110 protein-coding genes, 2 tRNA genes, 1 other RNA gene, 1 pseudogene and 1 riboswitch (2 of these 115 only partly in view) are annotated in these 112,177 nt (G+C 69.7%); of the genes and pseudogenes, 79 read left to right on the forward strand and 35 right to left on the reverse strand.

Annotated features, from left to right (window positions below; all coding sequences use genetic code 11):
• The 4 genes from ACIA03_RS12255 to ACIA03_RS12270 form a co-directional block, all read left to right on the forward strand.
• Positions 1 to 256: the 3' portion of a response regulator transcription factor gene (locus ACIA03_RS12255; RefSeq protein ID WP_350834014.1), read on the forward strand. 425 nt of this gene lie to the left of the window's left edge; 256 of the gene's 681 nt are visible here — the last part of the coding sequence; its start codon lies beyond the left edge, outside the window; the stop codon is at positions 254 to 256.
• A 213-nt stretch (positions 257 to 469) separates the two neighbouring features.
• Positions 470 to 642, forward strand: a riboswitch (cyclic di-AMP (ydaO/yuaA leader).
• 5 nt (positions 643 to 647) lie between these two features.
• Entirely contained in the window at positions 648 to 1,460 is an 813-nt protein-coding gene (locus ACIA03_RS12260) for a C40 family peptidase (protein WP_396982675.1), read from the forward strand.
• Positions 1,461 to 1,603: 143 nt separating this feature from the next.
• Complete coding sequence (gene prfB, locus ACIA03_RS12265; RefSeq protein ID WP_396982677.1) at positions 1,604 to 2,722, forward strand: peptide chain release factor 2; 1,119 nt, start codon at positions 1,604 to 1,606, stop codon at positions 2,720 to 2,722.
• 4 nt (positions 2,723 to 2,726) lie between these two features.
• Positions 2,727 to 3,512 carry an alpha/beta fold hydrolase gene (locus ACIA03_RS12270; RefSeq protein WP_396982679.1) on the forward strand — a complete coding sequence of 262 codons (786 nt, stop codon included), beginning with the start codon at positions 2,727 to 2,729 and terminating at the stop codon, positions 3,510 to 3,512.
• Positions 3,513 to 3,586: 74 nt separating this feature from the next.
• On the opposite strand, the gene ACIA03_RS12275 is transcribed toward ACIA03_RS12270, so the two are convergent.
• A complete protein-coding gene (locus ACIA03_RS12275) occupies positions 3,587 to 4,204 on the reverse strand; it encodes a hypothetical protein (RefSeq protein ID WP_396982681.1) in 618 nt (205 codons plus the stop codon).
• Positions 4,205 to 4,278: 74 nt separating this feature from the next.
• Between ACIA03_RS12275 and ftsE the strand changes: the two genes are divergently transcribed.
• The 14 genes from ftsE to ACIA03_RS12345 all read left to right on the forward strand — a co-directional run bounded on the left by ftsE (position 4,279) and on the right by ACIA03_RS12345 (position 17,354).
• Positions 4,279 to 4,968 (forward strand): cell division ATP-binding protein FtsE, encoded by a 690-nt coding sequence (gene ftsE, locus ACIA03_RS12280; RefSeq protein WP_045548285.1) that lies wholly within the window; start codon positions 4,279 to 4,281, stop codon positions 4,966 to 4,968.
• 57 nt (positions 4,969 to 5,025) lie between these two features.
• Complete coding sequence (gene ftsX, locus ACIA03_RS12285) at positions 5,026 to 5,934, forward strand: permease-like cell division protein FtsX (protein ID WP_396982684.1); 909 nt, start codon at positions 5,026 to 5,028, stop codon at positions 5,932 to 5,934.
• 24 nt (positions 5,935 to 5,958) lie between these two features.
• The gene (locus tag ACIA03_RS12290; RefSeq protein ID WP_396982686.1) at positions 5,959 to 7,224 is read left to right on the forward strand and encodes a peptidoglycan DD-metalloendopeptidase family protein; all 1,266 of its coding nucleotides are present in this window, start codon (positions 5,959 to 5,961) and stop codon (positions 7,222 to 7,224) included.
• Between the two features lie 75 nt (positions 7,225 to 7,299).
• A complete protein-coding gene (locus tag ACIA03_RS12295) occupies positions 7,300 to 8,571 on the forward strand; it encodes a peptidoglycan DD-metalloendopeptidase family protein (RefSeq protein ID WP_396982688.1) in 1,272 nt (423 codons plus the stop codon).
• A 51-nt stretch (positions 8,572 to 8,622) separates the two neighbouring features.
• A complete protein-coding gene (smpB, locus tag ACIA03_RS12300; protein ID WP_008358688.1) occupies positions 8,623 to 9,102 on the forward strand; it encodes an SsrA-binding protein SmpB in 480 nt (159 codons plus the stop codon).
• Between the two features lie 172 nt (positions 9,103 to 9,274).
• Positions 9,275 to 9,646: a transfer-messenger RNA gene (ssrA, locus tag ACIA03_RS12305) on the forward strand.
• 253 nt (positions 9,647 to 9,899) lie between these two features.
• Positions 9,900 to 10,781 carry a phenylalanine 4-monooxygenase gene (locus tag ACIA03_RS12310; RefSeq protein ID WP_396982691.1) on the forward strand — a complete coding sequence of 294 codons (882 nt, stop codon included), beginning with the start codon at positions 9,900 to 9,902 and terminating at the stop codon, positions 10,779 to 10,781.
• A 37-nt stretch (positions 10,782 to 10,818) separates the two neighbouring features.
• On the forward strand, positions 10,819 to 11,646 hold the full coding sequence (locus ACIA03_RS12315; RefSeq protein WP_396982693.1) for a hypothetical protein: 828 nt from the start codon (positions 10,819 to 10,821) through the stop codon (positions 11,644 to 11,646).
• On the forward strand, positions 11,643 to 12,050 hold the full coding sequence (locus ACIA03_RS12320) for an HIT family protein (RefSeq protein ID WP_396982695.1): 408 nt from the start codon (positions 11,643 to 11,645) through the stop codon (positions 12,048 to 12,050). The genes ACIA03_RS12315 and ACIA03_RS12320 overlap by 4 nt, the downstream gene beginning before the upstream one ends.
• Before the next feature lie 452 nt (positions 12,051 to 12,502).
• Positions 12,503 to 12,997 carry a hypothetical protein gene (locus ACIA03_RS12325; protein ID WP_396982697.1) on the forward strand — a complete coding sequence of 165 codons (495 nt, stop codon included), beginning with the start codon at positions 12,503 to 12,505 and terminating at the stop codon, positions 12,995 to 12,997.
• A gap of 223 nt (positions 12,998 to 13,220) precedes the next feature.
• Complete coding sequence (locus tag ACIA03_RS12330) at positions 13,221 to 14,132, forward strand: glycerophosphodiester phosphodiesterase (RefSeq protein WP_396982699.1); 912 nt, start codon at positions 13,221 to 13,223, stop codon at positions 14,130 to 14,132.
• A gap of 76 nt (positions 14,133 to 14,208) precedes the next feature.
• Positions 14,209 to 15,363, forward strand: coding sequence for a glycerophosphodiester phosphodiesterase (locus ACIA03_RS12335; protein ID WP_396982701.1), 1,155 nt, complete (start codon positions 14,209 to 14,211; stop codon positions 15,361 to 15,363).
• Positions 15,364 to 15,453: 90 nt separating this feature from the next.
• Positions 15,454 to 16,221: an SDR family NAD(P)-dependent oxidoreductase gene (locus ACIA03_RS12340; RefSeq protein WP_396982703.1), complete on the forward strand. Its 768-nt coding sequence runs from the start codon at positions 15,454 to 15,456 to the stop codon at positions 16,219 to 16,221.
• Between the two features lie 92 nt (positions 16,222 to 16,313).
• Positions 16,314 to 17,354 (forward strand): DUF3048 domain-containing protein, encoded by a 1,041-nt coding sequence (locus ACIA03_RS12345; RefSeq protein ID WP_396982705.1) that lies wholly within the window; start codon positions 16,314 to 16,316, stop codon positions 17,352 to 17,354.
• 18 nt (positions 17,355 to 17,372) lie between these two features.
• Here the strand turns inward: ACIA03_RS12345 and ACIA03_RS12350 are convergent, their stop codons facing one another.
• Positions 17,373 to 18,062, reverse strand: coding sequence for a TetR/AcrR family transcriptional regulator (locus ACIA03_RS12350; protein WP_396982707.1), 690 nt, complete (start codon positions 18,060 to 18,062; stop codon positions 17,373 to 17,375).
• A gap of 125 nt (positions 18,063 to 18,187) precedes the next feature.
• On the opposite strand from ACIA03_RS12350, the gene ACIA03_RS12355 reads away from it, so the two are divergent.
• The 6 genes from ACIA03_RS12355 to ACIA03_RS12380 all read left to right on the forward strand — a co-directional run bounded on the left by ACIA03_RS12355 (position 18,188) and on the right by ACIA03_RS12380 (position 23,800).
• Complete coding sequence (locus tag ACIA03_RS12355) at positions 18,188 to 18,721, forward strand: hypothetical protein (protein WP_396982709.1); 534 nt, start codon at positions 18,188 to 18,190, stop codon at positions 18,719 to 18,721.
• 198 nt (positions 18,722 to 18,919) lie between these two features.
• Positions 18,920 to 19,486 (forward strand): YqgE/AlgH family protein, encoded by a 567-nt coding sequence (locus tag ACIA03_RS12360; RefSeq protein WP_396982711.1) that lies wholly within the window; start codon positions 18,920 to 18,922, stop codon positions 19,484 to 19,486.
• Between the two features lie 21 nt (positions 19,487 to 19,507).
• Positions 19,508 to 19,786, forward strand: a complete 279-nt coding sequence (locus ACIA03_RS12365; RefSeq protein WP_091049166.1) for a DUF3039 domain-containing protein — start codon at positions 19,508 to 19,510, stop codon at positions 19,784 to 19,786.
• Positions 19,783 to 21,564 (forward strand): DEAD/DEAH box helicase, encoded by a 1,782-nt coding sequence (locus tag ACIA03_RS12370; protein ID WP_396982714.1) that lies wholly within the window; start codon positions 19,783 to 19,785, stop codon positions 21,562 to 21,564. Before ACIA03_RS12365 ends, ACIA03_RS12370 begins: the two co-directional genes overlap by 4 nt.
• Complete coding sequence (locus tag ACIA03_RS12375; protein ID WP_396982716.1) at positions 21,561 to 23,072, forward strand: M81 family metallopeptidase; 1,512 nt, start codon at positions 21,561 to 21,563, stop codon at positions 23,070 to 23,072. Before ACIA03_RS12370 ends, ACIA03_RS12375 begins: the two co-directional genes overlap by 4 nt.
• Positions 23,069 to 23,800 (forward strand): copper homeostasis protein CutC, encoded by a 732-nt coding sequence (locus ACIA03_RS12380; protein WP_396982718.1) that lies wholly within the window; start codon positions 23,069 to 23,071, stop codon positions 23,798 to 23,800. Before ACIA03_RS12375 ends, ACIA03_RS12380 begins: the two co-directional genes overlap by 4 nt.
• Here ACIA03_RS12380 and ACIA03_RS12385 read toward each other — a convergent pair.
• Complete coding sequence (locus ACIA03_RS12385; RefSeq protein WP_396982721.1) at positions 23,797 to 24,222, reverse strand: MarR family winged helix-turn-helix transcriptional regulator; 426 nt, start codon at positions 24,220 to 24,222, stop codon at positions 23,797 to 23,799. The two genes, ACIA03_RS12380 and ACIA03_RS12385, sit on opposite strands and share 4 nt — an antisense overlap.
• Positions 24,223 to 24,281: 59 nt before the next feature.
• Here ACIA03_RS12385 and ACIA03_RS12390 point away from each other — a divergent pair, with 59 nt between their 5' ends.
• The gene (locus ACIA03_RS12390; RefSeq protein WP_396982723.1) at positions 24,282 to 24,821 is read left to right on the forward strand and encodes a DUF1697 domain-containing protein; all 540 of its coding nucleotides are present in this window, start codon (positions 24,282 to 24,284) and stop codon (positions 24,819 to 24,821) included.
• Positions 24,822 to 24,857: 36 nt separating this feature from the next.
• Here the strand turns inward: ACIA03_RS12390 and ACIA03_RS12395 are convergent, their stop codons facing one another.
• The 3 genes from ACIA03_RS12395 to ACIA03_RS12405 form a co-directional block, all read right to left on the reverse strand.
• Complete coding sequence (locus ACIA03_RS12395; protein WP_396982725.1) at positions 24,858 to 25,652, reverse strand: LuxR C-terminal-related transcriptional regulator; 795 nt, start codon at positions 25,650 to 25,652, stop codon at positions 24,858 to 24,860.
• A gap of 268 nt (positions 25,653 to 25,920) precedes the next feature.
• Positions 25,921 to 27,402: a flavin-containing monooxygenase gene (locus ACIA03_RS12400; protein ID WP_396982727.1), complete on the reverse strand. Its 1,482-nt coding sequence runs from the start codon at positions 27,400 to 27,402 to the stop codon at positions 25,921 to 25,923.
• Positions 27,399 to 28,337, reverse strand: a complete 939-nt coding sequence (locus ACIA03_RS12405) for a patatin-like phospholipase family protein (protein WP_396982729.1) — start codon at positions 28,335 to 28,337, stop codon at positions 27,399 to 27,401. The genes ACIA03_RS12400 and ACIA03_RS12405 overlap by 4 nt, the downstream gene beginning before the upstream one ends.
• A 60-nt stretch (positions 28,338 to 28,397) precedes the next feature.
• On the opposite strand from ACIA03_RS12405, the gene ACIA03_RS12410 reads away from it, so the two are divergent.
• Positions 28,398 to 28,997 (forward strand): TetR/AcrR family transcriptional regulator, encoded by a 600-nt coding sequence (locus ACIA03_RS12410; RefSeq protein WP_396982731.1) that lies wholly within the window; start codon positions 28,398 to 28,400, stop codon positions 28,995 to 28,997.
• 5 nt (positions 28,998 to 29,002) lie between these two features.
• On the opposite strand, the gene ACIA03_RS12415 is transcribed toward ACIA03_RS12410, so the two are convergent.
• The 3 genes from ACIA03_RS12415 to ACIA03_RS12425 all read right to left on the reverse strand — a co-directional run bounded on the left by ACIA03_RS12415 (position 29,003) and on the right by ACIA03_RS12425 (position 32,282).
• The gene (locus tag ACIA03_RS12415; protein WP_396982733.1) at positions 29,003 to 30,247 is read right to left on the reverse strand and encodes an MFS transporter; all 1,245 of its coding nucleotides are present in this window, start codon (positions 30,245 to 30,247) and stop codon (positions 29,003 to 29,005) included.
• 55 nt (positions 30,248 to 30,302) lie between these two features.
• On the reverse strand, positions 30,303 to 30,878 hold the full coding sequence (locus ACIA03_RS12420; RefSeq protein ID WP_396982734.1) for an isochorismatase family protein: 576 nt from the start codon (positions 30,876 to 30,878) through the stop codon (positions 30,303 to 30,305).
• Between the two features lie 111 nt (positions 30,879 to 30,989).
• Entirely contained in the window at positions 30,990 to 32,282 is a 1,293-nt protein-coding gene (locus tag ACIA03_RS12425) for a nicotinate phosphoribosyltransferase (protein ID WP_396982736.1), read from the reverse strand.
• Positions 32,283 to 32,390: 108 nt separating this feature from the next.
• Between ACIA03_RS12425 and clpS the strand changes: the two genes are divergently transcribed.
• The 7 genes from clpS (at position 32,391) to ACIA03_RS12460 (ending at position 35,917) form a co-directional block, all read left to right on the forward strand.
• Positions 32,391 to 32,684: an ATP-dependent Clp protease adapter ClpS gene (clpS, locus tag ACIA03_RS12430; RefSeq protein WP_201451084.1), complete on the forward strand. Its 294-nt coding sequence runs from the start codon at positions 32,391 to 32,393 to the stop codon at positions 32,682 to 32,684.
• On the forward strand, positions 32,684 to 33,274 hold the full coding sequence (locus tag ACIA03_RS12435) for a DUF2017 domain-containing protein (RefSeq protein WP_396982737.1): 591 nt from the start codon (positions 32,684 to 32,686) through the stop codon (positions 33,272 to 33,274). Before clpS ends, ACIA03_RS12435 begins: the two co-directional genes overlap by 1 nt.
• 85 nt (positions 33,275 to 33,359) lie before the next feature.
• The gene (locus tag ACIA03_RS12440; RefSeq protein ID WP_378834372.1) at positions 33,360 to 33,800 is read left to right on the forward strand and encodes a Mov34/MPN/PAD-1 family protein; all 441 of its coding nucleotides are present in this window, start codon (positions 33,360 to 33,362) and stop codon (positions 33,798 to 33,800) included.
• A gap of 32 nt (positions 33,801 to 33,832) precedes the next feature.
• Positions 33,833 to 34,111 (forward strand): MoaD family protein, encoded by a 279-nt coding sequence (locus ACIA03_RS12445; RefSeq protein ID WP_396982739.1) that lies wholly within the window; start codon positions 33,833 to 33,835, stop codon positions 34,109 to 34,111.
• Positions 34,112 to 34,183: 72 nt separating this feature from the next.
• Positions 34,184 to 35,131, forward strand: a complete 948-nt coding sequence (locus tag ACIA03_RS12450) for a PLP-dependent cysteine synthase family protein (RefSeq protein ID WP_396982741.1) — start codon at positions 34,184 to 34,186, stop codon at positions 35,129 to 35,131.
• 176 nt (positions 35,132 to 35,307) lie between these two features.
• On the forward strand, positions 35,308 to 35,631 hold the full coding sequence (locus ACIA03_RS12455; protein ID WP_396982743.1) for a type II toxin-antitoxin system RelE/ParE family toxin: 324 nt from the start codon (positions 35,308 to 35,310) through the stop codon (positions 35,629 to 35,631).
• Positions 35,621 to 35,917, forward strand: coding sequence for an addiction module antidote protein (locus tag ACIA03_RS12460; RefSeq protein ID WP_396982745.1), 297 nt, complete (start codon positions 35,621 to 35,623; stop codon positions 35,915 to 35,917). Before ACIA03_RS12455 ends, ACIA03_RS12460 begins: the two co-directional genes overlap by 11 nt.
• Positions 35,918 to 35,924: 7 nt before the next feature.
• Here the strand turns inward: ACIA03_RS12460 and ACIA03_RS12465 are convergent, their stop codons facing one another.
• The 4 genes from ACIA03_RS12465 to ACIA03_RS12480 form a co-directional block, all read right to left on the reverse strand.
• Positions 35,925 to 36,254: a hypothetical protein gene (locus ACIA03_RS12465; protein WP_396982747.1), complete on the reverse strand. Its 330-nt coding sequence runs from the start codon at positions 36,252 to 36,254 to the stop codon at positions 35,925 to 35,927.
• A 30-nt stretch (positions 36,255 to 36,284) separates the two neighbouring features.
• Complete coding sequence (locus tag ACIA03_RS12470) at positions 36,285 to 37,517, reverse strand: FAD-dependent monooxygenase (RefSeq protein WP_396982749.1); 1,233 nt, start codon at positions 37,515 to 37,517, stop codon at positions 36,285 to 36,287.
• A gap of 77 nt (positions 37,518 to 37,594) precedes the next feature.
• Positions 37,595 to 38,632, reverse strand: coding sequence for an alkaline phosphatase family protein (locus ACIA03_RS12475; RefSeq protein WP_396982751.1), 1,038 nt, complete (start codon positions 38,630 to 38,632; stop codon positions 37,595 to 37,597).
• A 42-nt stretch (positions 38,633 to 38,674) separates the two neighbouring features.
• Positions 38,675 to 39,673: an alkaline phosphatase family protein gene (locus tag ACIA03_RS12480; RefSeq protein WP_396982753.1), complete on the reverse strand. Its 999-nt coding sequence runs from the start codon at positions 39,671 to 39,673 to the stop codon at positions 38,675 to 38,677.
• A gap of 118 nt (positions 39,674 to 39,791) precedes the next feature.
• Here ACIA03_RS12480 and murI point away from each other — a divergent pair, with 118 nt between their 5' ends.
• Both murI and ACIA03_RS12490 read left to right on the forward strand, forming a co-directional pair.
• Positions 39,792 to 40,664, forward strand: a complete 873-nt coding sequence (murI, locus tag ACIA03_RS12485) for a glutamate racemase (protein WP_396982755.1) — start codon at positions 39,792 to 39,794, stop codon at positions 40,662 to 40,664.
• The gene (locus ACIA03_RS12490) at positions 40,661 to 41,431 is read left to right on the forward strand and encodes an MBL fold metallo-hydrolase (RefSeq protein WP_396982757.1); all 771 of its coding nucleotides are present in this window, start codon (positions 40,661 to 40,663) and stop codon (positions 41,429 to 41,431) included. The genes murI and ACIA03_RS12490 overlap by 4 nt, the downstream gene beginning before the upstream one ends.
• A gap of 4 nt (positions 41,432 to 41,435) precedes the next feature.
• Here the strand turns inward: ACIA03_RS12490 and ACIA03_RS12495 are convergent, their stop codons facing one another.
• A complete protein-coding gene (locus ACIA03_RS12495) occupies positions 41,436 to 42,122 on the reverse strand; it encodes a response regulator (protein ID WP_396982759.1) in 687 nt (228 codons plus the stop codon).
• A complete protein-coding gene (locus ACIA03_RS12500) occupies positions 42,119 to 43,285 on the reverse strand; it encodes a sensor histidine kinase (protein ID WP_396982761.1) in 1,167 nt (388 codons plus the stop codon). The genes ACIA03_RS12495 and ACIA03_RS12500 overlap by 4 nt, the downstream gene beginning before the upstream one ends.
• A 133-nt stretch (positions 43,286 to 43,418) precedes the next feature.
• Between ACIA03_RS12500 and ACIA03_RS12505 the strand changes: the two genes are divergently transcribed.
• The 5 genes from ACIA03_RS12505 (at position 43,419) to rdgB (ending at position 47,346) form a co-directional block, all read left to right on the forward strand.
• Complete coding sequence (locus ACIA03_RS12505; protein ID WP_396982763.1) at positions 43,419 to 44,348, forward strand: ABC transporter ATP-binding protein; 930 nt, start codon at positions 43,419 to 43,421, stop codon at positions 44,346 to 44,348.
• Positions 44,345 to 45,172, forward strand: a complete 828-nt coding sequence (locus tag ACIA03_RS12510; RefSeq protein WP_396982765.1) for a hypothetical protein — start codon at positions 44,345 to 44,347, stop codon at positions 45,170 to 45,172. The genes ACIA03_RS12505 and ACIA03_RS12510 overlap by 4 nt, the downstream gene beginning before the upstream one ends.
• A gap of 73 nt (positions 45,173 to 45,245) precedes the next feature.
• Positions 45,246 to 46,025, forward strand: a complete 780-nt coding sequence (locus tag ACIA03_RS12515; protein WP_396982767.1) for an SGNH/GDSL hydrolase family protein — start codon at positions 45,246 to 45,248, stop codon at positions 46,023 to 46,025.
• Positions 46,026 to 46,034: 9 nt separating this feature from the next.
• Entirely contained in the window at positions 46,035 to 46,742 is a 708-nt protein-coding gene (rph, locus tag ACIA03_RS12520; protein ID WP_396982769.1) for a ribonuclease PH, read from the forward strand.
• Positions 46,732 to 47,346, forward strand: coding sequence for an RdgB/HAM1 family non-canonical purine NTP pyrophosphatase (gene rdgB, locus ACIA03_RS12525; protein ID WP_396982771.1), 615 nt, complete (start codon positions 46,732 to 46,734; stop codon positions 47,344 to 47,346). Before rph ends, rdgB begins: the two co-directional genes overlap by 11 nt.
• On the opposite strand, the gene ACIA03_RS12530 is transcribed toward rdgB, so the two are convergent.
• The 3 genes from ACIA03_RS12530 to ACIA03_RS12540 all read right to left on the reverse strand — a co-directional run bounded on the left by ACIA03_RS12530 (position 47,322) and on the right by ACIA03_RS12540 (position 49,085).
• On the reverse strand, positions 47,322 to 48,041 hold the full coding sequence (locus ACIA03_RS12530; RefSeq protein WP_396982774.1) for a cytochrome c biogenesis CcdA family protein: 720 nt from the start codon (positions 48,039 to 48,041) through the stop codon (positions 47,322 to 47,324). The two genes, rdgB and ACIA03_RS12530, sit on opposite strands and share 25 nt — an antisense overlap.
• On the reverse strand, positions 48,038 to 48,532 hold the full coding sequence (locus ACIA03_RS12535; RefSeq protein ID WP_396982776.1) for a thioredoxin family protein: 495 nt from the start codon (positions 48,530 to 48,532) through the stop codon (positions 48,038 to 48,040). The genes ACIA03_RS12530 and ACIA03_RS12535 overlap by 4 nt, the downstream gene beginning before the upstream one ends.
• 73 nt (positions 48,533 to 48,605) lie before the next feature.
• Positions 48,606 to 49,085: a hypothetical protein gene (locus ACIA03_RS12540; protein WP_396982778.1), complete on the reverse strand. Its 480-nt coding sequence runs from the start codon at positions 49,083 to 49,085 to the stop codon at positions 48,606 to 48,608.
• A 162-nt stretch (positions 49,086 to 49,247) separates the two neighbouring features.
• Here ACIA03_RS12540 and ACIA03_RS12545 point away from each other — a divergent pair, with 162 nt between their 5' ends.
• The 5 genes from ACIA03_RS12545 (at position 49,248) to ACIA03_RS12565 (ending at position 53,469) form a co-directional block, all read left to right on the forward strand.
• A complete protein-coding gene (locus ACIA03_RS12545; RefSeq protein WP_396982780.1) occupies positions 49,248 to 51,158 on the forward strand; it encodes a histidine kinase in 1,911 nt (636 codons plus the stop codon).
• Positions 51,155 to 51,826 carry a response regulator gene (locus tag ACIA03_RS12550; protein WP_396982782.1) on the forward strand — a complete coding sequence of 224 codons (672 nt, stop codon included), beginning with the start codon at positions 51,155 to 51,157 and terminating at the stop codon, positions 51,824 to 51,826. The genes ACIA03_RS12545 and ACIA03_RS12550 overlap by 4 nt, the downstream gene beginning before the upstream one ends.
• Before the next feature lie 136 nt (positions 51,827 to 51,962).
• Positions 51,963 to 52,301 carry a hypothetical protein gene (locus ACIA03_RS12555; RefSeq protein ID WP_396982784.1) on the forward strand — a complete coding sequence of 113 codons (339 nt, stop codon included), beginning with the start codon at positions 51,963 to 51,965 and terminating at the stop codon, positions 52,299 to 52,301.
• 128 nt (positions 52,302 to 52,429) lie between these two features.
• Positions 52,430 to 53,203, forward strand: coding sequence for a hypothetical protein (locus tag ACIA03_RS12560; protein WP_396982786.1), 774 nt, complete (start codon positions 52,430 to 52,432; stop codon positions 53,201 to 53,203).
• On the forward strand, positions 53,200 to 53,469 hold the full coding sequence (locus tag ACIA03_RS12565; RefSeq protein ID WP_396982788.1) for a hypothetical protein: 270 nt from the start codon (positions 53,200 to 53,202) through the stop codon (positions 53,467 to 53,469). The genes ACIA03_RS12560 and ACIA03_RS12565 overlap by 4 nt, the downstream gene beginning before the upstream one ends.
• Positions 53,470 to 53,548: 79 nt before the next feature.
• Here ACIA03_RS12565 and cls read toward each other — a convergent pair whose 3' ends face one another.
• Positions 53,549 to 54,997: a cardiolipin synthase gene (gene cls, locus ACIA03_RS12570; RefSeq protein WP_396982790.1), complete on the reverse strand. Its 1,449-nt coding sequence runs from the start codon at positions 54,995 to 54,997 to the stop codon at positions 53,549 to 53,551.
• Positions 54,998 to 55,042: 45 nt separating this feature from the next.
• Here cls and ACIA03_RS12575 point away from each other — a divergent pair, with 45 nt between their 5' ends.
• From ACIA03_RS12575 to ACIA03_RS12585, 3 genes are read left to right on the forward strand one after another with little or no spacing between them, the layout of a single operon-like run.
• On the forward strand, positions 55,043 to 55,936 hold the full coding sequence (locus ACIA03_RS12575) for an alpha/beta hydrolase (protein ID WP_396982792.1): 894 nt from the start codon (positions 55,043 to 55,045) through the stop codon (positions 55,934 to 55,936).
• Positions 55,933 to 56,577: a class I SAM-dependent methyltransferase gene (locus ACIA03_RS12580; protein WP_396982794.1), complete on the forward strand. Its 645-nt coding sequence runs from the start codon at positions 55,933 to 55,935 to the stop codon at positions 56,575 to 56,577. The genes ACIA03_RS12575 and ACIA03_RS12580 overlap by 4 nt, the downstream gene beginning before the upstream one ends.
• Before the next feature lie 18 nt (positions 56,578 to 56,595).
• On the forward strand, positions 56,596 to 57,168 hold the full coding sequence (locus ACIA03_RS12585) for a hypothetical protein (RefSeq protein ID WP_396982796.1): 573 nt from the start codon (positions 56,596 to 56,598) through the stop codon (positions 57,166 to 57,168).
• A gap of 3 nt (positions 57,169 to 57,171) precedes the next feature.
• Here the strand turns inward: ACIA03_RS12585 and ACIA03_RS12590 are convergent, their stop codons facing one another.
• A complete protein-coding gene (locus ACIA03_RS12590; protein ID WP_396982798.1) occupies positions 57,172 to 58,407 on the reverse strand; it encodes an inositol monophosphatase family protein in 1,236 nt (411 codons plus the stop codon).
• 611 nt (positions 58,408 to 59,018) lie between these two features.
• On the opposite strand from ACIA03_RS12590, the gene ACIA03_RS12595 reads away from it, so the two are divergent.
• The 7 genes from ACIA03_RS12595 to tig all read left to right on the forward strand — a co-directional run bounded on the left by ACIA03_RS12595 (position 59,019) and on the right by tig (position 65,144).
• On the forward strand, positions 59,019 to 60,290 hold the full coding sequence (locus ACIA03_RS12595; protein ID WP_396982800.1) for a DUF222 domain-containing protein: 1,272 nt from the start codon (positions 59,019 to 59,021) through the stop codon (positions 60,288 to 60,290).
• A 591-nt stretch (positions 60,291 to 60,881) separates the two neighbouring features.
• Complete coding sequence (locus ACIA03_RS12600; RefSeq protein WP_396982802.1) at positions 60,882 to 61,400, forward strand: ribose-5-phosphate isomerase; 519 nt, start codon at positions 60,882 to 60,884, stop codon at positions 61,398 to 61,400.
• Between the two features lie 7 nt (positions 61,401 to 61,407).
• Positions 61,408 to 62,250: an Fpg/Nei family DNA glycosylase gene (locus tag ACIA03_RS12605; RefSeq protein WP_396982804.1), complete on the forward strand. Its 843-nt coding sequence runs from the start codon at positions 61,408 to 61,410 to the stop codon at positions 62,248 to 62,250.
• A gap of 66 nt (positions 62,251 to 62,316) precedes the next feature.
• Positions 62,317 to 63,393, forward strand: coding sequence for a PP2C family protein-serine/threonine phosphatase (locus ACIA03_RS12610; RefSeq protein ID WP_396982806.1), 1,077 nt, complete (start codon positions 62,317 to 62,319; stop codon positions 63,391 to 63,393).
• A 105-nt stretch (positions 63,394 to 63,498) separates the two neighbouring features.
• Positions 63,499 to 63,572 (forward strand) — tRNA-Gly (locus tag ACIA03_RS12615).
• A gap of 36 nt (positions 63,573 to 63,608) precedes the next feature.
• Positions 63,609 to 63,681: transfer RNA gene (locus ACIA03_RS12620), tRNA-Pro, on the forward strand.
• Positions 63,682 to 63,752: 71 nt separating this feature from the next.
• Positions 63,753 to 65,144, forward strand: coding sequence for a trigger factor (tig, locus tag ACIA03_RS12625; protein ID WP_396982808.1), 1,392 nt, complete (start codon positions 63,753 to 63,755; stop codon positions 65,142 to 65,144).
• 62 nt (positions 65,145 to 65,206) lie between these two features.
• Here the strand turns inward: tig and ACIA03_RS12630 are convergent, their stop codons facing one another.
• Positions 65,207 to 65,959, reverse strand: a complete 753-nt coding sequence (locus ACIA03_RS12630; RefSeq protein WP_396982810.1) for a hypothetical protein — start codon at positions 65,957 to 65,959, stop codon at positions 65,207 to 65,209.
• 208 nt (positions 65,960 to 66,167) lie between these two features.
• Between ACIA03_RS12630 and ACIA03_RS12635 the strand changes: the two genes are divergently transcribed.
• The 5 genes from ACIA03_RS12635 to ACIA03_RS12655 all read left to right on the forward strand — a co-directional run bounded on the left by ACIA03_RS12635 (position 66,168) and on the right by ACIA03_RS12655 (position 70,944).
• A complete protein-coding gene (locus tag ACIA03_RS12635) occupies positions 66,168 to 67,178 on the forward strand; it encodes a hypothetical protein (protein WP_396982812.1) in 1,011 nt (336 codons plus the stop codon).
• 78 nt (positions 67,179 to 67,256) lie between these two features.
• Positions 67,257 to 67,919 carry an ATP-dependent Clp protease proteolytic subunit gene (locus ACIA03_RS12640; RefSeq protein WP_396982905.1) on the forward strand — a complete coding sequence of 221 codons (663 nt, stop codon included), beginning with the start codon at positions 67,257 to 67,259 and terminating at the stop codon, positions 67,917 to 67,919.
• 4 nt (positions 67,920 to 67,923) lie between these two features.
• The gene (locus ACIA03_RS12645; RefSeq protein WP_396982814.1) at positions 67,924 to 68,529 is read left to right on the forward strand and encodes an ATP-dependent Clp protease proteolytic subunit; all 606 of its coding nucleotides are present in this window, start codon (positions 67,924 to 67,926) and stop codon (positions 68,527 to 68,529) included.
• 100 nt (positions 68,530 to 68,629) lie between these two features.
• On the forward strand, positions 68,630 to 69,922 hold the full coding sequence (gene clpX, locus ACIA03_RS12650) for an ATP-dependent Clp protease ATP-binding subunit ClpX (RefSeq protein WP_396982816.1): 1,293 nt from the start codon (positions 68,630 to 68,632) through the stop codon (positions 69,920 to 69,922).
• 116 nt (positions 69,923 to 70,038) lie between these two features.
• Entirely contained in the window at positions 70,039 to 70,944 is a 906-nt protein-coding gene (locus ACIA03_RS12655) for a hypothetical protein (protein WP_396982818.1), read from the forward strand.
• Between the two features lie 141 nt (positions 70,945 to 71,085).
• Here the strand turns inward: ACIA03_RS12655 and valS are convergent, their stop codons facing one another.
• Positions 71,086 to 73,716 carry a valine--tRNA ligase gene (gene valS, locus ACIA03_RS12660; protein WP_396982820.1) on the reverse strand — a complete coding sequence of 877 codons (2,631 nt, stop codon included), beginning with the start codon at positions 73,714 to 73,716 and terminating at the stop codon, positions 71,086 to 71,088.
• Between the two features lie 81 nt (positions 73,717 to 73,797).
• Between valS and ACIA03_RS12665 the strand changes: the two genes are divergently transcribed.
• Positions 73,798 to 74,682: a GNAT family N-acetyltransferase gene (locus ACIA03_RS12665; protein WP_396982822.1), complete on the forward strand. Its 885-nt coding sequence runs from the start codon at positions 73,798 to 73,800 to the stop codon at positions 74,680 to 74,682.
• A gap of 1 nt (position 74,683) precedes the next feature.
• Here the strand turns inward: ACIA03_RS12665 and ACIA03_RS12670 are convergent, their stop codons facing one another.
• The gene (locus tag ACIA03_RS12670; protein ID WP_396982824.1) at positions 74,684 to 76,513 is read right to left on the reverse strand and encodes a M48 family metallopeptidase; all 1,830 of its coding nucleotides are present in this window, start codon (positions 76,511 to 76,513) and stop codon (positions 74,684 to 74,686) included.
• A 104-nt stretch (positions 76,514 to 76,617) separates the two neighbouring features.
• Between ACIA03_RS12670 and ACIA03_RS12675 the strand changes: the two genes are divergently transcribed.
• The 3 genes from ACIA03_RS12675 to ACIA03_RS12685 are packed head-to-tail and all read left to right on the forward strand — an operon-like array spanning position 76,618 to position 78,726.
• Positions 76,618 to 78,060 carry a bifunctional folylpolyglutamate synthase/dihydrofolate synthase gene (locus ACIA03_RS12675; protein WP_396982826.1) on the forward strand — a complete coding sequence of 481 codons (1,443 nt, stop codon included), beginning with the start codon at positions 76,618 to 76,620 and terminating at the stop codon, positions 78,058 to 78,060.
• Positions 78,050 to 78,448 carry a DUF4233 domain-containing protein gene (locus tag ACIA03_RS12680; RefSeq protein WP_396982828.1) on the forward strand — a complete coding sequence of 133 codons (399 nt, stop codon included), beginning with the start codon at positions 78,050 to 78,052 and terminating at the stop codon, positions 78,446 to 78,448. Before ACIA03_RS12675 ends, ACIA03_RS12680 begins: the two co-directional genes overlap by 11 nt.
• Positions 78,449 to 78,483: 35 nt before the next feature.
• On the forward strand, positions 78,484 to 78,726 hold the full coding sequence (locus ACIA03_RS12685; protein WP_396982829.1) for a competence protein CoiA family protein: 243 nt from the start codon (positions 78,484 to 78,486) through the stop codon (positions 78,724 to 78,726).
• A 6-nt stretch (positions 78,727 to 78,732) separates the two neighbouring features.
• Here ACIA03_RS12685 and ACIA03_RS12690 read toward each other — a convergent pair whose 3' ends face one another.
• On the reverse strand, positions 78,733 to 80,082 hold the full coding sequence (locus ACIA03_RS12690) for a PLP-dependent aminotransferase family protein (RefSeq protein WP_396982831.1): 1,350 nt from the start codon (positions 80,080 to 80,082) through the stop codon (positions 78,733 to 78,735).
• A gap of 73 nt (positions 80,083 to 80,155) precedes the next feature.
• Between ACIA03_RS12690 and ACIA03_RS12695 the strand changes: the two genes are divergently transcribed.
• Positions 80,156 to 80,854 (forward strand): pyridoxamine 5'-phosphate oxidase family protein, encoded by a 699-nt coding sequence (locus ACIA03_RS12695; RefSeq protein WP_396982833.1) that lies wholly within the window; start codon positions 80,156 to 80,158, stop codon positions 80,852 to 80,854.
• A 79-nt stretch (positions 80,855 to 80,933) separates the two neighbouring features.
• On the opposite strand, the gene ACIA03_RS12700 is transcribed toward ACIA03_RS12695, so the two are convergent.
• Positions 80,934 to 83,357, reverse strand: coding sequence for a Tex family protein (locus tag ACIA03_RS12700; RefSeq protein ID WP_396982835.1), 2,424 nt, complete (start codon positions 83,355 to 83,357; stop codon positions 80,934 to 80,936).
• Between the two features lie 112 nt (positions 83,358 to 83,469).
• Here ACIA03_RS12700 and ndk point away from each other — a divergent pair, with 112 nt between their 5' ends.
• Complete coding sequence (ndk, locus tag ACIA03_RS12705; RefSeq protein WP_396982837.1) at positions 83,470 to 83,874, forward strand: nucleoside-diphosphate kinase; 405 nt, start codon at positions 83,470 to 83,472, stop codon at positions 83,872 to 83,874.
• 42 nt (positions 83,875 to 83,916) lie between these two features.
• Here ndk and ACIA03_RS12710 read toward each other — a convergent pair whose 3' ends face one another.
• Entirely contained in the window at positions 83,917 to 84,627 is a 711-nt protein-coding gene (locus ACIA03_RS12710) for a TetR/AcrR family transcriptional regulator (protein WP_396982839.1), read from the reverse strand.
• A 79-nt stretch (positions 84,628 to 84,706) separates the two neighbouring features.
• On the opposite strand from ACIA03_RS12710, the gene ACIA03_RS12715 reads away from it, so the two are divergent.
• From ACIA03_RS12715 to ACIA03_RS12750, 8 genes are all read left to right on the forward strand, one after another.
• The gene (locus tag ACIA03_RS12715; protein ID WP_396982841.1) at positions 84,707 to 85,906 is read left to right on the forward strand and encodes an FAD-dependent monooxygenase; all 1,200 of its coding nucleotides are present in this window, start codon (positions 84,707 to 84,709) and stop codon (positions 85,904 to 85,906) included.
• 277 nt (positions 85,907 to 86,183) lie between these two features.
• Positions 86,184 to 87,209, forward strand: coding sequence for a rod shape-determining protein (locus tag ACIA03_RS12720; protein WP_396982843.1), 1,026 nt, complete (start codon positions 86,184 to 86,186; stop codon positions 87,207 to 87,209).
• Positions 87,210 to 87,282: 73 nt separating this feature from the next.
• Positions 87,283 to 88,236 (forward strand): rod shape-determining protein MreC, encoded by a 954-nt coding sequence (mreC, locus tag ACIA03_RS12725; RefSeq protein ID WP_396982846.1) that lies wholly within the window; start codon positions 87,283 to 87,285, stop codon positions 88,234 to 88,236.
• Positions 88,237 to 88,324: 88 nt separating this feature from the next.
• Positions 88,325 to 88,858, forward strand: coding sequence for a rod shape-determining protein MreD (gene mreD, locus ACIA03_RS12730; RefSeq protein ID WP_396982907.1), 534 nt, complete (start codon positions 88,325 to 88,327; stop codon positions 88,856 to 88,858).
• Between the two features lies 1 nt (position 88,859).
• Positions 88,860 to 90,947: a penicillin-binding protein 2 gene (mrdA, locus tag ACIA03_RS12735; RefSeq protein ID WP_396982848.1), complete on the forward strand. Its 2,088-nt coding sequence runs from the start codon at positions 88,860 to 88,862 to the stop codon at positions 90,945 to 90,947.
• An 8-nt stretch (positions 90,948 to 90,955) separates the two neighbouring features.
• Entirely contained in the window at positions 90,956 to 92,179 is a 1,224-nt protein-coding gene (gene rodA, locus ACIA03_RS12740) for a rod shape-determining protein RodA (RefSeq protein ID WP_396982850.1), read from the forward strand.
• 92 nt (positions 92,180 to 92,271) lie between these two features.
• A complete protein-coding gene (locus tag ACIA03_RS12745) occupies positions 92,272 to 93,972 on the forward strand; it encodes a S8 family serine peptidase (RefSeq protein WP_396982852.1) in 1,701 nt (566 codons plus the stop codon).
• A 285-nt stretch (positions 93,973 to 94,257) separates the two neighbouring features.
• Complete coding sequence (locus ACIA03_RS12750) at positions 94,258 to 95,463, forward strand: S8 family peptidase (RefSeq protein ID WP_396982855.1); 1,206 nt, start codon at positions 94,258 to 94,260, stop codon at positions 95,461 to 95,463.
• Positions 95,464 to 95,527: 64 nt separating this feature from the next.
• Here ACIA03_RS12750 and ACIA03_RS12755 read toward each other — a convergent pair whose 3' ends face one another.
• Positions 95,528 to 96,202, reverse strand: a complete 675-nt coding sequence (locus ACIA03_RS12755) for a class I SAM-dependent methyltransferase (protein WP_396982857.1) — start codon at positions 96,200 to 96,202, stop codon at positions 95,528 to 95,530.
• A 96-nt stretch (positions 96,203 to 96,298) separates the two neighbouring features.
• Here ACIA03_RS12755 and ACIA03_RS12760 point away from each other — a divergent pair, with 96 nt between their 5' ends.
• Positions 96,299 to 98,269 (forward strand): TIGR03960 family B12-binding radical SAM protein, encoded by a 1,971-nt coding sequence (locus tag ACIA03_RS12760; protein WP_396982859.1) that lies wholly within the window; start codon positions 96,299 to 96,301, stop codon positions 98,267 to 98,269.
• Positions 98,270 to 98,328: 59 nt separating this feature from the next.
• Here the strand turns inward: ACIA03_RS12760 and ACIA03_RS12765 are convergent, their stop codons facing one another.
• Positions 98,329 to 98,703: a RidA family protein gene (locus tag ACIA03_RS12765; protein WP_396982909.1), complete on the reverse strand. Its 375-nt coding sequence runs from the start codon at positions 98,701 to 98,703 to the stop codon at positions 98,329 to 98,331.
• 142 nt (positions 98,704 to 98,845) lie between these two features.
• On the opposite strand from ACIA03_RS12765, the gene ACIA03_RS12770 reads away from it, so the two are divergent.
• Positions 98,846 to 99,349: a GNAT family N-acetyltransferase gene (locus ACIA03_RS12770; RefSeq protein ID WP_396982861.1), complete on the forward strand. Its 504-nt coding sequence runs from the start codon at positions 98,846 to 98,848 to the stop codon at positions 99,347 to 99,349.
• Here the strand turns inward: ACIA03_RS12770 and ACIA03_RS12775 are convergent.
• Positions 99,301 to 99,747 (reverse strand): annotated as a pseudogene (locus ACIA03_RS12775) (GNAT family N-acetyltransferase); the annotation flags it as partial. The gene ACIA03_RS12770 and the pseudogene ACIA03_RS12775 overlap by 49 nt on opposite strands.
• 236 nt (positions 99,748 to 99,983) lie before the next feature.
• Positions 99,984 to 100,976 carry an endonuclease/exonuclease/phosphatase family protein gene (locus ACIA03_RS12780; RefSeq protein ID WP_396982863.1) on the reverse strand — a complete coding sequence of 331 codons (993 nt, stop codon included), beginning with the start codon at positions 100,974 to 100,976 and terminating at the stop codon, positions 99,984 to 99,986.
• An 88-nt stretch (positions 100,977 to 101,064) separates the two neighbouring features.
• Between ACIA03_RS12780 and ACIA03_RS12785 the strand changes: the two genes are divergently transcribed.
• From ACIA03_RS12785 to ACIA03_RS12795, 3 genes are all read left to right on the forward strand, one after another.
• Positions 101,065 to 101,805, forward strand: a complete 741-nt coding sequence (locus ACIA03_RS12785; RefSeq protein ID WP_396982911.1) for a TIGR03936 family radical SAM-associated protein — start codon at positions 101,065 to 101,067, stop codon at positions 101,803 to 101,805.
• 24 nt (positions 101,806 to 101,829) lie between these two features.
• Entirely contained in the window at positions 101,830 to 103,023 is a 1,194-nt protein-coding gene (locus ACIA03_RS12790; RefSeq protein WP_396982865.1) for a winged helix DNA-binding domain-containing protein, read from the forward strand.
• Positions 103,024 to 103,435: 412 nt separating this feature from the next.
• Positions 103,436 to 106,900 (forward strand): Rne/Rng family ribonuclease, encoded by a 3,465-nt coding sequence (locus tag ACIA03_RS12795; protein WP_396982867.1) that lies wholly within the window; start codon positions 103,436 to 103,438, stop codon positions 106,898 to 106,900.
• Between the two features lie 62 nt (positions 106,901 to 106,962).
• Here the strand turns inward: ACIA03_RS12795 and ACIA03_RS12800 are convergent, their stop codons facing one another.
• The 5 genes from ACIA03_RS12800 to ACIA03_RS12820 all read right to left on the reverse strand — a co-directional run.
• Complete coding sequence (locus ACIA03_RS12800) at positions 106,963 to 108,438, reverse strand: mannitol dehydrogenase family protein (RefSeq protein ID WP_396982869.1); 1,476 nt, start codon at positions 108,436 to 108,438, stop codon at positions 106,963 to 106,965.
• Positions 108,435 to 109,271: a carbohydrate ABC transporter permease gene (locus ACIA03_RS12805; RefSeq protein ID WP_396982871.1), complete on the reverse strand. Its 837-nt coding sequence runs from the start codon at positions 109,269 to 109,271 to the stop codon at positions 108,435 to 108,437. The genes ACIA03_RS12800 and ACIA03_RS12805 overlap by 4 nt, the downstream gene beginning before the upstream one ends.
• Positions 109,268 to 110,227: a carbohydrate ABC transporter permease gene (locus ACIA03_RS12810; protein WP_396982873.1), complete on the reverse strand. Its 960-nt coding sequence runs from the start codon at positions 110,225 to 110,227 to the stop codon at positions 109,268 to 109,270. Before ACIA03_RS12810 ends, ACIA03_RS12805 begins: the two co-directional genes overlap by 4 nt.
• The gene (locus tag ACIA03_RS12815; protein ID WP_396982875.1) at positions 110,227 to 111,603 is read right to left on the reverse strand and encodes an ABC transporter substrate-binding protein; all 1,377 of its coding nucleotides are present in this window, start codon (positions 111,601 to 111,603) and stop codon (positions 110,227 to 110,229) included. Before ACIA03_RS12815 ends, ACIA03_RS12810 begins: the two co-directional genes overlap by 1 nt.
• A gap of 109 nt (positions 111,604 to 111,712) precedes the next feature.
• Positions 111,713 to 112,177 carry the 3' portion of a DeoR/GlpR family DNA-binding transcription regulator gene (locus ACIA03_RS12820; RefSeq protein WP_396982877.1) on the reverse strand. Its footprint extends 333 nt past the window's final position, so the window shows 465 of its 798 coding nt (coding positions 334–798); its start codon lies off the right edge, out of view; the stop codon is at positions 111,713 to 111,715.

Genomic DNA, 112,177 nt, shown 5'->3' on the forward strand with positions numbered 1-112,177 from the left:
GGTCTACGCCGGCGAGCGCGAGGTCACGCTGACCGGCAAGGAGTTCGCCCTCCTCGCCGTCCTGGCCGCCTCCCGCGACAAGGTCGTCTCCCGCGACCGCCTGATGGCCGAGGTCTGGGACGAGAACTGGTACGGCTCGACCAAGACCCTCGACGTCACCGTCGGGCGCCTGCGCCAGAAGCTCGAGGCCGCCGGTGTGCAGGAGAAGGTCGTCGCGGTCCGCGGAGTCGGGTTCCGGCTGGAAGCGGCGGAGTAACTGCAAGTTCAACACGGCGTCAAACGGCTGTTCATTGCGTGAGATGACTCACAAACGACGGCAAAAACACGCGTAACCACGCGGAATGTGCTCGAGATGCGAGCATTCTGGATTGGATCCGTCCCAGATCGCATGTCACCTTGGTTGAGCTGTGCACAACGCACGACCGGCCCCGGTACACGCCGAATCCTGTCCCTCCGGACGCCGGCCCCTACTACTGAACCCCCTTACCCCTCACACTCAGCAGTACGTATGGGACAGGAGCGGGGGACCCAAGTTCCACGCGACTAACTCGGACGGTCGCTTGGGGTGAAGCCATCGCTTGATGGCCGGGCAACCTTCTAGCCCGAACCCGACAGCTCACCTCGCAGGCGTGGGAAGGAACTCACGCATGTCCAAGTCCGTATCCCGTCCTGCCCATCGAGGAAAGCCGCACCCGTTCCGGGTGCCCAACGTCTCGATCGTGCGGACGATCGCAGGATCTCTTCGCGGCCACGGCAAGCTCGCCGGCCGCATCACCCTCGCCAGCGGAATCGCCGCCGGTGCCCTGGTGGCGGTTCCCGCCGCCAACGCCGCCCCCGTCTCCTACGAGACGACCGTCGAGTCGTCCGTCGAGGCGGCCACGGTGGTGGAGGCTCCGACCCTGGACGTCTCGGCCACGCCCGCGGCGATGCTCACCGACATCAAGCAGCTCGAGACGGCTGTCGAGGTGCAGCAGCGCAAGGCCGAGGCAGCCCGCAAGGCGGCCGAGGCGAAGCGCAAGGCCGCGATCGCGGCCAAGAAGGCCGCGGAGGCGAAGAAGAAGGCCGAGGCGGAGGCGAAGGCCTACGCCGCGAGCCGCCAGGGCAGGATCGACCGGGCGATCAGCGTCGCCTCGGAGCAGATCGGTGACCCGTACGTCTGGGGTGCCACCGGCCCGAGCTCGTTCGACTGCTCCGGCCTGACGCAGTACGCCTTCAGCGCCGCCGGCATCGAGCTTCCCCGGGTCTCGCGGGACCAGGCCGCTGCGCTGCCGACGATCCCGAACGACCAGATCCAGCGCGGCGACCTGATGTTCTGGGGCAGCCCGGTCTACCACGTCGGCATCTTCTTGCGCTGGGAGAACGGTCAGGCGATCATGCTGCACGCCCCCAAACCGGGCGCGAGCGTCCGCGAAGAGACTGCCTGGGACGGCTGGTTCGCCGGCTCGACTCACCAGGCCTGAGGTTCTCGGGGCCCGTTCCGACGGGCTGACCCCCACATATCCCCCTGGTGCTCGCCCTCCGGTACCCCGCCGGAGGGCGAGCGCATGTGTGGAGGCGGTCGGCGAATCGGGCGGCGAACCACCGGTCAAGTAACCTGTAAGACGTGGCAGGCCCCGAATTCGACACCGAGATCAAACAGCTCCAGGCAACGATGCAGACCATCGGCCAGGTGCTGGACCTGGACGCGATGCGCAAGGAGATCGCCGACCTCGGCGAGCAGGTCGCCGCGCCCGACCTCTGGGACGATCAGGACAACGCCACCCGGGTCACCGGACGTCTCTCCCTGCTGCAGGGTGAGCTCAACAAGTTCACCGAGCTGAGCGGCCGCATCGAGGACCTCGGCCTGATGGTCGAGATGGCCCAGGAGGAGGGCGACGCCGACACGCTCGCCGAGTCCGAGGCCGAGCTGGGCCGGGTCAAGAAGGCCGTCGAGAGCCTGGAGATCCGCACCCTGCTCTCGGGGGAGTACGACTCCCGCGAGGCCCTTGTCACGATCCGCTCCGGCGCCGGTGGCGTCGACGCCGCCGACTTCGCCGAGATGCTGATGCGGATGTACGTCCGCTGGGCCGAGCGCAACAAATACCCGGTCGAGGTCTTCGACACCTCCTACGCCGAGGAGGCCGGGCTCAAGTCCGCCACCTTCGCGATCCACGCCCCCTACGCCTATGGCACCCTCTCCGTCGAGGCCGGCACCCACCGCCTGGTGCGGATCAGCCCCTTCGACAACCAGGGCCGTCGTCAGACCTCCTTCGCCGCGGTCGAGGTCGTGCCCGTGCTGGAGCAGACCGACGAGATCGAACTCGACGAGAACGAGATCAAGGTCGACGTCTACCGCTCCTCGGGGCCGGGTGGCCAGTCGGTCAACACCACCGACTCCGCGGTCCGGCTGACCCACATCCCCACCGGCACCGTGGTCTCCTGCCAGAACGAGAAGTCGCAGCTGCAGAACAAGGCCGCCGCGATGATCGTCCTCAAGGCCAAGCTGCTCGCGCTGAAGAAGGCCGAGGAGGAGGCCCATCTCAAGGATCTCAAGGGTGACGTCGCCGCCTCGTGGGGCGACCAGATGCGCAACTACGTGCTCAACCCGTACCAGATCGTCAAGGACCTGCGTACGACCTACGAGACCGGCAACCCGCAGGCGGTCTTCGACGGCGACATCGACGGGTTCCTCGAGGCCGGCATCCGGTGGCGCCGCGGTGCCGAGAAGGCCGAGCAGAACTGAGCTGATGGTTGCGCGGACGCGCACCAGGCTTCCACTCCCGGGCCGCGGGGCGGCGTACGTCTATGACGTCCACGGCCCCGAGGACGGGATGCCGATGGTGCTGTTGCACGAGCTCGGAGGTAGCGCGAAGGGGTGGCAGGGCGTGGTGCCGCCGTTCGCGGCCGACCACCGGGTCCACGCCTTCGACCTGCGTGGGCACGGGGACTCGGACTGGGCCTCGGACTACTCCCACCGGCTGATCGCCGACGACGTCATCGTGGCGATGGACGCGCTCGGGATCTCCGGCGCCGTGCTCGTCGGGCACTCGACCGGCGGCAACGTCGCTCTCCTGGTCGCGATGCACCGGCCCGACCTTGTCTCCCGGCTGGTCATCGAGGACGTCGTGCCGCCCGCGCCGCGCCGGCGCAGGCGTCCCGGGCGCCCGGCCAGGCCGATACCTCACGACTGGGAGTGCATCGCGACCCTGCTGGTCGAGGCGACGACGTACGACGCGTGGATGTGGGAGCAGCTCGAGCTGCTGTCCATGCCGACCCTGATCGTGGCCGGCGGCGGCAACAGCCACATCCCGCCGGCCGACCTCGACCGGGTCGCTCGCCGGATCCCGGATGCCGACCTGATCCACTTCGACGTCGGGCACTTCGTGCACCGCAACAGGCCCGCGGAGTTCGCCGACGCCGTCCTGGCCTGGCTCGCGTCGCGGGTGGGATCCCCATCCCTAAGGACCCCACCCGCTCTCGCCAGCCGGCTCTGCTCTGACTCAGTGCCCGCGGCGGCGCGCGCCGCCCGGTGAGGTGCCTACCCAGTCCGAGCGACTAAGTCGATTAAAGCACTAGACTTTGCGTGGTGCAAATGTGCAAATGACGGTCAGGCCGCCGCCGCGGTGGCGGCCACCAGGCACCAGCGGGAGGCGCGCTTCTGGAGCGTCGCGGTCGCCTCGCCGGCCTTGCCGGTGAGCTCGCAGGAGAGCCAGGCGTCGCCGAAGAGCCCGCGGAAGACCACCTTGGGCTGCTTCTTCGCGTCGGTGCAGGTGAGGGCGACCGACGGCTTCCCGTACGCCGGGCTCGACGCGGCCTTGCAGCCCTTGGGCACGCTCTTGGTCATCTGGGTGGCCCAGTCGAGGGTGACCGGCGGGGCGAAGACCCAGGCGCGGGCCGATGTCGCCGAGCCCTCGGGTCCGGTCCAGATGCAGCCGTACTCCTGGGCGACGTCGCTGACCTCGCCCGAGATCGCGGTCTGGTCGCCGTCGCCGTAGGCCTTCTTCTCGCTGGCCGCGCCGCCGAGCGCCTCGGTCGCGTCCTTGCTCGGGACGCGGTCGCAGAACGCGCCGCGGCGTACGTGCATCGTGGTGGTGTCTGCGGTGCTCAGGTCGCCCTTCACCTCGGGCGTCTCCGGCTTGTCGTCTTTCAGGGTGAGCACCCCGACCCCGACCGCGATCGCGGTGAGGACTACGGCACCGATGAGGATCCGGACAGCAGAGCGCACGCCGTCAGAGTACAGGGGCAGGTATCTCCGAGCCGAAGTGCTGAGCCCACCACCGTTGCACTACCCTCGGTCCGGTGATCCGCTTCGAGAAGGTCAGCAAGGCCTATCCAGGGCAGGCGCGACCCGCCCTCAACAGCCTTTCGATCGACATCCAGAAGGGGGAGTTCGTCTTCCTCGTGGGCCAGTCCGGCTCGGGGAAGTCGACCGCGCTCAAGCTGATGCTGCGCGAGCAGCGGCCGACCACCGGCCGCGTCTACGTCGCCGGCAAGGAGATCAACCGGCTCGCCGGCTGGAAGGTGCCGCGGCTGCGCCGCCAGGTCGGCACGATCTTCCAGGACTTCCGCCTCCTGGCCAACAAGACCGTCGCCGAGAACGTCGCCTTCGCGATGCAGGTGACCGGCCACTCCAACCGCGAGATCCGGCAGCGTGTCCCGGAGACGCTCGAGCTGGTCGGCCTCGACGGCAAGGGCGACCGGATGCCCGACGAGCTCTCCGGCGGCGAGCAGCAGCGCGTCGCCGTCGCCCGCGCCTTCATCAACCGGCCGATGATCCTGATTGCCGACGAGCCGACCGGAAACCTCGACCCCGGCAACACCGTCGGCATCATGCGCCTGCTCGACCGCATCAACCGGTCCGGCACCACCATCGTGATGGCGACCCACGACGTCCAGATGGTCGACCAGATGCGCAAGCGCGTCATCGAGCTCGAGCACGGCCACCTCGTACGCGACCAGGTCCAGGGCGGCTACGGCGCTCAGTTCTGAGTCCGCGCCCTCACCCCCGACCAGGCTCCACGCCCAGAAAAGGTTTCTCGACCCGTCATGCAGCTGCGTTATGTATTCACCGAGCTCCGCCAGGGGCTACGCCGCAACCTGTCGATGCACGTCGCGGTGGCCCTGACCCTGCTCGTCTCGCTGACGCTGGCCGGTGTCGGCCTGCTCTTGCGTGAGCAGGCTCAGCTGACCGAGGAGGTCTGGGGCGACGAGCTGCAGATCACCTTCTACATGTGCAACGGCGCCAACGACCGCAACCCGCAGTGCGCCGGTGCGGTCGACGACAGCCAGAAGAAGGTCATCACCGACGCCCTCGAGGACAACCGCTACGTCGACAAGATCGAGGAGGAGAGCCAGGAGCAGGCCTACAAGCGGCTCCAGGCCCTCGACGTCGAAGGCGTCAGCGGTCCGGACCCGGTGGTCAAGGCCGGGGACATGTGGGAGTCCTACTGGGTCACGATGACCGACCCGCACCACTCCGCGGAGATCATCGAGGCCGTCGCCGGCCTGGACGGCATCGACCACGTCGGTGACGTCCACGAGGTCACCGGCCCCATCCTCGCCGCCGTCGACGGGCTGCAGAGCGCGGCGCTGATCGGCGCGATCGTGCTGGTCATCGCGGCGCTGCTGCTGGTCGCCAACACCATCCGGCTGGCCGCTTTCGCCCGCCGCCGCGAGATCGGGATCATGCGGCTGGTCGGTGCCTCGACCCTCTACATCGCGCTGCCGTTCCTCCTGGAGTCGCTCGTGGTGGCACTGGTCGGCATCGGGCTGTCCGGGATGGCGCTCGCCGCGGTGATGTACTTCGGCGTCGAGCAGCGACTCTCGTCCACCGCGGTGACCCAGTGGGTCGGCTGGGAGGAGTTCTTCAGCTCCTTCGCGATCGTGGCGGTCCTCGGCATCCTGCTCACGCTCGTCCCGACACTCCTGCTCACCCGCAAATACATCAAGGTCTGACCCGGATCCCCTAGCGTCTGGGGCGTGCACGCCTTCCCCCGTGCCGGCAGACTCACCGCTGCGCTCAGCTGCGCCGTGGTGGCTGTCGTGCTGCTCTCGCCCACCCTTCCGTCCTCCGCCGACGAGAAGGACCGTCTCGAGCAGGAGCAGCGCGAGGTCCAGCGGGAGCAGAAGGCCGCCGCCGAGGACCTCGAGCACTCCAGCGCCGGCCTGCGCGAGGCATCGGCGACGTACGCCGCGGCGCGGAAGAGGCTCGACCAGGCCCAGAGCCGCCTCGATGAGCTCAACGCGCGCCTCGTGGAGGTGCAGGCGGCCCACGCCAAGCTCGAGTCCGAGCTCGCCGAGCAGAAGCTGCTCCTGGCCGAGGCGAAGCGGGAGCTCGCCGAGGGCAAGGCCGAGGTGAAGGCGCAGCGCGAGGAGATGCGCGACGAGATCCTGACCCGGTTCACCGGGGGAGACCCGCGGCTCGCCCAGGCGGCGGCCCTGCTCTCCGGTGGCTCCCTCGAGGATCTGATGCGCCAGCAGACGTACGTCGACGCGGCCGCCGCGGGCCAGGACGCCACCCTCCAGCGGATGGAGGCGACCGAGACGATGCTCGTCGTCCGCGAGGGCGAGGTGCAGGAGGCGACCGACGCGATCGCGGCCAAGGAGAAGAAGGCCCGGGAGCTGGTCGCCGAGGTCGACTCGCTGCGCGACCAGGCCGCGGCGGCCCACGCCGAGATGGCCACCCTGGCCGACAGGGCGGCCACCGCGAAGCGGTCCGCCGAGGCGGCGAAGGCGGCCGACGCCGCCGAGCTGCGCAAGCTCGAGGCGGAGGAGTCGGCGCTGCGTACGAAGATCCGGTCGCTCGCCTCGGCCGGATCCGGCTCCGACCGCAACGTCGGGTCGGTCGGCGGGCTCTTCGGGATGCCGGTGACCGACACCTACGTCACCTCGCCCTACGGGATCCGCAAGCACCCGATCTACGGCTACGTCGCGCTGCACAACGGCACCGACTTCCACGCGCCCTGCGGTCGCCCGCTGCTCGCCATCGACTCGGGGCAGATCATCTCGACCTCGTACTCGAGCGTGTGGGGCAACCGCCTGTACCTGTATCTCGGCAGGGTCAACGGGCACTCCTACACCGCCGTCTACAACCACATCTCGAGCTACGCGAAGCGCTCCGGGACGGTCGGGCGCGGCGAGACGGTGGCCTATGCGGGGACGACCGGCTGGTCCACGGCCTGCCACCTGCACTTCACGGTCCTGCGCGACGGGACTCCGGTCGACCCGATGCCCCTGCTGGGCTGACTTCGGGGCGGATGAACCCATGGGGGTATCGTCTCCTGCTCGTCCGGTTCCCCCACCGCCACCGGAGGCAATCCGTTGTACCCCGCGCGACTCGGCGCCACCCGCCGTAGCCGTCCCCTGCTCGCACTGCTCGTCGGCTGCGTGCTCGCCGGGACGCTGATCACCCCGATCGCCCGAGCAGACGACTCGCTCGAGGACCAGCAGGAGCAGATCGAGAAGGAGAAGGAGGCGGCCCGGGACGCCGTCGAGCACTCCAGCGACGCCCTGCAGCGAGCGACCACCGCCCTCGCCAGGGCCCAGAAGAAGCTGGCCGGCGCCCGGTCGCGGCTGAAGAGGACAGACGTACGCCTGCGCGCGGCCACCCGCGCGCATCGCCGTGCCGAGGCGTCCCTGGAGCGGCAGCGGGCGGTGCTCGCCGCCGCGCGTACGGACCTGCGCACCGCGCGGAAGCGGGCGACCGAGTCGCGGGAGGATCTGCGCGACACGATCCTGGAGGAGTTCACCGCCACCGGCGACCCGACCCTCCAGGAGCTCTCGGCGCTGCTCGAGGGGGCGACGCTGGAGGAGCTGATGCGGCGGCGCAACTACACCGACGCGGTGACCTCGTCCAAGGCCAGCACGCTGGAGCGGCTGCAGGCCGGCGAGCGGCTGGTCGCCCGCCGGGAGCGCGGCCAGCGCCGTGCCACCGCCGCCGTGGCGGCCACCGAGCGGAGAGCCGCCAGGAACGTCGCCGAGACCGAGCGGCTCCGGGTGCGCGCGGCCGAGGCCCGCGACGAGATCGCCGCGCTGGTGACGCGGACGTCCGCGGCGAGGAAGAAGGCGGCCGAGCTGGCCGAGGAGGACCGCAAGGTCCTCGCCGAGCTCGAGAAGCAGGACGCGGCGATCAAGGAGAAGATCGCCGCGCTCGCCGAGGGAGCGCAGAACCGGACCGTCGACACGCTCGTGGGCATCTTGGCGATGCCGGTCGCGGACTCGTACGTCACCTCGCCCTACGGGATGCGCACCCACCCGACCACGGGGGAGTACAAGCTGCACGACGGCGTCGACCTGCACGCTCCCTGCGGCACACCGCTCCTCGCCGCCGAGTCGGGCACCGTCATCGCGCAGGAGTGGAACGACGCGTACGGGAACCGTCTGCACCTCTTCCTCGGCAACATCAACGGGCACTCCTACACGGCCGTCTACAACCACCTCTCGGCCTACCGCAGCGAGGTCGACGACACCGTCGGTCGCGGCGACGTCATCGGACTCGCCGGCACGACCGGCTGGTCCACCGGGTGCCATCTGCACTTCATGATCCTCCGGGACGGCGAGATCATCGACCCGATGCCGATGCTCGGTCTGTAGCCGGGGCTAAACGTTTCGCGGTCATGACCCCGGGCCTGAGACAATGGAGGAATGGCGAAGGAGCAGGGGCGCAAGATGATCGCGCAGAACAAGAAGGCGCGACACGACTACCACATCGAGGACACCTACGAGGCCGGCATGGTTCTGCAGGGCACCGAGGTGAAGTCGCTGCGTGAGGGTCGCGCGTCCTTGGTCGACGGCTTCGTCGACATCGACCGTGGCGAGGCCTGGATCCACGGGATCCACATCCCCGAATACCTCAACGGCACCTGGACCAACCACGCCGCCCGCCGCAAGCGCAAGCTTCTCCTGCACCGTGCCGAGATCGACAAGATCGAGCGCAAGGTCGCCGAGAAGGGCCTCACCGTCGTCCCCCTCGCCCTCTACTTCCTCAACGGCCGCGCCAAGGTCGAGATCGGCGTCGCCAAGGGCAAGAAGTCGTGGGACAAGCGCAACACCATCGCCGAGCGTACGGCCAAGCGGGAGGCCGAGGTCGAGGTCGGGCGCAAGCTCAAGGGGATGAAGGGCTGACGAGCGAGGCCGAGGGTCGAGCTTGCTCGTGCCCTCGCGCCGAGCGAGGAGGTCCCGCCGCCGAAGGCGGCCGGGCTGACGGGTTTCCGCCGGTGAATAACCGAGTGGGGAATGTCGGCGGGGGACTGTAGTGTTGTCCTGTTGCCTGGTTGCAGGCATTGATAACTCAAAAGGGGCTGATCGGTTTCGACTTGGGACGTTGCTCCCAGGGGAAGCGGGTCGAGGAGCCAGCGTCATCTCGTAAACGATCGCTGGAAACCAATAACTGCCAACGCTAAGCGCAGTTCCTTCGCTCTCGCCGCCTGACGCGGTGATCGAAGCGTCTGACCGAGTATCCGTCTTCGGCTCGGATCCAGGCGTCATCTAGAAGACTCCACCTCATGCACATGCCGACGGGGCATGAGGGACATCTAGTCGGCTGAGCCTGTCGGGGACGTGTCTGCGTCGAGCCCCGGGGATGAGAGAACGCCACCCACAGACTGCACCCGGAGAAGACCTGGCACGGCGCTCGAGGACCGGGGTTCGATTCCCCGCAGCTCCACGAACCTCTGGCCGACGTGTGCCCTCCAGATGGAGGGCCACGTCGGTTCGTCATTTATAGGCGACGCTCCGCGTCGCGGCGGGGATATCCCCGCACCCCTTAGTTGCGCGTGGTCGATGTCGATCGCTGCGCGCCGTACTTCTGTGCTGCTGGCGTTTCGGGGAGCGTAAGACTTCCTGTTGTTCACCTCCCTGGCAGGAGGGCTTTCCTGGTGTGCGCGATAGGGTTGTGAGGCGTACGTCACATGGAGGTAAGGATGTTCGAGGAAGGACAGCTCTACTCGCCCGTCACCGTGGGCGAGGACGGGCAGGTCGAGGTGCATCTGGGGGACAACCACCCCGGGTTCGCAGACCAGGACTACCGCGCACGACGGAGCGAGATCGCTGCCGCTGCGCTTGGTTGGAAGCCGGGGATGGCCGTTCCCCGGATCGACTACACCGAGACGGAGAACGAGATCTGGCGGACGGTCTGCCGGGAGATCGCGCCGCTGCACGCCAAGTACGCCTGCCGCAACTTCATCGCGGCCGTCGAGGCCCTCAACCTCCCGACCGACCGGGTGCCACAGCTCGACGAGGTGAGCGCGGGACTGAAGCCGCTGACCGGGTTCGAGTACGTCCCGGCCGCGGGGATCGTCCCGCTGGAGGAGTTCTACGGGAGCCTGGCAGACGGGCAGTTCCACTCGACGCAGTATCTGCGTCACCACGCGGTGCCGCTCTACACCCCGGAGCCCGACATCATCCACGAGGTGATCGGCCACGGGAACCTTCTTGCCGACCCGCAGGTCGCCGAGGTCAAGCGCCTCGCCGGCGCTGCCGCGCGCCGGGTGGAGACCAGGGAGGCGCTCCAGGTCGTCGCCGACGTCTTCTGGTTCACGATCGAGTTCGGCGTGCTCCACGAGGACGGAGACATCAAGGCCTATGGGGCCGGGTTGCTCTCCTCCTACGGCGAGATCGAGGAGATGCACGAGGTCGAGGTGCGTCCGATCGACTTCGCCCAGATGGCGACGGTCGACTACGACATCACCCACTACCAGCCGGTGCTCTTCGCGGCGGAGTCGTTCGGTCACATGGTCGATGTGGTCGGCAACTTCTTCGCGACCTGCGACGACGACACGCCACAGCGTCTCGGCGCCGTCTAGACCGATCCGATCACGTCCGAGGGGTTAGCCTCGGACGATGATCGACGGCTACCGCAACCGCGCGCTGGAGGTGGCGCTCGCTGCCGCCGACGCCGACGCGGTCGGTGCCGCGCTGCGTACGGGGCAGGTTGTCGTTCCCCAGCTCGACGAGGCCCGGATCAGGGTCTTTCCCGGGGATCGCGGCAACCGGCCACCGTACGAAGCGATGCTCTTCTCCTCCCAGGAGGCGCTGGAGACGTTCCTCGCCGAGGACACCCGCCGGCGCGCGCAGCTGCGCAACGCCGACGGGCTGCGGGAGTTCCTCACGGCCAACATCGAGGAGATCGGGCACGTCACCTTCGACCCGGCCGGGCCGAACCGGTTCCGGTCGGGCATCAGGGACGTGCTCAAGGCGCTCGGCCCGAAACCGCACGTCGACCTGCGGCTGCCGAAGGCGCAGGAGTGGTACGTCGTGGACATGTCCGACGAGGACGTCCGCGACTACCAGCTCGCCGACCTGGCCGACAAGGTCCTCCCGAAGGTGCAGCGGTCCAGGCTCGAGCAGCCCGACTGGGCTCGGTGGATGACCGCGGCCAAGGACGCGGCGGCCCAGCAGGGGGCCGCGTTCCTGGCCTTCTGGCTGCAGCGGGTCGGGCGGCGCCCGGCCGGGCTGGCGGTCGCGCTGAGCCGTCCGGCTCCGTTCGGCATGGTGCGGCATCCGCTGCAGGCCGAGACCACGACGGTGGGGGAGCGCTGGGTCGCCTCGCCCGACCGGCTCTACGAGTCGCGGCTGATCTACTCCTTCCCGCACCCGGACCTCGCCGACCTGGCCCTGCCGACCGTCGACCTCGTGGTCGCGACCTTGTCGTGGGGAGACGAATCGTGAGCTGCGTCTTCTGCGACGTCGTCGCCGGTGACCTCGCGGCCGATGTCGTCTTCGAGGACGACGGCTTCCTGGCCTTCCTCGACCACCGGCCGGTGCAGAAGGGGCACATCCTGATGGTGCCCCGGCAGCACCTTGAGACGCTGCTCGATCTCCCTCCTGACCTGCACGGACGCTTCGTCGCGAACGCTCAGCGCCTGGCCGCGGCGGTCGTCGACGGCCTCGGCGCCCAGGGCAGCTTCGTTGCGGTCAACAACGTGGTCAGCCAGTCGGTGCCCCACCTCCACCTCCACGTCGTCCCGCGCAGCCGCGGCGACGGGCTCAAGGGCTTCTTCTGGCCCCGTCACAAGTACGCCGCCGGCGAGCAGAAGGAGTACGCCGACAAGCTCCGCGCAGTCCTGGGCTGATGCGCGGGTGGTTGTGGAAGAATCCTCGCGCCGAGAATCTTGTCCGAGCGCCTGAGGAGGTCGATTTGACCACGCTGACATCCCCACCGCGTCCGGTCGCTCTCGAGGATGTAGATCCTCGGATCGTTGGACTGGCTCGGCAGGCGACGAGGTTGCATCCGCGTCCAGGCAGTCCGACACCTCTCGAGAGTTCGGTCGGTGGGCCGATGCTATGGCCGGTTGACGAGCCATGGCCCATGTGTCCTGGGAGCCATGTATTCGATGAGGACGGCCCTGATCCGCTCCCACTCATCGCCGGCGTTCAGGTATATCTCCGTGATGCCCCAGCCATGCCACACCCGCCTGGTGCCGACCTCCTTCAGATGATGTGGTGCCCGACGCTGGGAATCGACTCTGACGACCACACGGCCGACGGGCATCTCCAGGTGTTCTGGCGGTCATCTTCCGACGTCTTGACCGTGCTGTCGGATCCTCCTGAGCCGCCGGTCGAACGTGTTTGGGCCGACATCGTCCCCGCACCATGCTTCGTCAACCCCGAGCAAGTCACCGAATACCCGACGGCTGATTGGCTGCCCAGTGATCTCGTCGAGGCTGTCGAGTGCTGCGAAGCTCTTGGGGAGGACCGGATCTATCGCTACAACACACTTGCGGTGGCCCAGGGCATCAAGGTGGGCGGCTGGGCAGGTGCGGCTTCGTTCTGGGGCCCGGCCGGGCCCGATTACTTCCGATGCGCTTGCGGCGCTGCACTCGACGCGTTGATCCAGTTTGATGCCGAGTGGGACGGGACCGAGGTCTGGCGGCCGATCGAGGATGCGGACAAGACGACCTATGACGATCGGCGTCAGACCCAACTTGCGGCGGACCTGGATATCGGCCGCGGGTACACCTTGCAGACCTACTACTGCACCGCTGACTGGGCCCATCCGGTAGCGCGGTACATGCAGTAGCGCCATCCCGGGCCGCTATGACAGAGGATCCGGCTTCGTGAAAAGTTTCACCAGGCCGGGTCCTCTGTCATAGCGAGCGGAATCCGTCGGAGACCGCGCGTCGATAGGGATCCGACCGAGTTCACCGAGGCGTACGGCTTCGGCCATCAATCCGTCGGAGCGCGGTCGGCGGGGACCGATTCACTCGAGATCAGTCGTCATCCACTGATCTCGGGAGTGCGTCATGTCGCTGTCGTCCGTCGCGTCCAAGACCTTCACCTCAGCACTGGCCGGCGTGGCGCTGGCCGCAGGCACGATGCTCGCTCCGGTGGCGGTCAACGCCGTCGAGGCGCACCGGGCCGATGACATCACGGTCACGGCCCATCGGGGAGCGAGCGCGTACGCCCCGGAGAACACCCTCGCCGCCTTCGCCCTCGGCGTCGAGCAGGGAGCCGACTGGATCGAGTCGGACGTGCAGGCCACCAAGGACGGCCGACTGGTGCTGATGCACGACACGACCCTGGCCCGCACCACCGACGTCGAGCAGCGCTTCCCCGGCCGCTCGCCGTGGAACGTCAGGGACTTCACGCTCGCCGAGATCAAGACGCTCGACGCCGGCTCCTGGTTCGGCGAGAAGTACGCCGGCGAGCCGGTGCCGACGCTGACGGAGATGGTCGAGCTCGTGCGGCCGACGCCGTCCGGGATCCTGATGGAGCTCAAGTCGCCCGAGCTCTACCCGGGCATCGAGAAGCAGGTCGCGGCCGAGTTCGACTCGTTCCCCGGCTACGTCCGCTCCGCGGTCGCCGCCGGCCGGCTCGGCGTGCAGAGCTTCGACTTCGACTCGATGAAGACCTACAAGAGCATCCAGCCCGAGATGCCGGTCGGTCTGCTCGGCACCCCGGCCTACGCCGACCTGGACCGCTACACCTGGGCCGACCAGATCAACCCGCACTTCGGCTCCTTCGACGCCGGCTACGTCGCCCGGGTGCACACGCTCGGGATGCACATCCACTCCTGGACGGTCGACGACGCCGAGACCATGAGCGCCGTCCTCGACCGCGGTGTCGACGGCATCATCACCAACCATCCCGATGTGCTCCGCGAAGTGATCGGCGGGCAGCGTACGGCCTCTCTAGACTTGGGCGATGCCGCCTGAAGCGCTTCGGCAGATCGTCACGCGACGTTCACCGCACGCCGATCCCGGGGACTCCCGGGGCCGGTGTGATCGGGGCATGACCACGTTGAACCCCACTCGCATGCGTGCTCTCACGCTTGCCGCCGCCGCGGCGCTCGCTGCCGGGACCGCTCTGGTCTCGAATCCCGCCTCCGCGGCGTCCACCACCACGACCGCCGTCGCGGCGGTCCAGCACGAGCAGGCCGAGCCGATCGTCTTCGGTCACCGCGGTGCTTCCGGCTACCGGCCCGAGCACACCCTGGCCTCCTACGAGCTGGCCATCCAGCTGGGCGCCGACTTCGTCGAGCCCGACGTGGTCTCGACCAAGGACGGTGTGCTCGTCGCCCGCCACGAGAACGAGATCTCCGGCACCACCGACGTCGCCGCCCACCCCGAGTTCGCGGACCGGAAGACCACGAAGACCATCGACGGCAAGGCGCTGACCGGCTGGTTCACCGAGGACTTCACCCTCGCCGAGCTGAAGACCCTGCGCGCCAAGGAGCGCATCCCGGGCGACCGTCCCGCCAACACCGCCTACGACGGTCTCTTCGAGGTGCCGACCCTGGAGGAGGTGCTCGACCTGGTCGAGGCCAAGGAGGCCGAGACCGGCCGCACCATCGGCGTCGCCCCGGAGACCAAGCACCCGACGTACTTCGACTCCATCGGCCTCTCCCTGGAGGAGCCGCTCGCGAAGAGCCTCGAGCGCCACGGCCTCGGCGGCAAGCGTGCCGCGGCGGTGATCCAGTCCTTCGAGGTCAGCAACCTCGAGGACCTCAACCGCATGGTCGACACGCCGCTGGTCCAGCTGATCGACTTCGGCGGCGCGCCCTACGACCAGGTCGTCGCCGGCACCGGCGTGACCAACGACTACCTGGTCACCGACAGGGGCCTGCGAAGCATCAAGAAGTACGCCGACCAGGTGGCGCCGTACAAGTACTACTTCCTCCCGCGCAACGCCGACAACACGCTGGGCGAGCCCACCGACCTCGCCGACCGCGCCCACCGCGTCGGGCTGCCGACCGTCATCTGGACCATGCGCGCCGAGAACAAGTACCTGCCCACCGAGTGCCGCAAGGGCACCGACCCGATCGCGATCGGTGACCTCGGCTGCGAGGTCGGTCCCTACCTCGACGCCGGCGTCGACGCGTTCTTCACCGACCAGCCCGATCTGGGTGTGGCCGCGCGCGACGCCTGGGTCGCTACCAATCGGTAGACACCTCGCGACATGACGTACGGCCCTCGCTATTGTCGGCGGGGGCCGCACGTGTTCGTGGGGCCGGTCACAACCAAAGGAGCTTGAGTCATGGGTCGTTTTGACGGACGCGTCGCAGTCATCACGGGTGCAGCGCGAGGGATCGGTTTCGGAGTCGCCACGCGCTTCGCCGAGGAGGGCGCCTCGGTCGCGATCATCGACCTCGACGAGGCCGCCGCCGTTGAGGCCGCCGCCAAGCTCCCGCTGGCGGAGGGTGCCAAGTCGGTCGGCATCGGCGCCAACGTCGCCGTGCCTGCGGACACCGAGGCCGCGGTCGCGCGCGTCGTCGAGGAGCTCGGCGGCCTGCACATCCTGATGAACAACGCCGGCATCACCCGCGACAACCTGCTCTTCAAGATGACCGAGGACGACTGGGACCTGGTCATGAACGTCCACCTCAAGGGCCACTTCCTGATGTCGAAGGCGGCGCAGGCGGTCTTCGTGAAGCAGAAGTACGGCAAGATCATCAACGTCTCCTCCACCTCGGCCCTCGGCAACCGCGGCCAGGCCAACTACTCGGCGGCGAAGATGGGCGTGCAGGGCTTCACCCGCACCCTCGCCATCGAGCTGGGCCCCTACGGCGTCAACGTGAACGCGATCGCGCCGGGCTTCATCGCCACCGAGATGACCGACCAGACCGCGGCCCGTCTCGGGCTCGACGTCGACGAGTTCCGCAAGCTCTCGGCCGAGGCCAACCCGGTCAAGCGCGTCGGCGAGCCCGCCGACATCGCTGCCGCCGCGGCCTTCCTGGCCAGCGACGAGGCCTCCTACATCACCGGCCAGACCCTCTACGTCGACGGCGGGGCGACGGTCGCCTGATCTAGGGAACCCCGGGCGCGGCCTGGTTGGGGGCAGCGATTACCGTCTGACACTCGTCTTGGTACCTGAGCCGATGCAGATGGAGATTGATGATGCGTACGTCCCGCCCGGGGGTCCTCCTGCGAGCTGCGGCAACGCTGGCCGCCGCGGGGCTGGTCCTGACCGGCTGTGGCTCCACGGAGGAGCCCAAGGAGACGAAGCCGTCGCCGTCCGCGCCGGCTGAGCCCGACCACGAGCCGCTGACCGGCGTCGAGCTCCCCGAGGGGCAGACCGCCGCACGCAAGCACCCCGCCTACATCGTCAAGATCGACAACACCTCGGCCAGCGACCCGCAGTACGGTGTCGCCAAGGCGGACCTGGTCGTCCAGGAGCTCGTCGAGGGTGGCGTGACGCGGTTGGCCGTCGCGTACTACTCCCAGCTTCCGAAGGAGGCCGGTCCGGTCCGTTCGATGCGAGCGACCGACGCCGGGATCGCCGCCCCGATCGGCGCGAAGATCATGACCAGCGGCGCTGCCCCCTACACGTTCGCGCAGCTGAAGAAGCACGACATCTCGTGGATCGACATGTCCACCCCCTACGTCGTACGCGACACCAGCAAGCCCCACGACTACCTGCACAGCGTGGTCGGCAAGGTCGCCAAGGTCGCCAAGGCCGCGGAGAAGAAGGGCAAGGCCAAGCGTCCCGGCGACTTCATGCCCTGGGGTGACGCGACCACCGAGCTGGCCGGCGGCAAGCCCGCCAAGGCCGTCGACGTGAAGTTCTCCGCGGCGCGCACGGACAACTGGCTCTTCAGGGGCGGCAAGTACCACCTGCAGAACAACTACATGGCCAAGAGCGGCCAGTTCCTCGCCGACACCGTCGTCGTCGCCCAGACCAAGACCACCATCGCCCCCTACAAGGACCCGGGCGGCGCGATCGTGCCGGTCTCCCACTTCACCGGCAGGGGCAAGGCATGGATCCTGCGCGCCGGCCAGATCGTCGAGGCGACCTGGGTGAAGAAGGGCGAGAAGGGCGCGGTCACCTTCACCGACGCGAAGGGTGCGGCGATCGAGATCCCGCCGGGCAAGGTCTGGCTCGACCTCATCCCGAAGGGCAACGGCCAGGTCGAGCCCGGTGGTGTGCGCGTCAGGTAGGACGCCGACACGTGCGCGTCAGCGCATGTCCTCGACCTTGACGCCCTGCTTGGCCAGGGTCTGGACCCCGGTCAGCAGGTAGGTCACGGCCAGCTCGATGCGCTCGGCCGCGTCCTCGGGGTTGCTGGCCTCGGTGACGGACTCGCCGGCGGCCGACATCGCCCCGAAGAAGAGCCGGGCGAAGGTGGCGACCATCTCGTCGTCGACGGTCCGGTCGCCGGCCCGCAGGACGGCGGCGACGATGTCCTCGACGACGGTGAACGTGGAGCGCTCCTCCTGCTCGCGGTAGCGCTGGTAGCCGAGGACCGCAGGCCCCTCCTGCACGACGATGCGGCGGTAGGTGGGCTGCTGGACGGCCTCCAGGAACGTACGCAGCCCTGCGCGGGCCTGCTCCCAGGGGTCCTTCGTCTCGCGCATGGCGGCGTCGATGCTCTGGGCGGTCGCGGCCTCGACCTTCTCGAAGACGACCTCGTAGAGCGCCTGCTTGCCGCTGAAGTGGTGGTAGAGCGCGCCCTTGGTGACCTCGGCGCCGGCGACGATGGCGTCCAGCGACGTGCTGGCGTAGCCGTGCTCGGTGAAGAGTCGCTCGGCGACCTCGACGAGGGTCTTCTTCGTCGAGGCGGAGAACTGCTGCCTCCGCGACATCCCCGGCACCGACGAAAGCGGGGGGACCTTGGGGACGAGCTTGCTCACGGACGACTTTGCCACCTGTCCACTCTAACGGCCGTGTCGGGAATCACCGTCCGAGGTATTGGCCATACCGACGGTATGTCCAATACTATGGGTACGTACTCACGGTATGTGAGTCACTACCTTCCGCAAGGAGCCGACACATGAGCTGGACCAGCCATCACAGGCGCGGGGAGATCCTCCGCGGCGTGGTTGCCGCCATCGACGAGCGTCGAGACGGCCTGCTGCCCATGGATCTTCCCGGCGTCACCGAAACCTTCACCGACGAGCTCGACCTGCTCGCCGCCCTGCAGCTGCGCTGGCACACCCGCCTGTCCGGCCGCATCGAGACCGAGCTCGCCAACCAGCCGATGGATCTGGAGGACGCCGTCGTCCGGGCCTGGCACGGCGCTGCCGACGATCTGCCCGGCGTTCGCGAGGTCCTCGACCGCTACCACGCGCTTCCCGTCGACGACGCGATGGCCACCGCGCTGGCCAAGTCGCAGGCCAAGGAGCACCTGACCCTCGCGGTCATGGCCGGTCGCGGCGCGTTCGCCGACGCCGAGTGCGTCCGCCTCGGCTCGATGATCGAGGCGCGTGCCCGGGCCGAGTACGAGCCGGCCACCCAGGTCGTCGAGCGCGGGCCCTTCGCCGGCCTTGTCGACATGTTCCGGGCGGTGCGCTCGGCAGCCGCTTGAGGCTTGTCCTGAGCTTGTCGAAGGGCTGCGTACTGCCCTCTGACCAAGGCCCCGGGCGCCGGCGCGTCCCTCCCGCGGATCTCCCTCCGCAACTCCCTAAGTGCCGGCCCCGGGGCCTTTCCTCTCTCGTTCCGATCGGCGTGCTTTGTTGGTTTCTTGTTGCGGCTGACGTGACCGGGATGGTGCGATCATGGCGTCATGACGGAGCAGAAGGACGTACGCGCCGGGCGGCTGCTGGTAGCCACCCCGGAGCTTCGCGACCCCAACTTCGTCGACACCGTCGTGCTGCTGATCGAGGTCAACGACGACGGTGCGCTGGGCGTGGTGCTCAACCGGCCCTCGCCGGTTCCGGTCGCCGAGGTGCTCCATCCGTGGGCGACGTCGGTCGCCGTTCCCGACGTCCTCTTCCAGGGCGGCCCGGTGAGCAAGGATGCAGCGATCGCGGTCGCGCTCCTGGTCGACTCCGACGACCCGCCCCTGGGCTTCCGGCCGGTGGTCGGGCGCCTCGGGCTGCTCGACCTCGACACCCCTGTGGAGCTGGTCGACGGCACGCTGTCACGGCTGCGCATCTACGCCGGGTACGCCGGCTGGGGCGCCGCTCAGCTCCAGGACGAGGTGGAGGAGGGGTCCTGGTACGTCGTCGACGGCGAGCCCTACGACTCGTTCCTCGACGACGTCAGCTCGATGTGGGCCGCGGTGCTCCGGCGCCAGCCCGGGGAGCTGGCTTTCCACGCCACGCGCCCGCCGGATCCGGAACTCAATTAGCGGGCTAGTAAGGTTGGGGTCATGGGCATCCTGGGATTCGGCACGAAAGAAGCCGTCAAGGAACGGGAGGACATCCGCGAGCAGGACGTCCCCACCGAGGAGGGTGACCACGACCGCTACTCCCACTACGTGGAGAAGGACAAGCTGACCGAGGCGATGGTCATGGGCACTCCCGTGGTCGCGCTGTGCGGCAAGGTGTGGGTGCCGAGCCGCGACGGGTCCAAGTTCCCGGTCTGCCCCGACTGCAAGGAGATCTTCGAGGGGATGCCGCCAGGCGGTGGCGAGGGCGACGACGAGTGAGTCGCGCCGACCTTCCTGGCGCACTCACACCGGCGTGGCCCAACAAGGCCGCGTGGGGCACTGCGACCAAGCTCCGTGCTTGGCAGCAGGAGGCGCTGAACGCCTACCTCACCGACCATCCCCGTGACTTCCTCGCCGTGGCGACGCCCGGCGCCGGCAAGACGACCTTCGCGCTGACCGTCGCAGCCGAGCTCCTCGGCCGCCGCCTGGTCGACCGGGTCACCATCGTCGCGCCTACCGAGCACCTCAAGGTGCAGTGGGCCGAGGCGGCCGCGCGGGCGGGCATCCCGATCGACCCGACCTACTCGGCCGGGCAGGGCAAGACCTCGGCCGACTACGTCGGGATCGCGGTGACGTACGCGGGTGTCGCGGTCAACCCGCTCGCGATGCGGATCCGCACCGAGCGCTTCAAGACGCTGGTGATCCTCGACGAGGTCCACCACGCGGGCGACGCGCTGTCGTGGGGCGACGGGGTCCGGGAGGCCTTCGAGCCGGCCGCTCGCCGGCTGGCGCTGACCGGGACGCCGTTCCGCTCCGACACGAACCCGATCCCGTTCGTCACCTACGCACCCGGCGAGGACGGCATCCCGCGCTCGGCGGCCGACTACACCTACGGCTATGCGGAGGCGCTGCGTGACCACGTCGTCCGGCCGGTGCTGTTCATGGCCTACTCGGGACAGATGCAGTGGCGCACCCGGGCCGGCGACGAGATCGCCGCCCACCTCGGCGAGCCGCTGACCAAGGACCTGACCTCGCAGGCGCTGCGGACCGCGCTCGACCCGGCCGGATCCTGGATCCCGTCGGTGCTCGCGGCCGCCGACAAGCGGCTGACCGAGGTGCGGCGCCATGTGCCGGACGCGGGCGGGCTCGTGATTGCGACCGACCAGGACTCGGCGCGCTCCTACGCCAAGACGATCAAGTCGATCACGGGGGAGTCGGCCACGGTCGTCCTCTCCGACGAGAAGGCCGGCTCGAAGAAGATCGCCAAGTTCGCCGAGTCCGACGACCGCTGGATGGTCGCGGTCCGGATGGTCTCCGAGGGCGTCGACGTGCCCCGGCTCGCGGTCGGGGTCTACGCGACCACGACCTCGACGCCGCTGTTCTTCGCCCAGGCGGTGGGGCGCTTCGTCCGTGCTCGTACGCGTGGCGAGACCGCCTCGGTCTTCCTGCCGTCGGTGCCCAACCTGCTCGGCTTCGCCTCCGAGCTCGAGCTGCAGCGCGACCACGTACTAGGTCGGACGGTCACCGGTGAAGACGATTTGTTCGCCGCGGAGGACGCGCTGATGGCCGCGGCCAACGCCGAGGAGGGTGCCTCGGAGGAGGAGCTCGGAGCCTGGGAGGCCATGGGTTCGGAGGCGCGCTTCGACCGGGTGCTCTTCGACGGCGGCGAGTTCGGTCACTCAGGGGAGGTGCACGTCGGCTCGGAGGAGGAGATGGACTTCCTCGGCATCCCGGGGCTGCTCGACGCCGACCAGATGAAGACCCTGCTCCAGCAGCGGCAGAGCGACCGGGCCCGCAAGCAGAGGTCCGCCGCGGCACCGGTCGCGGCCGACGAGCCCGTCGCCGCGGTCGCCGCCCACGAGCAGCTCGCGGTGCTCCGCCGCGAGCTCAACGGCCTGGTCGCCGCCTGGCACCACCGCACCAAGGCGCCCCACGGCGTCACCCACAACCGGCTCCGCAAGGAGTGTGGCGGTCCGCCCGCTGCGGTCGCCAACGCCGACCAGCTGAGGGCGCGCATCGACACCCTGCGCGAGTGGGCGGCCCGAGGCTCGGCGTGAGACCACGGGTCGGGATCGCGGGGATCAGTCTGGAGGCGTCGACGTTCTCGCCGGCGCTGACCACGACCGGGATGCTGGCCCCCAAGCGCGGACAGGAGATCCTGGACGCACGGCCGTTCTGGGCCGCCGGTGGCTCCCTGGCCGAGGCTGCCGACTGGGTGCCGGTGATGCAGGCCCGCGGGATCCCCGGAGGGGCGATCCCACTCTCCGACTACCTCGCGATGAAGACCGAGATCGTCTCCGGCCTGACCGCGGCCCACACGGAGCGGCCGCTCGACGGGATCGTGCTCGACCTGCACGGGGCCGCCTCCGCGGTGGGCCTCGACGACCTCGAGGGCGATCTCGCGGTCGCGGTCCGGGAGGCGGTCGGGGGTGACGTACTGATCTCGACGGGGATGGACCTGCACGGCAACGTCTCGCCGCGCTTCGCCGAGGCGCTCGACCTGCTCACCTGCTACCGGACGGCGCCGCACGAGGACTGGCTGGAGACGAAGGAACGGGCCGTACGCAACCTGCTGGACCGGCTCGCGCTGCCGGTCGGGGCGCGCAAGCCGGCCAAGGCATGGGCGATGGTGCCGGTGCTGCTGCCGGGGGAGAAGACCTCGACGCGGCTCGAGCCGGCCGCCTCGCTCTACCGGCGGGTGGCGGAGGTCGCCGGCCTCGACGGCGTGGTCGACGCCGCCTACTGGGTCGGCTATCCCTGGGCGGACGAGCCGCGCAACCATGCGGTCGTGATGGTGACCGGCGACTCCGCCGAGGTGTGCCTGCGCGAGTGCGCGGCGCTCGCCGAGGAGATCTGGGAGCGCCACGAGGAGTTCGAGTTCGTCGCGCCCACCGCCCCGCTCGAGGAGGCGCTCCGGCTCGCGGCCGCCAGCCCCGTCACCCCGTACGTCATCTCCGACTCCGGCGACAACCCGACCGCCGGCGGGGCCGGTGACGTCACCTGGTCCCTCGCGCGTCTGCTCGAGGACGAGGGACTGAGGCGGAGCGGGAAGCGACTCGTCTACGCCTCGATCCCGGACGCCGAGGGCGCCGAGGCGATCGCGCGGGCCGGGGTCGGGGCGCGCGTCGACGTCGAGGTCGGCGCCCGGGTCGACTCCCGGCTGGAGGGTCCGGTGCGGCTGGTGGGGGAGGTGCTCGCGGTCGTCGAGACGACCGAGGGCTACGCCGACACCGCGCCGGGCAACCTGGAGACGGTTGTGCGGGTCGGCGGCGTCGACGTGGTCGTCACCCGGGCGCGGCGGCCCTACCACCTGGAGTCGGACTTCACCACGCTCGGGATCTCGCCACGCGAGGTGGACGTGCTGGTGGTGAAGATCGGCTACCTCGAGCCCGAGCTCTTCGAGATCGCCGCCGACTGGGTGCTCGCGCTGACGCCCGGAGGGGTCGATCAGGACCTGCTCCGCCTCGGCCACCGGCGGATCCAGCGGCCGATGTATCCGTTCGACACCGGCTTCGCCTTCACTCCGGCGGCCGTGCTGGTCCCGGCCTCGGGGGCGGCACGATGACCGCGCTCGAGATCGCGGTGACCTCGGTGGAAGGAGCGCTCACCGCGCGCTCGGCCGGGGCCACCCGGGTCGAGCTCTGCTCGGCCCTCGAGATCGGCGGTGTCACCCCCTCGCAGGGGCTGGTCGAGGCCGTCCTCGACGAGGTCGGTGGCGTCGACGCCGATGACGGCTGGCAGGGCGTCCACGTGCTCGTCCGGCCACGGCCAGGAGGCTTCGGCTACTCCGTGGCGGAGCGCCAGCTCCTGGAGCGAGAGGCCGAGATGATCCTCGACGCCGGGGCCGACGGCATCGTGATCGGCGCGCTCACTCCGCACGGGGAGCCCGACGTGGAGCTGGTCCGGGCGCTGGCCGATGCTGCCGCTGCGTACGAGGCGACGGTGACGTTCCACCGGGCCATCGACCTCTGCCCCGACCCGGTCGCGGCGATCCGGGCGCTGGACGGTGTGGTCGATCGGGTGCTCACCTCGGGAGGCGCCCCCGCCGCGGCCGCGGGTGCGGCGACGATCGCCGAGATGGTCGCGGTCGGAGCGCCGGACGTGCTGGCCGGCGGAGGGGTGACGGTCGACGCGATCGGTACGCTCGCGGCGCTCGGCGTCGAGGGCGTACATCTGTCCGCGAAGCGACGGGTCGTCGCCGCCGGCCGGGTGGCCCTGGGCGTCGCCGACGACGGCGGTCACTGGGTGACCGACCCCGCCGTGGTTGCCGCCGCGGTCGCGGCCCTCGCCTAGGCGGTCGGGGAGTCGCCCTCGACCAGGTCACGCAGCACGGCGACGGCGGCCTCGAGGTCAGCCTCGGTGCGGTTGCACGATTCCAGCCGCTCCGCGATGAGGTGGGAGATGCGCTCACGCACCTCGGCCAGGTCGGCGCGACCGGCGTCGGTCAGCGTCACCAGGCTCGCCCGCGCATCGGCGGGGTTGGGCTCCTTGCTGACCAGACCGGTCTCGACCAGCTGGGCGATCTGGGCAGACATGGTCGGCTGCGAGCAGCCGTCGGCGCGGGCCAGATCGGTGATCCCGAGCGGCCCTATCGCGTCCAGGATCGTGAGCACCCGGACGCTCGCCGGAAGGTCAAGGGCGCGGCGGACGAGGCGCATGAGACGCGCCGCGTTGACGACCAGGTCGCTGGAGAGGTCCAGGGTCTTCGAAGGCATCGATCGGAATCCAGTGTTGGGGGGTTGCGGCGCGTTGAACGGGTGGAGACTATCTGAGAATGACTACGGAACGGCACACCTGGATCGCGTTCCTGCGCGCCATCAACCTCGGTGCGACCCGGAAGTTCCCCAAGCAGGCGATCGCCGCCGCTGTGGTGAGGGCCGGCGGAACGAACGTCGAGACCTACATCAACACCGGCAACGTACGCTTCGACCACCCGGTCGGCGACCGGGCCGAGATGGAGGCGATCCTGGAGGAGGCCTTCGCGGCCGACCGCTTCTTCGAGGTGCCGACGATCTGCATCACGCCTGCCGAGCTCAAGGTGATCGCCAACGACGCCGCGGCGGTCGGGGAGGGCCACGAGGGCAGGCAGTTCGTGTTCCTGTGCAAGGACCACAGCGACCCCAGCTCCAGGGAGGCCCTGGTCGCCAGGGCCGGAGAGGGCGAGCGGGTCTACGTCATCGGCCGGGCCGTGCACCTGCTCACCGAGAGCTTCCAGCAGACGAAGATCACCAACGCCGTCGTCGAGCGTCACATCTCCACCAGCACCAACCGCAACCTCAACGTGATCCGCACCCTCGCCGACAAGTGGGCCTGAGCCTCGAGCCACCCTTCGCCGTGGATGGCCGATTCGTCATCCGGCTGCCGGTAGCGGACGAGCCTGATGGTCGGGAGTCCTCGGTGGACGCCATCCCAGACGATGCGCGGCGCCCACCGCGGCGATCTGCGAGGTGACCTCGAGCTTGCTCAGGATGGACTTGACCTGGGTGCGGACCGTGGCGGGCGAGACGTAGTTGAGCGCGGCGATCTCGGACACGGTGAGTCCGTTCATGATGTGCTCCAGGACCTCTGACTCCCGGGCAGAGAGGCGCTCGAAGCGCTCGCGGAGTCCCGCGAGCGCGGCATCGCGGCGCACGGCGTGTGCGATGAGCTCTTCGCGTTCGTGTACGTCGAGCACGCGCAGCCCCTCCGCGAGGCGCCGCACGATGGAGATGAGATCGTTGAGCGGCCGAGACTTCGGCACCACCGCCCGAGCACCCCGACGCAGCGCCTGTCCCCAACAGGCAGGGTCGGTGGTCGACGTCAGGACGATCACGTCGATCCCCGCGCGCGTCAGCGGCGCGACCGTCGCCAGCCACGGATCACCTGCGTCCAGGGTCGAGCCCAGGATCACGATGCCCGCACGAGAGCGCACGATATGCGCGGTGAGCGCCGACGCGCTCCCGTGATCCGAGGACGCGGGCAGGAGGCGAGCGTCGAAGCGATGCATCGACAGAGCCAGCTCGAGGGCTTCGCCGAGCACCGGATGCGGTTCGACGATGGCTACGCGGTTGCCGACCGAGGTCCGTCGGGGCCGGGAGCTCGCTGTGATCGTCATGGCTCGAGGCCGGGTCCTGTCCGGGATGTCGGTCGCGGGGGTGGTTGCCATGGACACCATCCTGATGTCGCCGAGCCCCGGCGTGACCGTACGCAAGGCCCGACTTATGGGACCAAAGGCCCGACCTGATCCCCTACTGCACCTCGATGCGATCGAGATAGGTGCGGCGTACGTTGCCGTCGACTCGGGTGAGCGCGGCGGATCAGGCGCATCATCCGCTCGGGAACGAGCGGAGCGCCGTTGGCGGCGAGGCCGATGCCGCGGGCGGCGCCGGTGATGACGACGAGAGCGCCATCGAGGTCGATGTCGGGATAGCGCGTCATGCGGGGACCTCCGTGGTCTCGTCGATCTCGATCTCGAAGTCGGCGGGTTCGAAGCGGCTGATCCGGCGGACCAGCTCGCCGGTGGACCACGGCCAGGAGAAGCTGTTGCGGCCGTTGGCGTCGATGAAGTAGCTGTGGCACGACGCGCCGCTGTAGGCCGTGCCGGCGAGGGCGGCCTGCACCTCCTCGACGTACGCCGCCTGGGCCTGTGGGCTCACCTCGAGCCGGGTCCAGCCCTGTGAGCGGGCGGTCGTGATGGCGTCGGTGATCATCGCCACCTGCGACTCGGCGACGGCGAAGGCCGAGCCGTGGCCGGTGCCGAGGCTCGGGCCGAGCACCACGAACGCGTTGGGGAAGCCGGCGACCGAGGTGCCCTGGTAGGCCTCGGGGGAGCCGGCCCAGTGCTCGGCGAGCGTCCGGCCGTCTGCTCCGCGGATCAGGTCGGCGACGGGCATGTCGAGGATGTGGAAGCCGGTGCCGAGGATGATCGCGTCGACGTCAGCCGTGCTGCCGTCGGAGCCGACCACGCTCGTGCCGTCGACCCGCTCGACGCCGGTCGCGTGCACCTCGACGTTCGGCTTCGTCAGCGACTGGAGGTAGTTGTTGGAGAAGAGGATCCGCTTGCAGCCGAGCAGGTAGTCGGGCGTCAGCTTGGCGCGCAGCTCCTGGTCGCGGACGGCGGCGCGCAGGTAGGCCTGGCCGATCCGCTGGAGCCCGTGCATCAGCGGCTTGGGGTGGTGGAAGGCGAGGCCGACGGTCTCCATCGCGGCGTACTCGATCGCGCCGAGCGCCTTCTCGAAGAAGGGCGCGTGGCGCTTGACCCACTTCTCCGCGTCCGGCACGGGATGGTCGACCTTGGGGAGCACCCAGTGCGCGGTGCGCTGGAAGAGGTGCAGCGCGTCGACCTGCTTCTGGATCTGGGGTACGAACTGGACGGCGGACGCACCGGTGCCGATCACGGCGACCCGCCTGCCGTCGAGGTCGAAGGCGTGGTTCCACCGGGCCGAGTGCCAGACCTCGCCGGGGAAGTCGGCCAGGCCGGGCAGATCCGGGATCTTCGGCTCGTTCCACGGGCCGGCGGCGGCAACGATGAAGCGCGCGCCGATCCCGCCGTCGCTTGTGTGGAGCAGCCACGTCGCGGTCTCGGCGTCCCAGGACGCGCCGAGGACCTCGACACCGAACCGGGTGATCTCCTCGAGGCCACGGTCGCGGGCGACGCCGTCGATGTAGGCGAGGATCTCCGGCTGGTTGCCGTAGACCCGTGACCAGTCGCTGTTGGGCGCGAAGGAGAACGAGTAGAGGTTCGACGGTACGTCGCAGGCGCATCCCGGATAGGTGTTGGCCCGCCAGGTGCCACCGTAGGTGTCGGCCTTCTCCAGGATGACAACGTCCTCGACGCCTGCCTCGCGCAGCTTGATCGCGGCGGCGATGCCGGAGATGCCGGCGCCGATGACGACGACCTCGTGATGCGTGTTCATGCGGTTGCTCCTTCGAGGGCGGCCGCGACGCGGCCCGGGACGTGACGGCGGGCCGCGGCGAGGGTGGCCTCGCGTCGGCCGAGGTCCATGAAGTTGGGGCCCATGGCGGCGAGCTCCTCGGGACCGGGCTCGACCCGGATCACCCGCATCCCGGCCGCCCGGAGCCGTGCGACCTCACGGTCGAGCACGGCGGTCATCTGGGAGCGCAGCATGCGCTCGATCCGGTCGAGTCCACGGGCGCGGGCGCCGCCCGCGCTGGTCATCGGAGCGACCACGACGACCTCGTCGACCGCCTGGCCGAGGAGGAGGTCGGCCGAGACGGAGGAGACGGCGCCGCCGTCGACGTAGCGACGGCCCGCGATCTCGACCGGTGGGAACCAGCCGGGGATCGCCCAGGAGGCGGCGACCGCCGCACCCAGGGTGGCCGCAGGGGCACCGTCGGAGCCGAACGCCACCCGCTCGCCGGTGGCCGTGTCCGCCGCGACCAGCCAGGTCGCGGGGTGCGCCACCCAGCCGTCGGAGTCGGCCAGCGCGTTGCCGTACGTCCTCAGCCAGCCGGCGTCGCCGCGACCGCGGGGGAGCAGCCCGGCCAGCGCGCTGTAGGGCGAGCGGCGGTGGACACCGGGGCGGACCAGGCCGAGCGCGGGCAGCGCGGGAGCCGGCACCGGTGGCACCTTGCCGGGGTGGGCGGCGACGTGGGCCGCCAGGACGGGGTCGGCACCCGGTGTCCCGTCGAGGGCGTCGAGCAGGTCCTGCGGCGAACGGCCGGAGCCGAGGGCCGCGACGACCTCCGAGCCCGCGGAGGTGCCGATGAGGACGGCGGCCGTGCGGGCGTCCCAGTCGAGGGCCTCCTCGAGCGCACGGAGGGCGACGGCCGTCCAGGCGAACCCGAGGGTGCCGCCGCAGCCGATGGCGAGGGCGCGTCGATGCGTCATGATTCGGATACTAACGGTATTTGAATACCGGCGGTAGGTCGAACTGCTAGGATCTGGCCCGTGGGTCGGATCACGCGCAAGGAGTCGCACGCGCAGACGCGGGAGCGCCTCGTCCGGACCGCCCACCGCCTGTTCCTCTCGGACGGCTACAACGCGACCTCGCTCGACAAGGTCGCCACCGAGGCGGGCTTCTCGAAGGGTGCGGTCTACTCGAACTTCTCCACCAAGCACGAGCTCGGCCTCGCCGTCCTCGACGTGATCCATCAGGAGCGGGCGCTGTCGCTCGCGCGTGCGGTCGAGGGGGTCGAGACCGTCGAGGACCGGATCGACGCCTTCGCGGCCTGGGCCGAGGCCAACATCGGCGACGTCGGCTGGACCGCGCTCGAGGTCGAGTTCGCGACCAGCACCCGCCGGGTCCCGGGCGTGAGTCAGCAGCTGGCCTCCCGGCGTCGCGAGCTCACCGCGGCTGTCGCCGGTCTGCTCGAGCAGCAGGCCGCCGACCTCGGGCTCACGCTGCCCTCACCGGCCGAGGACGCCGCTGTCCGGCTGCTCTCCCTCGGCATCGGGCTCGGCGTCCAGCGCGCCTTCGACCCAGACCTCTCGGTCGCCAGCCTGGTCGACCTGCTGCGGTCGCTGCTGGAGGGTGCAGCCCGGGGCTAGCGGTCCTAGTGGGCCGGGGCGCCGTTGCGCTCGGGAGAGGGGAAGGAGGCCCGGTTCAGGCCGCGTACGGCCGGGCTCAGCAGCGTGGCGAGGGAGATCAGGACGTAGGCGATGCCGGCGATGGCGAGGATGTTCTCGATCCCGTACGCCGCAGCCAACGGCCCCATCGCCAGCTGCCCGACGGGGATGGCGATATAGGTGCCGAGCTGGTCGTAGGAGGACGCCCGGGAGAGCAGGTCGCTGGGAACGTTCTCCTGCATCGACAGCTGCCAGCCGAGGCTGAAGACCTGGATGCCGGCGCCGGAGAGGGCGGCGGCGGGCAGCAGCACGGCGAGCTCGGTGGAGAAGCCGAGCGCCGCGATCGGCAGGCCGAACAGGGCCATGCCGAGCATCCCGTAGAACAGCGGTCGCTCCAGCCGAACCTTCATCAGCACGATTGTCGCGGCGAGCACGCCGATGCCCTGGAAGGTCAGGATCAGGCCCCAGCCGCCCGCGCCCAGCGATGAGCCCTCGGCGCGCTGCGGGCCGAGGGTGAGCAGTCCGCCTTCGTAGAGCGCGTTGAGCATCGTCGCGGCGCCGACGCAGAGCCACAGCCAGCTGGTGGTGCGGAAGTAGTCCCAGCCGAGGCGCAGGTCGCCGACGACCGAGGCCTTGCTGACCGACCCGCTGAGCTTGACCGGCAGCAACAACAGCGCGGCGATGATCCAGGTGGCTGCGTCGAGCGCGAGCGCCCATCCCGCACCGACGGTGAGGACGAGCAGGCCGGCGGTGCCGGGGCCGGCGACCGCGACGACCGCCCGGGTCAGCGACATCAGCACGTTGGCCTCCTGCAGCATGGTGCGCGGCACCACGAGCGGGATGATGCCCTGCTGGGCGGGAAGTCCGGCGGCGGAGACGATGCCGTTGAGCGCGGAGAGCGCGATCAGGTGCCACAGCTCGGCGACACCGGCGATGACCAGGACGGCGACGACGGCCTGGCTCAGACCGGAGACGAGGTTGGAGACGAACAGGATCCGGGCCCGGCCCATCCGGTCGGCGAGAACGCCGCCGATGAGCATGAAGACGATCATCGGGATGGTGCGGGCCGCGAGGACGGCGCCGATGGCGATCGGCGCGTCACTCACCTCGAGGACGGCGAAGGCCAGGGCGACGGGCGCCATGAAGTTGCCCACCAGGTTGATCGAGCGGGAGGCGAAGAACCAGCGGAAGTGGGGTTCGCGAAGGGGGGCTGTCGCCGAGATCCGAGCCATTCGAGAGACAATAGACCTTCGTGGGATTTCTATCTGCCCAAAATTCTGATTTCCGTCACGAGACCGTTATCCCGGCCGCCCGCATCTCCTCGATGGCGTCTGCGCTGGTCGCCGGGGCGACGCCGGCGGCCAGACCGGCGAGCAGCCTGGTGTGGAAACCGGCGGCCCGTGCGTCGAGCGCGGTGGCACGTACGCAGTAGTCGGTCGCCAGCCCGCACACGTCGACCTCCTCCACCCCGTGGGCACGGAGCCAGTCGGTCAGGGTGGCGCCGCCGGTGGCCACACCCTCGAAGCCGGAGTAGGCCGCTGCGTACTCGCCCTTGCGGAAGATCTCGTCGAAGGTGACCGGGTCGAGGTTGGGGTGGAAGGCCTCGCCGTCGGTGCCCACGATGCAGTGCGCCGGCCACGAGCTGACGTAGTCGGGCGGGTTGCCGAAGTGGTCGCCCGGGTCGATGTGGTGGTCTTTGGTTGCCACGACCAGCCCGTACGTCTGCTCCGGCTCCTTGCTCGCCGCCCGCTCACGCAGCAGCTGACCGATGTCGTAGGCCACCCGGGCCCCGCCGTCGACCGGCAGGGACCCGCCCTCGCAGAAGTCGTTCTGTACGTCGACCACGATCAGTGCGCGCGTCATGCTCGCCAGCCTAAACGGTGGCGGTTCGTCTAGGTATGCAGTTGAGCCGTCACATCCCATGCGGAGTTCCACGTGGGATGTGACGGTTGACCTGCATACCTAGACGAACCGTCAGACGAACAGCGTCGGGATCGCCGGATCGCCCTTGAGGAGCGAGTGGGCGATGACCGGGAGCTCGGCGACCGAGGCCCGGTGGCGGTCGCGGGCCGCGTCGAGGGGCTCGCGGCCGACGACCTCGCCCTTGCGCACGAGCTGGCTGAGGAGGGGACGGTCGTTGTTGTCGCCCTCGGGAGCGGCGCCGATGCCGATCACCTCGGCGTCGGCGACATCCTTGCGGTTGCGGCGGCGCAGGGCGTACTTCCGGCCGCCGATCGAGGTCTTGGACGCGCTCTTCTTGGCGACCGGCTCGAGGTCGCCGGAGGCGCCCTCGCGGGCCACCAGCTTGTAGACGAAGCCGGCGGTCGGGTGGCCGGAACCGGTGACCAGCTGGGTGCCGACGCCGTAGCCGTCGACCGGGGCGGCGGCGAGCGCGGCGATGGCGTACTCGTCCAGGTCGCTGGTCACGATGATCTTCGTCCCGGTGGCGCCGAGGGCGTCGAGCTGGCGGCGTACGTCATGGGCGAGCAGCCCCAGGTCGCCGGAGTCGATCCGCACGGCACCGAGCTCGGGACCGGCGATCTCGACCGCCTTCGCCACCGCCTCGGCGATGTCGTAGGTGTCCACCAGCAGCGTGGTGCCCTTGCCGAGGGAGGCGACCTGGGCCTGGAAGGCCTGCTCCTCGGTGTCGTGCAGGAGGGTGAAGGCGTGCGCCGAGGTGCCGGTGGTGGGTACGCCGAAGCGGGCCCGGGCGGCGAGGTTGGAGGTGGCGGTGAAGCCGGCCACGTAGGCCGCGCGGGCGGCGGCGATCGCGGCCGCTTCGTGGGTGCGGCGCGAGCCCATCTCGATGCACGGACGCTCGCCCGCGGCGAGCGTCATCCGGGACGCCGCGGTGGCGATGGCCGAGTCGTGGTTGTAGATCGAGAGCAGCACCGTCTCCAGGACGACCGCCTCGGCGAAGCTGGCCTCGACCACGACCAGCGGCGACTGCGGGAAGAAGGTCTCGCCCTCGGCGTACCCCCAGATGTCGCCGGTGAAGCGGTAGCCCGCCAGCCACTCCAGTGTCCGGCCGTCGACGACGTCCTCGAGGATCGCCAGCTGCTCGGATTCGAAGCGGAAGGCCTCGATCGCGTCGAGTGCCCGGCCGACCCCGGCGACCACGCCGTAGCGCCGCCCGCCGGCCAGCCGCCGGGGGAACAGCTCGAAGACGGCACGGCGCTCCGCGGTGCCCGCCTTCAGGGCGGCCTGGAGCATGGTCAGCTCGTAGTGATCTGTCAGGAGCGCGGTCGAGTCCGCTGTCGAGTCCACGGGCACATCGTGGCACCAACGGCGCAGTCATGAGCGTGCCCGCGCGCAACAGACCAACTTGGAGTGCGGTATCGAGTCCGCCGACGCATACGTGGCACGATGGTTCTCATGAGCGCGCCAAGCCCCGTGGAGCTCGACGAGCCGGAGATCGACGACGTCGTCGCCCCCTCGACGCCATGGGTGACCATCGTCTGGAACGACCCGGTCAACCTGATGTCGTACGTCACGTTCGTCTTCCAGAAGTACTTCGGCTACTCCAAGAAGAAGTCGGAGAAGCTGATGATGGAGGTGCACAACGACGGCAAGTCGGCGGTCTCCTCCGGGTCGCGCGAGGAGATGGAGCGCGACGTGCAGGCGATGCACGAATATGGTCTCTGGGCGACCTTGGAGAAGCAGGAGTGATGGGCGGGTTCAGCTACCACCGCCGCAGCAAGCAGATCATCGCGACCTTCTCCGGGTTCGAGGCCGACCTGCTCCGGTCGCTGGCCTCCCAGCTCGTCGAGCTGCTGCGCAACGAGGTCGCCGCACCTGCCGAGAGCGATGATCCGCTCGAGGCGCTGCTCGACTTCTCCGGACCGACCACCGAGCCCGAGGACCCGGTGCTGAAGCGGCTCTTCCCCTCCGCCTACGGGAACGACGAAGAGGCGGCCGGGGAGTTCCGGCGGTTCACCGAGGGCGGGCTGCGTGACGGCAAGGCGCGGGCCGCCTCGACGATCATCGACTCCCTCGAGGAGGCCGGGCTCCCGCCCGAGCTCGACGAGGACGGGCTGGTCATCGACGTCGAGCTCCCGATCCCCGACGCCGAGGCGTGGATGCGCTCATTCACCGACATCCGGCTGGCGCTCGCGACCCGGCTCGGGGTCGAGGAGGGCGACGAGGACTTCTGGGACTCGCTGCCCGACGACGACCCCGCCGGCCAGGTCTACGGGATCTACCAGTGGGTCGGGATCCTGCAGGAGACCATCGTCGAAGCGCTGTGGGCGGCGTCCTGAATACACCATCGCGGTCCTCGACCGTGACGGTGTCCGGCACCCGGTCATGTGCGTCTTCGCTGCTCGGCCCGCCTAGGCTGATCCCGTGCTGACCATCGACCAGGCGACGTACGACGCGATCGTCGCCCACGCGAAGCGCGACCATCCCGACGAGGCGTGCGGGATCGTCGCGGGCCCTGAGGGGTCCGACCGGCCGGAGCGGTTCATCGAGATGATCAACGCCGCCGGCTCGCCGACCTTCTACGAGTTCGACTCGACCGATCTGCTCCAGCTCTACAAGGAGATGGACGCGAACGACGAGGAGCCGGTGATCGTCTACCACTCCCACACGGCCACCGAGGCCTACCCCTCGCGCACCGACATCGGACTGGCGATGGAGCCGAACGCGCACTACGTGCTGGTCAGCACCCGCGACTGTTTCACCGATGGGGGAAACGACGACGGCCCGGTCGAGTTTCGATCATTCCGCATCGTCGACGGCAACGTCACCGAGGAAGAAATCAGCATCGTCGCGACGTTGTCGTGACGCGCCCAAGAAACATCCAGCTAGGAGAACCCATGGCCATCGAGGTCAAGATCCCGACCATCCTCCGCACCTACACCGCCGGTGAGAAGGCAGTCAGCGCCGACGGTGCGACCCTGAGCGCCCTCATCGACGACCTCGAGGCGAACCACTCCGGCATCAAGGAGCGCCTCATCGACAACGGTGACCTGCGCCGCTTCGTCAACGTCTACATCAACGACGAGGACGTACGTTTCATCGGCGGCCTCGAGGCCGAGCTCAAGGACGGCGACCAGGTCGTCGTCCTCCCCGCCGTCGCCGGCGGCGCCGAGTAGTCACCGATTCTCCTCGAGTGGTCACCCAGCGCGAATGGGTGACCACTCGCTACCTGATGGGACGATAGACCCATGCGCTACGACAACCTGCTGGCGTCGGTCGGTGGCACTCCACTGGTGGGCCTGCCCCGCCTCTCGCCCTCGCCCGACGTACGTCTGTGGGCCAAGCTCGAGGACCGGAACCCCACCGGCTCGATCAAGGACCGCCCGGCTCTTCGCATGGTCGAGGAGGCCGAGAAGGACGGCAGGCTCCGCCCGGGCTGCACGATCCTGGAGCCGACCTCCGGCAACACCGGGATCTCGCTGGCCATGGCGGCCAAGCTCAAGGGCTACCGGATCGTGTGCGTGATGCCCGAGAACACCTCCGAGGAGCGGCGCCAGCTGCTGCGGATGTGGGGCGCCGAGATCGTCTCCTCACCCGCCGCCGGTGGCTCCAACGAGGCCGTCCGGGTCGCCAAGCGGCTGGCCGCCGAGCACCCCGACTGGGAGATGCTCTACCAGTACGGCAACACCGCCAACGCCCTCGCGCATGAGGAGGGCACCGGTCCCGAGCTCCTCGCCGACCTCCCCTCGATCACCCACTTCGTCGCGGGTCTCGGCACCACCGGCACGCTGATGGGCGTCGGCCGCTACTTCCGCTCCGCCAAGCCGGACGTACGCATCGTGGCCGCCGAGCCGCGCTACGGCGAGCTCGTCTACGGCCTGCGCAACCTCGACGAGGGCTTCGTCCCCGAGCTCTACGACGCCTCCCTCATCGACGCCCGCTTCTCCGTCGGCCCCCGCGACGCCGTCCGCCGCGTCCGTGAGCTGTTGGAGCTCGAGGGCATCTTCTCCGGCATCTCCACCGGCGCCATCCTCCACGCCGCCCTCGCCCAGGCCGCCAAGTCCCTCCAGGCCGGTGAGAAGGCCGACATCGCCTTCGTCGTCGCCGACGGGGGTTGGAAGTACCTCTCCACCGGAGCCTACGAGGGCACCATCGACGAAGCCGAGGAAGGCCTCGAGGGCCAACTCTGGGCCTGATCTCAAGTAGATCTGCCGCTTCGAGCGGCCGCCTGCCCCAGCGCTCTCAAATTGTCGGTGGGCGCGGCTAGCGTCCCGGATGCCTTGACGGTCGAGGTGTTCTGGACGGATGGCAGGGGCGGCTTGATCATGGATGGTTGGTTGGGTTCGCTTCGAGTGTCAGATATAGTCGACAGATGATCGAGGTCGTCAGGACCGGCGACTTCGACAGATGGCTGAGGAAGCTGAGGGCCCGCCGGGCCCGCCTGCGCATCGTCGCGCGCGTCGACCGGCTTGCTCACGGCAACCCCGGCGATGTGAAGCCAGTTGGCCATGGCATATCCGAGATGCGGCTGACTTATGGCCCGGGCTACCGGGTCTACTACCTACAAGACGGTGAGAAGCTGATCCTGTTGCTCTGTGGAGGCGACAAGTCCACGCAGAGCGAGGACATCGCGAACGCGCATGCTCTGGCCGAAGAGTGGCACGCAGACAAGGACGCTCAGCACGATGGCGAATGAGAAGTACCAGCGCTTCGACGCTGCCGACTACGTGGACGGCCTCGATGACATCGCCGCATATCTCGAGATCGCCCTCGAGGACTCGGCGGAGGACCCGACGGCGGTGCCTCGCGCCCTCGGCGTGATTGCGAGGTCACAGAACATGAGCGAGCTCGCTCGTCGGGTCGGAATGAGCCGCGACGGTCTCTACAAGGCGCTGTCCGCGGACGGCAACCCTACCTGGTCGACGATCCTCAAGGTGACGAACGCGCTCGGACTCCGGTTCGAGCTGCACGCCGTCGCGTAGAGGCAGGTCAGCGGCAGAAGGCGTAGACGACGAGGCCGTGGTCCTCGCCGCCGAAGACCTGGTCGAGAGCCTTGCCGGTGAGATGGGCGTCGACGTAGCGCGGGTCGGAGCCGGTGGCGACGATGGCGTGGCCGGGCAGCTTGCCGGCCATGTCGCGTGGGGCCTCGGCGCTCCAGCAGTCGTGCTTCTCGATGAGGGCGGCGGGGCTGCCGGGGGCGAGGGGACGGTCGGCCTCGGGCGTGGCGACGAGCTGGACCAGCGCCACGGCGACGGCGGATGCGTACATCGCCCAGATGCCGAGCGCCACGATCCCGTTGCTTCCGAGGATGGCTCCCACTCTGGGCCAACGCGGCAGCGGGCCGCGGGGTTACGGGCCGACGTCGGCCATGTCGTGCTCGTGGATCCAGGAGAGATGGCGGTCGTACGCGTCGGGTGACCCGAGCCGCTTGTTGCGGGCCTGGGCGCGCGGACCGTCGGGGAGGTGGAGGACGTCGGCGGCGGCCAGCGAGGCGACCTGGATCCGGCGGGTGCGGTCGCGGCGGCGTACCTCGTAGGTGGTGCGGGCGCGGTCCCGGTCGTCGTCGGAGGCGAGGCAGTCGGCCAGGACGATCGCATCCTCGATCGCCTGGGCGGCACCCTGGCCGTGGTGGGGGAGCATCAGGTGGGCGGCGTCGCCGAGCAGCGTGACCCGGCCGCGCGACCAGGTGGTCAGCGGCGGCCGGTGGAAGAGTCCCCAGCGCTCCGCGCCGGACGCCGCCGAGACCATCTGGACGAGGGCCGGATGCCAGCCGGCGTACGCGTGGACGTGCTCGTCCGGGTCGGCCGGCCAGGACCACGAGTCCGGCACCCAGGGCCCGAGCTGCCGCCTGACCAGCAGGAACGCATGGTCGCCGTCGCCGACCGGATGGTGCATCAGATGGCCGTCGGCCCCGAGCCACAGCTGCAGGCGATCGGGGTCGGGGAGCAGGGTGAGACGCGAGCGCGGCACGATCCCACGCCAGGCGACGCAGCCGGAGAACTGGGCGTCGTCGTAGCCGACGACGTGGTCGCGCAGCATCGAGCGGGCGCCGTCGGCACCGATGACCAGGTCGGCCTCGACCGTCCCGCCGCCGGCGAACTCCAGCGCGACGGGACCGTCGCCGGAGTCGGTGAGCCCGACCAGCCGGTGGCCGAGGTGGAGCCCGTCGGCGCCGAACGCCTCGGTGAGGAGCGCGTGCAGGTCGACGTGGCGGATGCCGTAGCAGGGAGCGCCTGCTCGGGCGGCGTACTCGGTCGCCGAGAGCACCCGGCCGATCGCGGCGCCGGTGTGGCCGTCGCGCCAGACCAGCCCGTCGACGGTCGCCGAGACCTCGGCGAGCCCAGGCCCGAGCCCGATGCGTTCGAGGAGCCTGGTCGCGTTGGCCGGGAGCAGCACGGCCTCCCCGGTCGGGTGCGGATCGGTCGCGGCTTCGTACACCTCGACATCGATGCCCTGACGGAGCAGCTCGATCGCGAGGGTCAGGCCACCGATTCCGGCGCCGATGATCGTGACCCGCAGGCGGCGGTCCCTGCGCAACGCGGCCCGAGCGATCCGGCCGACCGACATCAACGCTCCCTTCACGCGGTTACGTTGCGAACGTACCTCAGGGTTGCGTTTCCTTGTGGTGGTCTCGACAAGCTCAGCACTCGGTTACCGACTCACTTGACGTCGAGCGTCTGCTCCTTGTCGATGTCGCTGGTCTCGATGGGGCCGAGGCCGAGCAGGTCCAGGGCCAGGTTGCCGAGGTCGGCGTTGCGGATGGGCTGCGGGCCCTCGTAGTCGGGGCGGCCCTTGCCGGGGTCGCGGTAGTCGTCGGTGTTGAGCTCGTAGAGGTCCGTGCCGGCGCCGGCGTCCGGGCCCCACACGACGAACGGGATCCGGTAGTTCTCGTAGACCTTCTCGGAGTGGTTGGTGATGCCCGGCTTGAAGCCGTGGTCGGCGGTGAGCATGACGTCGAGGTCCTTCTTCAGGTCGGCGTCCTCGTCGATGACCTTCAAGAACTCACCGACCTCCTTGTCGGACTCTTCGACGGCGTCGAGGTAGTCCGGCGACATCCCGCCCGACTTGTGCCCAGCGACGTCGGGAAGCGAGAGATGTACGAAGGTGAGGTCCCGCTGCTCGTCGGCGAGGTCCTCGACCGCCTCCGGGACCAGCTTGGCGTGGTCGTCGATCGGCACGAACACGTCGATGTCGTCCTCCCAGGCCCGCTGCCACAGCTCGAACTTCTGCTTGGTCACGAAGACGCCCGTGCTGAGCCCGGCCTCGTGGGCGACGGTGAACATCGAGTCCTCGTCCGGGTCGATCGACTTCGCCGGGTCGCCGACGTTCCAGGTGACCCCGTGGCCGCCGGCGTCGGCGTCGATCGGGTCGCTGGTGACCATGCCGGTGTGGTTGGGCAGGGTGATGTTCTTCTCGTAGGCCGTGCGGGCGTTGAGCGTCGAGGCGCCCTCGTCGAGCAGCCGGTGGATGTTCGGCGTCTTCGCCGGGCCGAGCTCGGCCAGCGCGTCCGGGTTGAGCCCGTCGATCGAGATCGCGAGCACCTTCCGGTCGGTCTGGTCGGCCTTGCGCTCGGCACGGTCGCCACCGCCACCGCCACCGGCACCGGCACCGTCACGGTCGGGGAGCGCGGTGAGCGCCACGACGAGCACGACGACCAGGAAGATGCCGAGGGAGAGAAGTGGGAAGAGGCGACGCACCGGCACACCCTAAGTGAACCCGATGACACCCCGGGCGAACGCTCAGCGAATGTCCAGTGACTGAGTTGAGTTCAGAGTGCTGCCGGGGATGGGGCCCAGGCCGAGCAGATCGAGGGCCAGGTTGCCGAGGTCGCCGTTGCGGATCGGCTGCCTGCCGTCGTACGTCGGCCGGGTGGTCCCGGGCGCGCGGTAGTCGGGGTTGAGCCGGTAGAGCGAGGCGCCACGGGCGACCCCGGGGCCCCACACCACGAACGGGATCCGGTAGTTGGCGTAGAGGTGGGCGCTGTGGTCGGTGGCGCCGGCCTTGAAGCCGTGGTCGGCCGTGAGAATGACGTACGTCGACCCCTTGAGCGCGCTGGAGGAGTCGATGGCCTTCAGCAGCCTGCCGATGCGGGCGTCGGTGCGGATCACCGAGGCGCGGTAGGCCGCGCTCATCCCGCCGTCGCGGTGGCCGTAGTGGTCGGGGGAGCCGAGGTGGACGAAGGTGAAGGCGCGCTTCTTCTCGGTCAGATCGCGGGCGGCTCGGTCGACGAGGTCGGCGTCGCCGTCGAGCACGAACCGGCCGATCGAGGGCCACGAGCGGTCGAAGAGGCCGAACTTCGACTTCGAGGCGAACAGGGCGCTGCTCCGGCGGGCACGCCCGACCTCGCTGAAGACCGAGGAGACCGGATGCCCGGCGGCCTCCTGCACCGTCATCCAGGACCGGTCGGTGTTCCAGGTGACCCCGTGGCCGTGGGCGGAGCGGGTGATCCGGCGGCTGGTGACCATCGAGGTGTGGTTGGGGAGAGTGACGCTCTGCTCGTACTCGCTGCGCGCCTCGCGGGTCGAGGCACCGCCACGCATCAGCCGATAGATGTTGGGCAGGTGTCCCGGGCCGAGCCTCTCGATGGCGGTCACGCTGAGCCCGTCGACGGAGATCGCGAGCACTCGCTTCGTCGTCGCCGCCTGCGCGGGCCGTCCGGGCAGCTCGACCATCGCGAAGGTCACGCCCAACAGGGCCATCAGGACCATCAGCACCAGCGACCGTCGAGAAAACGTCATAACCGGACGTTAACAACAGTTTCGGGCCCTGATCATGAACGTGAGATGGATCTCGGGTATGTCTCGAGTGACCCCCAGCACTGCGAAGTGGCGGCGTTTGGGCCTAGCCTTGACGATCGTGCAGTCCGTCTCGTCCCTGGGTTCGCCCTCGCCCCTGGGTTCAGCCCAGCCCGACCGCGATGCCCCGATCGGGATCTTCGACTCGGGCTTCGGTGGTCTCACCGTCGCGCGGTCGGTGATCGACCAGCTCGCCCACGAGTCGATCCTGTACCTCGGCGACACCGCCCGCGCGCCCTACGGCCCCAAGCCGATCGCCGAGGTGCGCGAGTACGCCCTGGAGTGCCTCGACCATCTTGTCGAGCAGGGCGTGAAGGCCGTGGTCATCGCCTGCAACTCGGCCTCGGCCGCGATGCTCCGTGACGCCCGTGAGCGCTACAAGCCGCTGCCCGTCGTCGAGGTGATCCTGCCGGCGACCCGTCGTGCCGTCGCCGCCTCCCGAACCGGCCGTATCGGGGTCATCTGCACCCACGCGACGGCCGAGTCGATGGCCTACGACGACGCCTTCGCCGCCGCGCCCCACGTCTCGCTGCACACCCGGGCGTGCCCCCGGTTCGTGCCCTTCGTCGAGGCCGGCATCACCGGCGGCGACGAGCTCCTCGCCGCCGCGCACGAATATCTGGACCCGCTGACCAGCGCCGGGGTCGACACGCTGATCCTCGGGTGCACCCACTATCCGCTCCTGACTGGTGTGATCTCCTATGTGATGGGCGACAACGTGACGCTGGTCAGCAGCGCCGAGGAGTCGGCGAAGGACGTCTACCGCGTCCTCGCCGAGAACGACCTCATGCGCGAGAGCGGTGAGCCCACCTACACGTTCCTGACCACCGGCAACCCGGCCGAGTTCAAGGCGATCGGCGCCCGCTTCCTCGGCCCCGAGCTCGCGGCCGCCCAGCAGTTCGCCGGAGGGCTGGGTTCAAGGTGGCGGGGATGACGTTCGGGATGCGGCTGACCGTCATCGGGTGCTCGGGCTCCTATCCCGGGCCCGAGAGCCCCGCGTCCTGCTACCTCGTCGAGGCCGACGACTCGACCGGGCGGACCTGGCGGATCGTGCTCGACATGGGCAACGGCGCGCTCGGCGTCCTGCAGCGCTACGTCGACCCACTGCTGATCGACGCGGTCCTGCTCTCGCACCTGCACGCCGACCACTGCGTCGACATGACCTCCTACTACGTCCTCCGCAAGTGGCACCCGACCGGCCCGCAGCCGCCGATCCCGGTCTACGGCCCCAAGGGCACCGGCCGGCGGCTGGCGAAGGCCTACGACCTGCCCAAGCGTCCCGGGATGCGCGAGGAGTTCGCGTTCTCGACCTACACCGGGCCGATCCACCTCGGCCCGTTCGTGGTCACGCCGACGGCCGTGGTGCATCCGGTCGATGCGTTCGGGCTGCGGATCGAGGCGCACGGCAAGGTCATCGCCTACAGCGGCGACACCGCCGAGACCGAGGCGCTGCTCGACATCGCCACCGATGCCGACCTGTTCGTGTGCGAGGCCGCCTTCCGTGACGGTGTCGAGAACCCTCCCGGGGTCCACATCACCGGCGTCCACGCGGGCGAGTACGCCACCAAGGCTCATGTGAAGAAGCTGGTCGTCACCCACGTCCCGCCGTGGCACGACCCCGCCGATGCGCTCCGTGAGGCGCGCTCGACGTACGACGGGCCGACCGAGCTGGCGGCCACCGGCGCGGTCTACACGGTCTGACCGATCAGACCAGCCCGGCGTCGTGGACGGTGATCGCGATCTGGACGCGGTTGGTGGCGCCGAGCTTGTCGAACAGCCGCGAGACGTGCGCCTTGACGGTCGGGATGGAGAGGTAGAGCTCCTTGGCGATCTCGGCGTTGCTCAGCCCGCGCCCGACGGCGAGCGCGACCTCGTGCTCGCGCTCGGTGAGCGCCTCGAGGCGGCGCCCGGCGGCGGCGGCGCGCTCGCCGGTCGGCTCGGCACGGAGCCGGGTGATCAGGGTGCGGGTGGCCTTGGGGGAGAGGATCGGCTCGCCCGTGGCGACCGCGCGGATCGCCGCGACGATCTCGGGCGGCGGGGTGTCCTTGAGCAGGAACCCGTCGGCACCGGCGCCGAGCGCGTCGACGACGTACTCGTCGGCACCGAAGGTGGTCAGCACGATGACGCGTGGCTTCTGGGGCTCGGTCATCAGGCGCCGGGTCGCCTCGAGCCCGTTGATCCGCGGCATCCGGATGTCCATCAGCACCACGTCAGGGGCGGACGTACGCACCAGGGCGAGCGCCTCCTGACCGTCGGTCGCCTCGCCGACGACCTCGATGTCGGCCTGGCCACCGAGCATCAGCCCGAGCGCCGAGCGGACGAGCGGGTCGTCGTCGACGATCCCCACCTTGATCTTGGCCGGAATCTCTGGAGTGGTCCCTGGGCTGCTCACTGGCCCCACGGTAGCCATGCTTCGAGGATGAAGACATCCTTTTCCGTACGGTGCGCGAGCCGCCCGCCCGCGAGGTCGACGCGCTCGGTGAGCCCGACCAGGCCCAGGCCGGCGCCGGGCGTGTTCGAGTCGAAGCCGAGGCGGTTGCGCAGGTCGACGTCGATGCCGTGCTCCTCGGAGCCACGCAGCGCGACCTGCAGCAGGGCTCCCGGGGCGTGCTTGCGGGAGTTGGTGATGCCTTCCTGCACGACCCGGTAGATCGACCGTCCGACCGCCTCCGGCGGCGAGCCTTCGACGTCGTCCTCGAAGGTGATGTTCATGCCGCCCGCGCGGGCCTCCTCGACGAGGCGGCCGATGTCGGCGTACGTCGGCTGGGGCGCGGTCTCGGGGTCCTCGCCGTTGCCGCGCAGCACACCGAGCACGGTCCGGAGGTCATCGAGGGCCCGGTGCGCGCCGTCGCGGATGGTGCCGACCTCGCCCCGGACCTCGTCGGCGGAGAGGTCCTCGCGGTAGGCGAGGGCTCCGGCCTGCATGGAGATGTGGGAGATGCGGTGGGCGAGCACGTCGTGCATCTCGCGGGCGATCCGCCGGCGCTCGGTCTCGCGGGCCTGCGAGACACGCAGCGCCTGCTCGGCCTCGGCGGTCTCGGCGCGCAGCCGGAGCGTCGCGATCAGCTCACGCCGTGAGCCGATGTACATGCCCCATGCCACCAGAGCGGCGACAACCGCCACGTTGACACCGACGTTGAGGCCCCACATGGCGACGGCCGGCGTCAGGTCGTCGGAGGACGTGGAGGTGTCCATGAATGCGAACCAGAACATGCCCGCACCCAGGCTGAGCAGCGAGATCGGGATGATCTCGCGCCAGCGACGACGGGTCGCCAAGGAGACGAGCGCGAGCGCGGAGGCGCCGGCGGAGACGAGCGAGACCGCCCCGGCGATGGTCGTGAACGTGGCGATCGCGACCGGCCATCGGCGGCGCCAGAACACCAGGACCAGACAGACGACGCCCAGCCCGATGTCGAGCGCGAAACGCCAGTCGGGCCATCCGCCGACGCTGGAGGTCAACCCGAGGGCGCTGATCGCCAGTGCAGCGAGATATCGCCAGACGTGTCCCCACACACTCAGACGGGGCTGATAGGCCTCGGGCGACAGTTGCTGCACGGCGTACACGCTAGTCACCGAAGGTCACGGACACAGGATCCCGCGGTCGCGCCCGGACCCATACTTTTGTCGGGTTGCGGGTCATCCGTATGTCCGATGCAGTCCGCGCCGGCTGCACGGCAGGATGTACGCCATGATCAAAGTCGAAGGACTGACGAGGGTCTACGGGACCTTCACCGCGGTCGACGACGTGTCGTTCACCGCAGAGGCCGGCAAAGTCACCGGGTTCCTCGGCCCGAACGGCGCGGGCAAGTCGACCACCATGCGCATCATGGTCGGCCTGACCAACCCCACCAAGGGTCGGGCAACGATCGACGGCAGCCTCTATGCCGACCTCCCCAACCCCGGCCGCCACGTCGGCGTGCTGCTCGACGCCAGCGCCCAGCACGACGGCCGCACCGGCCGCGAGGTGCTCACGCTCGCCGCGATGACGATGGGCCTGCCCAAGTCGCGCGTCGACGAGATGCTCGAGCTGGTCTCGCTGACGCCGTCGGAGGCGAAGCGCCGGATCAAGAACTACTCGTTGGGTATGAAGCAGCGCCTGGGCATCGCGCACGCGCTGATCGGTGACCCCAAGGTGCTGATCCTGGACGAGCCGGCCAACGGTCTCGACCCGGCGGGCATCCGCTGGATGCGTGGCCTGCTGAAGGAGTACGCCGACCGCGGCGGCACCGTCCTGCTCTCCTCCCACCTGCTGCACGAGGTCGAGCAGATCGCCGACGAGCTGATCCTCATCGGCAACGGGCGCATCGTGGCCGAGGGGACCAAGGACACGATCCTGGCCAGCCAGGGCACCGCCGGCCAGTCGCTGGTCACCTCGCTGGACAACGAGGCGCTCACCGTCGCGCTCAAGTCCAAGGGTTACAGCGTCGAGCCGCTCGGCACCGGTATGCGCGTCTCCGCCGCACCGGCCGAGGTGGGCAAGGCTGCTCTGGAGGCCAACGTCGTGCTCACCGACCTGCGTGACGGCGGCGCCGGCCTCGAGGACATCTTCCTGCAGCTCACCGCCGAAACCCAGCGCGAGAACGTCGCGCTGATCCACGCCGAAGGAGTCTCCGCATGAGCGCCGTATCCGTAGCGCCGTCGACCCCGCTGCCCACGGCCACCAAGGTGCCGTTCGGACGGCTGGTGCTGGTCGAGTGGCGCAAGATGACCGACACGCGGGCGGGACGCACGCTGCTGATCATCTCCGCGGGTCTCCTGCTGCTCGCGATGGGCATCGTCGTCCTGGTCGCCGCCCTCAACGACAACTTCTCCGTGGACCTGGCCCTGTGGTCGCAGATCCTCGTCTTCCCGATCTCCCTGCTCACCCCGGTGCTGGCGATCCTGATCGTCACCCAGGAGTGGGGTCAGCGCACCCACATGGTCACCTTCACCCTCGAGCCGAGCCGGATGCGGGTGATCGTGGCCAAGCTCGTCGCCGTCGTGGCGCTGGTGTTGGCGCTGATGGCGGTCGCCGTCCTGTGCGGCGTCATCGGCAACGTCCTGGCGGCCGCCTTCGGCGGCTATGACGCGTCGTGGTCGCTCGACGGCACGATGTTCGGGTGGACGGTCGTCTCCCAGCTGCTCTACTTCGTGATGGCGTTCGGTCTCGCGATGTGCCTGCTCAGCACGCCGTTCTCGATCGTCGTCGTCTACACGGTGCAGCTGATCCTGCCGATCGTGGTGTGGACTCCGCTGATGGCGTTCTTCGGGTGGGCTCGCGACCTGATCCCCTTCATCGACATCGGCATCGCGACCTCTCCGTTCATGGCGCAGAGCATCACGGGGCAGTCGACGAGCCTGGAGACCTCTGACTACCTCGCCCTGGTCACCAGCATCCTCCTGTGGGTCGTCGCGCCGGTGGTCCTCGGCAGCATGCGCGTGATCAAGTCCGAGCTGAAGTAGTTCACCGGACTGTTCGCGACACGACACGCGGGGGTGGGTGCTTCGGCACCCACCCCCGTCACCGTTGTCGGACGTGGGCACCTACCTGCGTTACGCGGCGCTGGGCGACAGCGCCACCGTTGGTCTCGGCGACCCTGTCTCCACAGGGTGGCGAGGATGGGCCCGGCTGCTCGCCGAGGCTCTGGGACAGAGGTACGACGTCTCCTTCTGCAACACCGCGATCATCGGGGCGACCTCGACCTTGGTGGTCGAGCAGCAGCTCGCCGACGCGGTAGCGCACCGGCCCGACGTGGCCTCGCTGATCGTCGGGGTCAACGACGTGATGCGGTCCGCCTGGGACACCGCCAGGCTTCGGGACGACCTGATGACCTGCGCCGACGCCCTCGCGGGCCAGGGTGCGCTGCTGATGACCGCGCGGTTCCACGACCACTCGGTGATGTGGCCGATGCCGGGTTGGATGAAGCGGTCGATCCAGCGGCGTACGGCCGATCTCAACGCCATCTGGGACGAGGTCCATGCCACCTACGGTGGTCTGCGGCTCGACCTGGGTGCGGTCCCCGACCTGCACGAGCGGAGGTTCTGGGCCGCTGACCGGCTGCATCCCTCCGAGCTCGGCCACCGGCGGATGGCTCGTGCGTTCGGGGAGCAGCTGGTGACGTACGGCTTCTCCTTCGAGCCGCCGTCGCTGCAGCCGGCCGGCGGGCTGCCGACCAGCTGGCGGCAGGATCTGGCCTGGATGGCCGGTGAGGGAGTGCCGTGGATGGGGCGGCGGGCGCGGGATCTGGGGCCGTGGGTCGTGCGCCGGGCCTGGGCCCGACCCAGCGGTGAACCCCAGCAGGAGACCGTTGCATAGGGTGGTCCCGTGACCACACGAGCTGACGGGCGCGCCGACGACGAGCTGCGCCCCATCAAGATCACCCGCAACTGGCTCGACCACGCGGCCGGTTCCGTCCTCATCGAGTTCGGCAAGACCCGCGTCCTGTGCGCCGCCTCCGCCTCCGAGGGCGTGCCGCGCTGGCGCAAGGGCTCCGGGCTGGGCTGGGTGACGGCGGAGTACGCCATGCTCCCCGCCTCCACCCACGAGCGCTCCTCGCGCGAGTCGGTGAAGGGCAGGATCGGTGGGCGTACGCACGAGATCTCCCGGCTGGTCGGGCGCTCGCTGCGCGCCGTCATCGACTACAAGGCGCTCGGCGAGAACACCATCAACATCGACTGCGACGTGCTGCAGGCCGACGGTGGGACGCGCACCGCGGCGATCACCGGCGCCTATGTCGCGCTGGCCGACGCGGTCGCCTCGCTGGGTGTCTCCAAGGCGCTGACCGGCTCCGTCGCCGCGATCTCGGTCGGGATCATCGACGGTGTGCCGCGGCTCGACCTGCCCTACGAGGAGGACGTCCGCGCCGAGACCGACATGAACATCGTGATGACCGGCGAGGGCAAGTTCGTCGAGGTGCAGGGCACTGCCGAGGGCGCCGCCTTCGACCGCGCCGAGCTCGACCTGCTGCTGGCGCTGGGCGAGAAGGGCTGCGCCGACCTGACCAAGCTGCAGGAGGCCGCCCTTGCCGGCTGAGCCGAGGATCCACGTCGCCTCGCGCAACGCCAAGAAGCTGGGAGAGATGTTCCGGATCCTCTCGCCGCTGGTGCCCGGGGTCTCGGTCGTCGGCCTCGACGACGTCCCCCACTACGACGAGCCGGTCGAGGACGCACCGACGTTCGAGGGCAATGCGCTGATCAAGGCGCGGGCCGGTTTCAAGGCCACCGGCCTGCCGACCGTCGCCGACGACTCGGGTCTCTGCGTCGACGCCCTCAACGGGATGCCCGGCGTGCTCTCGGCCCGCTGGGGCGGCCCACCCAAGTCGGATGCCCGCAACAACGAGCTCTTGTTGGCGCAGCTCTCCGACGTCCCCGACGAGCGCCGCGGCGCCCACTTCGCGTGCGCGATCGCCTTCGTCTCGGACGCTGGCGAGATCGTCGTCGAGGGACGCATGGACGGACGGATCATCCGCGAGGTCCGCGGTGACGGCGGGTTCGGCTACGACGTCCTGTTCGTCGCGGTCGACACCGAGGACGGACGTACGTCTGCCGAGCTGTCGATCGAGGAGAAGGACGCCATCTCCCACCGCGGGCGGGCGCTGCGCGAGATCGCTCCTCAGGTGGCGTCGCTGCTGAGCTGACCCTCGAGGCCGATCTGCCAGTCGAAGAGGCCCTGCTCGACCAGCACGGTGAGCAGGGCCTTGTCGAGCCCGGTCGCGATCGCGACGCCGATGAGGACCAGGACGATGCCGAGCACCTTGTGGAAGGCGCCCTCCGGATCGATCGCCCAGCGGAGCCCGGCGAGCAGTGCGCGCCCGCCCGCCATGACCGCGGCCAGCAGGAGGGTCAGGCCGGCGACGTAGGCGATCAGGTAGCCGAGCCCGCGCAGCGGCTCGGCCGGGAGGATGGCCGCCACGATCAGCGCGTACGTCGGACTGCAGGCGCTGAAGACCGGGCCCATGCTCGCCCCGAGGAGGACGTCGCCGCCGATCCCGTCGCGGGTCCTCGCGCGGGCCAGGTGCTCCTGGGCACGAGAGCCGAGCCCGAGGCGGAACGCCACCGCGTCCCATAGCCGGGGCCAGATCATCACGACACCGAAGAGCGCCACGATCACGCCGGAGACGACGCTCCAGAACCGTGGCGGGACATCGATCAGCAGCGTCGTCGACTTGAGCACGACGCTGAACACGATGACGGAGACGCCGAGCGCGGCGACCGCCACCCACGGCCGCCGCTCGCCGGTCCCGCGGGAGAAGATGGCCGGCACGAACGCCACCACGCACGGGGCGAGCACCGAGAGCGCGCCGGCGAGGAACGACGCGATCAGCAGCGTCACCGGGTGTGCTCGAGGATGGCGTCGACCGACTTGTCCTGGCCATAGCCCGACCACAGCTTGATCCGCTTGCCGGTGGCGTCGACGCGTACGAAGGTCGACTGGATGGTCACCTCGTACTTCTTGCGCAGGTCTGTCGCGGAGTCGTAGTCGACCTTCAGGATCTGCGCTCCGTCCGGCACCGTCCCGCTCTCGATCGCCTCCTCGAACCCACGACACTCCGGGCACCACGGGGCGTGGAAGAAGAGGATCGTATCGGTGTAGCACACGTCGGCGGCCGCCTCGGCGGAGTAGTCGGCGTAGCGGCCCGGCGCCTCGCAGGCGGGGTCCTCGGCAGGCATCTCGCCGGGAGGGGACTCGGCGGGAGCGGACTCGACGGGTGATGGCGTCGAGGCGGCGGCCGGGGGCGCCGGGTCACTGGCCCGTTCGGCGTTGCTGCCGCAGCCGGCGGAGAGGAGGACGAGGGCGATCACAACCACGAGGCGCGATGTCATGTGGCTGGGTTCGGAGCGGTTCCCCGCACGGATGGGTGTTCAGGGGGCGCATGGGGCCAGTCAATCGGGCGGATCAACCGATCAACGGCGTGAGCACCAGCCCGCCGATCGTCAAGACGAGGTTGAGCATCGCGAAGAACGCGCCGATGATGCCGGCAACGCGGGCGCTCCCGGCGAGCGGGCGACCACCCCGGGTGAGGCCCGCAGATGCAGCGGCGCAGGCGCCGAAGATGCCCGGCGCTCCGGACCAGAAGAACACGACCGTGACGACGGCGAGGGCGAGCAACAGGAACGAACCGACCCGGGCCCCTGCCGGCGTCCGTGCAAGCAACAGGAGCAGGCCGACGCCGATGACCAGGGCCGCGGTGCCGAAGATCGAGATGGCGATGATCGACTCGACCGGGCCCTCGCTGTGGTACGGGTCCTTGTCGGTGAGCACGATGTCGCCGGTGTGCACCCCGAGCTGGGCGAGCACGCACACGGCGTACACGCCACCGACGAGCACCCTGGCGGACGGGAGCTGCACCGTTCGCGGTGCCGTCGATGTCGACATCTGAGCCTCCGTCGTTCGCGCCCGGCGCGTCCGGGTTCGCGTTCATCATCGTCGAGTCGGAGTCCCGCGCACCAGGCCCGACGATCCCGTGCTGTCCCGCGGATGTCCCGGCCGAGACGAACCTCCTAGCCACAACCCGTACGTTCGTCCATGCTGGGGAATGTGGCCGAATCTGCCGCACCGGCTCCCGTCGTGTCGCCGGGCCTCTCCGTCGAGGTCGTGGTGGCCGGCTTGCTGTTCGCCGCCAGCGCCGGCACGACCGGCCTCGCCGCGCTCGAGCGCCAGGACCCACCGTCCGCGCTCCTCCTCCTGGGCTGGCCTCTCTTCGCGGTGGCAGGTGCTGTGCTGGTGGACCAGCAGCCGGGTTCGAGGGTCGGCAGGACCCTCATACTGCTCTCGCTCGGAGCGGTCGTCGCGACCGCGTGGTCGGCCGCGCGGTTCGGCGTACCGGAGGCGCCTGACCTGGCGAACGGCACGGCGGAGCTGTCGGCACTGCTCGCGTCCGCGGTGGCGATCTCGGTGCCCTGGGCGTTTCGGCCCCCGTACGCAGTGCGACCGGCGCTTGCGGCGTCCGCAATCGGTGTGACCGGAGGCTTGGTCGTCCTCGTAGCAGAGTCCGGAGCGATCGACGAGGCGCTGCGCGTCCCGGGATGGGTGCTCGTCACGCTCGGCACGCTGGGCGTCTGGTCGCTGGTCCTCGGGTCTGCCCAGACTGACAGCCGCAACGAGCGCCGCCGGGTGGCCTGGGCCGTGGTGCTGCTTGCCGTTGCGGCTGGCGTGCTCGCCGTGACGTGGCAGCTTTGGCCCGGGACGGCGGGCTACTACGCCACCGCTTCCGTTCTCGGCCTTTGCCCAGTCGTCCTTGCCGGGCTGTGGACGAGGTCCGGATTCCGCCCCTTGGACGAGCACCTGCTCGACATCGGCGTGGTGCTCGGCGTGCTCGTGACCGCCGCGGTGACCGCGGTGCTCGTGCGACTCGGAGCCGAGCTCGCGAACCAGCCCTCGTCGGACGCCACGACCGTCTTCATCGGGCTCCTCACGGCGCTGATGGCAGCGCCGGCCGGGCTCTGGATCCGCCGGACGGTGCTGGCACGTCGGTACGGCAGCGGCCTGATCTCTCCCGACGACGTCGCGCTGATCACCGCGGACCTGCACGCGAAGACCGAGCCGCGGGACCTGCTCGACAAGGCCGCGCGGATGGTGGCGGCCGCGAGCGGCAGCCGGGGCGCGCAGATCGTGCTCGGGGAAGACGAGCCGGTCGCGCCGGAGCACTGGGTCGTCCATCCTCTCCTGGTCGGCGGCGACCGGGTCGGTGCCCTCGTCGTCGAGTCGGAGAACCCGGAAGGACCCGAGACACGTCAGCAGAGAGTCGTGGCCCAGCTCCTCCCCACCGTGGCACTGGTCGCCCGTGCGGTCGGGCTCGCCGTCGAGGCCGAGCACTCCCGCCGGGACGTGGCCCGGGAGCGCGACGCCGAACGGAGGCGGGTCCTCGGTGACCTCCACGACGGGCTGGGACCCGTCCTGGCCGGTATGAGCATGCGTGTGCAGGCCGCACGGCGGACTCCTGAGTCCACCGAGACCGAGAAGCTGCTCGCCGACCTGGCCGCCGACCTCGCGGCCAGCCGGACCGACCTGCGCCGCATCGTCGCCGGGATCACCCCGTCGATGCTCGACGACGGCGACCTGGAGTCCGCCCTGCGGGCGTTGGTCCAGTCCTTCGGCTCGCCGGTCGACGGATGTCGCGTGGCCCTCGACGTGCAGCTCGACGCCGCGTTGTCCCCGGTGGTCAAGGTCGCGGTCTACCGCTCGGTCGCCGAAGGCGTGACCAATGCACTCCGCCACGCGGCCGCGTCGTCGATCGCCGTACGTGTGGACACCGATGCCGGGATGGTTCGCGTCGACGTCGTCGACGACGGACGCGGTGGCCCGGTCGTGCCAGGCGTGGGACTCTCCTCGCTCACGCAGCGAGCAGGTTCGCTCGGTGGATGCCTGGAGATCGAGAGCGCGGAACCGGCCGGAACGCACCTGCACCTCGAGCTTCCCGCGCTGGCACAGGGCGAGGTCCGGCCATGATCGACGTCCTGGTCGTCGACGACCATCCGATCGTGCTGGCGGGGCTCACCGCGCTGATCGGCTCCGACCCTCAGCTGTCTGTCGCCGGCACGGCACGTACGGCCGCGGAGGCTCGTGAGCTCGTCGGACGGATCGAGCATCCTGCGGTGGCGGTGCTCGACCTCCAGCTTCCCGACGGCGACGGCATCGCGCTCGGCATGGAGCTCAAGCAGTCGTGGCCCGCACTGCGGGTGCTGATCCTCACGATGCATGCCGACGAGGCGACGGTGATCCAGAGCCTCGCCAGCGGCCTGGACGGGTACCTCCTCAAGGACGCCGATCCCGAGGACGTGCTCGCCGCAGTGCACTCTGCGGCGGGCGGATCCATGGTCGTCGGACGCAGCGTGAGTGGGTTCGTGGTCGCCGCTGCGGCCTCTGCCCCTCGGTCCGACGCGCTCTCTGTCCTCGACGCGCGTGACCTGGAGATTCTCGAGCTGATGGTCGACGGACTGCCCACCTCGCAGGTGGCAGCGAGGCTCTACCTGGCTCCGAAGACGATCCGCAACCGGATGTCGGAGATGCTCGGCAAGCTGGGCGTGGCGAGCCGTGACGAGGCGATCGCACTCGGACGCGCAGCAGGTCTCGGTAGCGGCCGGCTGCGCTCCGGACAGCCTCCCCGCACCCCCTGACGGGACGTCGTCCCGCACATCGGGGACCACTGCAGGATGCGCGGCCCTGTCCGCGGGACACCGCCGAAGCCAAGGATCAGGTCATCGACAGGTACGGCGGCACGACGCCGACCGACCACACCCTCAAGGAGTCATCATGAAACTCTTCCGCATCCTCGCGATCCTCCCGCTCGCGCTCATCTCGCTGATGAACGTCGGCTACTCCTTCGGGACCGACCCGAAGCCCGACGTCACGCTCGCCATTGCCGTCGCGGCGATGGGTGTCGCCGGTCTCGTTGCGGTGTACGGGCTCGCCCGCAACACCAGGTGGGGCATCCCCGCCGCCCTCGTCGTAGCTGGCGTGAACGTCGCAGCCGCGGCTCTCGCGATCGTTGCCGATGAGGAAGGCGCGATCGTCGGCCTCGTCGTCAGTGCGATCGCTCTCGCCCTGGCTTTCGCCGCCTGGTCGGCCCAGCGCAAGGTGTCGGTGGCCTGAATGCGTTGCCTCCTTGCCGTCCCTGAGCTCGGGCGGCTGGACGTCGCCGGCACCGGCACCCGTCGAAGCGTTCGTGACGCCGGTGCGCTGAGACCAGCCTCACCCCATCCCAGTCCGAGGAGGACGGCATGAGCTCCAAGACCGACACTGCACCACCAACCAGCCCGGCGCCGGCGAACCCCGTCCGTGATCGACGTGGGTTCTGGCGGATCCTGCTCGCGGTCATCGCGCCGCTGCCGTTCCTCGCCAAGGGCGTCTACTACCTCCTGACCCCGGTGGCGGGTGACGTCACCTTCAAGGAGTCGGTGACCTCGTTCGAGGCCCACCGCGGCATCCTGGAAGCCCTGAAGTGGTTCGACGCGGTGTTCGTGGTCCTGGTCATCCCGGCCACGATCGCGGCGGCCTGGGTCGCCCGTCGCGGCGCCCCACGGCTCACCACCGCCGGGGCCGCCATCGCCCTGACCGGGCTCTTCTTCGGCATTTCCCTGCTCGGCGGGGTGACGACGCCGGCGATGATGGCCGTCCAGCACGACCTCGACCACACGTCGATGGCAGCGCTGGACGACGCCCTGCACCACGAGCCCCTGCTCGGGATCGCCTCGCTGCTGTTCATCGTCGGGATCGTCTTGGGGCTGGGGCTGCTCGGCGGGGCCCTCAAGCGCAGCCGGGCCGTGCCCGCGTGGGTCGGGTTCGCCGTGATGATCGGCGGCGCGACCCACCCATTCATCCCGAGCCATGTCGGTCAGGGCATCGGCCTGTTCGTTGCCGCCGCTGGCTTCGTCGGCGTGAGCGTCGCCCTGCTGCGGATGTCCAACGACGAGTTCGATCTCCCCGCCACATCTCACATCGTTCGCCACCGTGCCCGCGACGTGGGCAGGCTGCCACATGGAGAGAGAACATGAAGCTGTACGTCTGCTGGAGCACCAACGGAAGCGATCATCACGACTGCCACAAGGCCTACCAGGGTCTGACCGACGCCGGCCACAGCCCGGAGATCGTGAAGGCCCGAGGCCAGGAGCACCTGCCGAGGTTCCTGCAGTTCAGAGTCCGCCGCGAAGTGCACGCCTTGACCGGCTCGTTCTTCGTCCCGGTCCTCCTGCTCGATGACGGCACCGCCATCAACAAGCCAGACGAGATCGTTGCTTGGGCGCAGGCTCAGAAGATCTAGGTCTGGCACGTCGTTGTCATCCTCGAGCTCGAACCGGATGGCAGAGTCCTGCGCGACACCCGGAATCTCCTCCCGGGGCTCACTGGAGCGCGGCGGTGAGGCGCAGCACGTTGTCGACGTACGCCGCGACCTTCGGCCGCGCGAGCCACTCCTCGAGCAGCAGCTCGCGGGAGACGGCCCGGTAGCTGTCCTCGACCTTCCGCAGCTGTGCGACCGGGTCGCCGTCGAAGAGCATCAGCGAGACCTCGTAGTTGAGGGCGAAGGAGCGCATGTCCATGTTGCTCGAGCCGAGCACGGCGACCTCGTCGTCGATGCTGAAGTGCTTGGAGTGCAGGACGGCGGGCTTGGGGTAGAGGTAGATGCGGACCCCTGCCTCCAGCAGCGCCTCGTAGTAGGAGCGCTGGGCGTGGTAGACCATGAACTGCTCTTTGCCCTCGCTGACGAAGAGCTCGACCTCGACGCCACGGCGGGCGGCCGTGGTCACGGCGTACAACAGCGACTCATCCGGCACGAAGTAGGGGCTGGTGATCGAGATCCGCTTCCTGGCGGCGTACATGAGATGGGTGAAGGCGCGCAGGTTGTTCTCGGCGTCGACACCCGGGCCGCTGGGCACGATCTGCCCGGTGACGTCACCGGCGCGCGGTGCCGGGGCGGCTAGCTCGGACCGCAGCAGCTCCCCGGTCTCGGTGTCCCAGTCGCTGGCGAACACGACGTTCAGCGCGGTCACCAGCGGACCCTCGATCCGGGCGTTCAGCTCGACCCACTCGCGGCCGGCCCGGTGGTTCTTGGGCTTGTTGTAGCCAGGCTCGATGAGGTTCTGCGAGCCGGTGAAGGCGACGCGGCCGTCGATGACCAGGAGCTTGCGGTGGTTGCGCAGGTCGGGTCGGCGGATCTGGCCGCGCAGGGGGTTGATGGGGAGCAGCGGGTGCCAGTCGATGTCGGAGGCGTTGAGCCGCTTCACGAGCTTGCGCCAGACCGGGATGCCGCGTGAGCCCAGGTGGTCGAGGAGCAGCCGCACCCGCACCCCACGCGCTGCGGCCCGGTCCAGCGCCTCGAAGAACGGCTCGGTGACGTGGTCGCAGGCGGTGATGTAGAACTGCGCGTGCACGTAGTTCTCGGCCTGGTCCACCGCAGCCGTCATCGCCTCGACGGAGGCGGTGTAGTCGTCGATCAGATCGACCCGGTTCCCCGGCCTGGCAGGCAGTGAGCCGAGCCGCTCGTTCAGCTCGATCGTCGCCGCGTCGACCTCGGAGATCGTCTTCGGGTGCGGCACCCTCGGCAGGCCGCGCACATACTCGGTCACCTCGTCGTTGAGGGCCCGCTGACGGGCATGCCGCCGCCGATCCAGCCGGGTCTGACCGAGCAGCAGATAGCCGATCAGGCCGACTCCCGGGATGAAGAAGATGGCCAGCAGCCACGCCATCGCACTGCTCGGGCGTCGGTTCTTCGGCACCACCCCGAGCGCGACCACCTTCACGAGCACGTCGATGACGTAGATCGACGTGCTCGTCACTTCCCCCGCATTCATGCGGCTCAGCATGCACCACCGACACTCGTGTGGGAATCTTCTGACATGGTTCGACTCTTCCCCGCCGCCCGCCGTGCCATCGCCGCCGAGGAGGCCTCGCCGCCGGTCTGGGAGGTCGACGTCGCCGCCCAGCGTGAGGAGGCTCGCAGGATGGCCGCGGCCGAGGCGAAGGAGGAGGTCGCGCAGGTCACCGGCATCGACGCCGACGGCGTTCCGTGCCGGCTCTACACGCCCCAAGACGTACGCGAGGGGCTGATCGTGCACCTCCACGGCGGCGGCTTCGTCTTCAACGACGTCGAGGTCCACGACCGAGCGTGCCGGAAGCTGGCCAACCGGAGCGGGCTGCGGGTGCTGTCGGTCGACTACCGCAGGCCCCCGGAGCACCCCTATCCCGCGGCTCCCGACGACGTCGACACGGTCATCAAGTGGCTGGCCGACGACCAGCTGCTGAGCACGCTGCCGGCGTACGTCCACGGCGACAGCGCCGGCGGCAACCTCGCCCTCGTCGCGGCGCTGCGCAACCCGGGCGTCTTCGGCGCGATGGTGCTCGTCTATCCGTTCCTCGACCCGTCGATGAGCACCCCGGGCTACACGATGGAGGACGGCTGGAGCGAGGAGGCGGCCTGGTACTGGAAGCAGTACGCCTCGACCGAGGCCGACCTCCGCAACCCCGATCTCGGCCCCTATCTCGCCTCCGACGAGGACCTCCGCAACCTGCCGCCGACGCTGGTCGTCAGCGCCGAGGGCGACATCCTCGTCGACGAGAACGAGGACTTCGCGCTCCGGCTGGCCGACCTCGGTGTCGAGGTGGTCGCCTTCCGCGCGGTCGGGCAGATCCACGGCTTCTGGCGCCACGGGACGACGTTCCCCGCGGCGGAGTCGGTGATGGCGATGACCGCCGGCTTCCTGTCGGGGCGCGGCTCGGGCAGGCGCCCGTGACCGAGCCCTACGACGTCACCGAGACCCGGGCCGCCTACGACACGGTCTCCAAGGCGTACGCCGAGATCGTCGACCCGACGATCACCGAGACGTCCTTCGACGCCGGGGTCCTCGACACGTTCGCGGCCTACGTACGCAAGGACGGGGGCGGGCTCGTCGGTGACATCGGCTGCGGGCCCGGGCGGATCACCGCCTATCTGGCCGCGCGGGGACTCGACGTCTTCGGGGTCGACCTGTCGACGGGCATGATCGCGCAGGCGATGGAGCGGCATCCCGCGCTCCGGTTCGAGGTCGGTGACATGGCGCGTCTTCCGCTCCGCGACGGTGAGCTCGCCGGCGTGCTGGCCTGGTACTCGCTGATCCACACCCCGCCGTCGCGCCGACCCGAGGTGATCGCCGAGCTCGCCCGCGTCACCCGCCGCGGTGGGCGGTTCGTGACCGCGTTCCAGGTCGGCGACGAGCACGTCCGCCACATCGGTGCCTACGGCCACGACGTCACCTTCGACGGCTACCGGCTGCCCGTGGAGGCGACCGGCGCGCTGCTCGAGGAGGCGGGTTTCGAGGTGACCGCGACGGTCGTTCGGTCCGCGGAGGACTGGGAGCGGACCCCGCAGGCATATCTCGTCGCGCGCCGGCGCTGACGGGGGTACGTTGCGCCCATGACGCAGCAGCCCTACCACGTACCCCGCTTCTTCCTTCGCCAGAAGGTCACGCCGTTCGCCAACAAGTACGTCGCCCAGGCCGCCAACCCCGACGGCTCGGAGGGGCAGGTGCTCGCCTTCGCGCAGCAGAAGCGGCTGGCGTTCAAGGAGCAGGTGACGTTCTACGCCGACGAGTCGAAGTCGCAGGCGGTCTTCGCGTTCAAGGCACGTGCGGTGATGGACCTCAACGCGGGCTACGACGTCACCGACGCCGCCGGTGCGCCGCTGGGCTTCTTCCGCAAGGACTTCGGCAAGAGCCTGCTGCGCTCGACCTTCCACATCGAGGGCCCCGGCTACGCCGGCACCGGTCAGGAGCGCAACCAGGTCGTCGCGATCCTGCGCCGCTTCACCGAGCTCGACTTCCTGCCGATCCACTTCGACTACGTGTCGTCCGAGGGTCAGCCGCTGATCTCGATCGAGCGTCGCTTCGCGTTCCGTGACAAATACACCGTCACTGTCCACGATCCCCGCGTCGACTTCCGTGTCGCTGCTGCCGTCGCGGTCGCGATGGACGCGTTGATGCAGCGCTGAGCCTCAGACTCCGGCCGCATCCAGGTGCGGACGGACCAGGTCCAGCAGCTGCCGGTGGGTGACCTCGTCGGCCGCGGCGATCATCCCGCGGCCTTCGTGGAGCCTGTTGCCCTCGAGGTCGGTCACGATGCAGCCGGCGGCCTGGCACAGCGCGATGCCGGCGGTGAAGTGGACGCTTCCCTCGAGGTAGCCGTCGGTGACGTACGCCGCTCGCCGGCCGGCCGCCACCCAGGCGACCGCGAGGGTGGAGGACATCACGCGCGGGCCGAAGTGGGCTCGCAGGCGCGGGTCGGCGACGAGCTGTCCGCCGACGAACGGCCGGTCGAGCGGTCCGTCGCACTGGATGTCGACGAGCCGGGTGCGCGGGGTCGGGGTGAGCGCGGTGTCGCCGCCGCCCTTGCGGACCCAGGCGTCGGTGCCGTCGGTCCAGAAGATCTCTTCGCTGATCGGGTCGGCTGCTACCGCTGCCTGGACGCCGTCGGGTGTCACGAGCGCGACGTTCACCGCGGCGAGCGGGGTCTGGGCGGCGTAGTTGAGGGTCCCGCAGAGCGGGTCGACCAGCCATCTCCGCTCGCTGTCGCCGCTGCGGCCGGTCTCCTCGCCCTCGAACGCGTCCTCGGGCCGGTAGGTCGCGATCGTCTCCCGGATCGCCTTCTCCGAGGCGATGTCCGCCTCGGTCGCGCTGTGATTGATTTCTTGGCCGGTCGGGGACTTGTCGAAGTGGCTCAGATCCGTGCCGTACATCTCCCTCACGACAGCCGCCCCCGCCGTCGCCGCGGCGATCGCCACCGCGTGGTCCGGGAACGCCGCCCGGAACGCGTCGATCGCCGGATCCTGGTGCTGCTCCGGCTCGTCGCCGATGAAGACCGCCACGATCTCGGCCTCGGGATCCTCGGTCAGCGCGGGCAGCAGCCTGTCGCGCCAGCTCCACAGGTTGGGATGGTCGTAGTCCACGTACGCCTCCGCGGGGGAGATCAGCTCGATCGCCCGCTCGAGGTCTTCACGGGACAGCCTGTATGCCGCGGTGCCGCTCTTGTGTCCGACGACTGTCGCGATCACCACCGCCGGGAGGCGGTGGCCGTAGGCGTTGACAAGGGGAAAGTGTTCTGGGGCGTGGGTGGTCGCTGCCGATGGACGGAGGCCGACGCCGTGGGCCTGTGGGGGAGCCCAGCCCTCGATGGCTGTCTCGAACCGTGTTCGTGCCGCGAGGATCTCGTCCATTGTCTTCCACTGGGTCACGGTGGGGGAATCTATCGGGGTGTTCGTCTTGTCCGGGAGTGCTTTTCGGTTGGTTCTTCGGGGTTGGTGTGGGCCGCCGACCCGTTCTCGAGTCTTCTCGATCTGGTCCGGCGTCATGGACCGGCCTTCGGCCGGCGGGCTTCGGCGGGCGCTGCGGCGGCTACGTTGTGCTACGGACCGGTGATGCCCCGGTGATGCCCCGGTGGTCGAGCTTGTCGAGACCACGCCGTGCGTGACCGTTTCTTCGGGGTTGGTGTGGGCCGCCGACCCTTTCTTGGAGGGTGTTATCGATCTGGACCGGCGTCAAGGACGCCCTTCGGGCGCCGGCTTCGCCGGCCGCTTCGCGGTCCTGGACTCCGGACCAGATCGATAAAAGATTTCGCTGGCTATCGGGGCGGCGGCCCGGGTGTGGCCGCGGGGGAGTCTTGCCTCGGACAGGTGGCGTTGGTGGGGTGGAAGAGGTGGCCCTTCGGGCCACTTACCATCCACAGGAACGATGGCGTTCGCTCACTGCGAAAAACGGTGCTGAACAGGGAGAATAAGTGGCTACGAAGAGTGGTGAAGAGTAGAATCGGGCCCATCACAGCACACCTCCGAGGAGAGGGATGGCGATGAGTCTCGGCCGCGAGATCGACCACTGGGGCACCAACCCCGGCGACGCGATCGACGCTGCCTTGAACGCCATCGAATCCGCCCTCCACGAGCTCCTCGCGAGCGACCCAGCCTATTGGCGTACCGGGCAGAAGAAAGACCTCCTGCAACGGCTGGAGAAGCTCCAAGCCCAACAAGCCGCGCTGAAACTGCGGGTCCTCGCCACGGCCGGTGACATCGCCGAAGAGACCGGGGCCAAGGACGCCTCCGGGTGGATGCGGACCGAGCTGCTCGTCGACAAGGCCGTGGCCCGCTCCCAGATCAAACTCGCTGCCGGCGTTGCGAAGTACGACCTGGTTGCTGCTGGCCTGGCGGAGGGTGTGGTGTCCCAGGACAAGGCCCGGGTGATCACCAAGGCCCTCGACGCGATCGAGGCCGACCCGGCCGCCTCTATGGAGGACCTGATCCTCGCCGAGAAACTCCTGGTCGACTACGCGACCCGTTTGACCGCGAACGAGCTCAAGATCATCGGGCGACGCATCCTCGCCGAGATCGACCCCGAACGATTCGAAGCCGCCGAAGCCACAGCGCTGCACCGCGAGGAAGAACGGGCCCAGCGGCGCACCTTCTTCCAATCTCGTGACAACGGTGATGGGACCGTCGACATCCAGGCCCGGGTCTCCCGCGCGGTCGGGGTCCGGTTGCGCACGGTCTTGGACTCGCTCGCGCAGCCGAGGAAGTGGTCGGCCGAGGACAAGGGCATCAAAGCGCCCTATGACCGGTTGCTGGGCCAGGCGTTCGCCCGGGTGATCGAGACCTACGACGTCGACCAACTCCCGCGTCACGGTGGCCACGCGACCACGGTGTTCATCACCATGAGCCTCGACCAGCTCCGCACCGACCTCGGCACCGCCGCCCTCGGGTTCGACGGAGACCAGATCACCGCTGCCGAGGCCCGCCGGATGGCCTGCAACGCCGACCTGATCCCGGTGGTGTTGGGCACCGACTCCGAGATCCTCGACCTCGGTCGCACCGCCCGGCTGGCGCACCCGATCCAACACCGAGCACTCCGGCTGAGAGACAAGTGCTGCCAAGCCGAAGACTGCGACGCACCAGCAGCCTGGACCGAAGCCCACCACCTCAAACCCTGGTCCCAAGGCGGCCGAACCGATCTAGCGAACATGGTGCTGCTATGCCCGAGCGACCATCGCCGCATCCACGACCCCAACCACACCTACGAGCGGCTCCCGGACGGACGGATCCGGTTCACCAGGGCTGCCCGCACGGGCTGATCCAGGCCGGGCGCACCGCCGTCCCGCACTCATCGCCGCACTCATCCGAGCCCCAAACGACGCCCGCTGTCCCGCGGCCCCGCCCAGCTTCGCGCCCGGGCGCTACTGCACCCTGGTGGCGGTGCCGTCCGCGGCTACCCGCCGCCAGTCGACGCCTCACCCGACCGCCCACGCACCCCGGCGAGACCCCATCGCCAGCCACACCAAGGTCGTCGTCGCTGCCCGGACTCTCCCTGTGCTTGTGAAGCGTTCACCGAGTGTCATCGTCTAGTAGAAGCACGAGCAGGCCTTCGCCTGCCAGGAGTCGCCGGCCCGGATCGCCAAGCACCTACGCAGCCCAAGGAATCCGCGCCAGACCCTGCCGCCGACCCGATAGCCAGCCAAAATTCTCGGGGTTGGCCGGTGCCAGGGACCGCGAAGCGGCCGGCGAAGCTGGCGGCCGAAGGCCGTCATCTCGACAAGCTCGATACATCGCCTTGACTCCGGACGACGCCGAGAACACCGTCCGTAACGGGTCGGCGGCCACCAGCAAGAGTGCGTTGACCCACCACCGAGTCCGACGATCACGCAGACGTGGGAGAGGATGGGCGCATGCGCGTCCACATCGGCTGTGACCATGCCGGTCTCGAACTGAAGTCCCATCTGATCAACCGTCTGACGGAGCTCGGCTACGAGCCGGTCGACCATGGCCCGTTCGTCTATGACGCACTCGACGACTACCCGGTCTTCTGCATCCGGGCGGCCGAGGGGGTGGCTCGCGACCGTGACAAGGGGCTCGACAGCCTCGGGGTCGTGATCGGGGGCTCGGGCAACGGTGAGCAGATGGCGGCCAACAAGGTGACCGGGATCCGCTGCGCGCTCGCGTGGAGCGAGGAGACCGCCAAGCTCGCCCGTGACCACAACAACGCCCAGGTGGTTGCGGTCGGTGGCCGGATGCACAGCCTCGAGGACATGACGAAGTTCGTCGAGATCTTCCTGGCCGAGCCGTTCAGCGAGGACGAGCGCCACGTGCGCCGCATCGACCAGCTGCACGCCTACGACGCCGACGGCGTACGGCCGCCGCTTCCCGACTCGGCCAAGGGCCTGGGGCCCGCCGAGGACCAGGACTGAGCCGGGGATGCCCGAGGGGCACACCCTCCACCGTCTCGCGCTCGACCTGAGCGACGCCTTCGCCGGCCAGCAGGTCCGGGTCAGCAGCCCGCAGGGGCGGTTCGCCGACTCCGCGGCGCTCCTCGACGGCCAGGTCGTCGCCGGAGCCGAGGCGTGGGGCAAGCAGCTGTTCCTCGAGTTCCCAGGGGAGCAGTACGTCCACATCCATCTCGGCCTCTACGGCAAGCTCGACCTCAAGGCGCACGCGGGCGAGCCGCCGCTGCCCATCGGCCAGGTTCGCCTGAGAGTGACCGGCAGCGAGACGTACGCCGACCTGCGTGGCGCCACCACCTGCAACCTCGTCACCGCCGCCCAGCGTGACGCGGTCGTTGCGAAGCTCGGCCCGGACCCGCTGCGCGACGACGCCGACCCGGGCCGGGCATGGACGCGGATCAGCCGGAGCCGGACGACCATCGGCGCGCTGCTGATGGATCAAACGGTGCTGGCCGGGGTGGGCAACGTCTACCGGGCCGAGGTGCTCTTCCGGCACCGGATCGACCCGATGCGTCCCGGGAACACGCTCCGCCGGCAGCAGTGGGACGCCATTTGGGACGACCTGGTCGAGCTCATGAAGGACGGCGTGGAGAAGAACCGCATCGACACCGTCCGCGACGAGCACACCCCCGAGGCGATGGGCCGGCCTCCGCGCAAGGACGACCACGGCGGTGAGGTCTACGTCTACCGCCGCAACGGCCAGCCGTGCCTGGTGTGCGGCACGAGCGTACGCACCACCGAGCTCCAGCAGCGCAACCTCTTCTGGTGCCCGAAGTGCCAGCGCACCTACCGGCCCCGGACGAACGTGAAGAAGTAGCCCGCACTACTCTCCGGCCTGCGAGAACGCCCACGCAGCCCCCACCTCGAGACCTAGAGTGAGGCCATGTCGAGCCATGCCTTCGCAGACCGCTTGCGGAGCAACGCCATCCGCCGCAGGTTCCGCGACCCGGAGCTGCGAGCGGTGCTGTGGCTCGGCCTGCTCACCATCGTCCTGACGGTCCTCGCGGCCGCCCAGACGGGCTGGCTTCAGGTGGTCCCGGTGGCGGTCCTCACCGTGCCGCTGCTGCTCGGTGCGGTGCTGCTCGGGCCGCGTACGTTGAGCTGGTTCGTCGTCTTCGTGATGGTGATGATCGTGGTCGCCGCCAGCCGGCTCACGCTCTCCGACCGGGATGCCGCCGCCATCGGTGTGCACTTCCTGCTCGGCGCGATCGTGCTGTTCGTCGCGATGCGCCGCACCTACCTCGGCGTGGGCGGACTGAGCGACGAGCTGATGCTGCTCGACCTGACCCACAAGCTGGACCAGGGGGCCATCCCGCCGATGCCGCCGGGCTGGCTCGCCGACTCGGCGGTCCTGCCGGCGGGCGGCACCCGGTTCGCCGGCGACTTCGTGGTCGCCGCGCGGACTGACGACCGGTTGGAGATCGTGGTCGTCGACGTCTCCGGCAAGGGTGAGCGTGCGGGCACCCGGGCACTCCAGCTCTCCGGCGCGTTCGGTGGCCTCCTCGGTGCGGTGACGCCGGCCGAGTTCCTGCCGGCCGCCAACCGCTACCTGCTCCGCCAGGACTGGGCCGAGGGCTTCGCGACCGCGGTCTACCTCTCGATCGACCTCGGTAACGGTGCCTACGAGATCCGTACGGCCGGCCACCCGCCCGCACTGCTGCGCCGTGCCGCGACCGGCCGCTGGGAGGAGGCGGAGAGCAACGGCCCTGTGCTGGGACTCATCGACGACGTCGACTTCGACGCCTGCGAGGGTGTGCTGGGCGTGGGCGACATGGTGATGCTCTACACCGACGGCGTCGTGGAGGCGCGGGGCGTCGATCTCGAGCACGGCATCGGCAACCTGGTCGCCACCGCCGACCATCTCGCGGTCACCGGACGAGGCGGGGGAGCGCGCCGTCTGCTCGAGGGACTGAGCGCCAGCTCCGACGATCGCGCGCTCGTCGCAGTCGGCCGACGCTGACCGAAACGACCGGTCGAACCCACCAGTAGGGGAGCCGGTTACAGGTGTGAGCCAGATCTATGGCAGGATTTCGCGGGTCGCACGAGGGCGTTGGCTCTCGCGTACGCGGATGTAGCTCAATGGTAGAGCCTCAGTCTTCCAAACTGATTACGCGGGTTCGATTCCCGTCATCCGCTCCAAGTGGCAATTCCCGCTGATTGGGGAGGGGCCCTTGACGGGGCGTAGCGTAGTGGCTAGCGCGCCTGCTTTGGGAGCAGGAGACCGCAGGTTCGAGTCCTGTCGCCCCGACACTCCCCTGAAAAATCCGTACAGCCCCCTGCACGCGACATCATCTAAGAACCAACGACAGGAGACACCCTGTGAAGAGCGCCGTCGAGACGTTGAGCCCGACCCGGGCCAAGCTGACCGTCGAGGTGCCCTTCGAGGAGCTCAAGCCGAGCCTCGACGCGGCGTACAAGCAGATCGCCAAGCAGATCAATGTCCCCGGCTTCCGCCGCGGCAAGGTCCCGCCCCAGGTGATCGACAAGCAGGTCGGCCGCGGTGCGGTGCTCTCCGAGGCGGTCAACAACGTCCTCCCGCAGATGTACTTCGACGCCCTTCAGGAGAACTCGCTCGAGCCGCTCGCGCAGCCCGAGATCGAGGTCACCAAGCTCGAGGACAACGAGGCGCTGGAGTTCACCGCCGAGGTCGACGTCAAGCCGGAGATCACGCTGCCCGACTACGAGGGCATCGAGGCGAAGGTCGACGACATCGAGCTCACCGACGCCGACGTCGAGGAGCAGATCCAGGCGATGCGTGAGCGCTTCGGCACCCTCAAGGACGTCGAGCGCCCCGCCGCCGACGGTGACTTCGTGGTCATCGACCTGAAGGCCACCAAGGACGGCGAGGACGTCGACGGCGCCGAGGCTGTCGGGATGAGCTACCAGGTCGGCAAGGGCGGCATGCTCGACGGCCTCGACGAGGCCATCACCGGCCTGTCCGCCGGCGAGTCCGCCGACTTCAAGAGCACCCTCGTGGGCGGTGAGCTGGTCGGCCAGGAGGTCGACGTCAACGTCACCGTCAACCAGGTGCAGGAGCAGGAGCTCCCGGCGTACGACGACGACTTCGCCCAGCTCGCCAGCGAGTTCGACACCGTCAAGGAGCTCGAGGAGGACGTTCGCGGCCGCCTCGGCAACGGCAAGCGCCTCGAGCAGGCCGCCGCCGCCCGTGACGCCGTCCTCGAGGCCCTCCTGGAGAAGGTCGAGATCCCGCTGCCGGAGAGCATCGTCGCCGACGAGCTCAACGCGCGCCGTGAGGGCATCGAGCAGCAGCTCGGCTTCGCTGGCCTCACCTTCGAGAAGTACCTCGAGGACGAGGAGCAGACGATCGAGGAGTTCGAGGCCGACCTCGAGCGCCGCGTCCGTGACGCCGTCGCCGCCCAGCTGATCCTCGACCAGATCGCCAAGGAGAAGGAGATCGGGGTCGAGCAGCAGGAGCTGACCGAGCACATGATGCGCCGTGCGCAGCAGTCCGGTCAGGACCCGCAGGAGTTCGTCAACCACATGCTCGAGCACAACCACGTGCCCGAGCTGGTCCAGGAGATCCTGCGCGGCAAGGCGCTGGCCCAGCTGGTCGAGGCCGCCACGGTCACCGACGAGTCCGGCAACCACGTCGAGCTGAAGAACCTCCGCCCCGACGGCACCATCGGTGAGGACGAGCCGGAGGCCGAGGCCGAGGCTCCCACCGAGGAGACCGAGAAGGCCGACGCCTGATCTCCCTCAGACGTACGCCGCCCCTGCCCGATCCGGGCAGGGGCGGTTTCGTTTTCGCCGGACTACTGCGCGTCGTAGTTGTCGGTCGGATCCCCGGAGATCTCCAGGTGCTTGGCCGCGCAGTTAGTCGACGACAGGCCCTGCTCGACACACCACTCGAGCGCGGGTGCCGCGGTGTCGCTGGGATAGGGCACCACGACGGCGTACATCCCCGGCTTCACGTACGAGCTCGGCCACTCGCCGGTGTCGAGGAGCAGTACGTCGGGGTGGTCGGTCTTGAGCTCCTGGTAGCGGGTCAGGGCCCGGTGCCAGTCGACGTCGCCGCCGTCACCCGCACCGACGGCCGCGAGCTGCGGGATCCAGGTGCCGATGAGCTTGCTGGCGGCCTCGGTGTCGAGGCGGGAGATGCGGAGCAGCTGGTCCTCCGGAGGAGCGTCCGGGTCCACGGAGGGCGGGCTCGACGGCTCGCTCGTGGTGGGATCGGTCGAAGGCTCCGCCTCGGGCCGGCCGGATCCGACCCCGTCCTTGCCGAAGACGAACCCGAGCACCCCTGCGACGAGCACCAGCACCCCGATCATCACCAGGATCGGGAGGGTGCGTCCCGGACGGCGCGCAGGCGGCGGGGGAGCGTCGTCGAAGAAGTAGGCGCGGGTGCTGCGGGGAGTGGCAGCCTCGTCGCCGACCTCGTCCACGAAGAGAGGACGGTGCGGTGCCGGGGGAGCCAGCCGCGAGGAGCCGCAGCCGATGCAGTAGAGAGCGTCGGGCAGCAGGGCATCGCCGCACGACGGGCAGCGTGACGCCTCCTCGTCCTCCACGGCCGACACCCCCTTCCCTATCCGACGGTATCCCGTGAAGACCGCCATCGTCACGCAACACCAGTAACAACAGCATCACAGACACCATACGCGCGAGTGAACGCAAACGTACGGAACACGGTCGCGGCGCTGTGATCTGAGACACAGACATGCCCTGCAGGCGGCACAGATTCACCTACCGACGGAATGTAGGCCCTACGCTTCGAGGGTGACCTCCAGCCCTGAGACCGTCCGCGCCGTGGTCCTCAACGTCGAGGACACTCCGATGGACCCCGAAGCCGGGGAGCAGCTCGACCGCGGTCAGGGCAAGGTGGCCGGCCTGGTCGGACTGGCCAAGCTCGCCTGGCGGATCACCGCCTTCGCCCGCCGGCCGTTCGCCGCCCCGTTCGCGCTGGCGACGCCGATCATCCGTGGCGTCGTCAACACCGACTCAGGTCCCGCTGTCGCGGTCCACCACGACGGCCGCATGGTCAGCCCGCGGGAGTGGGCCGCCGCCCAGCGACAGACCGGGACGGGTCCCCGGATCCTCGTCCTCATCCCGCCGGCGGGCAAGGACGAGACCGTGTGGGTCGAGGGCTCCCGGACGACCGGGGCGACGTACGCCGACCGGCTGGCCGAGCTGCTCGGCTGGATGCCGTTGCACGTGCACGTGTCGGCCGGCAGCAAGTCGGTGCCCGCCGCGGTCGCGCTCAGCAGCCGGATCCAGGAGTGCGTCGACGCCCTCGCGGCGGAGCCGCACATCGCCGCTGCCGGCTCCCTGCGCATCGTCCTGGTCGGGTACGCCGGCGGTGGCCTGATCGCCCGCAACGCGCTCGGGGTGGCCACCGCCGGGCCGCGGCCCTGGACGACGTACGTCTCCGAGCTCATCGCCCTCGGCACGACCCCCTACGCGGTCACCTCCGCCCCGATCTCGGGCGGCGTCGGCAGGCAGCTCGACGAGCATCTCGCTGGGATCGCGGTGGTTGGGGACGACGAGGCGATGCTGCCGCCGCGACCGGATGTGGACTACCTGCTGGTCACCGACAAGGCGACCTCGCGACCCAACAGGGTCGGGCGTCTCTTCGGGGAGATGCTGTGGTGGCGGCACAAGACGCCAATGCGGTCGCGTCGGGTGCGTGACCTGTTCCCGACCGCGGAGCGCTTCACGCTCTCGACCGCGGAGACCCCGCTCTCGAACCACCCGGCGGTGCACGACGCGCTGCTGCGCTGGCTGGCCTGAGCGAATACGCCGTCGGCGAACATTGGCACACCAGCCGTGGAACAACCGGCTGCGGCGGCTAGTGTCGATCCTGTGAACATCGACTCCAGCGCGGCTGACGCTCACGCCGGTGCCCCAGGGCTCTCCCCGAGCCTGGGCGGCAACGGCGGCGGTCTGAGCCTTCTCGACGACAACATCTACAACCGACTGCTGCGGGAGCGCATCGTCTTCCTCGGCTCCGAGGTCCGCGACCAGAACGCCAACGCGATCTGCGCGCAGCTCCTGCTGCTCTCCGCGGAGGACCCCGAGGCCGATATCTTCCTTCACATCAACTCGCCCGGTGGCTCGGTGGATGCCGGTATGGCCATCTACGACACGATGCACTACATCCCCAACGACGTGGCCACCGTCGGCATGGGCCTGGCCGCCTCGATGGGCCAGTTCCTGCTCTGCGCCGGTGCCAAGGGCAAGCGCTACGCGCTGCCCCACGCGCGGATCATGATGCACCAGCCCTCCTCGGGCATGGGTGGCTCGGCCTCCGACATCAAGATCCAGGCCCAGCAGTCGCTGCACATCAAGAAGGTGCTGCTCGAGCTGATCAGCGAGCACACCGGCCAGAGTGTCGAGCAGGTCACCACGGACGCTGACCGCGACCGCTGGTTCACCGCCGCCGAGGCGCTCGACTACGGCCTGGTCGACCAGGTCATCCGCAGCGCCAAGGAAGCCTCCGACGAGGGCCGTCCCGCCCACAAGAAGGACTGAGGACATGAACTACTACATCCCGCAGTGGGAGGAGCGTACGTCCTACGGCGTGCGCCGGATCGACCCCTACGCCAAGCTCTTCGAGGACCGGATCATCTACCTGGGCACCCCGATCAGCGACGATGTCGCCAACGCGGTCATCGCCCAGCTGCTCTGCCTGCAGTCGATGAACCCGGACCAGGACATCTCGATCTACATCAACAGCCCCGGTGGCTCGTTCACGGCCTGCACCGCGATCTACGACACGATGCAGTTCATCAAGCCGGACGTGCAGACCGTCTGCATCGGTCAGGCCGCCTCGGCCGCCGCGATCCTGCTCGGCGCTGGTGCGCACGGCAAGCGGATGGCGCTGCCCAACAGCCGCATCCTGATCCACCAGCCCTACACCGAGGGCACCTTCGGCCAGACCTCCGACATCGAGATCCAGGCCAACGAGATCCTGCGGATGCGTGAGCTGCTCGAGAAGATGATCGCCGACCACAGCGGCAAGTCGCTGGAGGAGGTCAGCCACGACATCGAGCGCGACAAGATCCTCACGGCCGCGCAGGCGGTGGAGTACGGCCTGATCGACTCGGTGCTCGAGTCGCTCAAGACGCCGGCTCTCGTTTGACCATCGGGCCCCGCGCCGCTCCCACACAGAAGGAGCGGCGCGGGGTACCGTCAGTAACTATTCGGACCTAGCAGCACAAGTCGGGGAAGGAAGGCCACTCGTGGCACGCATCGGCGACGGAGGTGACCTGCTGAAGTGCTCCTTCTGCGGGAAGAGCCAGAAGCAGGTCAAGAAGCTCATCGCGGGTCCCGGCGTCTACATCTGCGACGAGTGCATCGACCTCTGCAACGAGATCATCGAGGAGGAGCTCAACGAGGGCTCCGAGGTGGAGATCGCCGACCTCCCCAAGCCGAAGGAGATCTTCGACTTCCTCAACTCCTACGTCATCGGCCAGGAGCAGGCGAAGAAGTCGCTCGCGGTGGCGGTCTACAACCACTACAAGCGCGTCCAGGCCGGCCTGCAGCCCGGCGGCCCGCAGGGCCCCGGCAAGCACGCCAAGGAGGAGCAGGTCGAGGTCGCCAAGTCCAACATCTTGGTGATCGGCCCGACCGGATGCGGCAAGACCTACCTGGCGCAGACGCTGGCGCGGATGCTCAACGTCCCGTTCGCGATCGCCGACGCCACCGCGCTGACCGAGGCGGGCTACGTCGGTGAGGACGTCGAGAACATCCTCCTCAAGCTGATCCAGGCCGCCGACTACGACGTCAAGAAGGCCGAGACCGGCATCATCTACATCGACGAGATCGACAAGGTGGCCCGCAAGGCGGAGAACCCCTCGATCACGCGTGACGTCTCCGGTGAGGGCGTGCAGCAGGCGCTGCTGAAGATCATCGAGGGCACCACCGCCTCGGTCCCGCCCCAGGGTGGCCGCAAGCACCCCCACCAGGAGTTCATCCAGATCGACACCACCAACATCCTCTTCGTGGTGGGTGGCGCGTTCGCCGGTCTGGAGCACATCATCGAGCAGCGCGTCGGCAAGAAGACGCTTGGCTTCACCGCCGAGGTGCGCGGCAAGGCCGAGAAGGAGTCCGAGGACCTTCTCAAGCTGGTCCGCCCCGAGGACCTCACCAAGTTCGGGCTGATCCCGGAGTTCATCGGCCGGCTGCCGCTGATCGCGAGCGTCGAGAAGCTCGACCAGGCCGCCCTGGTGAAGATCCTGACCGAGCCGCGCAACGCGCTGGTGAAGCAATACCAGAAGCTCTTCGACCTCGACGGAGTCGACCTCGAGTTCACCGACGAGGCGGTCACCGCCATCGCCGACAAGGCCCTCGAACGTGGCACCGGTGCCCGCGGCCTGCGGGCGATCATCGAGGAGGTTCTCCTCTACGTGATGTACGACGTGCCCTCCCGTGGCGACGTCGGCAAGGTGATCGTCACCCGCGAGGTGGTCGAGGACGGCGAGATGCCGACCCTCGTTCCTCGCGAGAAGGAAACCAAGAAGAAGTCCGCCTAGTCCCTTTGAGTCATTTTCGCTGCCCGGGTCGGTTTCGGCCCGGGCGGTCGGACACAATACGCACTGATGATCATCCGTACCTTTCCAGCTCCGTCACTCGGTAGGGAAGTGGCCACGTGAGGTTCCAGAGGGGCCCGGTGATGGCCTACGCCGCCGTAGTGCTCATCGGCCTGCTCGTGATCGTCCAGACCCTCAGCCCGGACATCTCCGCGTTGCACCGGGTGCCGCGCACGCTCTCGGGCCAGGCCGATTTCACGGTGATCCCTCCGGCACCGGAGGACGGCGTCTCCGGGGTGTCGAGGATCCCCAGCACCGCACCGGACACGGACGGCGGGAACGACCGGGACGGCTCCGCCGAGCCCGGCGCGGCGGACGACGAGCCGGAGGCGTCATCCGCGCCGACCGAGCAGCCCGACGCGCCCTCCGACGAGCCGACCGGTCCTGCCGACCCCGGCGAGGACGAGAGCGACACCACGCCGCCGACGCTGGTGCCGTCCGTGGGCCCGATCCCGGGCATCATGGCGCCGCTGCTGTGGCCCTTCGTGGCCGAAGAGGACGCCCGGCCCGTCGACGAGGCCGTGCCGATGTTCCTGCGCCAGCTGATCGCCGCCGACGCCGGTGTCCCGGTCGAGGATCTTCCGATCGAAGAGCCCGAGAAGGACGGCGAGAAGGACGAGGCCACCGAGGCGACGAAGGCGCCCGACGCCAAGGCCGAGGAGCACGAGACCGAGGCCGAGCGGATCGCCGAGAACGCGTGCGAGCTCACCGCCGCGATCGCCGAGGACGTGAAGACGCTGCCGGGAGCGAGTGAGGCTCCCGAGCCGGAGGGCGCGCCGGAGTGCGGTGAGGCGTGCGCTGAGCCGAAGACCCCGGTAGGGTCATCGCCCGCAGCCGAGCCTGAGGCCACCACCGAATCCGCTGAGCCGTCCGACGCTGCCACGACGGAGGCAGCGGAGCCGGAGCAGGAGCCGCAGGAAGGCAGCAAGGACGACAAGGCTTGTGCCGAGAAGTCGGTGCAGTGAGGATCACTCCGATGGCGACCCGCACCACGCCGGAGTGACCGGCCGAGCGAGTCCCCCCGGACGCTGGGCCGAAGTGAGGGACGAAGCAGGCCCCGGACCGCATCGCGGTCCGGGGCCTGCTCCGTCGTTCGGGGCTGAGGCTCAGGCGCCCTCCGGGACCTCCGCCAGCTCAGCGGTGACGGTGATCTCGGTGGCGTTCTCGTCGACGGTGAAGAACAGGTCGCCGATGATGTTGCCGACCCGCTTCAGGTCCGGCGCGGCGGCCTCGGCGTCCTTGACCAGCTTGGCCGGCCCGGTCACCTCGGCCTTGGCCAGCGGGTGACGCATCTTCACCTTCGCGGTGGACTTCGCGCCGCGGATCCCGGTCAGGGTGGCCGCGACGGCGTCGAGCGCCGCGGGGTCGGCGGCGGCAGCGGTGCCGAGCTCCAGCTCACGCGGCCACGAGGAGGTGTGGATCGAACCGGTCTGCCACCACGACCAGACCTCCTCGGTGACGTACGGGAGGAAGGGGGCGAGCAGGCGCAGCTGGACGTGGAGCGCCGTGGCCAGGGTCGCGCGAGCGGACTCGGTGGCTAGGCCGCCGTCCTCGTCGTAGGCACGCTCCTTGACGAGCTCGAGGTAGTCGTCGCAGAACTCCCAGAAGAACTTCTCCGAGGTCTCCAGGGCCGTGGAGTAGTCGTAGGCCGTGAAGGCGTCGGTCGCCTTGGTGATCGTCTCCTTGAGACGGGCCATCAGCGCGCAGTCGACCGGCTGGGTGATCGCGACCGGGTTGAGCGTGGCCGCGCCGACGTTGCCGAGGACGAACTTGGAGGCGTTGAGGATCTTCATCGCCAGCCGGCGACCGACCTTCATCTGCGTCTCGTCGAACGGCGAGTCCATGCCCGGGCGGGTCAGCGCGGCGCGCCAGCGCACCGCGTCGGCGCCGAACTTGTCGAGGATCTCGGTCGGGACGACGACGTTGCCCTTCGACTTCGACATCTTCTTGCGGTCGGGGTCGAGGATCCAGCCCGCGATCATCGCGTGGCTCCACGGGACGGTGCCGTCCTCGAGGTGGGCACGGACGATGCGGCCGAAGAGCCAGGTGCGGATGATCTCGTGGCTCTGGGTGCACAGGTCCATCGGGTAGACCCGGTTGAACAGGTCGGGGTCGGCCTCCCAGCCGCCTGCGATCTGCGGGGTCAGCGACGAGGTCGCCCAGGTGTCCATGACGTCCGGGTCGCCCTGGAAGCCGCCGGGCTTACCGCGCTGCGCCTCCTCGTAGCCGGCCGGAACATCGGTCGAGGGGTCGATCGGCAGCTGGTCCTCGCTGGGCAGCAGCGGCTTGTCGTAGTCGGGGTTGCCCTCGTCGTCGAGCGCGTACCAGACCGGGAACGGGATGCCGAAGAAGCGTTGGCGGGAGATCAGCCAGTCGCCGTTGAGGCCGCCGACCCAGTTGTCGTAGCGGTGACGCATGTGCTCGGGCAGCCAGGACACCTCGCCGCCGCGGGCCAGCAGCTGCCCGCGCAGGTCGGGGTTGCGGCCACCGTTGGTGATGTACCACTGCCGGCTGGCGACGATCTCGAGCGGCTTGTCGCCCCGCTCGTAGAAGTTGGCCATCCGCTGGGTCTTCTTGGGCTCGCCCTCGAGGTCACCGGAGTCGCGGATCATCGCGACGACGGCCTCGCGGGCCGAGTGGACGGTCTTGCCCTTCAGGTCCTCGTACGCAGCGACCCCTGCCTCGGTGGTGATCCACTCCGGGGTCTCGCGGGAGAAGCGGCCGTCGCGGCCGATCAGGGCGCGGGCGGGCAGGTTGAGCTCACGCCACCACTGGACGTCGGTGAGGTCACCCCAGGTGCAGCACATCGCGATGCCGGCGCCCTTGTCCATCTCCGCGGCCTCGTGGGCCAGGACGGGGATCTCGACGCCGAAGATCGGGCTGGTGACGGTGCTGCCGAACAGGTCCTTGTAGCGGTCGTCGTCGGGGTGCGCGATCAGCGCGACGACGCTCGGGATCAGCTCAGGGCGGGTGGTCTCGATGTGGACCGGGGTGCCGTCAGCGCGGTGGAAGGCGACGCGGTGGAAGAAGCCGGGGTAGTCCTTGGCCTCGAGCTCGGCCTGGGCGACCGCGGTCTGGAAGGTGACGTCCCACAGGGTCGGGGCCTCCTGCAGGTAGGCCTCGCCGCGGGCGAGGTTGCGCAGGAACGCCTTCTGCGAGGCGGTCTGGGAGACCTTGCCGATGGTCGTGTACTGCTGGTCCCAGTCGAAGGAGAGACCCAGGGTGCGCCACAGGTCTTCGAAGACCTTCTCGTCCTCGACGACCAGCTGGTTGCAGAGCTCGACGAAGTTGGGCCGGCTGATGGAGATCTGACGCTTCGGGTCCGGCTTCTCCGGCGGCGTGAAGTCGGGGTCGTACGGCAGGCTCGGGTCGCACCGGACGCCGAAGTAGTTCTGGACCCGGCGCTCGGTGGGCAGGCCGTTGTCGTCCCAGCCGATCGGGTAGAAGACCGACTTGCCGTTCATCCGCTGGAAGCGGGCGATCAGGTCGGGGTGGGTGTAGGAGAAGACGTGGCCGACGTGCAGGCTGCCGGAGACGGTCGGCGGCGGGGTGTCGATCGAGTAGACGTTCTCCCGCGGCTGGGTGCGGTCGAAGGCGTAGGTCTTCTCGTTCTTCCACCGCTCGGCCCACTTGGCCTCCAGGCCCTCGAGAACCGGCTTGTCCGGTACGGCGACTACGCGCTGGTCAGCGGGCGTCGTCGTCTCCGGTGCGGTCAGCGTGGGCGTGGTCTCAGTCATGGGACCAAATCCTATGGGCGCACGGTTGCTGGCGCGAAACCCGGTTGAGACGGGCGGTGCGTACGCCTGATGCTGTCGCTCATGACTCCCGCGCCGACCCTCGACTTCTACACCGACCCCGCGGAGTTCCTCGCCGCGGCCGATGGCTATCTGGGCGCCCACCCGGTGCTGATGAGCGTCGTCGCCTCGGTCACCGGGCGAGCCGCGGAGCACGGACCCCTGAAGACGCCCTACGCGTGGTGGGTGGTCGCGCGGGCTGAGGGCGAGATCGTCGGGGTGGCCATGCGTACGGCGCCCTTCGAGCCCTATCCGCTCTACGTCTCGCCGCTGCCCGAGGCGGCGGCCGTCGAGCTCGCGAGGGCGTTGTACGAGCGCGGGGAGCACCCGGGCGGCGTCAACGGGTCGCTGCCGGCCGCTCGCCTGGTGGCCGAGGAGTCGGCCCGGTTGTGGGGCGGCACGGTCGAGACGGCGATGGCGACCCGGCTGTGGGAGCTCGGCGATCTGGTGGTGCCCGCGGCTGTGCCGGGGAAGGCCAGGTTGGCGACGTACGCAGATGTCGCCATCTGCCGGGCCTGGTTCCGGGACTTCGGGCGGGCGGCCCGGGAGCAGTCGGGCAACGCCGATTCGGCGCACGGCGAGGAGCACCATGACGAGGCGGACATGCGTGAGCGCATCGACGAGGGCAGGATCCTGCTGTGGGAGGACGCCGGCGAGGTCGTGCATCTGACCGCGTTCTCCGCACCGGCCTTCGGTGTGGCTCGGATCGGTCCGGTCTACACGCCGAAGGCGCGCTGGGGCCGCGGCTATGCGAGCGCCGCGGTCGCCGAGGTCGCGCGTCGCCTCCTGGAGGCGGGCGTCCGGGTCTGCCTGTTCACCGATCAGGACAACCCGGTCTCCAACCACGTCTACGCCAAGCTCGGTTTCCGCCCGGTGGTGGACATGGCCAACCACACGCTCGTGCGGTGATTCAGTCGACGGTGAAGCGGCGGCCGAGGTAGTGGTCGACGGCCGGCCAGATGTGGCCCTCCGCCTCGGCGGCGTCGGTCCAGCGCAGGGACCAGCCGGTGCCGGAGGCGGTGGTGATGTCGGCCGAGCGGCGGCCGCTGCTGCTCTGCTTGAGGTGGAGGGCGCGGATCTGGTCCCAGGGGACGTAGGCGGCGTTGGCGGTGGCGGCCAGCTCGGCGGGTGGCCGCTCCAGGGCACGCTGGATCAGCTTCCGGCCGGGTGAGCCGGCGGTCACCGAGGCGAACCCGGTGGCGAGGCGGTCGGAGCCGGAGGGCTTGAGCAGCATCAGGCCGGTCTCGGTCACCAGGAGCGTACGGAAGCCGTCGCCGGAGATCGGGGCCAAGGCGCCGATGTAGCCGTCGGGCGGAGCCGGGGCCGGGGGCTCGGCAGCGGTGCGCGCCTGCGTCTCGGTGTGGGCCTTCGCTTCGAGCTGGTGCACCCAGGCGCGCAGCGCGGCGGCGTAGCCGGGGGAGCCGAGGGCCTCGTAGGCGAGGTTCTCGGGGTCGACCTCCTGACCGGCGATGTCGACCAGCCGCCACGGTCCTGCCCAGCTGAGCTCGTAGCGGGCCTTGTCCTCGCCGACGAGCTCGTGGGCGATGGCGGCACCCAGGAGCCGGGCGATCACCTTCCGCTTCGCCTCGGCGTCCTCCTCCGGAGTGGACTCGACCTCGACCATGTCGAGGAGCTTGTCGAGGTTGCCGGTGGCGATCAGGTCGAGTGCTCCGCGCACCGTGGCCGGCGCGATCTGGTTCTCGCGCATCGCGTTCAGCAGGGTCTCGGCGTTGACCGCCGCGGCGCGGGCGCCGGCCACGGTCACGATCTCGGCCATCGGCGCCGGGGTCAGCCCGGAGCCGGCGAACGTCTTGTCCTCGAGGGCGAGGAAGTTCTGTGACGGGTAGCGCAGGATGCTGGCAGCGTTACCGGAGTTGTCCGCTCCGTCGGCCTCGTCGGCGGAGGCCATCGCCTCCAGCCGCGCGATCCGCTCCGCGAGCGGCGGGTGCGAGTCGTAGGCCGACGTCGTCACCTCGGGCGGCGCCGCGCTGATCCGGCCCAGCTCCTCCAGGCGCTCGGGGTCGCTCATCAGGTTGGTGAAGTTGTCGAAGAAGCGCGTGGGCCGCAGGCCGTAGTGGGTGCCGGCCTCGACGTACTGCTCCAGGTAGATGCGCCAGGCGGCATCGAGCGCGGGGAGGGTGCGCAGCGTGATCGCCGCGGTCCGCGGCCCGGCGACCTGCGCGCTGAACCGGTCGGCGTCGATCTCGTGGGCGTGCGCGAGCGGGCGGGTGAGGGAGAAGAAGATCCGGGCGTACGTCCGGAACGGACGCTTCACCAGCGGGTTGGAGAGGCCGGCGGCGACCTCGGCGATCGCCAGGCGGCTGCGGTGGACGAGGGCGCCGAGGCGGGTGTGGGTGGTGCTGTGGTGACCGAGCTCGTGGGCGAGCACCGCGTGGAGCTGGTTGCGGGAGAGGCCCTGGAGGAGAGGTACGCCGAGGAACATCCGCCGGGTCCCGGTCCGCAGGCCGAGGAGGCTGGTCTCCTCGCTCACCGCCGCGTTGACCTCCGGCACCAGCCGGATCTCATCAGGCGCGCGCGTGCCGGCGTGGGCGGCCAGCTGGCGCACCTCCGCCCACAGACCCGGCTGGTCCTGCTCGGTGAGGACGAGCCCGCCGGGATCGCTCGTGGTCCTGGTGCGGGGCGGCCGCGGGGCCACCTGCTGACCGACCAGCACCAGGGCAGCCAGGACGTAGGCAACGGCCAGGAACGAGACCGCGAGAGCAGCCCGGAGCGTACGCATGAATGGTGGACCTTGGTGGGGGACGGGGTGTCAGTCCGAGATGAGGGGGAGGGTAGCCGGTCCGGCGATTCGCTGGGAAGGGAGCACACCTTAGACTCGGGCTGATGAGTGAGACTCCCGCGCCGCGTCTGGCGGCCACGATCGAGGAGGTCTGGGAAGCGCTGCAGTCGCGCTGGCCCGAGACCCGGCTCGAACCGTCCCTGGACCGGATCCGTGCCCTGCTCGAGATCCTCGGCGACCCGCAGGACGCGTTCCGGATCGTCCAGCTGACCGGCACCAACGGCAAGACCTCCACGTCCCGGATGATCGACACGCTGCTGCGATCGCTGGACCTGCGGGTGGGCCGGTTCACCTCGCCACACGTGGAGCGGATCAACGAGCGGATCTCCATCGACGGCGAGCCGCTGGACGATGACGAGTTCGTGGCCGCGTTCAACGACGTCGCCCACTACCTCAGCATGGTCGACGACGACCAGCCGCACCCGCTGTCCTTCTTCGAGACGATGGTCGGGATGGCCTACGCCAAGTTCGCCGAGGCCCCGGTCGACGTGGCCGTGGTCGAGGTCGGCCTGGGCGGCGGCTGGGACGCGACGAACGTGGCGAACGCCGACGTGGCCGTGGTGACCCCGATCGCGGTCGACCACGCGAAGTACCTCGGCGACACCCCGGTCGCCATCGCACGCGAGAAGGCCGGGATCATCAAGCCGGGCTCGGTGGCGGTGATCGCGGAGCAGTCCGTCGAGGTCGCCGCCGTGCTGGACCAGCACGCAGCCGAGGTCGGCGCCCGGCTGCTGTGGGAGGGCACCGACTTCGGGGTCGTCTCCCGCACCCCTGCCGTTGGCGGACAGATCCTCACGCTGCGCGGGCTGCGGGGGGAGTACGAGGATCTCTTCCTGCCCCTCTACGGCGCCCACCAGGCGCAGAACGCTGCGGCGGCGCTGGCCGCGGTCGAGGCGTTCCTCGGTGACACCGTGCTGGCCGACGAGCTCGTGCGCGACGCGTTCGCCAAGGTCGACTCGCCGGCGCGCCTGGAGATCGTGCGATCGTCCCCGACGGTCCTGATCGACGCTGCCCACAATCCGTCTGGGGCTGAAGCTACGGTTGTGGCTTTGGAGGACTCGTTCTCGTTCTCCTCGGTCGTCGGGGTCGTCGGCGTGATGGGGGACAAGGACGTCGAGGGTCTGCTGGCCGCCTTCGAGCCCGCGCTCGAGCATCTCGTCGTCACCCAGAACTCCACCGAGCGCGCCCTCCCCGCCGTCGAGCTCGCCAAGATCGCCGTCGACCTCTACGGGGAGGAGCGGGTCTCGGTCGTGCCGCGTCTCGCCGACGCCATCGATGCCGCGATCGGCCTCTCGGAGTCCTCCGGCGGCGGCTCGATCTCCGAGGGCGCGGTGCTCGTGACCGGCTCGGTGGTGACCGCCGGCGAGGCGCGTACGTTGCTGGGGGCTCGTGGCTCAGCCGGCCGGTCGGCCGCGACGGCCCGGGTCGTGCCGACCGCCGACCCCGAGCTGGAGGCCTACCTGGAGGCGGACGCAGATGGCGAGTGAGCGGGAGAAGTCGCCACGGCGCGGGATGTGTGCCGCGATCGTGTCGATGGAGGGGCTCGCCGTCGCGCTGGCCACACCCGTGATGATCTCGATCGGCGGGGTCTCCGCCGGGCTGGCGCTCCCGCTGGGCCTCGGCTTCTTCGTTGCCTGCATCGTCGTGGCCGGACTGCTGCGCCGCCCCTGGGCCTACTTGCTCGGCTGGGCGCTCCAGGTCATCGCGATCGGGATGGGGTTCCTGATCCCGATCATGTTCGTCGTCGGCGTGATCTTCGCGATCCTGTGGGGCACGGCCGACCTCCTCGGTCGCAAGATCGAGAGCGAGCGTTCCGCGGCCTTCGCGGCTTTCGACCGGATCGTCGCCGAGGAAGACGCCGAGGAAGAGGTCTGAGGTTGGGTGCTGCGGAGGAGCCTGACGAGCTGCAGATGGCGACGGACGAGACGGCGACCGACTGGGCGCTGTGCCCGGCGTGCGGCAACGCGTTGGTGCTGCGCCGGCCGCGGACGCGGACGGCGCACTACGCACACAAGGCCGGGGAGTCGTGCCGGCTCGTGGGCGCGCAGCTGCGGCGTACCAGCTCCGGGTGGGCGGTCGGCGGCGGCGAGGACGATCCGGACAGCCTGGAGAACCTCTTCGACCTGATCGAGGACGACACCTCGGAGCGTTAGCGGTCGCTAGCGCGCGAGCGCGCCGGTGAGCGCGGTGAGGGCCTGGTCGAGCTCGGTGTCGGTGACCCCGCCGAACCCGATCACCAGGCCGGTCAGGCCGCTGCTGCGGGCGTACGTCGAGAGCAGGTTGATCTCGAACCCGGCCGCTCTGGCGGCATCGCGGGCGCGGACGGCGTCGGGCTCGGGGAGCAGCCAGGTGGAGTACATGCCCGCCAGCGGTCCGGCGAGCGTCGCATGGGGCGTCATGGCCTCGGCCACCCTCGGGGCACGCTCGGCATAGACACGGCGCGCCGATCGCACGGCCCGGTCCAGCCAGCCGTCGCGGAGCAGGGTGAGCAGTGCGCGCTGGGACGGCCAGGCGGCGCCGGCGTGGGTGATGGTGCGGCGGCGCAGGATCAGCTCGTGCAGGTCGGGCGGAGCGACCAGCCAGCCCAGGCGCAGCGTCGGGACCACCGACTTCGCCGCGGTGCCGAGATAGACCACCCGGCCGCGGTCCAGCGTCGCCATCGCGGGCACCGGCGCGACGTCGTAGCGGAACTCCGAGTCGTAGTCGTCCTCGATCACGACCGCGTCGGCGCGCCTGGCGGCGTCGAGGAGCGCCAGCCGGTCGGCCGCCGGCATGACCCGTCCCAGCGGGTGCTGATGGGCCGGAGTGACGTACGCCGCGACCGCAGGCCCCAGGTCCCGCACCGTCTCCACGGCGGGCAGGTCGATGACCTCGCGTCCGTAGGTGAGCACCGTCTCGGCCGCCGCCCGGTAACCTGGATCCTCCACCGCCACCGGCCCGGGCTGCAGCTCGGGCAGGAGCGCCCGGAGGCCATCGGTGGTGCCCGCGGTCACGATGATCTCGTCCGCGTGGATCTCCAGGCCGCGGGTGCGCCCGAGCCGCGCCGCGAGCGCCTCGCGCAGCTCCACCAGCCCTCGCGGGTCGTCGTACCCGCGCGGGGGAGCCGCCACCGAGACCTCCCGCCACGCCCGCCGCCACCCCGGCTCCAGCCGTGGGTCGAAGAACGGCGTGCCGGTGTCGAGCCGATGCGTCACCCCCGTCGGGCGAGGCGTCACCCGCGTCGGGCGAGGCGTCACGTCGGTCGGCCGAGAGGTCACGGCCGTCGGGCGGGTCGCCGTGACGTACGTCCCGGACCCGCGGCGCGCCTCGAGCCAGCCCTCGGCGGTGAGCTGGTCGTAGGCCTGCTCGGTCACGGCCCGGGAGACGCCGAGGTCCGCCGCCAGCGCGCGGCTCGAGGGCAGCCGGTCGCCGGTCCCGAGGGTGCCGGACAGCACCAGGGAGCGGACCTGCCCGGCGAGCTGGGCGGGAAGGGGCTCGCTGGAGCTGCGGTCGAGAGTTACGGGGAGCATCGGTCGAATGGCCTGTCGAAGTAGACGTGAATTGGCCCGTGCGTACAGGCCACTTCGCTCTCAGGATGGTGCCATGAGCACGACGTTGTCACCCACTTCACGCACTCAGGTCAGCCGCGGGAAGAACCGCGCCGTCCCCGACCGCGAGCGCCTCCACACCTTCCTCGGGGATGCGCTCCTCGCCCACCTGGGCGTCACCGTCGGGTCGGGCGAGGACGCCCACCCGGTCGTCCTGCCCACGGCGTACGGCTTCGATCTCGACGGCCCGGACGCGGGCGGCTCGCTCTACCTGCACGGGTCGGTCGCCGCCGGCTGGCTCGGGCGGGCGCTGGAGCGCGACGTGTGCGTGACGATCACCGAGCTCGACGGTCTGGTCGCCGCGCGCAGCGGGTTCCACCACTCGATGAACTACCGCTCGGCGGTGGTCATCGGCCGCGCGCGGCTGGTGGAGGACCCCGAGGAGCGCGAGCACGCCCTCGCCCTGGTCGTCGACCAGATGATCCCCGGCCGCTGGGCGACGCTGCGGCCGGCGACCCGCAAGGAGCTCGCCGCGACCGCCGTCCTCGCCGTGCCGCTCGTCGAGGCGTCGATGAAGGAGCGCGCCGAGGGGCCGGTCGACGATCCCGCCGACATCGAGTCCGGGACCTGGGCCGGCGTGATCCCGACCCGCCGCGTCGCCGGCGCCCCGGTCACCGCCGAGGACTCGACCGCGGCGGTCCCGGAGGATGTCGTACGTCGCGCCGCCGGGCTGAACCTTCGTCAAGGTATGTAGCCGAAGGCTCACATCCCCTGCGGAGTTCCCCTGGGGATGTGAGCCTTGACCTGCATACCTTTACGAAGGAACCGCCGGCTCAGCTGAGCCCCGCGCGCCTCAGCGCGTCGGCCATGGCGCTGTTGGCCGGGGCGGACGAGCCGCGGCCGCCACCCTGGCCGCCACGGTTGCCGCCACCCTTCGAGCCGCCCTTGGGACCGCCGCCCTTGCCCTGGCCCTGGCTGCGCTGCCCACCGCCGGGGCGACCGGAGCGACCGCCGGACTCGCCCTTGGCGGGCGCACCGGACGGCGCGTCGTCGTTGAGCCGGAGGGTGAGCGAGATCCGCTTGCGGGCCTCGTCGACCTCCAGGACCTTGACGCGCACGACGTCACCGGAGCGGACCACGTCGCGCGGGTCCTCGACGAACTTGTCCGACATCGCGGAGATGTGGACCAGGCCGTCCTGGTGGACGCCGATGTCGACGAAGGCGCCGAAGGCGGCCACGTTGGTGACGGTGCCCTCCAGGACCATGCCGGGACGCAGGTCGGCGATCACGTGCACGGACTCGGAGAAGGTCGCCGTGCGGAACTCCGGACGCGGGTCGCGGCCGGGCTTCTCGAGCTCGGCGAGGATGTCGGTGACCGTCGGCAGACCGAACTTCTCGTCGACGAACTCCGACGGCTTCAGTGACTTCAGTGCAGAGGTGTTGCCGATCAGCGACCCGATGTCCGCCGAGGCCTTGTCCAGAATCCGGTTGACCACCGGGTAGGCCTCCGGGTGCACGCCGGACATGTCGAGCGGGTCGTCGCCGCCGCGGATCCGGAGGAACCCGGCCGCCTGCTCGAACGCCTTCGGGCCGAGCCGGGCGACCTTGGTGAGCTCGCGGCGGGTCCGGAAGGGACCGTTGGCGTCCCGGTGCGCGACGATCGCCGAGGCGAGCGACTCGGTGATCCCCGAGACCCGGCGCAGCAGCGGCGCGGAGGCGGTGTTGAGGTCGACGCCGACGCCGTTCACACAGTCCTCGACGACCGCGTCCAGCGACTTGGAGAGGCCGTATTCGGGCAGGTCGTGCTGGTATTGCCCGACCCCGATCGACTTCGGCTCGATCTTGACCAGCTCGGCCAGGGGGTCCTGGAGGCGGCGGGCGATAGACACCGCGCCACGCAGCGACACGTCGAGATCGGGCAGCTCGGAGGAGGCGTAGGCGGAGGCGGAGTAGACCGAGGCCCCGGCCTCGGAGACCATCACCTTGGTCATCTTCAGGTCCGGCAGCAGCTTGAGCAGGTCGGCGGCGAGCTTGTCGGTCTCGCGGGAGGCGGTGCCGTTGCCGATCGCGATCAGGTCGACCGAGTGCTTCTTCGCCAGTTTCGCCAGGGTCGCCAGCGCGCCGTCCCAGTCGCGGCGCGGCTCGTGCGGGTAGACCGTCGAGGTGTCGACCACCTTCCCGGTGGCGTCCACGACCGCCACCTTCACGCCCGTCCGGATGCCCGGGTCGAGGCCCATGGTCGCCCGCGTCCCGGCCGGCGCGGCCAGCAGCAGGTCGCGCAGGTTGTCGGCGAAGACCGCGATCGCGGCCTCCTCGGCAGCCGTACGGATCCGGGTGCGCATGTCGAGCTCGAGACGGAACAGGATCCGCGTACGCCACGCCCACCGCACCGTCTCGGCCAGCCACTTGTCCGCCGGGCGGCCGGAGTCCGTGATCCCGAAACGGGCAGCGATCGAGCGCTCGTAGTCGGTCACCTCGCCGGGCGCCGGCTCCTCGGCGTAGGGAGACAGGGTGACCTCGAGGACCTCCTCCTTCTCCGCACGCAGGACGGCCAGGGTGCGGTGCGACGGCAGTGACGCGTACGCCTCGGAGAACTCGAAGTAGTCGGAGAACTTCGCAGCGGCCGGGTCGTTCTCGCGACCTTCGCGCACGCGGGTCACCAGGCGGCCCTGCTTCCACATCCGCTCGCGCAGCGTGCCGATCAGGTCGGCGTCCTCACCGAACCGCTCGACCAGGATCGCGCGGGCGCCGTCGAGCGCGGCCTTGGTGTCGGGGACGTTCTCCCCGAGGTAGCCCTCGGCGACCACGGCAGGATCCAACCCGGGGCCGGCCAGCAGCCCGTCGGCCAGCGGCTCGAGCCCGTTCTCGCGGGCGATCATCGCCTTCGTACGCCGCTTCGGCTTGAACGGCAGGTAGATGTCCTCCAGCCGCGCCTTGGTGTCGGCGGCGAGGATCGAGGCCTGCAGCTCGGGGGTGAGCTTGTCCTGCTTCGCGATCTCGGCGAGCACGGCGGCGCGGCGCTCCTCCAGGTCGCGCAGGTAGCCGAGCCGCTCCTCCAACGTACGCAGCTGGGCGTCGTCGAGGCCACCGGTCACCTCCTTGCGGTAGCGCGCGATGAACGGCACCGTCGAGCCCTCGTCGAGCAGGGCGACCGCGGCCGTCACCTGCGCGGGGCGCACCCCGAGATCTTCGGCGATGCGGGCCGGGATGGCGGCCATCGAGTCTGCGAGCGTCGGAGCTGGTGGAGTTGATGTCACGGGGCGCCATCCTGCCGCATGCCACCGACATGGTTTGAGCCCAGGCCGAGAAGGCACAACCTCGACGGGCCCGGACGTGCCCGCAGCGGCCCGCCCCGATACGCTCGCCCCCATGACGCAGCGCACGTTCGTGATCCTGAAGCCCGACGCCGTCCGCCGGGGCCTGGTGGGGGAGATCCTGTCCCGCTACGAGGCCAAGGGCCTCTCGATCGTGAAACTGGAGCACCGCACGATCGACGCGGGCATGGCGGACGAGCACTACGCCGAGCACGTCGAGCAGCCGTGGTACCCGCCGCTGCGCGACTTCGTCACCTCCGGCCCGCTCGTCGCCGCCGTCCTCGAGGGCGACGAGGCGATCGACGTCGTGCGCGCGCTCAACGGCGCCACCGACGGCCGCAAGGCCGCGCCCGGCACCATCCGCGGCGACTACTCCCTCTCCAACCGCGAGAACCTCGTCCACGGCTCCGACTCGCCCGAGTCGGCCGACCGTGAGATCAAGCTCTGGTTCGGCGCCTGACCACACTGAGATCGCGCCGGTAGCTCCTACCGGCGCGATCTCTCATTTCGGATCCGCGGGCGATCGCCGCCACGAGATCAGCGAGGCGACCCCGTCGAGGATCCGTTCGATCCCGTAGCCGAGCGCGTTGTCTTGATCGCCCGACTCTCCCGCCTCGGAGAAGGCCGCCACGGTGTGCGGGAACCGAGAGCCGTACGTCTCCAGGATCGGCGCCATCGCGGCCGCGAGCGACGCCTCCGGATTCGCCGCGACCGTGGCTTGACGCACGTTGGCGGTCACCTGGTTGCTGAGCAGGGCGAGCGTGTCGAGACGCTCGGCGCCGGTGAGCGGCGTCGTCGCCAGGGCTGCGAGGCCGGCCTCGAACCAGCCCATCTCGGCGGGACCGGGCACGGTGCGCGTCACGACGAGCTCGGTCGTCCACGGGTGGCGCGCCATCCGCTCGTGAAGCGTGCGCGCCCAGACGCCGATGTGGGCTCGCCAGTTCTCGCCGTCCGTCTCCGGCGCCTCGCCCAGTGCGCCGTCGAGCATGAGTGCGATCAGCTCGGTCTTTCCCCGTACGTGGCGGTAGAGCGCCATCTTCGCAGCACCGAGCTCGTCGGCGACGCGCTGCATGGTCACCGCAGCGACCCCTTCGGCGTCGGCGACGGCTATCCCCGCCGTCACGACGTCCTCGACCGAGAGCTTGGGTCGTCGGCCGCGCTTCCGTGTCGGAGCAGGGGCCGGCCAGAGGGCATCCATCACGCCGTCGGTCATCACAGTCCTTTGCCGGTTGTCATTGCGTCCAACGTACGCTAATTTAATTGCGTCCGATGGACGCTAATTAGGAGGAGCAATGAAGGTACTCATCTCAGGCGCCAGCATCGCCGGCCCGGCGCTGGCCATGTGGCTCGGCCGCAACGGAGCCGACGTCACCGTCGTCGAGAAGTCGCCGGCGATCCGGCCAGGCGGTCAGGCGGTCGACTTCAAGGGCCCGACCCATCGCACGGTGCTCGAGCGGATGGGCGTGTGGGACGACCTGGTCGCGGCCCAGACGGCGAAGTCCGACGTGCGCCTCATCGACGCGGACGAGCGGGTCAAGGCGGTGATGCCCGGGGAGTTCCTCGGCGGCGACCTGGAGATCCGCCGTGGCGACCTCGCCCGGATCCTGCACCACCACGCCGCGCCGCACGCCGACATCGTCTTCGGCGACGAGATCCTCGACCTCACCGAGAACGCCGACGGTGTGACGGTGGCCTTCGCAAGGCGTCCGACCGAGCGCTTCGACCTGGTCGTCGGCGCCGACGGCATCCACTCCGCGGTCCGGGCGCTCGCCTTCGGCCCCGAGGAGGCTCATCTCGAGCCTCTCGGCCACTACTACGCCGTGGCCGACGCCCAGCTGCCGTCGAACGGTGCGTCGACATCAGTGACCGAGCTGGCGGACGGGCGGGCGGTGCAGTACGGCTACAACGAGCCCGGCCGCTACGCCGTGCTGGGCGGCACCAAGGCGCCGCTGTTCTTCGTCTTCCGCGAGGACCGGGCAGCCTACGACCGTCGCGACACCGACTCCCAGAAGGCGTTCCTCGCGCAGAGCCTCGCGGGCATGGGGTGGCGCGTGCCGGAGATGGTCGAGGCGGCGGTCAACGCCCCGGAGTTCTACCTCGACACCCTGGCCCGGACCCGGATGACGAGCTTCACCCGCGGCCGGGTCGCGCTGCTCGGTGACGCGGGCTACGCGAACACCCTCGGCGGCTTCGGCACCGGCCTGGCGATCGTCGGGGCCTATGTGCTGGCCGGTGAGCTGGAGGCCGCTCGTGGCGACCACGCCGCGGCCTTCGCCGCGTACGACCGAAGGATGGGCCCGTTGTCCAAGGTCGCCCGCCGGTCCAACGCCGGCCCGTTCCTCGCTCCGCGCTCGCCGATGAGGATCAGGATGCGCGACCTCGTCTTCGCCAACGGCCCGCTCTTCCGCGCGATGATGCGCCTCACCGAGGCCTTCGCGACCGATGCCGGGCTGCCCGACTACAGCCTGCGGGGTGCGACCGTGACGGCCTGACGTCTGCGTCGCTCCGATGCCTCGCTGCGGCCTCGCCGGCAGCACGACGCGACGCCTCGGATGGTTGCCGAGGCCACTTTCCGGGGCCTCCGTGAGACGTTCCGCACCGCCCTGCGGACACGGGCATCCCGCGGTCACTTGCCGCGGACATACCCCGTATCGTTGCGGTTTCGGCGAGCCTCTTGGGATTGAGGCTCGTACCTTCGTAGCCTCGTCGGCAGGGCCCGCATCCTGTAACACGGATCCCCGACGCGGCGCCCCGGGAACGCGAGGACGTATGGCGAGCATCATTGGACGTGACATGGCGGTGGACCTCGGCACCGCAAACACACTCGTCTACGTCCGTGGCAAGGGCGTCCTTGTCGATGAGCCAAGTGTGGTCGCGCTCAACAAGTTCACCGGCGAGATGGTCGCTGTCGGCCACGAGGCCAAGAAGATGCTGGGACGTACGCCCGACGACATCGTCGCGCTGCGACCGCTGAAGGACGGCGTGATCGCCGACTTCGAGGCCACCGAGCAGATGCTTCGCTACTTCATCCATCAGGTCCACCGCCGTCGCTACTTCGCCAAGCCGCGGATGGTCATCTGCGTCCCGTCCGGGATCACCGCGGTCGAGATCCGCGCGGTGAAGGAGGCCGGCTACCAGTCCGGCGCCCGGATGGTGAACATCATCGAGGAACCGATGGCGGCCGCCATCGGTGCCGGGCTCCCGGTGCACATGCCGACCGGCAACATGGTCGTCGACATCGGCGGCGGCACGACCGAGGTCGCGGTGATCAGCCTCGGCGGGATCGTGACGAGCCAGTCGATCCGGACCGCCGGGCACCAGCTCGACAACGCGATCATGACCTGGCTGAAGAAGGAGCACGCGCTGCTCCTGGGCGAGCGCACCGCCGAGGAGGTCAAGATGACCCTCGGCTCGGTCTGGCCGCTGCCCAACGAGCCCGAGGCCGAGATCAGGGGACGAGACCTGGTCAGCGGCCTGCCGCGCACGGTGACCGTCTCGAGCGCCGAGGTGCGCAAGGCGATCGAGGAGCCGCTGCACGACATCTTCGACGCGGTCCGCTCCACCCTCGACCAGACCCCGCCCGAGCTGGCCGGCGACATCATGGACCGCGGCATCGTGCTCACCGGCGGCGGTGCCCTCCTCCGCGGGCTCGACGAGCGCCTGCGTCACGAGACCGGTATGCCGGTCCACGTCGCCGAGTCCCCGCTGACCTCGGTCGCGATGGGGGCCGGCCGCTGCGTCGAGGACTACGACGTGCTCCGCCCCGTCCTGGTGAACGAGAACAGGAGATGGTGACGTGTCGTTGCTGAGCCCCCGCCCCAGCGAACGTCTGCGCAGAGGGCTGGAACAACGCAAAGGTCCCAAACCCATGGTCCGTACGCCGCGGGAGAGGCTCAACCGCCGCGGCAGCCTCGAGACCAACGCCGGTGGCGGTGGCCCGAAGGGCTCCTGGCTGATCGCGCTCATCCTGTGCTGCGCCACCCTGGCCACCCTCGACCAGACCCCCGCCCTGGAGCCGGCCCGCACCGCGGTCGGCGAGGTGCTCTCCCCGCTGGAGACAGGTGCGGCGATGGTGGCCCGCCCGTTCACCGGGATCCCGGAGTGGTTCGACAGCCGCGACGAGCTCCGCGCCCGGGTCGCGAAGCTCGAGGCCGAGAACTCCACGCTGCGCCGCCAGGTCGAGGTCACCGACTACGGCCGGTCCAAGCTCGCCGAGTACGAGTCGATCACCCGGGCCGCCGACGACCTCGGCTACGCCCTGGTGCCGGCGCGGGTCACGGCCTACGGCCCCGCCCAGACCTTCAACCGCACCGTCACCATCGACGCCGGCAGCGCCGCCGGGATCAGGTCAGACATGTCGGTGGTCACCGGCGACGGCCTGGTCGGCCGGGTCCTGAGGGTCACCAAGACCAGCGCCACCGTCCTGCTGATCGTCGACGCCGCCTCGGTCGTCGGCGGCCGCGTCGGCGGTGAGGACCGCAGCGGCAAGAAGTCGGGTCAGGTCGGCATGGTCCGGGGCTCCGGCGTGGTCGCCGGCCGCTCCGACGCCGGCCTGCTGGCCCTCGACCTCGTCGACCAGACCGCCGCCCCGCTCAAGGGCGACACGGTCATCACCTGGGGTGACGGCCGGGCCGCTCCGTACGTCTCCGGGCTGCCGATCGGCGAGGTCACCGACACTTTCGCGAGCGTGCGCGACTCCTCGCGCACGGTGCGGATCAAGCCGTACGTCGACTTCGGCTCGCTCGACGTCGTCGGTGTGGTGGTGCCGGGCGACACCATGAGCGACCGCGCCGTGGTCACGCCGGAAGGGGAGCTGCGATGAGCGAGCGTCAGCGAGCGAATCAGACAATCAACACGCCACCGCGTCCGTATCCTGGCGCTTGCGCTACGGAGGTGGTGGCGTGAGTCAGATGGAGACCCAGGCCCCGAGCACCGGCCCGCTGCTGCGCAACGTCCTGGTCGGCCTCCTGGTGATCATCGCCGTCGTCCTCCAGTTGAGCGTCGCGCCGGCCTTCGCGATCCGCGGCATCACCCCCGACCTGGCTCTGCTGGTCGTCCTCGCGGTCGCGCTCACCCGTGGCGGGCAGACCGCCCTGGTGACCGGCTTCGCCGCCGGCGTACTCCTCGATCTGGCGCCTCCTGCCGACCACACCGCCGGCCGGTGGGCGCTCGCGCTGCTGATCGTCGGCTACGTCGCCGGCCGCGTACGCGACGGCAGCATCGCCCAGGGCGGCCAGGGCCGACCCAACGCGCTGACCGTGATGGCCACGGTGGCCGTCTGCTCGTTCATCGGGGTCAGCATCTTCGCGGTCAGCGGCCTGATCCTCGGCGAGGCGCCGGTCACGCTGCTGCCGACCGTGGCGATCAGCGTCGGCTACGACCTGCTGCTGGCCCCGCTGCTGATCCCGGCGCTGCTGTGGTTGCTCGGCAGGGGAGACCTCTGAGATGGGGCGGAGTCGACTCTCCACCGCGCAGGTCAGCCGGCTGCGGCTGATCGTGATCCAGGCGCTGGTCTTCTCCCTGCTGGCCACCCTCGGGGTCAGGCTCTTCTACCTGCAGGTGCGCCACGGCGACGCCTACCAGGCGGCCGCGGCCTCGCAGTCCAAGCGCGAGATCGTGCGCCAGCCGGTGCGCGGCATCATCGTCGACGCCCAGGGCCGGCCGCTGGTCACCAACCGCTCGGCCTGGGTGGTCAGCCTCGACCAGGGCGTCCTCGACGGGCTCGACGACGCGGACAAGGTGACGCTGATGAAGCGCGTCGCCAAGGCCGTCGACGTGTCCCCGAAGAAGCAGAACGAGGCGATCGCCAACTGGTCCGGCACCCGCTACCAGCCGGTGCCGATCGCCACCGACGTCTCCGAGTCGACCGCGCTGCGCATCCTCGAGCAGCCCGAGGACTTTCCCGGCGTGGTCGCGGAGAAGCAGACGCTGCGCTCCTACCCGAGCCCCTACGGGATCAACGCCGCCGGGGTCCTCGGCTATCTCTCCCCGATCACCGAGGACGAGAACGACAACGCCAAGGAGCGCGGCGACGAGTCGCTCAACAACACCTCGATGGTGGGTCGTTCCGGCGTCGAGAAGGAGTACGACCAGTGGCTGCGCGGGATGCCCGGCTACGACACCGTCACCGTCGACTCGGTCGGCCGCGAGATCGGCCGCGGCGACTCGGTCGCCTCCCAGGCCGGCGACACCCTGGTGACCAGCATCGACGCCAAGGTGCAGGGCCGTGCCGAGAAGCTGCTGGCCGAGTCCATCGAGACCGCCCGCGGCACCTTCGACAAGATCACCGGCCGCAACTACGAGGCCGACTCCGGCTCGGTCGTGGTCATGGAAGCCCAGACCGGCCGCCTCGTCGCGATGGCCAGCCAGCCGACGTACGACCCGGAGGAGTGGGTCGGCGGGATCACCCAGAAGCAGCTCGACCGGCTCTACTCCGAGAAGGCCGGCTATCCGCTGCTGCCGCGGGCGACGCAGGGCCAGTTCGCGCCTGGGTCGACGTGGAAGCCGTTCATGACCGTCGGCGCGCTCAACAACGGCTACAGCCGCGACACCCTGCTCGACTGCTCCAGCGGCCTCCAGGTCGGCAACCGCTGGTTCAAGAACTACGAGTCGGCCGCCTACGGCAACATCACCTTCGCCCAGGCGCTCGAGCTCTCCTGCGACACGTTCTTCTACCGGATCGCGGTGAACTACTGGCAGAAGTACGGCTCCGACCCGGCCGACATCAAGGCCAGGGACCCGCTGGTCGAGACCGCCAAGGCGTTCGGCTTCGGCAAGCGCACCGGCATCGACCTGCCGGGGGAGTCGGCGGGCCGGATCGCGGACCGGAAGTGGAAGGCCGAGTACTACGAGGCCATGAAGGACTACTACTGCCGGATGGACGAGAAGAAGAACGCGCCGACCTCGTTCCTGCAGCTGTTCGCCCACGAGTTCTGCGTGGAGGGCAACTACTACCGCACCGGTGACGCGGTGAACTTCTCGATCGGCCAGGGCGACACGATGGTCACCCCGATCCAGCTCGCCCGCGCCTACGCCTCGCTGGCCAACGGCGGCACCCTCTACGAGCCTCGGGTCGGGAAGGCGGTCGTCAGCGGCGACGGCACCGTGGTCGAGAAGATCGACCCGAAGGTCGCCGGCAGGGTCAAGATGTCGGCCAAGAGCATCGACTACGTCAACGAGGCGCTCCTCGGCACCCCGCGCTCGGGCACCCTGGCCTGGAAGTTCGGCGGCTTCCCGCTCGACGAGGTGAAGGTGCGCGGCAAGACCGGCACCGCCGAGGTCACCGGCAAGCAGACGACCGGCTGGGTCGCGACGTACAACAAGAAGTACGTCATCATCATGACCATCTCCCAGGGTGGAACCGGATCGGGTGCCGTGGGTGATGCCGTACGCAAGCTGTGGGAGTCGCTCTACGGGATCGAGGAGGGCGGTGCCGAGGTGCGGCCCGCCAAGGCTGCGATCAAGGGCATCGACCCGCCGAGGAACCTGCCGGCGTTCGGTGCCGACGGCTCGATCGTCGCTCCGAAGGACTGAGGCAGAGCATGAAGAACGACGTGATGGCCTTCGTACGCCGCATCGACCTGGTCCTCCTCGGTGCGGTGCTGGTCCTGGTGTCGCTGTCGGTGCTGTTCGTCTGGTCCGCGACCGTCCACCGGGACGCGCTCACCGGCGGTGACACCACCGCCTACCTGCGCAAACAGACGATCAACGTGGCCGTCGGGCTGGTGCTGATGGTGGGCGTCGTCGCGACCAACCACCGCTGGGTCCGGCTGCTGACACCGGTGGTCTACCTGGGCGCGATCGTCGGGCTGGTGCTGGTGCTCGTGATGGGCACGACGATCAACGGGTCGAAGTCGTGGGTGACCCTCGGGCCCGTGCAGGTCCAGCCCTCGGAGCTGGCGAAGCTCGCCGTGGTCATCGCGATGGCGCTGGTCCTCGCCGAGCGAAGCGAGGGGCGCTGGCAGGCCCGGGTGTCGCTGGGTGATGTGGTCGCGATGATCCTGGTCGCGGCGGTGCCGATCGTGCTCGTCCTGCTCCAGCCCGACCTCGGCACCACGCTGGTGCTCGGGGTGACGGTCTTCTGCGTGCTCGCGGCCGCGGGGACACCGCGGCGATGGCTGGCGCTGCTGGCGCTGACCGGCCTGGCGGGCGCCACGACCGTGGTAGCGACCGGGGTGCTGAAGGAATACCAGATCCACCGGTTCATGGCGTTCACCGATCCGGCGCTGGATCCTCGCGGGGCCGGCTACAACGTCCAGCAGGCCCGGATCGCGATCGGTGACGGCGGCATCTTCGGCCAGGGGCTGTTCCAGGGGTCGCAGGCCCGCGCCGGGTTCGTCCCCGAGCAGCACACCGACTTCATCTTCACGGTCGTGGGGGAGGAGCTCGGGCTGGTCGGCTCGCTGCTGGTGATCGGCCTGATCGGCGTCGTGCTGTGGCGCGGACTGCGGATCGCGGCGCGCACCGACGACCTCTTCGGACGGGTGGCTGCGGCCGGCATCGTGTGCTGGCTCGGCATCCAGAGCTTCCAGAACATCGGGATGTGCCTGGGCATCATGCCGGTCACCGGGGTGCCGCTACCGTTGATCTCCTACGGCGGTTCCTCGATGATCGCGGCGCTGCTGGCGGTGGGTGTGCTGCTCGGCATCTCGGCCCGATCGCGGCGCACCGGTCTGGACCGGTCCGGACCACTCCAGGACCTCCGCTCGCGCGACCGCCTGCAGGTTGCTGCAGTGCGAAAAGATGTCGCGTTTCATCGTCAGTAAACTCGATTACGTTCCCTCCCGGTTGCCCTACAGGGCATCTGTGACCCCTTGCAGCCTCGACCAGAGGCTGCTTGACGACGGGAGCAGTAATCGTGAACCGACCCCACAGAACCCAGCGCCTCGGCGCGCTGGTCGCAGCGACCGCCACAGCCGTCGGCGCTGCCACCACCATCTTGGCGCTGTCCGGTCCCGCCGGCGCGGCCGACAACCCGGCACCGCTGATCGGTGCCGAGAAGGCGAACGCCATCGATGGTCAGTACATCGTCGTGATGAAGGACCAGGCCAAGGCCGGCAACGGCTTCCGAGCCTCGGCCAAGAGCGCCAACGCCGCGGTCCGGAGCAAGGCCGAGGAGGCCGGCGGCAAGGTGAAGTTCACCTACGACGCGGCCCTCAACGGCTTCGCGGCGACGCTGTCGGACGCCGCCCTGGCCGAGGTACGCAGCGACCCGGCCGTCGACTACGTCGAGGCCGACGGGGTCGTCAAGGCGACCGGTGACCAGTCCAACCCGACCTGGGGCATCGACAGGATCGACCAGCGCAACCTGCCGCTGAGCAACTCCTACCACTACGACCAGACCGGGTCGGGTGTCACCGCCTACATCATCGACACCGGCATCCTCTCGACCCACAGCCAGTTCAGCGGGCGGGTCGCCTCGGGCTACTACTCCGTGGGCTCCTCGACCACCGACGAGAACGGCCACGGCACCCACGTCGCCGGCACGGTCGGCGGCTCGACCTACGGTGTGGCCAAGGGGGTCACCCTGGTGCCGGTCCGTGTCCTCGACGCCCAGGGGTCCGGCACCGACTCCGGTGTCATCGCGGGCATCAACTGGGTCACCTCCAACCACACCACCGGTCCGGCGGTCGCCAACATGTCGCTGGGCGGCGGGGCCTCGTCCTCGCTCGACGCGGCGGTGAACAGCTCGATCGCCGACGGGGTGACGTACGCCGTCGCGGCCGGCAACGACAACGCCAACGCGTCCTCCTACTCGCCGGCGCGGGTCGCCAACGCGATCACGGTCGGCTCGACCACCAACACCGACGCGCGCTCGTCGTTCTCCAACTACGGCTCGGTCGTGGACGTCTTCGCCCCGGGCTCGAACATCACCTCCTCGTGGTACACCTCGACCACGGCGACCAACACCATCTCCGGTACGTCGATGGCGACCCCGCACGTCGCGGGCACCGCGGCGCTCTACCTGGCGGCCCACACCTCGGCCACGCCGGCGACGGTCCAGTCGTGGATCACCTCCAACGCCACGACCGGTGTCGTCACCTCGCCGGGCACCGGCTCGCCCAACCGCCTGCTCTACTCGCTCGAGGGCGGCGGCACCGACCCGACGGACCCGCCGAGCACCGGAAACCTGCTGGTCAACCCGGGCTTCGAATCGGGTGCGACCGGTTGGAGCGCCTCCTCGGGCGTGATCGACAACTCGACCAGCGCCCCGGCGCGTACGGGTTCCTACAAGGCGTGGCTGAACGGCTACGGCTCGACCCACACTGACACGCTCTCGCAGTCGGTCACGCTGCCCACGACCGGCAAGACGCTGTCGTTCTATCTCCGGGTGATCACCAATGAGACGACCACCTCGACGGCCTACGACAAGCTGACCGTCAAGGTCGGCTCGACGACCCTGGCGACGTACTCGAACCTGAACGCGAGCTCGTCCTACGCGCTGAAGTCGTTCTCGCTCGGGTCCTACGCAGGGAGCACCGTCACGCTGACGTTCACCGGCACCGAGGACTCCTCGCTCGGGACCAGCTTCCTGATCGACGACACCTCCATCGCCTGATCTCACAACCGTCATCGGCTCCACCGGGCCGCTCGCGTAACGCGGGCGGCCCGGCGTGCTGTTGAAAGGACACTTTTCCCGCCCTGTTTATGGTCTGTTTATAGGTGTTCACCTTGGGTGACTGCACGTTGCTGCAATGCGAAGAGTTGGGTCGTTACGCGTTCTACGTAACGTGATTACGTGGTTTGCCGAACGCTTCGGGCTGCGGCCACAGGGAGGGCGCAGGGCGTTCATAGCGGTCCTACAGGGCCGTACGATGACGGGAGTCAGAACGTGTTCCGAACCATGAAGAACCGTGCCATCAAGGCGCCGGCAGTCATCTCCGCCGTTGCTGTCGGAGCAGCAGCATCGGCGATCGCCTTCGCCGTCCCGGCAGGTGCCGCGGACAGTCCGGCACCGCTGCGCGGCGCGGACGCCTCGACCGCGATCGAGGGTCAGTACATCGTCGTGATGAAGAAGCAGGGCCTCAGCGACATGGCGAAGTCCGAGGCCAAGTCGGTCCGCACCGACGCGCGTGACGCCGGTGGCGACGTACGAGAGGTCTACAACACGGCGTTCAACGGCTTCTCTGCCACGCTCGACAAGGACGCGCTCGCCGAGGTCCGCAACAACCCGGACGTCGCCTACGTGCAGGCCAACCACCGCTACACCACCCAGGGCGACCAGGCTGACCCGACCTGGGGTCTCGACCGCGTCGACCAGGCCGCGCTGCCGCTCGACAAGAACTACCACTACGAGCAGACCGGTGCGGGTGTGACTGCCTACATCATCGACACCGGCGTCGCGACCGACCACTCGGAGTTCAGCGGCCGGATCGGTGAGGGCTTCGACGCCGTCGACGGCGACTCCGACCCGACCGACGGCAACGGCCACGGCACCCACGTCGCGGGCACCGTCGCCGGCACCACCTACGGTCTGGCCAAGGAGGCCACGATCGTTCCGGTCCGCGTCCTCGACGACCAGGGCTCCGGCACCACCGAGGGTGTCGTCGCCGGCATCGAGTGGGTCACCGAGAACCACACCGACGGCCCGGCTGTCGCCAACATGTCGCTCGGTGGCGGCAACGACGCCGCCCTCGACGCGGCCGTCCAGGCCTCGATCGCCGACGGCGTGACCTACGCCGTCGCGGCCGGCAACGAGAGTTCCGACGCCTGCGGTTCCTCGCCGGCGGCCGTTCCGGAGGCGATCACCGTCGGTGCCACCGACGACACCGACGCCGCCGCGGACTTCTCCAACACCGGTGAGTGCCTCGACATCTTCGCCCCGGGCGTCGACATCACCTCGGCCTGGAACGACGGTTCGACCAACACCATCTCCGGTACGTCGATGGCGACCCCTCACGTCACCGGCGCCGCCGCGCTCTTCCTCGAGGCGAACCCCACGGCCACCCCGGCCGAGGTCGCTGATGGTTTGACCGGCGCCGCCACCCCCGACGTGGTCACCAACCCGGGCACCGGTTCCCCGAACCTGCTGCTCTCCACGCTGTTCTGAGCTGAGTTCTGACGTCGTTGGGGCCGTCCGGGAGGGGGCGGCCCCAACGGCTATTTCTGCTCCGTCAGACCGGCTTGGTCCACGCGATGGTGTGCCGGAAGCCGAGGCGGTGCCGCATCGAGGCGCCGGGCAGGACGGCGGCGACGATCTCTCGCAGCTCGTCGAAGGTCAGGGCCGGATCCTTGACGGGGAACGGCGGGGCCTGGGCGCCGGCGTTGCTGGGCCACGGATGCTTGACGTAGCCGATCATCGGGTTGGTCACCACGGAGGCGAGTTCCCAGAGGTGGTCGACCGCGCTCTGTGGGGGAGCGAGGCCGACGGCCAGGAACCGCCCGCCGGGCTCGAGGGTCCGACGCACCTGCTGAAGGGCTTCGGCCGCATCGAGATGATGCAGGACCGCGACCATGGTCACCAGGTCGACCGGGCCGTGATCCTCGATCCAGGTGCCGTCGTGGACGGTGACGTTGGCCAGGCCCGAGCAGCGGGTGGCGGCATGCCCGCGCATCGCCCCGTCCCGATCGGTGCCGTGGACCGCCGCGAACCTGGGCGAGAGCGCGGCCACGAGCTCGCCGCGCCCGCAGCCGACGTCGAGGGCTCCGCGGCGCCGCGCCGGGAGGTTCGCCAGGATCCAGCTGTGGAAGTGGTCGTTGTGGCTCCACGGATGCCGGGCGTTGAGCTTGGCCATGGCCGTCGACACGGTCCCTCCGGCGAACTCCTCCGCCCACGTACGCAGCGCCATGCCCGGCATTGTGCCCCACGGCGCGAGGTTTGGTCGGGGAGTCACGGGGCGGCGTACGCTTGGGGTTGATCGTTCCCGAGCTTTGAGGTGCCCATCGTGACCGTCGCCCAGAGCGACCTCGTTCCTGATTCTGTGTTCCCTCGGCTGGAGCCGCGCCTGGCGCTGGTGTCCAAGCCGATCCAGTACGTCGGTGGGGAGCTCAACTCGACCGTCAAGAAGTGGGACGAGGTCGAGGTGCGGTGGGCGCTGATGTACCCCGACGCCTACGAGGTCGGCCTGCCCAACCAGGGTGTCCAGATCCTCTACGAGGTGCTCAACGAGCGTGACTGGATCGCGGCCGAGCGCACCTACGCGGTCTGGCCCGACCTGGAGAAGATCATGCGGGAGGGCGACGAGCAGGGTCCGATCCCGCAGTTCACCGTCGACGCGCACCGGCCGGTGAAGGCGTTCGACGTCTTCGGGCTCAGCTTCTCGACCGAGCTCGGCTACACCAACATGCTCAACGCGCTCTCGCTTGCGCAGATCCCGTTGCACGCGGTCGACCGTGGCGACGACGACCCGATCGTGCTCGCCGGCGGCCACGCCGCGTTCAACCCCGAGCCGATCGCCGACTTCCTCGACGCCGCCGTGCTCGGCGATGGTGAGGAGATCGTGCTCAAGATCTCCGAGGTCGTGCGCGAGTGGAAGCAGGACGGTCGCCCCGGCGGCCGCGACGAGCTACTGCGCCGCCTGGCCGTCTCCGGGGCCGTCTACGTCCCGAAGTTCTACGACGTGAACTACGCCGCCGACGGCCAGATCGAGGCCGTGGTGCCCAACCGCCCCGACATCCCGTGGCGGGTGCGCAAGCACACCCTGATGGACCTCGACGCCTGGCCCTACCCGCGCAACCCGCTGGTGCCGCTCGCGGAGACCGTCCACGAGCGGTTCTCGGTGGAGATCTTCCGCGGCTGCACCCGCGGCTGCCGCTTCTGCCAGGCCGGGATGATCACCCGCCCGGTCCGCGAGCGCTCCATCACCACCATCGGCGACATGGTCGAGAACGGCATCCGGAAGTCCGGTTTCGAGGAGGTCGGGCTGCTGTCCCTGTCCTCCGCCGACCACACCGAGATCGGTGACGTAGCGACCGGCCTGGCCGACCGCTACGAGGGCACCAACGTGTCCCTCTCGCTGCCCTCGACGCGCGTCGACGCCTTCAACATCACCCTGGCCAACGAGTTCTCCCGCAACGGCCGTCGCTCCGGTCTGACCTTCGCGCCCGAGGGCGGCTCCGAGCGGATGCGGAAGGTCATCAACAAGATGGTGACCGAGGAGGACCTGATCCGCACCGTCGGTGCCGCCTACAGCCACGGCTGGCGCCAGGTGAAGCTCTACTTCATGTGCGGCCTGCCGACCGAGACCGACGAGGACGTCCTCCAGATCGCCGAGCTGGCGAAGAAGGTGATCGCGAAGGGCCGCGAGGTCTCGGGCCGCAACGACATCCGCTGCACCGTCTCGATCGGTGGCTTCGTACCCAAGCCGCACACCCCCTTCCAGTGGGCCTCCCAGCTCGACCACGAGACCACCGACGAGCGGCTGCAGAAGCTGCGCGACGTCGTCCGCTCCGACAAGAAGTTCGGCCGCGCGATCGGGTTCCGCTACCACGACGGCAAGCCCGGCATCGTCGAGGGCCTGCTGTCTCGCGGCGACCGCCGCGTCGGCGCGATCATCGAGCAGGTCTGGCGTGACGGCGGCCGCTTCGACGGCTGGAGCGAGCACTTCTCCTACGACCGCTGGGTCTCCGCCGCCGAGGCCGGCCTCGCCGGCACCGGTGTCGACCTCGACTGGTACACCACCCGCGAGCGCGAGTACGACGAGATCCTCCCCTGGGACCACCTCGACTCCGGCCTCGACAAGGACTGGCTCTGGGCCGACTGGGAGGACGCCCTCGCGGCCGCCGACGGCGAGGACATCGAGGTCGAGGACTGCCGCTGGACCCCCTGCTACGACTGCGGCGTCTGCCCGGAGATGAACACCGAGATCCAGATCGGCCCCACGGGCCAGAAGCTGCTGCCGCTCTCGGTCGTCTGACCCCGACGTGGGAGTCCTGGAGTCATCTGGTGACCTCGGGACTCCCACGTCGCCGGCTGTCAGGGACGGGCGGCGGTGGCCTCGATCTCGATGAGTACGTCGGGGCGGAAGAGGCCGGCGACCTGCACCAGCGAGCTGGCGGGCGGGTGCGCGACGTCGACGAACTCGTCACGCACCGACCGGATCAGGGGCAGCTCGCTGGTGTCGACGACGAAGTAGGTCAGCTTCACGACGTCCGCCCAGGTGGCGCCGGCCGCGGCGAGCGCGATGCCGAGGTTGACGAAGGTCTGCCGAGTCTGCGCCTCCCAGCCCTCCGCGACGGTGCCGTCGGCGATGACGCCCACCTGGCCTGACGTCACGACCAGCCGGGCGCCGGGGTCGGTGGCCACCACATGGCTGTAGCCGGCAGGGGTGGGCAGGTTGTCAGGGGTCATGAACTCCACGAGCGGAACGTAAGCCACCCGTGTCCGCGGCGCGAATGAATTCACATCCCCGGGTCAGGGACGGGTGGCGCGCATCATGGGCAGCGTGGCCGAATCGGGGCGAGGTTGCCGCGGCTGGGCTAGGTTCACGTCCGTGAACGACGCATTCGACGTACGTCTCGCCGGCCCGGAGGACACCCAGCTGCTGGCGGGCCTCCGACGCACCTGGGTCGAGGAGATGGCGACGGAGGCGATCGAGGACCCCGGGTTCGAGGAGCGCTTCGACGAGTGGATGCTCAAGGAGCACGAGCAGCGGGTGACCTGGTTGGGATACGTCGCCGGTGAGGCGGCCGGCATGGTCAACATGCTGGTCTTCACGCGGATGCCGAAGCCGGGTCAGGAGCGGTCGTCGCGGTGGGGCTACCTGGCCAACTTCTACGTCCGGCGCGAGCACCGCAACAGCGGCCTCGGCACCGCGATGCTGGCCGCGCTCACCGACCACGCCGACGACGAGGGATTCGTACGCGTCGTGCTGAGCCCCAGCGACCGGTCGATCCCGTTCTACGAACGGGGCGGGTTCCGGGAGGCGTACGACCTGATGATCCGGCCTCAGCCGACCGGGCGGACCCAGCGGCGCCACTCCGACTGGGACTCGTAGCCCGAGCTCTTCCACAGCGACTGCCCCAGGTCGTTGCCCTCCAGGACCATCGCGTCGATCCGGCTCGCCCCGAGCGCCACGAGGCGGTCCTCGGCGTGGGCGAGGAGGCGTCGGGCGAGGCCCTGGCGGCGTACGTCGGGGTGGACCGCCAGCCGGTAGAGGTGGGCGCGCCAGCCGTCCCAGCCGGAGACCAGCGAGCCGACGATCCGGCCGTCCGCGGTGACCGCGACCGTGCAGGCGTCCGGGTCGCGCGTGAGCAGCGCCTCGACCTTCGTAGCGGAGTCGGTCGGCCGCGAGTCGTTCTCCGCAGCCACCTCCCACAGCTCCAGAAGCGCGGGGACGTCGGTGACAGCGGCGGGCCGGAGTTCGATCACGCCGTGAAGTCTTCCACGCGACCGATTCCTGGTACGGCGGGACGTATGCGTCCGTTACCGATCAGTAGACCGACGCGAACGTCCCGTCGTACCTGGATCGCCCGCGGGTGCCTCTGGTTCGACTGGCGTATGGGGGGAGGAGTCGGGGGAGTCGCAGACGTTCCTCGAGATCGACGACGGGCGGATCACCCGTGTGACGGACTTCTGGCCGGAGGCGTACGAGCCGCCGGAGCGAGCCATGTCGGTCGAGCGCTACTGACTCAGCAGTCCGCGGCGCCGCGCATGGCGAAGTCGATGCTGACGGCGTGGTGGTCCGACAGGCTGGTGGGGGTGACCCTGCCGTCACCGGCGTCGAGCCAGGAGTTGGGGAGCAGGTAGTCGACGCGGCCGCCGCCGTCGTGGCTGGGACCGAGGGAGGCGCCGGCATCGGTCAGCGTGGCCAGGGCCGTGCTCAGGACGCCCGAGCCGTCACCGGAGTTGAGGTCGCCGCCGAGGAGCTTGGCGCCGTCGTAGGCGTTCACCTTGGACATGACCGCGCCGATCTGGGTCTGCCGCAGCGAGTCCGAGGTGTGGTCGAGGTGGGTGTTGAAGACGACGAGGCGCTGGCCCTGGACGATGATGTTCGCCCGCAGCACCCCGCGCTGCTCCTTGCCGTCGCTGTTGGGCAGGTGGGTGTTGCCGGACTCCGCGATGGGGAAGCGCGACAGGATCGCGTTGCCGTAGCCGCCGCGGTCGGTGATGTAGTCGTTGGCGCCGAAGACCGACTGCATCCCCAGATGTGAGGCGATGATCGCGGGCTGGTCGACGTTGCCCGAGCGGCGGCGGTTCCGGTCGACCTCCTGGAGGAGTACGACGTCGGCGCCGGATCCGCGGATCACGCCGGCGATCCCACCGAGCTCACCGGGGGAGACCCGGCCGCCCTTGATGTTGAAGGTCATCACGGTCAGCTTGCGCGGCACCGCGCACGGGTCGATCTTCGGCTTCTTCGGGGCCTTGTCGATCGCCGGAGGCGCCTCCAGCGTCGTGAACTTCGGCAGCGGCTCCGACGACGCCGAAGACGGGGTCGATGGGGAAGCTTCGAGGGTGTCGGCGCTCGGCGACGACGAGATGTCCGCGGAGGTCTGTCGTGAGTCGTTCAGCCGGGGCGCGAGGACGGTCAGGCCGGCGATGGCACCGACGGTGAGGACCACCGCGAGGATCGGCAACAGCTCCTTGAGGCGTACCGAGAACTTCCTGCTTCTGTGGTGACTCACCGCGCGAGTCTCCCATTTTTGGCGGGCAAACCGTTATAGACCGTTCGCCTTCCGTTCGCCGGATGGGTCAACGCGCCCCCGGACCGACATAATCGACTCCGTGCGTCAACAGCCCGAACAGCAGGCCCCGCCGGTCCAGCGTCTCCGCATCCGCTACGCCAAGCGCGGCCGGCTCCGGTTCACCAGCCACCGCGACTTCAGCCGCGCCTTCGAGCGCGCGGTCGCACGGGCACGGATCCCGGTCGCCTACTCCTCGGGCTTCAACCCGCACCCGCGGATCTCCTACGCCGGCGCGGCTCCGACCGGGGCGGCCAGCGAGGCCGAGTACGTCGAGCTGGGACTGCGCGAGACGGTCGACCCGGCCGCGACCAAGGCTGCCCTGGACGAGGTCATGCCCGACGGCCTCGACCTCCTCGACGTCGTCGACACCGCCACCTCGCCCAAGGGCGCGCTGGCCGACCTGCTCACCGGCAGCGAGTGGATCATCGACCTCCCGACGGGGCCGGAGGAGGCCGCCGCGGCGGTCGAGGCGTTCCTCGGTGCCGAGGAGGTCATCGTGTCCCGGATGACCAAGAAGGGTCTGCGTGAGTTCGATGCCCGAGGGGCGGTCGTACGCCTGTCCTCGGCGCCCCGCGAGGGCGGCTCCCGGCTGGAGCTGCTGCTCAAGCACGGCACCCCGACCGTACGTCCCGACGACGTAGTCACCGGTCTGGAACGCATCGGCGGCCTGAAGGTCGGTCCGGAGCACGGCGGCCTGCCGCTGCTGACCCGGCTCAGCCAGGGCATCTTCGACGAGGCTTCCGGCACGATCGGCGACCCGCTCCACTAGTCTGCCCGTGGTGAGGCTCTGTCGATGAGGACGGTCAGCGACCGCGAGCGCCGGGCGAGGCTGGCCCGCCGGCACGGGCTCGCCCCCGAGCACAGGTACGACGACGTCGCGGCCGCGACTCGGGCGATGACCGCCTGGCACGCCACCGAGGCGGCGACCGTCCACCTCGCGCTGCACGCGCGCGTCCACGATCTCCGGGTCGAGGACGTCGAGCGGGCGCTCTACGAGGAGCGCTCGCTGGTCAAGCAGCTGGCGATGCGGCGTACGCTCTTCGCCTTCCCGCGGGACCTGGTCCCGGCGGCCTGGGGGAGCGCGTCGGCCCGGGTGGCCGCGCAGCAGGAGAAGAATCTCTACAAGTGGCTGACCGCGGGCGGCGTCGACGAGGACCAGGACGGCTGGATCGAGAAGGCGTATGCCGCGACGCTGGCGGCGCTGGCCGACGGGGAGCCGCGGACCACGGCGCAGCTGCGTGAGCTGGTGCCGGAGCTCGACATCCGCTTCAGGCTGGGCGACCCGGACAAGAAGTGGGGCGGTGAGTTCGCGATCGGGCGCTGGGTGATCGGCACCCTCGCCGCGCAGGGGCGGCTGATGCGGGCGACCAACCTCGGCCACTGGCGGCTGAACAAGCCCGCCTGGACGCTCACGGAGGCGTGGCTCGACGAGATGCCGCTCCCGCTGCCTGCGGCGGAGGGCTACGCGGAGCTGGTCCGCCGCTGGCTGTGGACCTTCGGTCCCGGCACCGAGGCCGACCTGGTCTGGTGGCTCGGGTCCACGAAGTCTGCCGTACGGGCTGCCCTCGCCGCCGTCGGGGCCGTCGAGGTCGGGCTCGAGAGCGGCACGGGCTGGGTGCTCCCGGACGACCCGATCGCCACCTCGCCGGAGCCCGAGATCGAGCCCTGGGCGGCGCTGCTGCCGACCCTCGATCCCACCGTCATGGGCTGGAAGGAACGCGGGTTCTACCTGGACGCGGAGGATGTGGCGTACCTCTTCGACTCCAACGGCAACGCCGGCAACACCGCCTGGTGGGACGGCCGGATCGTGGGCGCCTGGGCGCAGGACGAGGACGGCACGGTCCACCCGATCGTGCGCCACGACATCGGCGATGCCGGTCGGAAGGCGCTGGCGGCGGAGGCCGAGCGACTCACCGAGTGGCTCGACGGAGTGGTGATCGTGAACGTCTACAAGTCGCGCCAGATGAAAGAAGCCAAGCTTCCCTGAGTTTCGTTGGTGTCCGGATATCGGTCTGTTGACAGGGTGTATGCGATACTCCGAGACGACTGCTCAAACAATCGGGCCCGACCCGAGGAATGGACAGTCCGACGACGCCTCGCCGGCGTGGGCCCTCCGGGGCCGCACACCGGCACACAGGAGGTAGGTCGTCACCAGACCGCGACGCAGGCCTAGCAGGTCAGTGAGAGCGACTCGCCCGGGAAGGTCCCGGACGGCCGAGCGACCGCGGCAGGTGACGAACCGCAACCTGTGACGCACCGCTGCGGAGGATGCCGCCGCCCTGACAAGCTTTGCGCCGCGACGCGGCTGCTACGTGGAAAAAAGTTCGATACTGCGCAGCGCCCGTTTCCCGGCACCTGACTATCCGGCACCTGTGAAGGTCCTGGATGAGGAGAACGGCATGGCCGACGAGACCACTGTCGAGAACACCGAGAACGGCGCTGAAACGCCGCAGACTCCGGTGACCGACACCCCCACGACCGACGCAGAAGCGACCGGCGAGACCACTCCCGCGAAGAAGACCGCGGCGAAGAAGACCACGCGAAAGCGCACCACCAAGAAGGCAGCCGCGGCCCCGGCTGAATCCGCCGAGGGCTCCGCGGACGAGGCCGGTGAGGCCGCCGAGGCCCCCGCCAAGAAGACGGCGGCGAAGAAGACCACCCGGAAGCGTACGACCAAGAAGGCTGCCGCCGCGGCGCCGGCCGAGGTCGAGACCGCCGAGGCCGCCGAGACCCCGGCCGAGACCCCCGCCGAGACCACCGAGACCGTCGAGGCTCCGGCCAAGAAGACCGCGGCGAAGAAGACCGCCGCCAAGAAGACCACGACGAGGAAGACGGCCGCCAAGAAGGCCGCAGCCCCGGTGGTCGAGCCAGTCGAGCCCGCCGAGACCCCCGCGGAGGAGGTCGTCGACGAGACCATCGAGGAGACCGAGGCCGAGCAGGCCGGTCCGGTGGCCCCCGCGGTGCTGTTCCAGGCGCCGACCAAGACGACCACCCGCCGGCGCACCCGCAAGACCGCCGAGCCGAAGCCGGTCGAGACGACCGGAGCGAGGTCGAGCGGCGAGCTTGCTCGTCCGCTCGCGCCGAGCGAGGGAGTAATCGCGCGAAGCGCGAAGGCCGCCGTCGAGACGCCCGCCGAGGACGAGCCGAAGGCCGCCGAGCCCGCAGCCGAGGCTGCTGAGGTGGAGGCTCCGGCCCGGACCCGCAGGCGCAACGCACGCAGCGCCGCCCCGACCGAGGAGAAGTCTGCCGAGGAGGAGCCGACCGAGGTCGAGCCCGCCGACGCCGAGTCCGAGACCGACGCCGACAGCAGCGCCGACACCGAGTCCGACGAGAGCTCGGCCGACGACGGTGAGGGCGGCGGCAACGGCCGTCGTCGTCGCCGGCGGGGTGGCCGTCGCCGCCGCAAGGGCGCCAACGGCGACACCGAGGGCTCCGAGACGACCGACGCCGAGGACAAGGCCGAGGAGTCCGAGGGCGAGAGCGACGAGAAGGACACCGACGCCGACCAGCAGGGCGAGGGCGGCAGCTCCTCGCGCCGTCGTCGTCGTCGCCGCCGGGCCGGCGAGGCCTCGGGCGATGCCGGGGACGACCCGGAGAACACCGTCACCAAGGTTCGCCAGAGCCGCACCGGTGATGACCAGATCACCGCGCTAGCGGGTTCGACCCGCCTGGAGGCCAAGAAGCAGCGCCGCCGCGAGGGCCGCGAGGCCGGCCGCCGTCGCGCCCCGATCGTGAGCGAGGCCGAGTTCCTGGCTCGCCGCGAGTCGGTCGAGCGCGTCATGGTCATCCGCGAGCGCGAGGACCTCACCCAGATCGCCGTGCTCGAGGACAAGGTCCTGGTGGAGCACTACGTCGCCCGCGAGAGCCAGACCAGCCTGATCGGCAACGTCTACCTCGGCCGCGTCCAGAACGTGCTCCCCTCCATGGAGGCCGCGTTCATCGACATCGGCAAGGGCCGCAACGCGGTCCTCTACGCCGGTGAGGTCAACTGGGCCTCGCTCGGCTGGAAGGAGGGCCAGCCCCGCAAGATCGAGTCGGTGCTGACCTCCGGCCAGAAGGTGCTCGTCCAGGTGACGAAGGACCCGATCGGCCACAAGGGCGCCCGCCTGACCTCGCAGATCTCGCTGGCCGGCCGATTCCTGGTCTACGTGCCCGACGGCACCACCTCCGGCATCTCCCGCAAGCTGCCCGACACCGAGCGCAACCGCCTCAAGACCCTCCTGAAGGAGATCGTCCCCGACACGGCCGGCGTGATCGTACGCACCGCCGCCGAGGGCGCGGCCGAGGAGGAGCTGACCCGCGACGTCGAGCGGCTCAAGGCCCGCTGGGAGGACATCGAGAAGCGCGCCGGCGGCAACGGCCCGCAGCTGCTCTACGGCGAGCCCGACCTGACCCTCAAGGTCGTCCGCGACCTGTTCACCGAGGACTTCGCCAAGCTGGTCATCTCCGGCGACTCGTCGTGGGAGACCGTCAAGGACTACGTCCAGTCGGTGGCCCCCGACCTCGAGGAGCGCGTGGAGAAGTACGACGGCGAGGCCGACGCCTTCGCCGCGTACCGGATCGACGAGCAGATCGCCAAGGGCCTGGACCGCAAGGTCTGGCTGCCCTCGGGTGGCTCGCTGATCATCGACCGCACCGAGGCGATGACCGTCGTCGACGTCAACACCGGCAAGTTCACCGGCTCCGGCGGCAACCTGGAGGAGACGGTCACCAAGAACAACCTCGAGGCCGCCGAGGAGATCGTGCGCCAGCTCCGGCTGCGCGACATCGGTGGCATCATCGTCGTCGACTTCATCGACATGGTCCTCGAGTCCAACCGCGACCTGGTGCTCCGCCGCCTGGTCGAGTGCCTCGGCCGCGACCGGACCCGTCACCAGGTCGCCGAGGTCACCTCGCTGGGCCTGGTGCAGATGACCCGTAAGCGGATCGGCACCGGCCTGCTCGAGGCCTTCTCCGAGAACTGTGACGCCTGCGGCGGTCGTGGCCTCGTGATCCACGAGCACCCGGTCGAGGCCGGCAAGTCCTCCGGCGTCGCCCCCGACGAGCCGCGCTCGCGCCGTCGTGGCGGCCGCGGTGCCCGCGGTAAGGGCAAGGACGAGGTCGGCGGCGAGCAGCGCGCCGAGCCCGTCGAGGAGCCCGCCAAGACGCCTTCGCCCGCCGAGTTCGCCGCCATGGCCGGACAGAGCGAGACGGCCCCGGTGGCGGAGCCCGTCGAGACCCCCGCGGAGCAGGCGGCCACCGAGCCCGCTGAGACCGTCGAGGTGGCCGAGGCCCCCAAGGTCGCCACCCGTACCCGCTCGCGCCGGTCCAAGGCGTCGACCCCGGCGACCGAGCCGGTCGAGGCGGCGGCCCCGACCGAGACTCCGGCCGAGACCCCGGCTGAGCCGGTCGCGGAGGCGCCCGCCGAGCCGGAGGCGCCGAAGGTCACCACCCGCACCCGCACCCGTCGGGCCGCGACGACCGGCCGCCCGGTCCTGGCCGCGGTCGTGGGCAGCTCCACCGCGGCGGAGCCGAAGCCGGTCGCCGAGAAGCCCGCCGCTGAGAAGCCGGTCGCGGAGGAGCCCGCTCCGGTCGCCCCGGCAGCGGCACCCGAGGCCGTTGAGCCCGACGCCGTCGAGCCCGAGGTCACCACGCCAGAGCCGGTCGCGGCCGCGCCGGTCGACTCCAAGCCCAAGGTGGTCACCCGGCAGCGCCGCGGCGCCCGCCGCGAGGTGATCAGCACCGGTGAGGGCGCGGTGATGACCGCAACCAAGACCGAGGCGCCGCCCGCCGGCAGCGGCACCGCCTCGACCCCGGCGCCGAAGGTCGTGACCCGCACCCGTGGTGGCGCGAGCCGCGACACCACCCCGTCCGCGGACAGCTGACCAGACCACGACGCCCCGGTGACCCCCCTCACGGTCGCCGGGGCGTCGTGCTGTCCGGTCGGTCAGCCCTCCCAGGTCTCGAGGGTCTTCCGAGCCCCGACGGAGTGCAGGGACGCCAGCGCCTCGGCGTACGGCTCGGTGAACTCAGGGGAGTCGACGAGGTCGCCGAAGAGGTCGGGGTCGCGGAGGAAGGCGAGCGGGTCCTCGCGCTGCGCGATCGCCCGGGCCATCACGTCGGCCCGGCGCCGGTCGACGATGTCGATCGGCGCGCCCTGCTCGTCGACGCCCTCGGCGTAGCGGGCCCAGGAGGCGACGACGAGCGCCGCTCGGCGCACCGAGCCTCCGGCGGCGAGCCGAGCCGATATGACGGGCACCAGCCACTTCGGGATCCGGTCGGAGCTCTCCGCGCACAGCCGCGCCAGGGTGTCGCGGATGTAGGGGTTGGCGAACCGGGCTATCAGCTCGCGCTGATAGCCCGGCAGGTCCACCCCGGGCACCTGCGGCAGGGTCGGGGCACCCTCCTGCGACATGTAACCGAGCAGGAAGTCGACGAAGAGCGGATCGGCGCAGACCTCGTGGGCGTAGCGGTAGCCGGAGAGGTAGCCGAGGTAGCAAAGAGCCTGGTGGCTGGCGTTGAGGAGCCGCAGCTTCATCAGCTCGTACGGCTCGACGTCGGGCACCATCTCGACCCCGGCCTGCTCGAACGGCGGCCTGCCCTGCGGGAAGTGGTCCTCGAGCACCCACTGGGTGAACGGCTCGCTGACCACCGGCCAGGCGTCCCCGATCCCGAACCGCCAGCCGACCTCCTCGACGTCGGCGTCGGTGGTCGCCGGGGTGATCCGGTCCACCATCGAGCTCGGGAAGGCGACCTCGGACCGGATCCAGTCGCCCAGCGCGGGGTCACGCAGGGACGCGAAGGCCGACATCATCGCCCGGGCGACGTCGCCGTTGCCGGCGATGTTGTCGCACGACATCACCGTGAACGGCGCCACCCCGGCGGCGCGCCGCCGGGCCAGGGCCTCCACGACGTACCCGAAGGCCGTCGACGGCACCGCCCCGGGCTCCAGGTCCGCCTGGATCGCGGGGTCGGAGGCGTCGAAGCCGCCGGTCGCCTGGTTGACGTGGTAGCCGCCCTCGGTGATGGTCAGCGACACGATCCGGATCCGCGGGTCGGTGAGCAGCGCCAGCACGTCCGCGGGGGAGTCGGGAGCAAAGAGGTAGTCGATGATCGAGCCGATCACCCGTCCCCGCACCGCGCCGTCCGGGGCACGCTCGACGAGCGTGTAGAGATGGTCCTGGGCGGAGAGAGCATCCCGCATGCGTACGTCCTGGGGCATCAGCCCCACCCCGACGATGCCCCAGTCGGTGATGCCTGAGGCGAGCAGGTCGTCGACGTAGCGCGCCTGGTGGGCGCGGTGGAAGCCACCGACCCCGAGATGCACGATCCCGGGGGTGACGGCGGAGCGGTCGTAGGCGGGGATGGCAACGGATGCAGACAGCTCGCCGAGCCGAGCCGTCGTGAGTCGCGGATACGTCACTTGACCGCCCCGAGGGAGAGGCCCTGGACCAGCTTGTCCTGGGCGGCGAAGCCGGCGATGAGCACGGGCAGCGAGATCAGCGTCGCCCCGGCGGCCAGCTCGGCGAGGTAGGCGTGCTCGGTCTGGATCAGGGTGTTCACGAAGACCGGTCCGGTCTCCGCGGCGACCGAGGTCAGCACCTTCGCGTAGAGCTGCTCGTTCCACGCGAAGATGAAGCAGATCAGCGAGGTGGCCGCGACGCCGGGCATCGAGATCGGGGCCACGATGCGGGTCAGGATCCTGAGGGTCGACGCACCGTCGATCGAGGCGGCCTCGATGATCGCGGGTGGCACCTCGGCCAGGAACGAGCGCATCATCCAGACCGCGATGGGCAGGTTCATCGCGGTGTAGAGCAGGATCAGGATGATCACGTTGTCGGGCATCTTGATGACCTGGGTCGTGAACAGGTAGATCGGCAGGATCCCCGCGACCATCGGCAGCATCTTCGTCGACAGGAAGAAGAACATCGCGTCCGACCACTTCTTCACCGGCTTGATCGCCAGGGCGTACGCGGCGGGGATGGCCAGGGCGAGCACGAGCAGCGTCGAGATCACGCTGGTGATCACCGAGTTGATCAGCGCCGGGGTGATCGGGTTGGCCGAGGTGAACAGTCCGCCGTAGTTGTCCAGCGTCAGCGGCGCACCCCAGCTGGGCGGATAGGTCTGGGCGTCCTGGGGTGCGTGCAGCGAGGTCAGCACCATGTAGAGGATCGGGATCACGAAGATGATGCCGACCAGCCACGCTGCGATCGGGATGGCGATCTTCGCCACCCGTTGCCGGTTCCAGGTTCTCATCGACTTGCCTCCTCGTCGGTCAGCAGGGACGACACGACGCGCAGCGCGAAGGTCGCGATGATCAGTGAGCCGATGACCACGACGACGCCCAGCGCTGAGGCGACCCCGTAGTCCTTGGCCGAGTAGAACGTCTCGTAGACGGCGAACGGGATGTTGGTGGAGTTCAGCCCGCCGGTCATGCCCAGGACCGAGTCGAAGTTCTGGACGATGAAGATCGTGCCGAGCACGATCGAGAGCTCGAGATAGCGGCGTACGTGGGGGAGCGTCATGTGCACGAACGTCTGCCAGCCGTTGCAACCGTCGATGCTCGCCGCCTCCAGCACCTCCGGATCCTGCGACTGCAGCCCGGCGAGCAGGATGAGCATCATGAACGGGGTCCACTGCCAGATCAGCTCGATCTCGATGGCGAGCTTGGGATGGTCGGTGAGGAACGCGATGTCTTGGGCTCCGGGCACCCCGAGCTGACCGAGCACACCGTCGACCAGGCCGAAGCCGGTCATCAGGATGCCGTTGCCCCAGAAGACCGCGGCCGCGATCGGCACGATCAGGAACGGCGCGATCATCATCGTGCGCACCAGGCCGCGGCCGACGAACGCGTGGTTGAGCAGCAGCGCGATCCCGAGGGCGAGCAGGGCGCTGACCCCGACGACGACCACGGTGATCTCGATCGTGTTGAGGACCGCCGTTCGATAGGCCGGCGTCGTGAACACCGTCTTGAAGTTGTCGAAGCCGGCGAAGCTGCGCCCCGGGGCGTCGGGCTGGGCGCTCCAGTTCATGAACGACATCACCAGCGTTGCCACGAACGGCAGCTGCGTCACCACGATCAGGAAGACCAGCGCGGGCAGCAGCGGCGCGCGCAGCTTCCACGACTCCCGGCCCCATTTCTTGTACGCCTCGGGCGGCCGGGTCGCCGTCGGCTCGGAAGCTGTCGGTAGTGATGCGGTCATGGAGGCCATCACTGCTTCTCCTTCTGGACGTCGCCGTACTCCTGGGCGAGCGACTGACATCGGTCGAGCGCCGCGTCGGTGGTCTTCGAGCCCGAGATCGCGCTGGAGAGCTGCTTGGCGCACTCGGTGCCGAAGTCGGTGAAGCTCGGGACCCCGACGAACTGGATGCCGTTGTAGGGCCGCTTCTGGACGCCGGGGTTGTCGGCCTGGGCGTTCTTGATCGCGTTCATGGTCGGGGTCGCGAAGGCGCCGGCGACCTCGAGGTACTCGGGGTCCTCATAGGTCGAGGCGCGCTTGCCCGCGGGGACGTTGGTCGGGCCGCCGGTGTCGTTCTCGGTGTCGGCCATCACCAGCTGCTCGTACTCCTTGCTGGATGCCCAGGCGACGAACTTCTTGGCGTCCTCCTGGTGGCGCGAGGCCTTCTGGATCGCCCACGCCCAGGTGTAGAGCCAGCCGGCGTTCTCGGTCTGGTCGTGCGGGGCGGCGACGTAGCCGACCTTGCCCTTGACCGGCGACTCGGCGGCCTCCAGCGACCCGGCGCCGGAGGTGGCGTCGTACCACATCGCGACCTTGCCCTGCTGCATGGCGTTGAGGCACTGCGGGAAGCTGAAGGTCGCGGCGCCGGCCTCGCCGTGCTCGCGGACGAGGTCGACGTAGAAGTTGGCCGCCTTCTTGAAACCGCCCTTGTCGACCTGGGCGTTCCAGTCCTCGTCGAACCAGGTGCCGCCCATGGTGTTGACCACGGTCGTGATCGCGGCGAGGTTGTCGCCCCAGCCGGCCAGGCCGCGCAGGCAGATGCCGCGCATGTCCGGCTCGGCCTCGTCGATCTTGGCGGCGAAGCCGGCGACCTGTTCCCAGGTCGGGTTGGCCGGCATCTCGATGCCGTGCTTCTCGAACAGGTCCTTGCGGTACATCAGGAACGACGACTCGCCGTAGAACGGCTCGCCGTAGACCTTGCCTCCCGCCGAGAGCGCCTCCGTCATGGGGGTGAGGATGTCGTCCTGGTCGAACTCCGGGTCGTTCGCGATGCTCTCCATGTCCGAGATCCAGCCGGCTTCGGCGTAGTAGGGGATCTCGAAGTTGGACAGCGTCGCCACGTCATAGATCCCGGACTGGTTGGCGAACTCGGTGCTCGCGGTGTCGCGCATGTCCTGCTCGACCTTGACCACGAAGTTCACCTCGATCCCGGTCTTCTCGGTGAAATGCTTCGCGGTGAGCTCCTGGAGCTCGAGCATCTGGGGGTTGTTGACCATCAGCACCGTGATGCTGTGCTCACCCGCGCTCGTCCCGCCGGCTCCCAGGCCGCCGGTCCCGCATGCCGTCAACATCACCGTCGCCAGTGATAGCGCTGTCAGCGCTGCGGAGGTCCGTCTCCGTGCCCGCATCGATCTGCCTCCTCGCAGTGTGACTGTCGTCACGAACCACGATGTCGTAATTCGGGCCGGACCCCCTAGCCCGGTCGATGCGTCCGCTGCGCCCGGTTGCTGCCCGTTCTCAGGCGCGTACGACCCGGGGGCCGAGCGCCGCGAACCGTCGGGCCTCGGCGGCCGGCAGCTCGGTGCCGGTGATGAGCAGCTCGAAGTCGCGTACGCCCGCGAAACGGCACAGGCTGGAGGCCCCGAACTTGGTGTGGGCGCCGAAGAAGATCCGGCGCCTCGATCGTTCGATGGCGGTCCGCTTGACCGCGGCCACCGACGGGTCCTGGGTGGTCAGGCCCTGCTCGCGGGAGATCCCGTTGGCGCCGATGTAGGCCAGGTCGATCACCAGGTCGGCCAGCATCCGGCTCGCCCACTGGTCCACGACGCCCCGGGTGATGGTGCGTACGCGACCGCCCAGCACGATTACGGTGAGCTCCGGATCTGCAGAGAGCCGGGTGGCCACCGGGAGCGAGGGGGTGATGATCGTCGCCGGCCCGTGGCCGAAGAGCTCCTCGGCCAGGAACTGCGGCATGGTGCCCTC

Origin of the sequence: Nocardioides sp. NPDC051685 (assembly GCF_044453405.1) — a bacterium.
GTDB lineage: Bacteria > Actinomycetota > Actinomycetes > Propionibacteriales > Nocardioidaceae > Nocardioides.

Coding starts and splice junctions, on each gene's coding strand:
- ACIA03_RS12435 (WP_396982737.1), top strand. CDS start 32,684: ATGGGCGGGTTCAGCTACCACCGCCGCAGCAAGCAGATCATCGCGACC.
- ACIA03_RS12790 (WP_396982865.1), top strand. CDS start 101,830: ATGAGGACGGTCAGCGACCGCGAGCGCCGGGCGAGGCTGGCCCGCCGG.
- ACIA03_RS12605 (WP_396982804.1), top strand. CDS start 61,408: ATGCCCGAGGGGCACACCCTCCACCGTCTCGCGCTCGACCTGAGCGAC.
- ACIA03_RS12670 (WP_396982824.1), bottom strand. CDS start 76,513: ATGCGTACGCTCCGGGCTGCTCTCGCGGTCTCGTTCCTGGCCGTTGCC.
- ACIA03_RS12385 (WP_396982721.1), bottom strand. CDS start 24,222: ATGCCTTCGAAGACCCTGGACCTCTCCAGCGACCTGGTCGTCAACGCG.
- clpS (WP_201451084.1), top strand. CDS start 32,391: ATGAGCGCGCCAAGCCCCGTGGAGCTCGACGAGCCGGAGATCGACGAC.
- ACIA03_RS12360 (WP_396982711.1), top strand. CDS start 18,920: ATGACGGAGCAGAAGGACGTACGCGCCGGGCGGCTGCTGGTAGCCACC.
- ACIA03_RS12665 (WP_396982822.1), top strand. CDS start 73,798: ATGACTCCCGCGCCGACCCTCGACTTCTACACCGACCCCGCGGAGTTC.
- ACIA03_RS12565 (WP_396982788.1), top strand. CDS start 53,200: ATGAAGCTGTACGTCTGCTGGAGCACCAACGGAAGCGATCATCACGAC.
- ACIA03_RS12380 (WP_396982718.1), top strand. CDS start 23,069: ATGACCGCGCTCGAGATCGCGGTGACCTCGGTGGAAGGAGCGCTCACC.
- ACIA03_RS12560 (WP_396982786.1), top strand. CDS start 52,430: ATGAGCTCCAAGACCGACACTGCACCACCAACCAGCCCGGCGCCGGCG.
- ACIA03_RS12405 (WP_396982729.1), bottom strand. CDS start 28,337: ATGACGCATCGACGCGCCCTCGCCATCGGCTGCGGCGGCACCCTCGGG.
- ACIA03_RS12505 (WP_396982763.1), top strand. CDS start 43,419: ATGATCAAAGTCGAAGGACTGACGAGGGTCTACGGGACCTTCACCGCG.
- ACIA03_RS12685 (WP_396982829.1), top strand. CDS start 78,484: ATGGCGACGGACGAGACGGCGACCGACTGGGCGCTGTGCCCGGCGTGC.
- ACIA03_RS12795 (WP_396982867.1), top strand. CDS start 103,436: ATGGCCGACGAGACCACTGTCGAGAACACCGAGAACGGCGCTGAAACG.
- ACIA03_RS12575 (WP_396982792.1), top strand. CDS start 55,043: ATGGTTCGACTCTTCCCCGCCGCCCGCCGTGCCATCGCCGCCGAGGAG.
- ACIA03_RS12805 (WP_396982871.1), bottom strand. CDS start 109,271: ATGAGAACCTGGAACCGGCAACGGGTGGCGAAGATCGCCATCCCGATC.
- ACIA03_RS12715 (WP_396982841.1), top strand. CDS start 84,707: ATGAAGGTACTCATCTCAGGCGCCAGCATCGCCGGCCCGGCGCTGGCC.
- ACIA03_RS12490 (WP_396982757.1), top strand. CDS start 40,661: ATGACGTTCGGGATGCGGCTGACCGTCATCGGGTGCTCGGGCTCCTAT.
- ACIA03_RS12480 (WP_396982753.1), bottom strand. CDS start 39,673: ATGACGTTTTCTCGACGGTCGCTGGTGCTGATGGTCCTGATGGCCCTG.
- rodA (WP_396982850.1), top strand. CDS start 90,956: ATGAAGAACGACGTGATGGCCTTCGTACGCCGCATCGACCTGGTCCTC.
- ACIA03_RS12460 (WP_396982745.1), top strand. CDS start 35,621: ATGGCGAATGAGAAGTACCAGCGCTTCGACGCTGCCGACTACGTGGAC.
- ACIA03_RS12675 (WP_396982826.1), top strand. CDS start 76,618: ATGAGTGAGACTCCCGCGCCGCGTCTGGCGGCCACGATCGAGGAGGTC.
- ACIA03_RS12610 (WP_396982806.1), top strand. CDS start 62,317: ATGTCGAGCCATGCCTTCGCAGACCGCTTGCGGAGCAACGCCATCCGC.
- ACIA03_RS12680 (WP_396982828.1), top strand. CDS start 78,050: ATGGCGAGTGAGCGGGAGAAGTCGCCACGGCGCGGGATGTGTGCCGCG.
- ACIA03_RS12815 (WP_396982875.1), bottom strand. CDS start 111,603: ATGCGGGCACGGAGACGGACCTCCGCAGCGCTGACAGCGCTATCACTG.
- ACIA03_RS12310 (WP_396982691.1), top strand. CDS start 9,900: ATGTTCGAGGAAGGACAGCTCTACTCGCCCGTCACCGTGGGCGAGGAC.
- ACIA03_RS12365 (WP_091049166.1), top strand. CDS start 19,508: ATGGGCATCCTGGGATTCGGCACGAAAGAAGCCGTCAAGGAACGGGAG.
- ACIA03_RS12340 (WP_396982703.1), top strand. CDS start 15,454: ATGGGTCGTTTTGACGGACGCGTCGCAGTCATCACGGGTGCAGCGCGA.
- ACIA03_RS12390 (WP_396982723.1), top strand. CDS start 24,282: ATGACTACGGAACGGCACACCTGGATCGCGTTCCTGCGCGCCATCAAC.
- smpB (WP_008358688.1), top strand. CDS start 8,623: ATGGCGAAGGAGCAGGGGCGCAAGATGATCGCGCAGAACAAGAAGGCG.
- ACIA03_RS12395 (WP_396982725.1), bottom strand. CDS start 25,652: ATGGCAACCACCCCCGCGACCGACATCCCGGACAGGACCCGGCCTCGA.
- ACIA03_RS12750 (WP_396982855.1), top strand. CDS start 94,258: ATGAAGAACCGTGCCATCAAGGCGCCGGCAGTCATCTCCGCCGTTGCT.
- ACIA03_RS12330 (WP_396982699.1), top strand. CDS start 13,221: ATGTCGCTGTCGTCCGTCGCGTCCAAGACCTTCACCTCAGCACTGGCC.
- ACIA03_RS12260 (WP_396982675.1), top strand. CDS start 648: ATGTCCAAGTCCGTATCCCGTCCTGCCCATCGAGGAAAGCCGCACCCG.
- ACIA03_RS12550 (WP_396982782.1), top strand. CDS start 51,155: ATGATCGACGTCCTGGTCGTCGACGACCATCCGATCGTGCTGGCGGGG.
- ACIA03_RS12690 (WP_396982831.1), bottom strand. CDS start 80,082: ATGCTCCCCGTAACTCTCGACCGCAGCTCCAGCGAGCCCCTTCCCGCC.
- mreC (WP_396982846.1), top strand. CDS start 87,283: ATGGTCCGTACGCCGCGGGAGAGGCTCAACCGCCGCGGCAGCCTCGAG.
- ACIA03_RS12540 (WP_396982778.1), bottom strand. CDS start 49,085: ATGTCGACATCGACGGCACCGCGAACGGTGCAGCTCCCGTCCGCCAGG.
- ACIA03_RS12335 (WP_396982701.1), top strand. CDS start 14,209: ATGACCACGTTGAACCCCACTCGCATGCGTGCTCTCACGCTTGCCGCC.
- ACIA03_RS12810 (WP_396982873.1), bottom strand. CDS start 110,227: ATGGCCTCCATGACCGCATCACTACCGACAGCTTCCGAGCCGACGGCG.
- mreD (WP_396982907.1), top strand. CDS start 88,325: ATGGAGACCCAGGCCCCGAGCACCGGCCCGCTGCTGCGCAACGTCCTG.
- ACIA03_RS12445 (WP_396982739.1), top strand. CDS start 33,833: ATGGCCATCGAGGTCAAGATCCCGACCATCCTCCGCACCTACACCGCC.
- ACIA03_RS12315 (WP_396982693.1), top strand. CDS start 10,819: ATGATCGACGGCTACCGCAACCGCGCGCTGGAGGTGGCGCTCGCTGCC.
- ACIA03_RS12555 (WP_396982784.1), top strand. CDS start 51,963: ATGAAACTCTTCCGCATCCTCGCGATCCTCCCGCTCGCGCTCATCTCG.
- ftsX (WP_396982684.1), top strand. CDS start 5,026: ATGCAGCTGCGTTATGTATTCACCGAGCTCCGCCAGGGGCTACGCCGC.
- ACIA03_RS12270 (WP_396982679.1), top strand. CDS start 2,727: ATGGTTGCGCGGACGCGCACCAGGCTTCCACTCCCGGGCCGCGGGGCG.
- ACIA03_RS12755 (WP_396982857.1), bottom strand. CDS start 96,202: ATGGCGCTGCGTACGTGGGCGGAGGAGTTCGCCGGAGGGACCGTGTCG.
- ACIA03_RS12400 (WP_396982727.1), bottom strand. CDS start 27,402: ATGAACACGCATCACGAGGTCGTCGTCATCGGCGCCGGCATCTCCGGC.
- ACIA03_RS12695 (WP_396982833.1), top strand. CDS start 80,156: ATGAGCACGACGTTGTCACCCACTTCACGCACTCAGGTCAGCCGCGGG.
- ACIA03_RS12595 (WP_396982800.1), top strand. CDS start 59,019: ATGAGTCTCGGCCGCGAGATCGACCACTGGGGCACCAACCCCGGCGAC.
- valS (WP_396982820.1), bottom strand. CDS start 73,716: ATGACTGAGACCACGCCCACGCTGACCGCACCGGAGACGACGACGCCC.
- ACIA03_RS12645 (WP_396982814.1), top strand. CDS start 67,924: ATGAACTACTACATCCCGCAGTGGGAGGAGCGTACGTCCTACGGCGTG.
- ndk (WP_396982837.1), top strand. CDS start 83,470: ATGACGCAGCGCACGTTCGTGATCCTGAAGCCCGACGCCGTCCGCCGG.
- ACIA03_RS12510 (WP_396982765.1), top strand. CDS start 44,345: ATGAGCGCCGTATCCGTAGCGCCGTCGACCCCGCTGCCCACGGCCACC.
- ACIA03_RS12535 (WP_396982776.1), bottom strand. CDS start 48,532: ATGACATCGCGCCTCGTGGTTGTGATCGCCCTCGTCCTCCTCTCCGCC.
- ACIA03_RS12720 (WP_396982843.1), top strand. CDS start 86,184: ATGGCGAGCATCATTGGACGTGACATGGCGGTGGACCTCGGCACCGCA.
- mrdA (WP_396982848.1), top strand. CDS start 88,860: ATGGGGCGGAGTCGACTCTCCACCGCGCAGGTCAGCCGGCTGCGGCTG.
- ACIA03_RS12710 (WP_396982839.1), bottom strand. CDS start 84,627: ATGACCGACGGCGTGATGGATGCCCTCTGGCCGGCCCCTGCTCCGACA.
- ACIA03_RS12420 (WP_396982734.1), bottom strand. CDS start 30,878: ATGACGCGCGCACTGATCGTGGTCGACGTACAGAACGACTTCTGCGAG.
- ACIA03_RS12455 (WP_396982743.1), top strand. CDS start 35,308: ATGATCGAGGTCGTCAGGACCGGCGACTTCGACAGATGGCTGAGGAAG.
- ACIA03_RS12355 (WP_396982709.1), top strand. CDS start 18,188: ATGAGCTGGACCAGCCATCACAGGCGCGGGGAGATCCTCCGCGGCGTG.
- ACIA03_RS12415 (WP_396982733.1), bottom strand. CDS start 30,247: ATGGCTCGGATCTCGGCGACAGCCCCCCTTCGCGAACCCCACTTCCGC.
- ACIA03_RS12765 (WP_396982909.1), bottom strand. CDS start 98,703: ATGACCCCTGACAACCTGCCCACCCCTGCCGGCTACAGCCATGTGGTG.
- ACIA03_RS12585 (WP_396982796.1), top strand. CDS start 56,596: ATGACGCAGCAGCCCTACCACGTACCCCGCTTCTTCCTTCGCCAGAAG.
- ACIA03_RS12600 (WP_396982802.1), top strand. CDS start 60,882: ATGCGCGTCCACATCGGCTGTGACCATGCCGGTCTCGAACTGAAGTCC.
- ACIA03_RS12450 (WP_396982741.1), top strand. CDS start 34,184: ATGCGCTACGACAACCTGCTGGCGTCGGTCGGTGGCACTCCACTGGTG.
- cls (WP_396982790.1), bottom strand. CDS start 54,997: ATGAATGCGGGGGAAGTGACGAGCACGTCGATCTACGTCATCGACGTG.
- ACIA03_RS12345 (WP_396982705.1), top strand. CDS start 16,314: ATGCGTACGTCCCGCCCGGGGGTCCTCCTGCGAGCTGCGGCAACGCTG.